A 111,501-nucleotide genomic window follows, 5' to 3' on the forward strand; every position below is an offset into this window, starting at 1 on the left:
TGATGAATTGGGGCAGGTTGGGTCGTCAATACCGCTTTCCGGGATGGCTATGGATTTCATCGCTTCGCATCTGGGCAGCTTGCCGCTGCATCCGGGGCAAGTGTCGATCATCTATCCGGGGTATCCCCGCCCTCGGAAGGGCGAGAGCGAGGCCGCCGGGCGCTACAGGCGCAACCGTGACGCGGCGCATGTGGATGGGTTGCGACCAATGGGTCCCGACCGTCGCCGCCGTGTGGATGAACCGCACGCTTGGATTTTGGGCATTCCCCTGTCGGATGCCAGCCCCGATGCCTCGCCCATGGTGTTGTGGGATGGCAGCCATATCCCCATGGGCAAAGCCTTCAAGGCCGCTTTTGCGGATCAGTCCCAGACCGATCTGAGCCAGGTCGACATTACAGACATTTATCAGACGACCCGTCGTGAGGTGTTCGAGACCTGCCCAAGGATCGAATTGCCTGCCAAACCAGGCGAGGCCTATCTGCTGCACCGCCATTGCCTTCACGGAGTCGCGCCATGGCCAGATGGGGCGACCGCCGGGCCGGATGGACGGATGATTGCCTATTTCCGCCCCGAATGCGCCAACGGCGTCGCGGAATGGATTGAAACACGCTGATGTCTCGTGAGGGAAACGGTTCCCTCGAATTACCCCAGCAGACCACGCCCACATCTGCCCGTTTCGCAACTTGTAGGCTTCAAAACCCGACCTGTCACGAAAAATGACGTAGGGTCACTTTGCGATAAGTTTATTGATTGCTGAGTCAATGAATATACAACGGAAGGCGTTTTCTTCGTCGTTCCGGCTGAAAACTCTTTAGCCAGACCGTGCCGCTGCGGGTCGCCACTCACTCACGGAACCGGCTTTCGCCTCGCTATTTTTCGAGGCGTGCGTCCGGCCCGCAGCAGGCACACTTAATTGATTGGTTCTTAATGTCTTTCAAAAGCTTTCTACGACGCTTTTCCAAGCTGCGAGATCACGCGCAACCCGTGACTGTCGACACCACGATGGAACGGCCTGCAAAACATCCAAGAACCAGCCGGTCCGAATACTCAGACCTGTTCAAGGATGAACTCGCGACCCGACAAGAGGGCAGGTGTGGCAAATCAAAGGAAGAAACAAGCCCGGTGGACTGAGCGGTTAGCTTTTCAGGCGGGCCGAACGACCGCCGCGCCGTTTGGCAAGGCGTGGCTTGCGGGCGGGCAGAGCCTCCATGATTTCGGCGCGTTCGCTGCTGTCCATACGTGACCAGCGCGCGATCTCATCAAGGGTGCGGTAACAGCCGGTGCAAATCTGCTCTGTCGGGTGGACAACACAGATTCGTACACAGGGGCTTTCGACCTCATCGCGCTGCCAAACCATGTTCGTCATTCGTGGTCTCCGACCCATTACAAAAAGCGCAGCCTGTCCAGCGCTCCCTGCAAGATATACCCTGCTGCAACGTGATCAATAACCTGTCCGCGACGTTTTCGTGTCGTATCCGCCTCTAAAAGTGCCTTTTCTGCCGCAACTGTGCTCAGACGCTCGTCCCAGAAGCCGATGGGGCAGTCGGTCAGGCGGGTCAAGTTCCGGGCAAAAGCGCGAGTGGATTGGCAACGGGGGCCTTCGGTACCGTCCATGTTTTTCGGCAGCCCGAGGATGACGCCGCCGATCTCACGATCCTTAATCAGCTCAAGCAGGCGTGCGGAATCGAGGGTGAATTTCTTGCGGCGCACGGTCTCCAGAGGGCTGGCCACCCCGCGCATCCGGTCCGAGACCGCCACGCCGATGGTCTTTTCACCCAGATCCAGCCCCATAAGCGCCGTCATCGGCGATAGGGAAGCGGCGAAACCCTCAAACTCATCATGGATCATTGGGCGATTCCGGCTTGCAGGGCGGCTGCATCGATCATCTCAAGCGCCTCGGGGTTGTCGGCAAAGAGGATCTCGGCTTCGTCGCGGATATCTATTGCACGCTGGGCCTGACCCAAAACGCCAAGCGCCGCGATCAGGCGCGCCCAGTCCTGAGGAGGACCGCCTTCAGTCGCCAGACGATCAGACAGACGGTCAACCATGCCTTGGATCATCTCTTGCCGTTCTTCCGGGGTCATCTCGGCTGCTGCGGCGATATCGTCCTGACTTGGGCCGGGCTGGCCCAATGAGCTGGGGTCGGGGCCGTTGAAAACCCCTGCGCGGAAGGCAAGTTCATCCAACTGCGCGCGAATGGCATCACCCCAGGGTGCGTCTGCCGGCGCATCCTGCGCGGTGTCGACCCAGACACGATAGGCGAGGTCGGGACGTCCGGTCTGGGCCAGCATCTGCCCCCAGTAATACCGCGTCGGGCCGTGTCGGGGATCACGCTCAAGCGCGGCGGCCAGAACTTGCTCGGCTTCGGGCGAGACATAACCGCCTGCCGAAAGGATCATCTTTTCGGCCAGATCCGAGTAATCATCGGCTGTTGCAGCCTGACCCGAAAGCTCAATAACGCGTTGCTGCGCGGCATAAGCGGCCTTGAAGTTGCCCGCATTGGCTTCGTGCTGTGTCAGCAGGATATGCCCTTGCAGGTCATTCGGCCGGGCCGCCACTGTGTCGCGCAATTGCTGGAGTAGCGTTGCATAGCTTTCTTCGAGTTGTCGCGGTTGCGGCGGGGTGGCGAGGGCTTCGGCTGCTTCCTGCGCCGGGCGGTTCGACCGGACCTCCTCGGCCAGTGCCAGCCGTGCGGTCAGAGGTTGGTCGGGCAGGCCGACGGCACCGGTTCGACTATACATCGCCAGCGCGCCGCCGATCACGATCAGCATTACGATTGCGATGCTGACAACGGAAACCCCGCGCGATGGGCCCGAGGCCACCCGGTCGCCCTGCATCTGGGCGTCCGCTGCCAGAATGCGGCGTGAGATCTCGGTGCGGACCCTTTCGGCATCGGCTTCGCCAATGACACCACGGGCCAGATCACGGTCAACACCGGCCAGTTGTTCGCGGTAGACGCGCAGATCGTAGGCTGCGGTTGGTTCGTCCGCGCGGCGGCCGCGCAAAAGCGTGTAGCCGAGGAACCCTGCGACCAGCAGCGCGATCAGACATGAAATGACCCAGAACGTCATGCTCTCTCCTGAAATTCTGCCCTGACTTAGACCTGCGGGCCGCCTAAAAAAAGGGACAAATGGCCGCGAATGTGCCACATGTCGCAATAGTGCTATATTGCGGCGTTGACCGGCGTGGATATACCCGGTCGACGCGGCATACCTGCGCCAATCACCGAACCGGATGGATTCGCTTATGAAACACTATTCAGCCTTTGCTGTCGCGCGCGAAGCGTTGCGCTATCACACCGGATGGGAGCGCGCATGGCGCTCGCCTGAGCCGAAGAAAAAATACGACGTCATCATCGTCGGTGCCGGGGGGCATGGTCTGGCGACCGCCTACTACCTTGGTAAGAACTACGGCATCCAGAATGTCGCCATCATCGAAAAAGGATGGCTGGGCGGCGGGAACACGGGCCGGAACACGACCATCATCCGGTCGAACTACCTGCAGGATCCTTCGGCGGCGCTCTATGAAAAGGCGCGGGGCCTCTATGAAGACCTGAGTCAGGACCTGAACTATAACATCATGTTCAGCCCGCGCGGCGTGATCATGCTGGCGCAGACCCAGCACGAAATTCGCGGCTATCAGCGCACCGCGCATGCCAACGCGCTGCAGGGTGTTCAGACCGAGTGGATCGGGCCCGAACGCGTGAAAGAGCTGGTGCCGATCATCAATCTGGATGGTCCGCGCTATCCTGTTCTGGGTGGTCTCTGGCAGGAACGCGGCGGCACTGCCCGTCACGATGCGGTGGCGTGGGGCTACGCGCGCGCCTGTTCAGCCATGGGTATGGACATCATTCAGAAATGCGAAGTCACCGGCGTACGCTCGGACAATGGCCGCGTTGTTGGCGTTGATACAACCAAGGGCGCGATCGACTGCGACAAGCTGGGGATCGTTGTTGCGGGCCATTCCGGTCAGTTGGCCGAAATGGCGGGCTTCCGCTTGCCACTGGAAGCCGTTGCTCTGCAGGCCCTGGTGTCCGAGCCGATCAAGCCCTGCATGGACGTGGTCGTGATGGCCAACACTGTTCACGGCTACATGTCGCAGTCCGACAAGGGCGAGATGGTGATCGGCGGCGGTACCGACGGGTTCAACAACTTCACCCAGCGCGGCAGCTTCCATCACATCGAGGAAACCGTCCGCGCATTGGTCGAGACCTTCCCGATGATCTCGCGCCTGAAAATGCTGCGCCAGTGGGGCGGGATTGTGGATATGACCGGCGACCGGTCTCCGATCCTGTCGAAGACACCGCTTCAGGGCTGTTTCATCAATGCAGGTTGGGGAACCGGTGGCTTCAAGGCCATTCCGGGCTCGGGCTGGGGTATGGCACAGCTTATGGCGACAGGTCATTCACCACTGACCGAGGCCTTCTCGATGGACCGCTTCAAAGAGGGCCGCTTCATCGACGAAAGCGTCGCCGCCGGGGTGGCTCACTAAGGGCGCTGCCCGAAGTGGCCACAACACAGAATTCTGGTCGGCCCGTGTGCCGACCAACCGAGAAAAGGATGACCATATGCTGATCCTGAATTGCCCCTATTGCGGCGTTGATGCCGAAGAAACTGAATTGGCCGCTGGCGGCGAAGCGCATCTGAAGCGCTATGGCCCCGGCTCGTCGGATGATGAATTCCACGACTACCTGTTTATGCGTGAGAACCCAAAAGGCGTTCATTTCGAACGTTGGCGCCACGCAAATGGCTGTGGCAAGTGGTTCCACGCGGCGCGCTGCACCAACACGCTTGAGGTGTTCGGCACATATCCGGCCCAGACCACCGAGCCACCGCAAGAAATCAAGGACGCCATCACCGCCAAGCGTCCCGGCTGGACGTGGAGAGAGTTTAAATGATCCGCCCAGCCATCCGTAATTCCGCCTGCGAAAGGTCCGCAACATGAGCACCCGTCTCGCAAATCAAGGCCGGCTGATTGACCGGTCGAAACAGGTTACCTTTACCTTCAATGGCACCTCGATGCAGGGCTATGAAGGCGATACTCTTGCCTCTGCCCTACTGGCCAATGACCAGATGATGATGGGCCGGTCGTTCAAATACCACCGTCCACGCGGCGTCGTCGCCAGTGGCGCAGAAGAGCCGAACGCTCTTGTCGGTCTGGGCGAAGGCAACCGGTTCGAACCGAACCAGCGCGCCACCACAACCGAGCTGTTCAACGGTCTGACATCCGTGTCGCAGAACCACTGGCCGAACCTAGAGTTCGACATCGGGTCGATCAACACCCATCTGTCGCGCTTCCTGCCGGCGGGCTTCTACTACAAGATGTTCATCCATCCGAAGCCATTCTGGAAACACGTCTACGAGCCGTTCATCCGTCAGTCCGCCGGTTTGGGAAAAGCACCCGACAAGGACAACCGTGACGCAGACACCTATGAGCATTTCTACCACTTCACCGATGTACTGGTGATCGGTGGCGGTGTTGCCGGTCTGCAGGCGGCCAAAACGGCAGCTCAATCCGGTGCCAAGGTCATGCTGATCGAGCAGACCGCGCATTGGGGCGGTCGTGCTCCGGTTGATGGCGGCACGATTGACGGTGAGCCTGTGGATAAGTTCGTGGAACAATTAGTTTCTGAACTCGAAACAATGGACAACGTCGTCCTGCGCAATCGCTGCATGGGGGCAGGGGTCTATGACCACGGTTACGTACTGGGTTACGAGCGCCTCACGGACCACACTCCGGGCGTGCAAGGGCCCCGTCACCGCCTGTGGCGCATCCGTGCCAAACAGGTTGTCACAGCAACCGGCGCGATTGAGCGTCCGCTGTCTTTCGCGGGCAACGATGTTCCGGGTGTCATGCTGGCCTCGGCTATGCGGGATTATGTGGTGAACTGGGGCGTGACCCCCGGCGACCGCGTGATCGTTGCGACCAACAATGACGACGCCTATCGCACTGCAATTGCCCTCAAGAAAGCTGGTGTGGATGTTCTACGCGTGGTCGATACCCGCGCAAGCGCCGGACCTCTGGCGGAAGAGGCACGCCAACTGGGCATCCGTGTCGATCCCGGCAAGGCCATCGCCAAGGTCAAAGGTGGCAAGCGCGTCAAGAAAGTTGCGCTGTGCAACCAGGAAGGCATCGGTGGTGCGCGGGAAGAGGTCGAATGCGATGCAGTCGCCATGTCGGGCGGCTGGTCTCCGGTTGTTCACATGTGGTCGCATTGCGGCGGCAAGCTAATCTGGGATGAAGCAAACGCCCACTTCCGTCCTGACCCTGAACGTCCTCCGCTGGGTGCAGACGGTGAAGGCTTCGTGATCGCCGCGGGTTCGTCCAATGGTCCGTTGGCTCTCGGCGACGTTCTGACCGACGCGGATGCCGCAGGTAAAGCAGCGGCGAAGGCGGCCGGTTACAAAGCAAAACGCACGAAGGCTCCTACGGGCGAAACGACGACCGAGGCTCCGATGGCGGCTGTTTGGCTGATGCCTGCGAATGCGGACATCCAGCTGCGCATGAAATCGTGGTTGGACTTCCAGAACGACGTGAAGGTCTCGGACGTTCAGCTGGCTGCACTCGAAGGTTATGAAAGCGTCGAACACACCAAGCGTTACACCACGCTGGGTATGGCGACCGATCAGGGTAAGTTGAGCAACATCAACGGCTTGGCGATCCTTGCTGATGCGCTGGATTCCGAGATTCCGAAGGTCGGCACCACGACGTTCCGTCCGCCCTACACGCCGATCTCTCTGGCGTCGATCGGCGGTGAAGCCCGTGGTGAGGTATTCCAGCCGATCCGTCAGACCCCGATGCACAACTGGCACGACCAGAACGGTGCAGACTGGGAGCCGGTCGGCCATTGGCGCCGGACCTATGCCTATGTCCGTCCCGGTGAATCCGTGCATGACGCGGTCAATCGCGAGGTGAAGAACACCCGCGAAAACCTCGGCCTGCTGGACGCCTCGACGCTGGGTAAGCTGATCGTCAAGGGCCCCGATGCGGGCAAGTTCCTGGACATGCTGTACACCAACATGATGTCCACGCTGAAGGTCGGCAAATGTCGCTATGGCCTGATGTGTTCCGAGAACGGATTCCTGATCGACGACGGTGTTGTTGCCCGCATCGACGAGGACACATGGCTGTGCCACACCACCACCGGCGGTGCCGAGCGTATCCATGGTCACATGGAAGAATGGTTGCAGACCGAATGGTGGGACTGGAAAGTCTACGTCGCCAACGTAACCGAGCAGTACGCTCAGGTCGCCGTAGTTGGCCCCAACGCCCGCAAGGTGCTGGAGAAGCTGAACGCGCAAGCCGGCGGCGGCATGGATGTCTCGAAAGAGGCGCTGCCCTTCATGGAATGGCGTGACGGCAAGATCGGCGCGTTCGACGCGCGGGCCTACCGCATCTCGTTCTCGGGTGAGCTGTCCTATGAGATCGCGGTCCCTGCAAGCCAGGGCCAGGCGTTCTGGGATGCTCTGTTCGACGCGGGCAAAGAGTTCGGCGTGATGCCTTACGGCACCGAATGTCTGCACATCCTGCGGGCCGAGAAGGGCTTTATCATGATCGGCGACGAGACCGACGGCACCGTGATCCCGCAGGATCTGGGGCTGCACTGGGCGCTGTCCAAGAAGAAAGAGGACTACCTCGGGAAACGCGCCCATTCGCGGACCCATATGGCAGACCCGGAGCGTTGGAAACTGGTCGGTCTGGAGACTGTGGATGGATCGGTTTTGCCAGACGGTGCCTATGCAGTGGGCGAGGGCGTCAATGCCAACGGTCAGCGCAACATGATCGGGCGTGTCACCTCGACCTATTACTCGGCCAATCTGGACAAAGGCATCGCCATGGGTCTGATCAAGCACGGTCCTGACCGCATGGGCGAGATTGTCGAGTTCCCGGGAACCGATGGCAAAACCTACAAAGCCAAGATCGTCGAGCCGATCTTCTACGACAAGGACGGGGAGAAGCAGAATGTCTGAACCCATCAGCGCACTGAACCACGCCAGCTATGACGGCATCGCCAAAGTGGCCGAGGTCGGCCTGCAGGGCATGATCACCCTGCGCGGTGATCTGTCCGATAAGGTGCTTGCCAAGGCGGTCAAGGATGCAACCGGGCAGAAAATGCCCGGTCAGCGTGAGGCTCTGGTCGATGGCGATACCGGCGTATGCTGGATGTCCACCGATGAGCTGCTGGTGCTTGTGCCCTATGCCGAGGTCGAGGCCAAACTGGCCGCGATGACCAACGCGCTTGGCGGAACGCATGCGTTGGCCGTCAACGTCTCGGACGCCCGTGCGGTGTTCACAGTCTCGGGCAGCAACGCGCGTGAAGTTCTGGGCAAGGTTGCTCCGGTCGATCTGTCGCCTGCTGCTTTCCAGCCCGGTCAAATCCGCCGGTCACGTCTGGCTCAGGTGGCTGGTGCCTTCTGGATGGACGACGCCGAGACCCTGCGCATTGTCTGCTTCCGTTCGGCAGCTGACTATGTGTTCAAACTGCTCAAGGTTGCGGCGCAGCCGGGCAGTGAGGTCGGGGTTTACTAAAGACCCGACGACTGATGTCAAAAAAGGCTCCGGTTTTTGGCCGGAGCCTTTTGCGTTCTGACTTTGCAATTACCAGCTAAGAGTGATCAGAGGCTCTAACAGCGACTGCTTCAATCATGCAAAAGGATCGTTTGATAGCGATTGAGCGCCGTGGGTTCCAATAGCGCCTGCGCCGTCACCTGCTGCCCGTTTTCGTCGAACACATGGTTATAGAACCTTAGGCTTTCTAGCAGGCTTTTCATACGGGAGCGTCGGTCTGCCTCTTCCAGAAGCGGCGCATGAAGGGACAGAAACAGGGCGGGACGTTTCTGTTTCAGCCAGTCCACAAGCGTGGGCAGAACAAAGAACTCGGCTCCTTCGATATCCATTTTCACCAGCGAGACCTGGCTTAAATCCTGGACAGCCTGGAACTGCTCCCATGCGATTGTCAAAGCATCCGTTCCATGCGCCGCGTCATGTAAAAGGGAACTGGTGGAATCGCCTGGCTCTCCTCGGGTTGAGGCCATGCGGGCCACTCCGAACTGATCCGACAGAGCGACCCCGAAGGCCGAGACATTGCGGATATCGTTCAGGTCCAGATTCCAGGCCAGATGACGAAACGCGGTCGGATCGGGTTCAAAACAATACACATGGCGGGCTTTGCGCGCACCGTAAAGGACAGTCGGCCCTATCCATGCGCCAATATCCAGATAGTCGTTTTCCGGGGACAGGAACTGATCGAGAACGGCGAAGGTCTCAGGCTCCCAATCTCCGGCCGAGGCTTTGCGCCAGAATTTTGAATGGTAGGGATCCAGTCGGAACGCCTGACCATTCATGTTCCCTGCATAGTATCCGCGGGCGCGGTAAAACATCTTGCGCGCCTGTGTCAGCATCGCGGACCTCCGGGTTTTATTGTCTCGCCCCTTGACCTGCGGCGGTTGCCAAAGCATTTAACCGTTGGGAACCGCAACTTTTATTTTACAGGGGGCCGACATGGCTTTTGAACTTCCTGATCTTCCTTATGCACATGACGCGCTGGCAGCCAAGGGCATGTCCGCCGAAACGCTGGAATATCACCACGACCTGCACCACAAAGCCTATGTCGACAACGGCAACAAGCTGATCGCCGGCACCGAGTGGGACGGCAAGTCGCTGGAAGAGATCATCGTAGGGACCTATGACGCAAACGCCGTCGCGCAGAACGGTATCTTCAACAACATCAGCCAGCTGTGGAACCACAACCAGTTCTGGGAGATGATGGGCCCCGGCGAAAGCGCGATGCCTGGTGAGCTTGAAAAAGCGCTGACCGAAAGCTTCGGCTCGGTTGACGAGTTCAAGTCGCAGTTCAGCGCGGCTGGCGCTGGTCAGTTCGGCTCGGGTTGGGCGTGGCTGGTCAAAAACGCAGACGGCTCGCTGGCCGTGACCAAAACCGAAAACGGCGTGAACCCGCTGTGCTTTGGTCAGACCGCTCTGCTGGGTTGCGACGTGTGGGAGCATTCCTACTACATCGACTTCCGCAACAAGCGTCCGGCTTACCTGTCGAACTTCCTCGACAACCTGGTGAACTGGGAAAACGTCGCATCGCGCATGTGATCTGAGAGTCCCGTTTGGGCACAAGGGCCTGCTGGCGGAGACGCTGGCAGGCCTTTTTCATTGGCATAGTTTTTATGTGGCGCGGTTGGTTAATCCGCGCAGCAAACCTTGCGGGACCGCCTCAACCGTGACAGTCCTGCTGTAACCAACTGGCAAACCGCCATTTTGACGATTGGACCTCAAGCTTGCGTGGAAACCACCTCTTCGATCACGCGATTCTTCTGGCGGGCGTTGCCTTGATGTGCGGGCCGGTCTGCCTGCTGCTTTGGCAGTTGCTCACAGCCCTTGATGTGCGCGAGTTATGGGCCTTGGTTCAGCGGGTCTGGCATGGTGGCCTCAGCAGCGCTGGCATTGGGGCAGGGGCGATGATGTGGAATTCGCTGGTACTGGCCCTTGGCGTTGCCATCTTGAAAAGCGTGATGTCGATGATGGCCGCCTATGCGCTGGTGTTCTTCCGACTGCCCTGCAGCGGGTTGATCTACAGCGTGATCCTGATCGCGATGTTCTTTCCGATCGAGACCCGGATCTTGCCGACCTTCGCCGTCGCCAGTGATCTTGGGCTGCTCAATTCCTACGCGGGGATGATCCTGCCGATTACGGCCAGCGGGCTGGGCGTGCTGGTGTTCCGCCAATACATGCGCCAGATCCCCAATGAGGTGATGGAGGCTGCCCAGATGGACGGCGCCGGACCGCTGCGTGTACTGTTTGATATCGTTGTCCCACTGTCTCTGCCGATGATCGCGGCTGTATTCGCGATCCTGTTTGTGCTGGGGTGGAACCAGTATGTCTGGCCGATCATGATCACCACCACCAGTCAGGACCATGACACCTTGGTGCGCGGCATGGCCTATTCAGGCTTTGGCGGCACGGCGGGTATGGTTCTGGCCCTTTTGGCGCTGCTGCCGCCGGCTGTTGTCGTGATTGGGCTGCAGCGATGGTTGATGCGTGGTCTGACCGCAGGCATCCACTAGGTCCGCAATCTGCTCAAACATGAAGCGCAGGTGAAAACTTGCCGATAGGTCAAGTTTCGGTATGAGACGGGATTGTACCGGGTCTGCCAGCGCTTAAGTAAATAGAGCGGAGGGAGAGAACCGCACTCATTGGAAGCACAGGCAAACAACGCGCCGGAACGCTATGGCCGCGACACAAAGAACTTGTGCCCAATACATGAGGGATAGCCATGGAAACCACTACGGGAGAGCATAATGGCTGCACTTGAACAGGGAACCTGGGTTGTTATCGCGGATGGGGAAAAGGCGCTGTTCGTCGAGAACATCACCGATGCCGAAGACCCCAATCTGGTTGTCGTTTCGGTTGAGGGGCAAGAGGCCCAAGACCGCCCCACTGACAGGGCCGGTCGACGGTCTGATCCGGGACCGAACCAGAAATCAGCAGTTGAGGAACCAGACTGGAAATCCCATGCGAAATCGCTGTTCGTGCAGGACCTTGCCAATCTTCTGAACCGCAAAGGGCTGAAAGGCAAATTCCAAAGGCTTGTTTTGGTAGCCAGCCCGCATGTTCTGGGCCTGCTTCGGCGCAGGCTGCATAGTGAGGTGCTGGCCAAAGTCGTGGCCGAGGTAGACAAAACCCTGACCAACCATCCGCTTCACAAGGTCGAACAGGTGCTGAAACAGCGCCTTCGCCCTGCGCCACGTCTGGCGTGAATGAAAACGGGCGGCTTCGGCCGCCCACATATTTGCCTACCGCAAAGCGGCGATGGCCGCGTCGGCATCCTCGACCCAAGTCACGAAACTTGAAAGAGATTGATCGGCAAAGCCCTGTTCGATCACCTGTTCCAGAAGGGCGCGGAGCTTATCCCAGTAGCCCCCCACATTTACCACCACAATCGGCTTTTCATGCAAGCCCAACTGCCGCCATGTCAGGGCCTCGAACAACTCATCCAGTGATCCCGGCCCTCCGGGCAGCACCACGACGGCATCCGCATTCATGATCATGACTTTCTTGCGCTCGTGCATCGTCTCAGTGATCACGTAATGCGTCAGGTCGCTTTTGCCGACCTCGCGCTGGACCAGATGCACTGGGATAACACCGAAGGTCTCGCCTCCGGCAGATTGCGTGGCGCGCGCAACTTCCCCCATCAGACCCACATCTCCGGCCCCGTAAACCAGCCGCCAGCCCTCCTTCGCCAGCGCGGCTCCCAACTGTTTGGCGGCGTCAGAATAGGCGGGATTGGTTCCATTGCGTGACCCGCAATACACACAGACGGATTTCTGGGACATGACAGGTGCGCTCCGGGCTTGTTTCAGACGTTTTGACCCCTGATAGCGAGATTGATAGGTTGGCTCAACTGTCCGCCGGAACACGAGTCACTCACATTAGTTTCGCGGCGGAATGAAAGGGAAAGAATGAACGGCACATCGGGAAGCGGAAGCTCGGGCAGCTTCATCTGGGGGCTGCTTGTCGGCCTTGTGGCAATTCTTGCGGCCGGTGGTCTGTATTTGTCCGGCGTGTTTTCAAGCGGCTCGGAACCTGTGCAGGAACAGGTTGAGGTTGCAGAGGAAACTCCTGTGCCTGAGGTTGCGCCCGAAGAAGAGGCCTCGCAGGACCCCGCACCCGCGCCAAAGGAGGCTGTCACCGAGGCCGAGGCTGAAGAACCCGCCGCAGAAGACCCCGAAGCCCGGCCCGAAGAGGTCGCGGTTGAAGCCGCTCCCACGGCTCCTCCGGCTTTGGATCAGATTTTCGTTTCGCCGGACGGCAGCGCGTTGCTGTCGGGTGAGGCAGAGCCGGGCAGCGACATTGACGTGGTGCTGAACGGTGAGGTTGTGCATCAGTTTTCCGTCGATGAGACGGGCCAGTTCGCCGAATTTGTTGCGGTCCCGTTCAGTGATGATCCACGCGGCCTCGTTCTGCAATCAACGGATGGGGATGAAACCGTTCGATCCGACGACTATCTGATTGCAGCCCTGCCAGAACCCGCCCCCGAGGAGCCAGCGCCAACGGTTGAGGAAACGTCCTCGGAACCGGAAGTTGCTGAAGATCCCGAGCCTGAGGCGGAAGATACGACTGTGGCAAATGTTGAGCCCGAGCAGTCGACGGAAACCGCAGACGCGGGTACCGAAGCCGCGGACGCCGGTACGGAAACTGCAGACGCGGGTACGGAAGCCGAGGACGCCGGCACGGAAACTCCAGACGCGGGTACGGAAGCCGAGAACACCAGTACAGAAATTGCAGATACCGGTTCCGAAACCCAGAACACTGGTGCGGATACAGAAGAGGCCGTTACTGAGGCTGAATCGACCTCGGAAGAAGCAACTGAAACCCCTGCTGAAAGCCAACAGGTTGCCATCCTGCGTTCAGGCGAGGATGGGGTAGAGTTGGTGCAATCCCCGTCCGAAGAGAACTCCGCGCCCCAGCAGGTTGAGCTGGACACAATCGGCTATTCAGACACCGGCGAAGTGCAACTGACTGGCCGTCTTAAAGAAGGGTCGGCTGTACGGATATACCTCAACAACCGTCTGGTGGCGGATGTGACCCCGCAACAGAATGGAAACTGGCGAGGTGACCTCGAGGGGATCGACCCCGGCGTTTACACCCTGCGAGTGGACGAGGTGCATTCCGACGGCACAGTCCTCAGCCGGGTTGAAACCCCTTTCAAACGTGAGCCCGTCGAGGTGTTGCAGGCGGCAGAGGCGCAGACCTCGGAACAACCGCAGGAAACCCCTGCACCGATACGGTCGGTCACGGTTCAGGCGGGCGACACCCTGTGGGCCATCTCGCGTGAGCGTTTCGGAGACGGCGTGTTGTATGTCCGCCTGTTCGACGCTAACCGCGAACTGATCCGCGACCCGGACCTGATTTTCCCGGGGCAGGTGTTCACCATTCCTGAATAAGCTCAGGCTCTGGCTTTTCTCGGGCCGGGGTCCATATTGCACTTCACACTAGGCAGGTAATGCGACGTATGCCCCCCATGACATCGGACGAATTGGCCGGAATTGACGAACGCCGTTCTGGCTGGCGGACGATCCGCAAGGTTGCGCCTTATATGTGGCCTGATGATGAGCCATGGGTGAAGCGTCGCGTTGTGATTGCCATGGCGATGCTGGTGTTGGCCAAGCTGATCGCCGTCTATACGCCGATCCTATACAAGGGCGCAGTGGACGGTCTGGCGGGCGAGGGCGTGCCCCCGCTGGCCCTTGGCGCTGTTGGGTTGACTGTGGCCTATGGTGTCGCCCGGATGATGACCGTGGGCTTTCAACAATTGCGCGATGCAGCCTTTGCCCCCGTTGGCCAACGGGCCTTACGTGCGCTCGCGTTAGAGACTTTTCAGCATATCCACCAACTGTCCATGCGCTATCACGTTGGACGCCGGACCGGTGGCCTAAGCCGGATCATTGAGCGTGGGGTCAAGGGCGTCGAGTTCCTTCTTCGGTTCCTGCTGTTTTCCATCGGGCCGCTGGTTCTGGAGCTGCTGCTTGTCGCGATCATTCTGATGTGGTTGTTCGATGTCTGGTATCTGGTCGTCGTGGCCGTCACCATTGCGCTCTATATCTGGTTCACCTTTGCCGTCACCGAATGGCGCGTGAAGCTTCGGCGCGAGATGAACGATCAGGATACCGAGGCGAACCAACGCGCCATCGACAGCCTGCTGAATTTCGAAACCGTCAAGTATTTCAACGCCGAACAGCGTGAAGCGAACCGCTATGACGTGTCGATGAAAGCCTATGCAGGGGCGGCCTTGAAAACCGCTTATTCGCTGGCCTTCCTGAATTTCGGGCAGTCCTTCCTGATCACCTGCGGCCTAATCGGGGTGATGGTCCTGGCGGCAATCGGGGTCCAGAACGGCACGCTCACCGTTGGTGATTTCGTCATGGTGAATGCCTACATGATTCAGATCACCGTGCCGCTGAACTTCCTGGGCACCGTGTATCGCGAGATCCGGCAGGCGCTGGTCGATATGGGTCAGATGTTCGACCTGCTGGAGCAGCCCGCCGAAGTGAAAGACAAGCCGGACGCCCCGGACCTGAAGGTCAATGGAGGCGAGGTGACCCTCCAGGATGTGCGCTTCGGCTATGACCCGGAGCGCGAGATCCTCAAAGGGGTGTCGCTGTCGGTGCCTGCTGGACAGACCGTTGCGATTGTGGGCGCGACGGGGTCCGGGAAATCCACCATCGGGCGCTTGTTGTTCCGGTTCTACGACGTGACTGGCGGGGCGTTGAAAATTGATGGTCAGGACGTACGGGATGTGCGTCAGACCAGTCTGCATGCGGCCATTGGCGTTGTGCCGCAGGACACGGTGCTGTTCAACGACACCATCCGCTACAACATTGCCTATGGCCGTGACGGCGCAACGCAGGACGATGTGGAAGAGGCCGCGCGCGCAGCACAAATCCATGATTTCATCGCGTCTCTGCCCGAAGGGTATGACACCAAGGTGGGTGAGCGTGGGCTCAAGCTGTCAGGCGGAGAAAAGCAGCGTGTCGGCATCGCTCGGACGCTGCTCAAGAACCCGCCTATTCTGTTGCTGGATGAAGCTACCTCGGCCCTCGACACCGATACTGAGCAGGAGATCAAGGATGCTCTGGCCCGTGCAGGAGAAGGGCGGACCGTGATCACCATCGCGCACCGTCTGAGCACGATTGCCGAGGCCGACCAGATTGTGGTTCTGGAAAGCGGTGAGATCATCGAGCAGGGCACCCATGATGCGCTATTGGCGCGCGAAGGTCGCTACGCCCAATTGTGGAGCCGCCAGCAGGCCGACACACAGGCTGCCTGAGAATTTCTGTTTGACGCGACTCGTCCACTGGTTGAAACCCCAAGTAGCGCATTATCGCGTCAGGTTTGGTTTTGCCATCGAACAGGAAAGAGCAAAGAATGAAGAAAATCGTCGCATCCTTGACACTCGGTTTGACGCTCGCAGCATCTGCCGCGTCAGCCGAAGATCTGGAGTTTATGCTGGTCAATGAAACCAGTGCGGATCTGGTCGAATTCAATGTCTCCCCGGCCTCATCCGGCAGCTGGGAGGGTAACCTTCTGCAGGGAGGATACCTCGCGCCAGACTATGAGATCGATGTGTTGATCGCGGATGGGCTTGTGACCTGCGTCTATGATATTCGCGGCGTGTTTGATGACGGCAGCGCGGTTGAGGACTACGACCTGGACCTGTGCGATCTGGGCGAATACGCATTCTCGGAATAGAAAACGTTTGAAGAAACAAAAATGGCGGGCCATCGGCTCGCCATTTTTTGTTGGTTATTCGGCTGCTTTTAGCGGTGACCCAGGCGGGATGGTCGGGTGGTCCTTTTCCGTCCCTGTAGCCTGCTCGGGCCGAGGCGCAGGCTGCTCGTCCCAGACGATCTCGGTTGCTTGCGCGGCTCGTGCGCTTTGTCCGATGGCCATGTCTTGCGCAATCTGGCTTGATCGGCCTGCTGTGACCCGCGCCAGAAGTTTGCCCAGCCAGATGGCATAGGTTGTCACCCAGACCCGCAGGGCCAGCATCGATGGCGTCACGATCAGGGTCAGTACGGTGGCGATGCCGAGGCCAAAGACAACGGCGGTGGCCAGCTGTTTCCACCACAGTGCTGTGGGGCTGTCGATCGTGTAGCCGCCATTGATGAAGTCCAGCGACAGGCCAAACATCATTGGCGTCAGACCGGCCATTGTGGTCAGCGTTGTCAGCAAAACGGGGCGAATCCGAGCCTCAGCCGTACGCACAATCGCGTCGATCCGCGGCATGTAGCGGCTGTATTCCTGATAGGTGTCGATCAGAACGATGTTGTTGTTCACAACAATCCCAGCCAGAGCGACGATCCCTGTACCGGTCATGATGATCGAGAAGGGTTGCTCCATCACCAGCATCCCGATCAGAACGCCGGTTGTGGACAGTACAACCGCCAGCAAAACCAGAACAGAGTTGTAGAAGCTGTTGAACTGCGCCAGCAGGATCACGAACATCAGCCCGAGGGCCGCCAGAAACGCGCTGGACAGGAAGGCCTGGCTTTCGGCCTGTTCTTCCTGATCACCGGTCCATTCCCATGTGATCGAAGGGTCGAACGGGTTGGTGTTCAGCCATTCAGTCAGGACGGCGATACGTTCGTTGGGATTGATCGGCGCGATGCTGGCTTCACCATTTTCAACGGCGGTGCGCAGCTCCTCGGTTGTCTCAGCCCCGGTCAATTGCACCAGATCGTATTGCTTGCCATTGGGCGCAGTGATCGCGGTTGAGGAGGGTTCAGCCCCATCCGCAACCGCGCGCAGAACGGCCAAACGTTTTTCACCATCGTCTGGTCCAGCGACCACTGCTTTGCTCAGGCCAGCTTCGACATCGGCTTTGACGTCATAGTAGCGTTCCTGATCAACACGGTTGATTTCGGCCAGTTTGGCGACCGGCTGACGGGTGACGAAGTTGGAAAGAGGCACAAGGCCGTCCGCCGTGCGCACCTTCAGCGTGTCCAGCGTTGAAAGAACACGGTCCTCTTCGGGCAGTCGGACACGGATCTCGATCTCTTCATCCGTGGTGTCGGGGCGCATTTCGCCCAGAAGGATACCGCGTGTGACCAGCTGTACCATGGCCCCGACGGTGGCCACATCGGCGCCAAATCGGCCTGCTTTGGCGACGTCAACGTCGATCTGCCAGTCGATGCCAGGCAGGGGCAGGGTGTCTTCTATCTTGATCAGGCCGGGGGTCGTGTCGAAAACCTCTCGGGCGGCGACAGTAGCGGCGGTCAGAGGCTCCCACCCGTCGCCCTTGATCCGCAGATGCACGGGCTTGGCTGAGGCGGGGCCTTGTTCCAGCGCCAGAATCTCGACCTCGAAACCGGGCAGCTCGGCCAATTGGGTGTTCAGTTCTTCCAGAACATAGTCGCCATCATATTCGGGGGCGATGAAATGCCGGTCGAATAGCCCGCCCAGAATGGGTTCAGAGACGTTGGGGCGATCTTCCCATGGGATGATTTCGAACTGGACGCGTCCAACCGTGTCTGCCGGGTCTTGCGCGCCGCCATTGTTCTGGGTCAGCCCGCCTTCGCCCGCAAACGAGAAGACGTTGATCACGGCCGGGTGCGCGGCAATCACCTGTTCGGCGGCCAGCACCATCGCGTCTTTTTCCATCAACGAAAGGTTGCCGCGCGCGCGGACATAGGCGGTGGCCTGTTCCGGCTCGCTTTCGACGAAGAACTCAACCCCCCGGTTGTTTTCGCCGAACACCGAGATCACTGTCATCACAGCCATGATAACGGCGGCGATCGAGACAATCGGCATCACCGGATTGCCCACGAGGAACTTGATGACATAGCCGAAGGGCGTGTGTTCCTTGGCCGTGTGAACCTTGGTAGCGGGTTTGCGCTCGATCCGGGCCGCACCCAATGTGACCGATCCGGCGAAAGCTCCGAGGATCATCAGTACAGCCCCGAGGATCGAACCACCACCCTCGAACAAATACGAGGGGTTCAGCACCTGCATGGCGCCCAGGAAGACCAGATAGAAGGACGGGGGTACCAGAACGGCGCGTAGCCACCATGGCGTTCGGCCGCGCAACCAGTCAGAGGCGCGGTCGAAGATGCGGCTCAAACGACCCGAAACACCGCCCATAACCGGCAGGTAGATCAGCGCCACGATCAGCGAGGCCGAGAGAACAAAAATCAGCGTGACCGGAAGCATGCCCATGAACTCACCCGGAATACCGGGCCAGAACAGCATCGGCAGGAAGGCACAGAGGGTCGTGGCCGTGGAAGAGACGATGGGCCAGAACATGCGCTGCGCCGCCTCGACATAGGCATGCATCGGGCCGACCCCCTCTTTGATGCGTTTGTCGGCGTATTCGACCACAACGATCGCGCCATCCACCAGCATACCAACGGCCAAGATCAGACCGAACATCACGATGTTCGAAATACTAACCCCCATGACCGCAAGAAAGGCAAAGCACAGCAGGAACGAGGTCGGAATCGCAAAGCCCACCAACAGTGCTGCCCGCGACCCCAGCGAGGCCAGGACCACGATCATCACCAGCGCAATCGCGGTAAGAACCGAGCCCTCCAACTGGCTGACCATGGACCCTACGATCCGGCTTTGGTCGTTCGAGGTGCCCACGTCCACCGCCGCCTGCAATTCAGCGGGCCATTTGGTTTGCGCTTCGGCGATTGTCGCTTTGACCTGCTCGACCGTGTCGATCAGGTTGAAGCCCTTGCGTTTGACCACCTGAAGCGCGACGGTCGGCACATTGTCGAACCGGGCCGTGCCCTCGCGGTCCTCAAACGTGTAGTTGATTTCGGCCAGCTCACCCAGAGTGACGACCCGGTCGCCGTTGACCTTGATTGGCAGGCCGTAAACGTCCTGCGCGGTTTTGAAGGACGATGGGATTTTGACCGAAAAGGCACCTTGCGCACTGTCCACTTCGCCGGCTGCAATCAACTGGTTGTTGTTTTGCACAACCGTGATCAGCTCATTCGCGGTGACGTTGTAGGCCTCAAGGCGCAGAGGGTCGATGATGACCTCAAGCAGTTCATCCCGGTTGCCTGCGATACCGGCTTCAAGCACGGAATCAAGTGCCTCAATGTCGTCCTGCAGATCCTTGGCGATGCGCGCCATGGTCCGTTCGGGCACCGCGCCGGTCAGGTTGACGATGACGATGGGGAATTCGGAGAAGTTCAGCTCACTCAGCGAGTATTGCTCGGCCCCGTCCGGGAACTCGGCCTGCGCGCTGTTCATCGCGTCGCGGACATCGGCGGTGATCGCGGTCTTGTCCCAGCCGAATTCGAACTCAAGAAACAGGCCTGCATAGCCTTCGGCGGCAGTGGCGGTCATCTCTTTCAGACCATCCAAATCTGCCAGCTCGGTCTCCATCGGTTTGACTAGCAGGTTCTCGGAATCCTCGGCCGAGATTCCAGGGAAGACGACCGATACGAACAGGGCAGGGACCTCGATATCTGGCTCGCCCTCTTTCGGCAGGTTTACATAGGCGAACCCACCGATGACCAGCGAGATCAGGATAAAAGCCAGAACCATGCGGGCCCGGTCGGCGGCCCAGCTGACGATACCCGTCATTGCGTGACCTCCTGATAGGTCGGGTTCACGGTGACGCCTTTGACGACGAACTCCTGCCCGACCACAATGATGTCCGTGGTTTCGGGCAGACCGTCGATCCAGACGCCTTCAGCCGTGTCACGCAATACGCGGACCGGCATGAAATCGACCACATCGCCCGCGCCGACGGTGCGTACGCCCAATTGCCCTTCATTGCTGAGGGTCAGTGCTGATTGCGGCAGCAGATGCGCCTTGGCCCCTTCGGCCGAGATACGGATTGTCGCTGTCTGGCCATCGCGAATAGTCAGGTCTTCGTTCGGCACGGTGATCTCGACCTCAAAGGTGCGGGTCGTCTCATCTGCCGAACGGCTGAGGAAGGTCACGCGGCCTTCGACCTGACGACCGGTGACCAGTTGGGCCGAGGCCAGCGCCCCGACCTGAACGCGGTTAACTTCGGTCTCGGGCACGAATCCAACAAGCTTGATCGGGTCCAGCTGGATGATCGTGGCGCAGAGCGTCCCCGGCTGCATTAAGCTGCCCAATTCAGCGGTGTCGCTTTCCAGCAGGCCTTGAAAAGGAGCTTCGATCGTCAGCCGATCCATTTCACGTTGGGCGGCTTCAACCTCGGCAGCGGCGGATTCGATGCCGGCGCGGGTGGCTTCCAGCCCGGCTTCAGCCGATTTGATACCTGCCTCGGCGCTGCTCATCGCGGCCTCGGAGGAGACGCGGCGGGTTTCCGAGCCAAAGCCCGTCTCTGACAGTTTGCGGGCCGCTTTCAGGTTGATATCAGCCTCGGCCACAAGGGCATGTGCTTCTTCCAGACGCGCCTCGGCCTCGGGGATGCGGCTTTCGGCCTCAAGCTTGCCTGCCTTCGCTTCGGCCAGGCTGGCGGGGCGGGTGCCGGGATCAAGCTCACACAGCAGATCGCCCGCCTCAACAAAAGCACCGCGGCGCATAGGTTCTGAGATCACGGTCGAGGTCGTCTCGGCCAGCACTTCGACCTGACGGTTGGCTTTTGTTTGGCCGCGCAGCAGGACGGCGCTGTCAATCTCGCGCGCGACCGAGCGCAGGGCGACCACGCGCACAGCATTTTCATTGGCTAGCGAAACCACCGCCTCTTCGGTCTCTGATGGGGTGCTTTCCTCTACGTCACCTCTGCCTGCAAAGGCGAACAGCGCGTCACGCTCAAAAACAAGGAAATACAGCGCGACAATCACCAAGGCGGCATTGATGAATGAAATCAGACGCATAAAGCTGGTCTCCTTAAAAAATTCGCCGGCTTAGACCGGGGTAGTATAGTGAAAGATGGGCGTCGGCTTGTGTATTTTCTACGCTAAACTGATTAGTTCGGTTTATTTTTTTTCGCAAGGGCGCATGCAGTCAGCGGAATTGTGCAAAATCCGACCCTTGGCTTGGCCGTGGTGCCGGGGTATGACATGGCCCACCAAGACAGGATACACAGCCCGGGGGCAGGTATGAGCGATACCGACAGTTTCATTGATGAGGTCACAGAAGAGGTGCGCCGCGACCGGCTGTATCTGCTTTTGCGGCGTTGGGGCTGGGTCGGTGTTGTTGCCGTCGTGCTGATCGTCGGTGGGGCCGCCTTCAACGAATACCGCAAGGCGCGGGACACGTCGCAGGCTCAGAAGCTGGGCGATGACATTCTGGCCGCGCTGGCGGAAAACGATACGGCTGCACGCGTCGCTGGCCTTGAGCAGGTGGACGTACTGACGCCGGGTGGTGAGGCTGTGCGCAACATGCTTCTGTCGGCTTCACAGCTCGATGCTGATTCCCGGCAGGATGCAGTCGACAGTCTGAATGCTGTGGCCGTTCAGGGCGATCTGCCCGAGATTTATCGTGCCATTGCAAGCTTCAAGGCACTGCTGCTTCAATCCGACACAATGCCCGCTGCAGATCGGCGACAACAGTTCGAGGCTTTGGCCGCACCCGGCGCCCCGCTGCGCCTTCTGGCTCAAGAGCAACTGGCCCTGATAGACATCGCCGAGGGTGATACGGATGCCGCGTTGGAACGGTTGCAAGCGCTGCGTCAGGACGCAGAGGTCAGCGTGGATCTGCAACAACGCGCGGCGCAATTGATTGTTGCACTGGGCGCTGAGCCCGAGCCATTGGTCGCTCAGCAGGGCTGATCGGGCGGAACACAGGTTAATGACAGGCGAGTTCGGATTAAAATGGTAACAAGACTTTTCTCTCGCGTGGGACTGCCGATTGTGGCGCTCGCCCTGACCGCTCTGGCCGCTTGTGAAGAACCCGAACAGATTTTGCCGGGCGTGCGCGAGGATATCCGACCTGCCTCAGACCTTGAAACGGTTGCCAAAAGCGGTTCGCAACCCATTAGCCTGCCATCGCAGAGCGCAAATGCAAGCTGGCCTCAAAGCCCCGGCACGCCGGCCTTCCGGACGTCCAATGCTTCGCTCCGTGCGACACCTCAACGTATTTGGTCGGCCTCTATCGGGGATGGCGATTCCCGTAAGCAACGGATTACGGCCGACCCAGTTGTTGCGGGGGGGCTGGTCTATACGCTTGACGCAGGGGCGACGGTTTCGGCGGTGACACCGCAGGGACAGGTCGCCTGGAGCACCAATCTGATTCCAGCAACCGACGGAGACGCGGATGCCACGGGCGGTGGAATGGCCTATTCGGGGGGCATTCTCTATGTCTCCTCGGGTTTTGGCCGTCTGACGGCGTTGGATGCAAAGACCGGAGCAATCCGGTGGCAGAAACGCCTGAACGCAACCGGCAGCGGCGCGCCTTTGGTGAGTAACGGACTGCTGTATCTCGTCGCTGGGGATGAAACCGGTTGGACCGTCGACACCAAGGATGGTCGCATTCAATGGCAGATCGAAGGCACCCCTAGCGTTGGCAACGTTCTGGGCGCACCTGCGCCGGTTGTGACCTCCGACCTAGCTGTCTTTGCCTTTGGTTCGGGTGATATCGCCGCAACATTCAAACGGGGCGGGATCAGCCGTTGGAATGCCTCGGTGGCGGGGGGCCGCCGTGGACGCGCGACTGCGCGGATCGTCGACGTGACAGGTAGCCCAATGGTAGTGGGCGACACCATCTTCATCGGTAACCACTCTGGCCGTACCGTTGCGTTTGACGCGGGAACAGGTGAGCGTCGCTGGACTGCAGATGAAGGCGCGGTCGATACTGTCTGGCCCGCAGGCAACAGTATTTTCCTGATCAGCGATCGCAGCCAGCTGGTCCGCTTAAACAGCGCCGATGGTTCGGTGATCTGGGCGCAGGACCTACCGGGCTTTGTCAAAGACAAACCAAACCGTCGCGGTCCGATCGTGGCCCATTATGGCCCGATCTTGGCCGGAGGGCGCATTGTGATCGCCTCGAATGACGGGTTCCTGCGGTTCTTCAACCCGGTGAACGGGGCGCTTGTGCATCAGGTCGAAGTTCCCGGAGGCGCGACCACCGCGCCTGTCGTCGCCGGACAAACACTGTATGTCGTGTCGACCAAAGGTGATCTACACGCTTTCCGTTGACCAAAAGATGCGCTAAAGGGCGCGTCTGAGTCTTGAAAGTTGAGTATCATGTCGCTGACCCTCGCCATCGTGGGCCGCCCGAACGTGGGCAAATCCACATTGTTCAACCGCCTTGTGGGCAAACGTCTGGCCTTGGTCGACGACCAGCCCGGCGTGACGCGCGACCTGCGCGAGGGTGAAGGACGGCTGGGCGATCTTCGGTTCACTGTGATCGACACGGCGGGTCTTGAGGACGCGACCGATGATAGCCTTCAGGGCCGCATGCGTCGCCTGACCGAGCGCGCTGTGGATATGGCCGATGTCTGCCTGTTCATGATAGACGCGCGCACCGGTCTGACACCGACCGACGAGATGTTCGCCGAGATCCTGCGCAAACGCTCCAAACACGTGATTTTGGCCGCCAACAAAGCCGAAGGGTCGGCTGCTGATGCCGGTGTTCTTGAAGCCTATAACCTTGGCCTTGGCGAACCCGTCCGCCTGTCCGGCGAGCATGGCGAGGGTATGACCGACCTTTACGCCCAGCTGATGCCTCTGGCAGATGCGGCCGAGGAAGAGGCCGAAGACGACGCCCCCGTGGTCGATATCGAGCTGGACGAGGATGGAGAGGGTGAAACCCCTCTGATCACCGCAGCCAAACCATTGCAGGTCGCCGTTGTGGGCCGACCAAACGCGGGTAAATCCACCCTGATCAACAAGATCATGGGCGAGGACCGCCTTCTGACCGGTCCCGAAGCCGGGATCACCCGTGACGCGATCAGTCTTCGGGTCGATTGGGCCGATCCGGATGGTGAAAGCACTCCGATGCGGATTTTCGACACTGCGGGCATGCGCAAAAAGGCCAAGGTTCAAGAAAAGCTCGAAAAGCTCTCGGTCTCGGACGGTCTGCGTGCGGTGAAATTCGCCGAAGTGGTTGTCGTCCTACTGGATGCGGCCATTCCGTTCGAGCAACAAGACCTGCGCATCGCCGATCTGGCCGAGCGGGAAGGCCGTGCGGTCGTTGTCGCCGTCAACAAATGGGACGTTGAGGAAAACAAGCAGGAGAAGCTGCGCGAACTCAAAGAGTCCTTCGACCGGCTGCTGCCGCAACTGCGGGGCGCGCCGCTGATCACCGTGTCGGCCAAAACGGGTAGGGGGCTGGAGCGTTTGCGCGCCGCCATTCTGCGTGCGCATAACATCTGGAACCGCCGAGTGCCCACCGCCGCGCTGAACCGCTGGCTAACCGCCATGCTTGAGCAGCACCCGCCGCCAGCCCCGCAAGGCCGCCGCATCAAGCTGCGCTATATGACCCAGGCAAAAACACGGCCGCCGGGCTTTGTCGTGATGTGCTCGCATCCCGACAAGATGCCGGCCAGCTATACCCGCTACCTGGTCAACGGTCTGCGTGAGGATTTTGACATGCCCGGTACGCCGATCCGTCTTACGCTGCGCGGGCAAGGTGACAAGAACCCTTATAAAGGGCGGCGCAAGAAAAACGCCGGTGCCTTAGCCAAACACCTCAAGGGACGCGCGTAACTGCGCCAATTTCCAGCATTTTCAGCGCAAGGGCGTGACAGCGCCCTTTCTGCACGCTAGCATTCAGGAGCGTGCATTTGTTTCCTGTGCGCGGCTCGTCTTGCGGCGGGTCTGAATTCCTTTTGCTTCTCATTTAACCGGGCCATCGTGGGAGAGGGCTTGATGAATCTCAGAGACTACACGCGGCAATACGCGGTTCAGGACAACAGGCTTGCAGCCCTGAGCTATTTCGGAACCTTCGCCGTCTATTTTGCCTCGCTGGCCTTGGCAATTGTGAACGTCGACCATTGGTATGTCATGGTCCCAGCCGGGATTGTTTTCGCGTTTTCCGCAGTGCGACTTTACGTGCTGCAACATGACTGTGGCCATCATTCCCTGTTCGAAACGCGCCAGCAGAATGAATGGGCCGGGCACGGCCTGTCGCCTTTCACCTTTGCCCCTTTTGAGGTGATGAAGCAGAACCACAATCTGCATCATGCGGGGATCGGCAACCTTGAGCATCGGGAGACCGGTGAAATCCACACCATGACCCTCCGGGAATGGAACGAGGCGAACTGGCTCAAACGTCTCGTCTATCGCCTGTACCGCAACCCATTTATTCTCGTGCCAGTGGGCGCTCTGTTCACCTATTTCATTCGCTACCGTTGGCCCAAAAACACGGTGCGGTTTGGTGTTAAGGGCGTTGTTCTTCACAACCTCTCGATCGTCGTTTTTCTCGGGCTGCTTTACCTGATCGCCGGGACGACCGGTATTTTGGTCTGGCTTGTGTTTTCCTTGCTGGGTGGGATGCTGGGCGTATTCCTCGTCTATCTACAGCACAATTTCGAGGACACATATTGGGATCGTCGACCGGATCTGGATCCGCAGATCGCGGCGCTTCAAGGCTCGTCAGCGCTGGATTTCGGTTGGTGGTTCGACAACGCGGTGGCCTGTATCACCTTGCACGATATTCACCATTTCAACGCCCGTATCCCGTCCTATCGGTTGCGTGAGTGTCACTATAACCTGCCGCCCGAATATACCCCGCGTCGGATCAAGTTTCCCGAAGCGGTGGCCGCTTTGAACCTGAAACTATGGGACGAAGATGCCAAGCGGCTGGTGCCTTTTCCGAAAAAAGGGCAGACTGCTGACTTGGCCCATGGATCGTCATAGGCGCAGCTCTGCTTGAAGAGCGTATATCCTGTGTATATACAGGTGACCAGGGAGACAGAGAAAGGACCCAGAATGACCGCATTGACCGAGATAAAAGGCGTTGGCGATACGCTCGCCAAAGGTTTGGCCGATAACGGTTTCAAGACCGCCGAAGCCGTTGCGAAAGCGAAACCGGAAGATCTGGTCAAGGTCCCCCGTGTCGGTGTGGCGCGCGCATCCGTCCTGATTGCCGCCGCAAAAGAGGCGACCGCTGCGAAACCGGCGACTGCAAAACCAGCCCCGCGTCGCGCAGCCGCCCGGAAACCTGCCGCCCGCAAGCCCGCTCCGCGTAAACCGGCGGCCCGACGCCCCGCTGCGCGCAAGACAGTTGTCGCCGCTGCTGCCGAGAAGCGCGCCGCCGAAGCCGCGCGCAAAGCGGCCGAGGAAAAAGCCGCTGCAGAAGCCGCAGAGGCGAAGGCCAAGAAGAAAGCCAAGGCAAAAGCCAAGGCTGAAAAAGCTGCGAAAAAGCGGGCGGAGATGGAGGCTGCGTTCTCAAAGGCCAAGGACAAGGTGAAGGCCAAGTCCAAGAAGGGGAAGAAATCCAAGAAGGACGACAAGTCCAAAAAGGCCGACAAGAAGAAAGATGCGGGCAAAAAGGACGCCAAGAAGTCGGACAAAAAATCTGACAAGAAGAAGGATAAGAAAAAGGCAAACAAGTAACCCTTCCTCGCCCTTTCAAGTGTTTCGAACCGGCACCGCGCAACGCGGAGGCCGGTTTTCTTATGCCAGCGTTCCGTCCAGTTGCAGCGCCAGCTTGCCGCCCAGATAGGGGGCAAGGACATCGGGCAGGGTGACCGTGCCGTCTGCGTTCTGACCGTTTTCCAGCACGGCGATCAAGCAGCGACCCACCGCAAGGCCAGAGCCGTTCAGCGTGTGGACATATTCCGGTTTGCCGCCCCCTTCGGGCCGGAAACGCGCATTCATGCGGCGAGCCTGAAAATCACCACAGGTTGAGACCGAGCTGATCTCGCGATAGGTGTCCTGACCGGGCAGCCATGCCTCGATATCAAAAGTACGGCGGGCGCCAAAGCCCATATCTCCCGTACACAGGATCACGGTGCGGTAGGGCACGCCCAGTTTTTCAAGAATGCCCTCGGCGCAGCGCACCATGCGTTTTTGTTCATCATCCGAGGTCTCGGGATGGGTGATCGAGACCATCTCGACCTTTTCGAACTGGTGCTGGCGCAGCATTCCGCGGGTGTCTTTGCCCGCCGAACCGGCCTCGGACCGGAAGCAGAGCGAATGCGCGGTATAACGGCGGGGCAGGTAACTTTCCTCAATCATTGTGTCGTTGACGATGTTGGTCAGCGAAACCTCGGAGGTCGGGATCAACCACCAGCCTTCGCGGGTCTGATAGCTGTCCTCGCCGAATTTCGGCAGCTGGCCGGTGCCTTGCATCATCTCGGACAGAACCAGAACCGGGCCGTTGACCTCGGTCAGACCGTTTTCGTTGATATGCGTGTCCAGCATGAATTGGGCCAGGGCACGGTGGATACGCGCGACACCGCCGGACAGCAGCACAAAGCGCGAGCCAGAGAGCTTGGCGGCGGTTTCAAAATCCATACCGTTTTGAACGGCCTCAATCTCAAAATGCTCTTTCGGCGCGAAATCCAGTTCGCGTGGTGTGCCCCAGCGGCTGACCTCGACATTGTCGTTCTCATCAGCGCCTTCGGGCACATCTTCGGCGGGCAGGTTGGCAATACGGATCAGTTGGTCCGCCAGCAGAGCGTCCAGATCCTTGGCCTCGGTCTGCATCCGGGCGATTTCGGCCTTCTTATCAGCGACCAGCGCGCGCAGACGCTCAAATTCGGCCTCATCACCGCGGGCTTTGGCCGCGCCGACCTCTTTCGAAGCTTTGTTTTGTTCGGCCTGAGCGGTTTCTGCGGCCAGAATCTTGGCGCGGCGGCTCTCGTCCAGCCGCAGCAGGTCTGACGACACCGGCGCGTCCCCACGGCGCGCAAGAGCGGCGTCGAAAGCGGCTGGGTTTTCGCGAATGGCGCGGATGTCGTGCATAGTTCAGATCCTTGAATGCAGTGAATCACTGCGACTGCTTATGCACCATATATCTCGGAGGGTGTAGCGCTGGTTAACCAAACTGCGCCTAACTGTCCGGCTCCTCATCGTGATGAGCCAGATGTCCGTCCCATTCCCCGGGCGGGATCTTTGGTTCGGGCGGATCCGCGATGTATGAGGGGGTCATGATCTGCACGTTATTCTCGTTGAATACGGCCACAATGTTGCGATGCAGATCTGACCGGATCTTGGGAATAATGCTGCCCCGGGTCGTGTATCCGTTGATCTGATAGTTGATCGCGTAGTCGGCCAGCGCGGTCCACAGGACAAAGGGTTCGGGCTTGGCCTTGATCCCCTTGGTGCGATTGGCGGCCTCGATCAACATCGCCTCGATCTTTTCAGGTGGTTCTTCATAGCCGATGCCAACGGTTGTGTGCAGCAACAACCCGCTGCCATCTGTTTTCTTCGAAAAATTCACCACGTCCGAATTCATCAGCTGCGCGTTGGGGATCGAGATCAGCTCGTTCTTGATGGATTTCAGATGTGTTTCCATCAGCTTGATCTGCACCACATCGCCAATGTGATCCCCAATCTGAATACGGTCCCCGATCGAGGTCGAGCGGCGATAGATCACGAATAGCCCGGCCAGCATGTTCGACACGACCGAGTTTGCACCCAGCGACAGCATCGCACCGACCAGAATGGTCAGGCCCTGAAACGCCGCCGAATCCGAGCCTGGAATGTAGGGTACGGCAAAGACCAGCGCGATCAGGATTACGACCACTCGGGCGATGTTGAAGGTGGGGTTGACCCAATGCTTCTCAAAATCGCCCATATCGAACGATCCCGCCTCGACTGCGTCGAAGAAGACCCGCATGCCCTTGATAATATACAAAGTTACCCAGGCGATCAGGCCAAGCATGATCATGTTCGGGATATAGCTGAGGATGCCTTGGAAGATCAGAAGGACCGGCTCGGTCAGATAGGTCAGCAGCAATTGCGCGAAATACCGGGTTTCGGCAAAGGCCAGTAGGACAAAAGACAGGTAGTAGTAGAAACCCAGGAAGAAAATCACCAGCAGAGCGAAATTCAGACCGTAACGCACCAAGGCTGCAATGGCCTCGGCTTGAACGCTCTTGGCCGTAGCGGTTTCCACGTCCTTCAGGTAGCGCTTCACGAATCTCAGTGTCCGCCGCCGGATTCTGCGGTGAAGCCAAAAGATGACAACGACAAAGACAACGAAGCCCAAGGTCCAAGCCGCGGCTTCGATAGCGCCTGAAACCCGCGCCTGTTCTGTTCGATTCAAACGGTAGGCCTCGATAGCCTGTTTGATCGCATTGCCGTGCAGAACGCTGACAACGCTGAGTTCCATCTGGTCCAATTCTGCATCGGCTTCGGTGACGATCGAAACCCGCTCACCATCAACCAGAACCCAGGTGCCGAACTCGGTTTCCTCAAAGCTGATCGTGACCTCAGACGCGTCCGACGCTTCGGCGATTTCTATGATCTTGTCTTGAACTTCTTCGGCACGCTCGGGGGCGGGTAGTGCGCTTGAGCCTCGAACCTGAAACAGAACGTCCCCGTCTATTATAACTGGGGCCATAAAAGTTTCTGATTCTGCAGCTTCTGGTGCAGGTGCATCCGTCGGTGACTCTTGTGCCTCGACAGGTTGGCTTAGCCAAAGGGCTGTCGCCATTGCAGTCAGCAAATAACGTAGCAAATGGAAGGGTTTGAATTGCCGTGCCATGTGTCCCCCTTGTTTGGAACTATACCCGGTTTGAACAGTGTTCCTAGGACATATCTGCAACGTTTTGACGGTTCTTATGGTGGCAGGTGTGCGTTCAGGTGGGTCACGCTGCCGCCATTGCTTGCAAACACGCATATCAGCGCATAGGTTCCCGCCAAATTTGCGGAACGGTGCCGCAAGTCAAAGAAAAAGGAATATCCCATGGAAGGTGGCGCAATCGCCCAGTTTCTCCCGCTGATCCTGATCTTCGCGATCATGTATTTCCTGCTGATCCGTCCGCAGCAAAAGAAGATGAAAGAACACCAGGCCATGGTCGAAGCCGTGCGCCGTGGCGATCAGGTCGTCACACAGGGTGGTCTGATCGGCAAGGTGTCGAAGGTCAAGGAAGGCGACAACGAGATCGAGGTCGAGATCGCCGAGGGCGTTAAGGTTCGTGTGGTCAAGTCAACCATCGCTCAGGTTCTGAACAAGACCGAACCTGCGAAGTAACTTCGCCTTACAATTCCTTGAAAAGGCAGGGTTATGCTGCAAATTGATACCTGGAAGCGGGTTCTGATCTGGCTGGTCTGTGTGACCGGCCTGCTCTTGGCTCTGCCGAATGCGTTCTACACGCGGGTCGAACAATCCAACGACGCCAAAGCCGCGATTGAGCTTGGCGCGGATACGCCCGAAAATCAGGCCGAGGCGGCGCAGTGGCCGAACTGGCTGCCGTCCTCCCTGGTCAATCTGGGCCTCGATCTGCGGGGCGGTGCGCATCTGCTGGCCGAGGTCAAGGTCGAAGATGTCTACGAATCCCGCATGGAGGCGATGTGGCCCGAAATCCGCGACGCCCTGCGGGATGAGCGTTCCACCGTTGGTACGATCCGTCGTCAGGACTCGGACCCCGATCAGATTCGCGTCCGCATCAGCCAGCCCGAGGGGATGTCTCGTGCGCTCGAAACCGTTCGTGGTCTGGCCCGTCAGGTTCAGACGCTGACAGGTGTCGGTGCGACCGATATCGAAGCTTTTGCCAATGGCGACACAATCGTTGTGCAGCTCTCCGAGGCGGAGAAGCTGGCCTCGGACGATCGCACCGTGCGTCAATCGCTTGAGATCGTGCGCCGCCGGATTGACGAGGTTGGTACGCGTGAACCCACCATTCAGCGCCAAGGTGCAGACCGTATCCTGATTCAGGTTCCCGGGATCGGAAGTGCAGGTGAGCTGAAAGAGATCATCGGCACCACGGCGCAGTTGACCTTCAACCCCGTTGTTGGCCGTGGCACGGACCCGGATGCCACTGCAGGTATCGGTGAAGAAGTGGTGCCGTCGATTGACGAAAGCGGTGTGTACTACACGCTTGAATCCTCTCCTGTCGTGACTGGGGAGGAACTGGTTGATGCGCAGCCCTCGTTTGATCAGAACGGACGTCCCGCCGTCAGTTTCCGGTTCAACACATCAGGCGCGCGGAAATTCGGTGACTATACGCTGGAAAATATCGGCGCACCTTTCGCGATCGTGCTGGATGATGAGGTGATCTCGGCCCCTGTGATCCAAAGCCACATTCCCGGTGGTTCTGGCATCATCACCGGCAATTTCACGGTCGAGGAAAGCACCAACCTTGCCATCCTGCTACGGGCAGGGGCCTTGCCTGCCGAGCTGGAGTTCCTCGAAGAACGTACCATCGGCCCTGAATTGGGTCAGGACAGCATCGACGCCGGTAAAGTCGCCACTATGGTAGCCTTCGCCGCGGTGCTGGTGTTCATGGCGCTCAGCTATGGTTTGTTTGGCCTCTTCGCCAACATTGCCTTGATCATCAACGTGGGCCTCTTGTTCGGTCTGCTGTCGCTGATCGGCGCGACGCTGACCCTGCCGGGTATCGCGGGTATTGTTCTGACTGTCGGTATGGCCGTGGACGCTAACGTGCTGATTTTCGAACGTATCCGAGAGGAACTGAAATCCGCCAAAGGCCCCGCGCGTGCGATTGAGTTGGGCTATGAAAAAGCCCTTTCGGCCATCGCGGATGCCAACGTGACCACCTTCATCACGGCGGTGATCCTGTTTGCCATGGGCAGCGGCCCTGTGCGCGGATTCGCCATCACTCTGGGCCTGGGTATCCTGACCTCGGTCTTCACTGCGATCTTCGTGACGCGCCTGATGGTCGTCATGTGGTTCGAACGCCGCCGTCCGAAAACGATCGAGGTTTGATCATGAGACTGAAACTCGTACCCCAAAGCACCTCGTTCGATTTCTTCAGCCGCTGGAAACTCTGGCTGGGCATTTCCGCCCTCATGATGGTTGTGGCCTTCGCCTCATTCATGTTGCAGGGCCTCAACTTCGGTATCGATTTCCGGGGCGGCACGACGATCCGTACCGAAAGCACCCAGCCGATTGACGTGGGTGTCTATCGCGACGCAATTGCACCTCTCGAACTGGGCGACGTCTCAATCACCGAGATTTTTGACCCGACCTTCGGGCCAGAAGACAACGTCGCGATGATCCGCATTCAGGCACAGGCAGATGCCGAAGCGGTCGAAGCCTCGACCATCACAGCTGTTGAGGGCGCGCTGCAGACCGTGATCCCCAATATCCAATTCGTGTCGGTGGAGTCGGTTGGCCCCAAAGTCTCGGGCGAGTTGATCCAGACAGCCGTGATCGCCATCGTTTTGGCCATCGGAGCGGTGCTCGTCTATATCTGGCTGCGGTTCGAATGGCAGTTCGCTCTTGGCGCGGTCGCGGCGCTTGTGCATGACGTGATCCTGACAATCGGCATCTTCTCGGAGCTTCAAATCCGCTTCGATTTGGCCATCATCGCGGCGCTTCTGACCATCGTGGGATACTCACTGAACGACACTGTGGTCGTGTTTGACCGCGTGCGTGAGAACCTGCGGAAGTACAAGAAAAAAGACCTCAAAGAGGTGCTCAACATCTCGATCAACGAAACCCTCAGCCGAACGGTGATGACGTCGGTCACGACCCTTCTGGCGCTGATCTCGCTCTATGTGCTTGGCGGGGACGTGATCCGAGGCTTTGTCTTCGCGATGATCTGGGGTGTGATCGTGGGGACCTATTCGTCGGTCTTCGTGGCCTCGACCATCCTGCTGTGGCTGGGCGTCAAGCGTGACTGGTCCAAGCCGTCCAACAATGCGGGCAACCAGTTTGCCAACGTAGATGCCTGAGTTCTTCGGCCAGTCCCCACAGGGTCTGGCCGTAGTTTTATTTGCAGCCTTTCTTGGGGGCGTCGTTCGCGGCTTCTCGGGGTTTGGCACTGCTTTGGTGTTCCTGCCCATAGCCACCCCATATCTCGGCCCGTTCGGAGCGCTGATCGGCCTGACAATCATGGATATCTTTGGCCCCCTGCCGAACCTACGCCGGGCATGGAGTGCTGTGAACAAGGGCGATCTGATGCGCCTACTGCTGGGCTGTGCACTGGTCCTTCCGCTGGGGCTATGGGTGTTGACGCAGGTCGCGCCCGAGGTTTTCCGCTATGCGGTCAGTGGTCTGGCCCTTGCGATGCTGGCCATTCTGATCCTCGGCCTGCGCTATCACGGTCATGTCAGCCGCGTGATGGTCACGGGTATCGGCGGAGCCGCCGGGTTTCTTGGCGGTGTCGCCGGGCTCCCTGGTCCGGCCGTCATCCTGTTCTACATGTCGCGCCCACTACCTGTGGAAGTCATTCGCGCGACGATCCTGCTGTTTCTGTTCGGGTTCGACTTCCTGCTGCTCGGCTACCTGACCGGCATGGCGCAGGTCACCCTTGCCGCTGCTGGGCTGGGACTGCTTCTGGCGCTACCCAACCTGCTGGGCAATTGGCTGGGCGGGTGGCTTTTCCGACCAGACCGAGAACGCCTCTACCGCGCGGCCGCCTATCTGGCGATTGCGCTGGCGGCCTTGTCCGGCCTGCCGCTTTGGGGGTAAACACAGCGCATGCGATTGAATGAGATCAACTACACCAACGCCGAACCGGTCGATGGATACGGCCCTGGCTTTTTCCGGATCGGAGGGCGCGTTCACCAAGGCGCCGTACTGACCGGCCCGACGGGAACGCAGGCGTGGGGCGGATACTCAGACGACGAGCCACTGCGCGAACTGTCCGAGGTCGTTGACGTCCTTTTCATAGGAACCGGAGCAGAGCTTGCCCACATCCCACCCGAGCTGCGCCAAACTCTCGAATCTGCGGGGATCGGAGTCGAGATCATGAACTCCCCCGCCGCCTGCCGTACCTACAACGTCCTGCTATCCGAAGGTCGCCGCATTGCGCTCGCTCTGATCCCCGTCTGACGGGATCCCCTTCATCTGGCCCAAAATATCTCGGGGAGCGCGAGGGGCTGGCCCCTCGCATCCGAACACATCCAAGCGCACTGCCCTAGCTCCCTGCGTCAAATCCAACCTTTTGCCTGCGTCCCCAATCGGATAAGCGAGTCTCATGACTCTAACCGTTTTCGATCTGACCATCACCCGTGGTGGCGTGCCCGTGCTCGAGGGGGTGAGCTTCAAACTCACCCCCGGTCAGGCGCTCATTTTGCGTGGGCCGAACGGAATAGGAAAAACAACGCTGCTCCGCACTCTGGCAGGGCTACAGCCTGCTTTGGCGGGAAAGATCGAAGGTGCCGAGGACCAGATCGCCTACGCCTCGCATTCCGATGGTTTGAAGCCAACCCTGACGGTTGTCGAAAATCTTGCCTTCTGGGCGTCCGTCTTTGGGACCCATGACATCCAGCCAGCACTAGACGCCTTTGCGCTGAATGACCTGTCCGACCGCCATGCGGGCAACTTGTCGGCCGGGCAAAAGCGCAGGCTGGGCCTTGCACGGATGCTGGTCACGGGGCGGCCGATCTGGATGCTGGACGAACCAACCGTCTCACTCGACAAAAACGCCGTTCAGATGTTCGCTGACGCTGTGCGCGGGCATCTGGGGCAGGGCGGCTCGGCCCTGATTGCAACCCATATCGACCTCGGCCTCGACGGAGAGGTTCTGGACGTCGGCCCCTACAAAGCCAAACGGCAACCCATCGATGACTTTGATGGAGGTTTCCTGTGATCGCCCTGTTGCTGCGCGACCTGAAGCTGGCCTTCCGTGCAGGCGGAGGCTTTGGTCTCGGCCTTGCCTTCTTCCTGATCGTCACGGTCCTGGTGCCTTTTGCTGTCGGCCCACAATCGTCGCTGCTCTCGACCATTGCGCCGGGAATTCTGTGGCTGGGTGCTTTACTCGCCTGTCTGCTGTCCCTCGACCGCCTTCTGGCCCTGGATTGGGAGGACGGCTCGCTGGACCTTCTGGCCACCGCGCCCCTGCCGCTTGAGGCTGTGGTCTCGATCAAAGCGTTGGCGCATTGGATCACGACCGGTTTGCCTTTGGTTCTGGCGGCACCGTTTCTGGGCGTCTTGCTGAACCTTCCCACGCCGGGGTTCTTCTGGCTGGTGATCTCGCTCCTGCTCGGCACGCCCGCCATGAGCGTCATCGGCACATTCGGCGCAGCCCTGACCGTCGGCCTGAAACGCGGTGGCCTGCTGTTGTCACTGCTGGTTCTACCGCTATACGTCCCAACCCTGATCTTCGGCGCAGAAGTCGCCCGCCGGGGTGCCGCCGGGATGGAGACCCAAACCCCACTTCTGATGCTGGCGGGGATCACGATGGCCACGATCGCTCTGCTTCCATTCGCCAGCGCAGCGGTCCTGCGCATCAATCTGCGGTGAAGCGCCACAACTTTGAGCAAGGTCAATTGAGAATGAACCCGAGTCAGACTAAATAACGGCCATGTCTATCGCAGCCAAAGCCAACGCCCTCTGGGAATATGCCAACCCGCGCAAGTTTCTTGCCACCAGCGAGCGTGTCTTGCCCTTTTTCTGGATCACCTCCGCGGTTTGCATCGCGGTTGGGCTGATCTGGGGCTTCTTCTTCACGCCTGATGACTTCCGACAAGGATCGACAGTCAAGATCATCTACCTGCACGTCCCATCGGCCCTGATGGCGATCAATTGCTGGCTGATGATGCTGGTGACGTCGCTGGTCTGGTTGGTGCGCCGCCATCACGTCAGCGCCCTGGCAGCGCGCGCCGCCGCACCTGTGGGCATCGTGATGACCCTGATCGCATTGGCGACCGGAGCGATTTGGGGCCAGCCGATGTGGGGCACCTGGTGGGCCTGGGATCCGCGCCTGACCTCGTTCCTTATCCTGTTCCTGTTCTATCTCGGCTACGTCGCCCTGTGGGAAGCAATCGAGGACCCGGACACCGCCGCAGACCTGACCTCGGTCCTGTGTCTTGTGGGGTCGGTCTTCGCAATACTCAGCCGTTATGCGGTGAATTTCTGGAACCAGGGGCTGCACCAGGGTGCCTCGGTCATGCGGGCCGGAGCGGTCACGGGCACGGATACTGAAGAGAAAGTCAGCAACGTGTTCTTCTATCCATTGCTTACCTGCATCATTGGCTTCGTTCTGCTGTTCATCGCATTGGTTCTGTATCGCACCGGCACCGAAATCCGTGCGCGTCGGGTCAAAGCGTTGCTGGCTCGCGAAAGGGTGGGCGCATGATGCCTGATCTTGGAAAATACGCGGACGCTGTCTTGTCTTCTTATGCGGCTTCGATCCTGCTGCTTGTGGCGCTGGTCATCCTCAGCGTGATCCGGGGACGCAAAGTGCGGGCCGAGATGGAGAAAATCGAACAAAGGATGTCGCGCAATGGCTAAGATTTCGCCTTTGATGGTCGCGCCACCGCTGATCTTTGGTGCTTTTGCCGTTCTGGCCGGTATCGGCATGTTCCGAGACGACCCCAACGCCCTGCCATCCGCCCGCGAAGGGCAACCCGCCCCTCCGGTCGTCCTGACCGAGTTTCCGGGCAAAACGCCTTTCGACGACGCGACCCTGCGGGACGGACAGGTCAAGCTGGTCAACTATTGGGCCAGCTGGTGCGCCCCCTGTCGCGCAGAGCATCCAAACCTTGAGGCGCTGTCGAACGAAGGCATCCCGGTCTACGGCGTCAACTACAAAGACAAGTTGGACAATGCCGAAGGCTTCCTGACTGAATTGGGCGATCCCTATACCGGCATCGGTCGAGATGAACAGGGCCGCATGGCGCTGGACTGGGGGCTTTACGGCGTTCCCGAAACCTATGTGATCGACGGGGAGGGCACCGTGGTCCTGCGTTTCGCCGGGCCGATCACCCAGCGTGTGATCGAAAGCACGATCCGCCCGGCCCTTGAAAAAGCGGCTGGCGGTTAGAGCCTGTAGCCACCGGTCACAGCCAAGGTTTCACCCGTGATGAATGCGGCGTCGTCTGACGCCAAGAACCGCACGGCCTTCGCGATATCCTCGGGCCTCCCAATCCGCCCCATGGCCGTGTTCTCTACGAACAAGGCGGTCAAGTCTTCGGGGCGCGGGTCTTCGGGGATGTTGATCGCCCCCGGCGCCACCGCATTGACCCGAATGCCTTGGGGACCAAGTTCCTTTGCCATCCCGCGTGTCCACAGGTTCAGGGCTGCCTTGCTTGCCCCGTAAATCACTGCGTCTTTCGGTGGCAAAACGGCGTTCATCGAGGAAATGCTGACAATCGCCGCACCCGGTTTCAAATGGGGCAGAGCAGCCGCCAGCAACGCGGCCGGCACCAACAAGTTCAAATCGACAATTGCGCGATGATCTCCCCGGTCAAAAACCTCTTTCGGAGTGGATCTGACCAAACCTGCATTGTTCACGATCACGTCCAGCCGCCCGAAACGTTCAACAACGTGGCGTATAACCGCTTCAGGCTGCCCGTCCTGCGTCAGATCGGACCGTATCGGCTGCAAACCTTCCTCTTCCAGCATCGGATCGGGCTTGGTAGACAGCCATGTGAAAGCAACACGATGATCGCTCTGTAGGTCTTCCACGATGGCGCGCCCGATACCCCGCGCGCCACCCGTTACCAAGGCCACTTTCTCCATACCTACCTCCCGCACACGGTTGATGGTCCACTCAGGATACAATCAACTTCTTCTGTTCAAAAATACCTCGGAGCGCGAGGCAGAGCCTCGCAAAAAAAAAAGGACGCCGGTCGGCGTCCTTTTCAGTCTGTGGATCAACACCGCGTCAACCCGCTTTCGCGAGATTGCGCAGCACATAGTGCAGAACACCGCCATTCTCAATGTATTCGATCTCAGGGGCTGTATCTATGCGGCATTTCAAGGTGATGGTCTTCTCGGTCCCGTCGCCATAGGTGATGGTACAGGGCACCTCCTGCAGCGGCTCAATCGTGTCCAGACCGTGGATCGAGACCGTTTCATCCCCTTTCAGACCAAGCGTTTTGCGCGTGTCTCCACCGGTGAATTCAAACGGAATCACGCCCATTCCCACCAGGTTTGAACGGTGGATGCGCTCAAAACTCTCTGCAATCACGGCTTTGATGCCCAGCAGAGCAGTCCCCTTCGCGGCCCAGTCACGGGAAGAGCCCGCGCCATATTGTTCACCCCCGAAAACAACCAGAGGGGTGCCATTCGCCTGATACGCCATCGACGCGTCGTAGATCGAGGTCTGTTCGCCATCCGGCCCTTTGGTGTAGCCACCTTCGACGCCATCCAGTATCTCGTTCTTGATGCGGATATTGGCGAAGGTGCCGCGCATCATGACCTCATGGTTGCCCCGGCGCGAGCCGTAGGAGTTGAACTCACGCGGCTGCACCTGACGTTCGATCAGATACTGACCGGCGGGCGAGGTCGTGGCAAACGATCCGGCGGGTGAGATATGGTCGGTCGTGACCATATCGCCCAGGATCGCCAGTACCTTGGCCCCTTCGATGTTTGAGATCGTGCCCGGCTCGGCCCCCATGCCCTGAAAATAGGGCGGGTTCTGGATATAGGTCGAGGTCGGTGGCCAGTCATAGGTTTCCTGTTGTGGAACCTCGACCTCACGCCATTTCTCATCCCCTTTGAAAACGTCGGCATATTTGGACTGGAACGCCTCGCGGGTGACGGTTGCTTCGACCAATTCCGCGATTTCGCTCTGGCTGGGCCAGATGTCCTTCATGAAGACGTCATTACCGTCCCGACCCTGACCGATGGGTTCGGAGGTCAGGTCGATATCCATGGTGCCTGCCAGCGCGTACACAACGACCAGAGGCGGCGAGGCCAGATAGTTGGCGCGCACATCCGGTGAGATCCGACCTTCGAAGTTGCGGTTGCCCGAGAGAACCGAGGTGGCGACCAGATCGCCTTCGGAAATCGCCTCGCTGATTTCTCGCTGAATCGGGCCAGAGTTACCGATACAGGTGGTGCAGCCATAGCCCACAAGGTTGAACCCGATCTTGTCTAGATCGTCTTGCAGACCCGCCGCCTCAAGATAGGCGGAAACCACCTGCGATCCCGGCGCAAGCGAGGTCTTTACCCATGGCTTGCGGTCCAGACCCAGCGCGGCGGCCTTGCGGGCTACAAGACCCGCTCCGATCATCACATAGGGGTTCGAGGTGTTGGTGCAGGAGGTGATCGAGGCGATCACAACCTTGCCCGATTCCATACCGTAGTTCTCGCCCTTGACCTCGACCTGTTTGCCCATCGGGCGTTTGAAGGTCTTCTCCATCTCGTTCAGAAAGGCCGCCTTGGCATCGGTCAGCGCGACATAGTCCTGCGGGCGTTTCGGGCCCGAGATCGCAGGCACGATGGTGCCCATGTCCAGCGTCAGGGTGTCGGTGTAGATCGGCGCGTAGGTCTCATCACGCCAGAACCCGTTTTCCTTGGCATAGGCTTCGACCAGCGCCAGACGATCTTCATCACGGCCCGTGTTGCGCATGTAGCGCAGGGTTTCGCCGTCGATCGGGAAGAAGCCGCAGGTTGCGCCATATTCCGGGGCCATGTTGGCAATGGTCGCGCGGTCGGCCAGCGGCAGGCGGTCCAGACCTTCGCCGTAGAATTCGACGAATTTCCCGACCACGCCCTTTTCGCGCAGCATCTCGACAACTTTCAGCACAAGGTCCGTACCAGTAGTGCCTTCGACCATCGCACCGGTCAGTTCAAAGCCTACAACCTCGGGGATCAACATCGAGATCGGCTGGCCGAGCATCGCTGCCTCTGCCTCAATCCCGCCGACGCCCCATCCCAGAACGGCCATGCCGTTGACCATGGTGGTGTGGCTGTCTGTACCGACAAGGGTGTCGGGATAGGCGACCTCTTCGCCGTTCTGATCAGTATCCGTCCAAACGGTTTGGGCCAAATATTCTAGGTTCACCTGATGGCAGATGCCGGTGCCAGGCGGAACGACGCGGAAGTTGTTGAAGGCGTTCTGACCCCATTTCAGGAACTGGTAGCGCTCCATATTGCGCTCGTATTCGCGGTCCACATTCATCTGGAACGCACGAGGGTTGCCGAACTCGTCAATCATGACCGAGTGGTCGATGACCAGATCCACCGGGTTTAGCGGATTGATTTTTTGCGCATCTCCGCCCAAAGCTTTGATCCCATCGCGCATCGCCGCCAGATCAACCACGGCAGGCACACCGGTGAAATCCTGCATCAGCACGCGGGCAGGGCGATAGGCGATCTCACGCGGGTTCTTGCCCCCGTTTTCGCCCCATTCCGCAAAAGCCTTGATGTCGTCGACAGAGACAGAGAATCCGTCATCTTCGAACCGAAGCATATTTTCCAGCACCACTTTCAACGCGGCGGGCAGCTTGGAGAAATCTCCCAGACCGGCCTCCTGAGCGGCGGGGATGGAGTAATAGGAAATGGTTTTGCCATTCACGCTCAGGCTGCGGCGTGTATTGGCGGTATCCTGTCCGGTTTTGATAGGCATCCTGTGGCCTCCCTCTCAAATAACTTGGAAAATGGGATTCGCTGCGGTTTATCTTGATCACGTTTGTCCGGGGTTCAAGCGTCAGTTAGTGACAAATCGAAAGTGTATACTGTGGTATGCAAATTCAAGGGCAGGAGGTCGCCTCGTCTCAAGAAACCTTGATTGGAGCTTGAAGAGCAAAACGTTTATCCGTTTTGCATAATTTTCAAGCCGAGGGAACTCATGTTCAAGTCCGCCCTAGCAGCCACCATTCTATCCGCCTGTGCCGCCTTTTCAGTATCGGCGCAAGAGGATCCGGTTGTGATCGAGCTGTTCACCTCGCAAGGGTGTTCGTCCTGCCCGCCGGCGGATCGGCTTTTGCACGAGCTAATCAAGCGCGATGACGTGATCGGGCTGGCGCTGCATGTGGACTACTGGGACTACATCGGCTGGAAGGACGAATACGCCATTGCGGATCATACGTCGCGGCAACGGGCCTATGCCCGCAATGGTGGCCGGTCGATGATCTACACACCTCAGATGGTGATCAACGGGCAGCACGACGTGGTTGGCGCGAAGGCGCAGGAATTGGATCGGCTGATCAAGGCACATCTCATCGCTGCGCCGACAGCCGAAGTCGAAGCCGAACGTTCGGGGCAAGAGGTGACGGTGCGCGTAACGCCGATCGACTTGCCAGCTGGGGATACCTACGACGTGCGGATCGTTCAGTACACGCCGCTGCGCCATGCCTCTATCCGGCGTGGAGAGCTCGCGGGCCATGACCTCGATTATGCCAATGTGGTGGAAAGCTGGCAGATGGCCGGGCGCTGGTACGGCGTCAATGAGCAGGCGTTTGCAGCACAGTTGGATTCGGACCTGCCAGCGGTTGTTCTGGTGCAGCGGGCAGGTCACGGGCCAATTATTGCGGCCGCGCATGTGAAGTGATCAGGGCATATCCTCGGGCTGAACACCCAGCCCGTTCCATGCCTTCCAGCGGCGGTGAATCCAGAACCATTGGCCCATATGCTGGCGCACCATTTGTTCCAGATCGTCGTTGATATGCTGCGTCATGGTTCTGGGGTCGGAATGTGGCACCGGGTCGTGTAACACGATCTCGAAATCCAGACCATTTGGTTGGCGTACTGCGTAGCAAGGGATCATGACCGCATTGAACTTCATCGCAAGTTCGGCATTCAGCAGGGATGTGACGGCGGGTTTGCCAAAGAACATTAACTCCTCGCCGCCATGAACGTGCAGGTCCGAGACTATAGCAATCATTTCACCGCCTTTGAGGGAGCGCACCATCTCAACCATCCCACGCCGGCCTTGTTCGAACATAGGTGAGCCGGTTTTGTAGAAGGCTTCGACATAGGCCTCGTTGAAATACGGGTTGGCCATGCGACGGAATAGGCAACCTATTGGGCGCCCGCTGCGGGCCTGCAGCGCGATTCGCGCTGCCAAGTAGTGCCCGAAATGCGCTGCGATGATCATAACCGGTCGCCCCTCGGCGGCAGCGGCATCAAAAGCGGCCACACCGGGGCCTGATGTCTTGGCCTTGCGTTGGCGCGCCGTGAACCCTTCGGGCGAGAAATGTTCCATCATGGCCCGGCCTGCATTGTCCGAGACCTCAGCCGATATACGGTTAATGTCACGATCTGAAAGCTCAGGGCAGGTGAGCTTCAGGTTGGCTCGGACCCGTTTGCGAAACCCCACCAGCGGGGCCAATCCGCGCACCAAGGTCCCCATTGCCGCGATGCGGGTTCCATAGGGCAGCAGCCGCATGCCACCGATCACGCCTTTCAGGAACAGACTGGCGACATAGTATTTCCCAAGCTCAAACCGGCTGAGCTCTGACTTTTCGACAGGCATGGAGGTGTCTCACGGCGTGTTGCGTTTTGCTAGGTCAGACATACAGGCCCGGCTCGGCAAGCTCAAGCACTCAGCCGGTTGAGGTCAGTCTTCGTCTTCTTCCGGCTCGACCAATGTCAGCGCGCCATCTTCCACCAAGGTGCGGATTGCACCTACGATCTTGGTCATCGCTTCTTCGGCCTCGGACTGTTTCACTCGCCCTCGCTCAGCCATTTCTTCGCGAAGATTGTCCGCCATACGAGAAGATATGTTGGAGAGGATAAACTCGACCGAGGCCTTGTCATCATCGGCGGCGGCGCCGGTCAACGCGGTGACAAGGCTGGCCTGTTCGACTCCGCGCAGAATGGTGGGCACATCGCGCGTGGCGATACGGGCCGGGATATGCGCGAAGGTGAAGATGGATTGACGCACGATATCCGCGAATTCAGCGTCCTCTTCGTTCAGGGCCGTCAGCAAACCATCTCGGGTCGAGGCCGCCGATTGGTTCAGGATCGCCCCCACACGCGCGCCTGGGCCATCGGAAAACGCCTGCGACGGGCGTTGATCCAGTTGAGCAGCCAGCGACCAGCCGATCCGTTCCACCGCTTCGGGCGTCACATTGGCTGTTTTGGAGATCGCATAGGTGATGCGTCGCGCGATTGGGCCGGGCAGGTGCCCTAGCAATTGCGCTGCCTTGGCCGTGTCGAGTTTGGACAGCATCACGGCGGCCACCTCAGTGCTTTCTGCCTGCGCCATCTGGGCCAGATCCTCGGCCGAAATTTCTCGCAGTCTTTGCCACGGATCACCAATCTGACGCACGCCGGCGATCTTGCGCAATCTCGCTGCGGTGGCGGGGGCAATCTTGCCGTTTACCGCATCCAGCGCACTGGCGAGGCCATGGGGGAAGGACAGGCCCACGCTATCCAGCGCATCGCCAAATTCCTGCGCCACGGCATCCAGCGTCACACGGTCCACAAGCCCCATCTGACCCAGTTGATGCGTGAGAGTTTCCTGTAAATCGTCAGGCAGTTCCTCTAATGGAATGTCCGCCCCTTCATTCAGCAACAGACGCACCACGATAGCGGCCTTTTGACGATTGCTGAGTGTGCGTGGGACGACGCGAGGCGCGTCGTCCGCCTGACCTGCGCCCGAGGGCTGAGCCCCCGGTGCCACCTGAACCAAAGTATTCATGTCCTGCATCTGCCTGCGGTGCCAAAGTTCCGTTCCGCAGGCAGATTAGCGGGAATCAGGTAAAGAAAGGCTGAACCTCAGTAGTTATAGGTCAGCCCGGTCTTGATGGCCTCGCGCAGAGACGCCTCGGCCCAAGTGCCTTCGCCGCCACGGGCCTTGATTTCGCGCCATTGGGCGATGGCCAGATCAGTTTTCCCTTCGGAAACAAAGCCCTGAGCCATATAGCTGCGCGCCAGAAGGTTATCGGGATTTGTTGCGATGGCCTGCTCGTAATAGGCGTTTGCTAGCTCAATGTTGCCCATCTTGCGGTGCGTGAAGCCCCAGTAGGTCAGAACGCGGTCATCATTTTGATCGCTCATGACGCGCAGGATGTTCTGGGCGTTTTCCAACTGACCATCATATGCCAGCTCACGCACGGCCTCATAGAGGTCCTCATCGGTGAAATTCGTCGCGCTCGGTTTGACGCAGCGCCCGCGGTCTTCGCTCCAGACCCGGCCAAACAGGCATTTCTTGGTCGTGTTGGTGGGCTTGGGGGGATTGGCACCGCCGCCACCGGCCGCGTGGGCTGCGATGGGGGAAAAGGCGAAAGAGGTCAGTGCAATCGCGGATGCAAGAAGAATGCGCATAGTTTTAACTCCGTGGTCAGGTCTGCTCATTGAAATCATAGTGTGATCTTCAAAAAAGCTAACACCGGAGCTTTTCGATTTATTCACAAAGCAGACAGAATTTTTGATCACGAAGTGCGTTATGATGCAAAAAGCGCCCGGTCGATGGGGGCCGGGCGCTTTTCTAGGATGGTTTATTCGCCGAAGACACGCTCGAAAATCGTGTCGACATGCTTGGTGTGGTAGCCCAGATCGAATTTCTCTTCGATCTCTTCCACACTGAGGGCAGCGGTCACCTCGGCATCGCCCAGCAGCTCGGTTTTGAAGTCCTTGCCTTCTTCCCAAACCTTCATCGCGTTGCGCTGCACCAGGCGGTAGGCATCTTCGCGGCTGACACCGGCCTGGGTCAGGGCCAGCAAAACGCGCTGGCTCATGACCAGACCTCGGAACTTATTCATGTTGGCCAGCATGTTTTCCGGATACACGACAAGCTTGTCGACCACGCTGGTCAGACGCGACAGCGCGAAATCCAGAGTGACGGTGGTGTCGGGGCCAATATTCCGCTCGACCGACGAGTGCGAGATATCACGCTCGTGCCACAGGGCCACGTTCTCCATCGCGGGTACGACGGCCATACGGACCAGACGGGCGAGACCGGTCAGGTTTTCGGTCAGAACCGGGTTGCGCTTGTGCGGCATCGCCGAGGAGCCCTTTTGGCCTTTCGAGAAGAACTCTTCGGCCTCAAGAACCTCGGTCCGCTGCATGTGACGGATTTCGATGGCGATGTTCTCGATGCTGCTGGCGATGACGCCGAGCGTCGCAAAGAAGGCCGCGTGACGGTCGCGCGGGATGACCTGAGTGCTGATCGGCTCGGGCACCAGACCCAACTGGTCGCAAACATGCTCTTCAACGCGGGGGTCGATATTGGCGAAGGTGCCTACCGCGCCACTTATCGCGCCGGTGGCGATTTCGGCACGCGCGTCGCGCATACGGGACAGGTTGCGGTCCATCTCGGCATAGAAGCGGGCAAAGGTCAGGCCCATCGTTGTCGGCTCGGCGTGGATGCCGTGGCTGCGGCCGATGCGAACTGTGTCTTTGTGTTCGATGGCGCGGCGCTTCAGAGCGGTCAACAGGCTTTCAAGGTCTGCGATCAGAATATCGGCGGCGCGGGTCAGCTGTACGTTGAAGCATGTATCCAGAACGTCTGAGCTGGTCATGCCCTGATGCACAAAGCGGGCCTCTTCGCTGCCCACATGCTCGGCCAAGTGCGTCAGGAATGCGATGACGTCGTGCTTGGTGACAGCTTCGATTTCATCAATGCGGGCCACGTCGAATTCCACGTCCTTGGCTTTCCACACCGCGTCGGCGTTTTCACGCGGGATCACGCCCAGATCAGCCATGGCTTCGCAGGCATGCGCCTCGATCTCGTACCAGATGCGGAACTTGGTTTCGGGCGACCAGATGGCAACCATCTCGGGGCGGGAATAACGAGGAATCATTGGCAGCAGGACCTTATTGTGATTTGGCAGAGAGCGTTGCGGCGGGGTTTAACGCCGCAGGCGTATGGGAACAAGGCATGAGTGCCTGATTGCGGCGATCTGGCCGGGATAGTGGAAATGACGACCTTACCGACAACATTGTCCGATTTCGAAGGGCGCTGGCGCCTGACGCGCATAATCCGCGATGCTCGGGCCGGGCAGGTCGTGCAGGCAGAGGGAGAGGCCCTGCTGCAGCGATCCGAGGACGGGCTGATCTACACTGAAGAGGTGACGCTCGACATCCCCGGACAGCCTTCGATGAAAGGGACCCGCAAGTATTTTTGGCACGACGGTGGAGATCGCGTGTTGATCCATTTTGACGACGGGCGGTTTTTCCATGCCTTGACGCTGGGCGACCAAAACGCCTCGGACCACCATGATTGTGCGCCTGACAGTTACGATGCGGTCTATGATTTCCACGACTGGCCCCGCTGGTCGGTGCAATGGACGGTGAATGGGCCGCGAAAATCCTACGAAATGACCACAGACTATGCTGCGGTAGCGTAATCATGTTGCAGTTTGAGCGCTGACAAGGCATTGCTGGTGCAGAAATCTTGGTCCGAATTGGGAGAAGTTAAGATGAATGTAAACGTTCTGGCCAATGCGTTTGGCCCGCGTGAAGGTACGGCGCTGCTTGTAAAGCAGGTTGTACTGGTCGTTCTGGGCATCGTGGCCCTGGCGGTTGCTGCGAAAATCAAAGTGCCGATGTGGCCTGTTCCTATCACAATGGGCACTTTTGCTGTCTTGACCATCGGCACCGCCTATGGCGCACGTTTGGGTCTGATCACCATGCTTGGCTACCTGTTGGTTGGCGCGCTGGGCTTTGACGTGTTCGCAGGTTCCTCGGCCGAGAAGTTCGGTCTGACCTACATGATGGGCGGCACCGGCGGCTATCTGGTCGGCTACCTTATGGCGACCGTTCTGCTGGGCGCTCTGGCCGCGCGCGGCTGGGACCGCTCGGTTACCAAACTGGCACTGGCGCTACTGCTGGCCAACGTTCTGATCTACGTACCGGGCCTGCTGTGGCTGGGTCAGCTCTACGGTTGGGACAAGCCGATCCTGGAATGGGGCCTGACACCGTTCCTGCTGGGCGACGCCATCAAGCTGGGTCTGGCGGCACTGCTGATCCCCGCCGTTTGGAAACTGGTCGGAGAGGCGCGCAGCTAAGCGCCTGAGCCTGCTGAAATTCTAACCCGCGCCCCGAGATCCGAGGCGCGGGTTTTTTCTTTTCCAGGCAAGGGGGTGCTGGACAAGACCAGCCGCGACGGGCCAATCTGCGATCAGTGAAATAATTAGGCAATTGAGATATGCGTATTCGTTTAAAGACGGCTCTGGCGGCCTGCGCGGCCCTTTGGGTCGGGGCGGCTGTGCCAGCTGCCGCAGATACCCCGGTGACTTATACCGACGCCGGGCGTGCGCTCTTCAGCTTTGCGGTGCCGGATTTCTGGGTGCTGCGCACAGGCGGACCACGCGACATTGAAGACACGGAGCTGGGCGACCCCCGCGCTGTGGCGCGTGTGATGGGGTTCAAGCCGGTCACGGATGACTCGGTCTGGATGGGCTTTGTCTCGCCGGCAGGAGTTAACAGCATTCAGGACGGGTTGCGGTATCTGGATGATATCGACAAGTTTCTGGTGAATGATCCCACGGTTACCAGCACCAGCGACATTCGGATTGCAGGACTGCCTGCCAAGGTGATCCGGGGCACCGGCACGCGAGACGGAGGGGTGAGTTTCACTGCCACCATTATTGATCTGCCCCGTGGGCGCGTTGCGATTGCCGTGACGATCCTGCGGAACGGGGCCGATCCTGCCTATGTGGATGATCTGAACGCCGTGTTCGCGTCGTTCCGGTCTTTGCAATAGGGGGCTCAGATGACACGTAAACTGATGAAGCGATCCGTTCTAGTGTTGGGTCTGGGGATTTCAAGCCTGACTCTGGCGGCCTGTGATGGCGTCAGCGTGGGGGTAGGCGTCGGATATGGTTATGATCCCTTCTACGACTCGATGCTGTGGAACGATTATTACCACGACGTGGATGTGGATATCGATATCGACCGTCCGGACAGGCCGGATCGACCGCCGGTCAATAGACCTCCGGCACGTCCGACGCCGCCGATCGCGAAGCCTCCGGCGCGCCCACGGCCTCCGGTTGCGCGGCCGCCAGCAGCACGGCCTCCGATCCATCGGCCCGCGCCTCGTCGGGGCTGAGAATCGTCAGGCTCAGGGGAGGAGTTCGGTCGTGATATGTGCCGAACCCTCCAACGTGCGATGCACCGGGCATTTGTCGGCGATTTCCAGAAGACGGTCGCGCTGGGCCTGATCCAGAGGCCCCTCAAGCCGAATCTTGCGGCGGAACAGATCGACCTTGGCATCGCCGTTCAGCCCCGCATCCTGCGCGTGGACTTTGTTGTGACAAACGTCGACCGACACACTGGTCAGCGGCCACTTCTTGCGCCGCGCATACATGCGGATCGTCATTGACGTGCAAGCCCCAAGCCCCGACGAGACAAAGCCGTAGGGCGACATACCGCGATCCGTGCCGCCGTATGATACGGGCTCATCCGCGACGACGTGATGGCGCGGTCCGGCCTGGATATCCTGCAGGAAGCCATTGGGATCGGCCTCGGTCACTCGGACAACACCCTCAGGCGCGCCCGGTGGCGGGGCAGGTGGGCGGAGTTCGATATAGCGCGAAACCCATGCTGAAATAACGTCAGCGGCATATTCGGCGTCTTTGGCCCGCGTGATCAGGTGATCGGCATCGTCGAGCGTCACGAAGCTTTTGGGATGTTTGGCCGCCATGAAGAGCGTGCTGGCATTGTCGATGCTCACCGTCTCATCCCGCGGCGCGTGCAGGATCAAGAGCGCGGCCTTGAGGTCGGCAACCGAGGGGGTCAGCGCAGCCTCCGAAATATCATCGACAAAGGCCTTGCCGATGCGGAAGGGGCGACCGCCCAGAGAAACCTCGGCGCTGCCCTCTTGTTCGATCTCGGGCAGGGCCTGTTCGAAATGGTGCGAGACGTGTCCCGGATCGGCTGGCGCACCAAGCGTTACCACCGCCTTGACCGAAGGAATGCCTGCCCGCGCGCGCAGAACCGCGGCGCCCCCGAGGGAATGCCCGATCAGCAGCGTAGGGGCCATGTCTCGGCCGGCAAGGTAGTGCGCGGCCGCGATCAGGTCTTCGACATTCGAGGTGAAGGTTGTGTTTGCGAACTCGCCCTCGGAATGGCCCAGCCCTGTGAAATCAAAACGCAAAACGGCAATGCCCATTGCCGCCAAACGGGCCGAGATCCGACGCGCGGCAGGAATGTCCTTTGAGCAGGTGAAGCAATGCGCAAACAGAGCGGTCGCCAGGACGGGTCCTTCCGGCAGGTCGAGTCGCGCAGCCAGACGACCGCCGTCGTGACCGGCAAAAGTGATGCGTTCGGTGGGCATGGCAGTTCCTTGGATTTCGGTATGGGATCAATAGTGTGCAGTTGTGCCGGATGTCTCAACCCCATTGTAGGAAGCGTCACGGGAAGGTGAGCAAAAACCAGTGAATATTTCGGTATTCACGAAATGTGATGATACACACATCAAATATTCGTTTTCATAATTGATCTCTTCCCCCCATCTTGCAGTTGTCACACCAAGCAAGACAAGGAGACCGAGATGACACATACAGCATGCGCCCCACGCCAGCATAACCTCCGCGCTGATCTGCTGATCCTCATCGCGCTCAGCGCTGTATTGGGCTTTTCACTGGGCCAGAATTGGGAAAGGGCGACCCCGACCAGTGTCGAAGCCGCCCTTCCATCCGAGGATTGGCACGGGAATGTCCGGCGCTCGACCTGGCCGGACTGAGTGCTTATTCCAGCCCCATCAATTGGGCATCAAACGGGTATTTGGTCAGGTTCTCATAACCGTCTTCGGTGATCAGAACCTGATCCTCCAGCTTGATCGAAAAGTCCCCGCCGACCTCACCAACAGCGGCCTCGACGCACAGGACCATGCCAGGTTCGAGCGCGTAGTCATAGGCACCCTCGACCGCTTTGTCGGGATAGGCAACCAAAGGCCATTCATCGCACAGACCGACGCCATGCATCAGGCAGCCGTATTTCTGGGCCTGGAACTTGTCATCCAGCTTGTGCGCATTTGCGGTAAGCTCAGGGATCATGACGCCGGGTTTCAGCATCTCCATGTTGGTCACGATATGCTCATGCGCGTGCTGCATGGCGTAAATCATGTCCGGGCGCGGCTTCTGGTCCCCGATCCACCAAGTGCGTGAGATGTCGATGCAGATCCCGTAAGAGCCGACCAGATCGGTATCAAAGGCGATGATCTCGTTCTGTTGGGTGATGCGTGGGCCGCACTCCTGGAACCACGGATTGGTGCGCTGGCCCGAGGCCAGCAGGCGGGTTTCAATCCACTCGCCACCGCGACGGATGTTCTCGGCGTGCAAAACCGCCCAGATGTCATCTTCCGAAGTCTTGCCATCCCCAACATTTGCGCGGGCGAATTTCTCCATCTCGGCCACGGCTGTTTCACAGGCGTGGCTGGCGCAGCGCATGGCCAGAATCTCATCCGGGCCTTTGATGGCGCGGGTCTTCTCGGTCAGCTCTTCGCCTTCCATTACCTCGAAACCCTGCGCCTCAAGTGCGCGCAGACCATGCAGCATGATCTTGTCTACGGCCAGACGTTTGTTGCCGCCGCTATGTTCCTCGATCAGGATCCGCACCTCGTTCGAGAACACATCCGCCGCGACATCCACTTTGTCGCCCCGGTCGAAATAGAACAGATCCGCGCCCGAGCGCTGTTCGCGCACCAGCGGGTTGAATTCGGACAGGAAGGGTGAGTTCTTGTAGTCCCAGATCACCATATACCCGTCAGCGCACAGCAGAACGGCGCGGAATGGGTTGTGCGTGTTCCACAGCTGCATGTTCGTGCTGTCGGTTGCATAGCGGATGTTGAGCGGGTCAAAAATCAGCAGACCGCCATAACCACGATCCACGATCGCTTTAGTCAGACGTTTCCAGCGATGTTCCCGCATACGCTCGAGGTTGGGCAGGGTCAGTCCGGCTGCGGCCCATTCCTCAAAGGCAAGTTGGGTGGGCCCGATTTCGATTCGGTCATTGTCATTCGGCGTACCATCACCGAGCGTTGCGCCTCGGGTAGGATCGATTTTACGCGTGTCGCGGTAGTGCTGGTTCATGACTGGCCTCTGCTGGTTCACCCGAGAGGTATCAAACTTCTGTCTGGGGTGTCCCAGAAGAATACGACGGATTCTTGGTCGCTTTTTTGCCGACAGTCGGTCAGGCTAATGATAAGTGGATGGCATGGTTGCCATTTTACAGTCCAGTATCCCATACGACCCTAGCCAAACCCGTGCCTTGCCAGGCATTCAGCCCACCGATATGGCGGAATGGTTGCACCAGGACGATGCCTTCGCCGCGCAGATGGCGCACCGTGCAGCCCTGTTAAAAAACCAGCGGGACGATGTTCTGGCCCTGTGCCCCGAGGCGGAGCCAGCCGCGCAGGAGTTGTTACAGCTTGTTCTGCGTCAAACCTACCCAAAGGCGACGGACTGCGCGTTGCGCTTGGATGGCGTTCGTGTGCCGATTGATTTTGCAAACCCGTTGGATACGCTGTGCAATCTAGTGCAAGAGGACTTCTGCATCCTCCAGAAACACGGGAATGAGCATGTTCTGACCGGTGCGATCCTGTGCTTTCCGGCCAGTTGGCTCTTGCGTGAAAAGTTCATGCGGCCGTTGGTTGGAATTCATGTGCCCGTGGACAGCTATGATGACAATATCGCTCGTCGTGTGCAGCGCCTGTTTGACGGGATACAACCGGGGCGACCGCTCTGGCGGTTCAATGCCCTCTGGTACGACGACCCCGAGCTGCACCAGCCCCGTAGTGCCAGCGATCGGCGTGAAATCCGCGATCATGGTCGCGCCCCATATTTGCGTAGCGAACGTCAGACCCTTCTGCGCCTGCCGGAAACGCGGGCAGTGGTGTTTTCGATCCATACATACGTTCTGGCCGCAAACCAGGTGCCAGAAATGGAAAACCCCGCCTGATGGCGGGGCCTCCAAGGAGGGTCTTCGGTAGTTGGGTTACATGCCGAGCGCGGTGGCGACATCGGCAAATGCATTGCTGGCGTTCAGCGCCACGATGGCAAAGGTAAAGACCAGAACCTGAGTGTTCAGGCGGAAATCCTCACCTCGGATCAGGTTGACCGCGGCCATCGACACAGCAATCGGAGCGGACATGCTGGCGACGACCCCCGTCAGGCACCAGCTGCTCAGCCGTAGGGCGTCGCTGGGACGATCGGAAGTGTCCTCTTGCGGATCAGGCGTTGCCTGCGCCACCGGGTCATCTTCGGTGCGAAAGGCGATGCTCAGCAATTGCTCATCGGTCAGTTGGATGGGGCGGGGGGTAGGTTTGGCAATCTCGGACTCTTCGGGTTCTGGAAAGTTCAAACCTGCAAACTGTCCGCTGACCGACTGAAAGATCTGTTTGCGATTTCTGGGTTTGGTCGGCGCGAGCGTATCAAAGGCGCTCATGAATTGCTCGACGGTCAGAACCGTGTGAGGCGACAGCCACTCCACCCGTTGGGATGAGCAGATGTCGACCATGCGATACAGGATAACGACCAGCATCAGCTCCGAGATTTCGGAATCATCCAGCAAGGGGGACACTGGGGAGATGTTGATAACCAAACGGTTGCGAGGACGCGACGCAGACGGCCTAACCAAGGTCTTCAGGCCGGCGGCACGATCCAGGCGCTCATGCCGGTCGTCGGGCTGCAGCTCCTCGGTCTCGAGCGTCAAACGAACGAGATACTGGCTGCAGACGATACTGGCCTCTGTGTTGCTTAGCAGGGCCTTGCGCTCAACGAGGTGGCCGTAGTCTTCTAAGGTCGCAGCGACAATTGTTCCGAAACGCTCGACCGCGCCGTCGGTGTCGCCTGCAAACTGCAAGCCGCCATGATAGCTGTGCTTTTTGGTCACTGCGCATTCCTTTGTCGCAAACCGTCTTGGGCATCATTCTAAAGCGCGATGTAGGGCAGAATTTGACGAAATTACAAAAAAATCGAAATTCAGATGGATTGACTACGCTTTGGAAACCAAGCGATTGAGGCTTTTTCCGTGCAACTATGGCGATATTGTGGCTGAACTGTGAGGGGTGCGCGGCGGGATCGCGGCCAGGCTATCCATCGATTCGGGCGGCCATTATCGCGATAGATTGCTGGTAGACCGAGGCGGCGTTCCACTGCTGGATAACCTTGAAATTGGGTTGCCCCGGCTGGTAGCCGCGACCGGGTTTCCAGCCTTTCTTGCGCAGGAAATTGGCGGTTGAGGCCAGCGCGTCCGTCATGTTGTAGAAGTCGACACGCCGGTCCCCAGTGGCATCGACACCATAGGTCAGCGCGTTTCCGGGTAGAAACTGAGTATGGCCCAACTCGCCATGTTTTGCCCCTTTTGTCGCCATGGTAATACTGCCTTGATCGACCAGCTTCAGTGCCCCAATTGCGTGAGGAATGAAGAACTCGGATCGGCGACAATCATAGGCCAGAGTGGTTATTGCTGACACAACCTGACTGTCGCCCATAAAACCCCCAAAGCCGGTTTCCATACCGTGAATGGCAATCAGAACCCCTGCTGGAACTCCATATTGGCGTTCCAACGCGGCATAGAATTCCGGGTTTCTTGCCTTACGTTTGCGTCCCTGCGCAACGATGGTATCGGCCCCGCGCACGCGCATGAATTTATCCAGCGAGTATTTGAAGCTTTTCTGGTTGCGATCCGCGGCAATGGTTCCGGTCGCATATTGCGTCTGTGCTAGGGCTTGCAGACCCTTCTTCTTTACCCCGGATTTCTTGGCCTGCTTGGCAAAATCAGCTTTCCAGGCCTCGAACCCGGCACTGGTGTTCCCACAGGGGGCCGCGAGACCAAGCGTCGGTGCAGACAGGGCGAGCGTCAGGGTTAGAATGCGCAACATCAGGTCAATTCCCTCATACAATATGCATTAAGGCTAAACGCCAGCCCTTGCTTCGCAAAGGGTTTAATACAGGTCCAACTCGCCAGCTTGCTTGAGGTCTTCGAACCATTCATCAGGCGTTCTGTCGATCTTGGCGTGTTTGACCATCATCGCGTTCATGTTCGGCAGATCCGAGGAGTCAGGCCAGTTCTCCGGCTGCCAGAGGTTGGAGCGGATGACGCATTTAGGGCAGTGGGCAAAAGCGGTTTCGACATGGACCAGTAGCGCCAACTTGGGCGCTTTGCCTTTGATGGCCATGGTCCTCAAGAGCGTTTCATCGGCACAGATACGCGCCGTACCGCGAAGGCGCAGCGTCTCCATCTTGCCGGGGACGAAGAAGATCACACTAACGCGTGGGTCCTTCAGAACGTTGTGAAAGGTATCGACGCGCTTGTTGCCGGGGCGATCGGGGATGGCGAGCATCTGGTCCGAGATGACATGCACGAACCCTTCTGGGTCGCCACGCGGCGAGATATCGAGATAACCGTCCGGGTTGGCTGATGCGATCAGGCAGAAGGTGGACCTGTCGATGAAGTCCCGGCACATCTGATCCAGAGTCGACAGTTCCTTTGCGATGATCTGAGGCAATGGCGCGCCGGTGATGCGTTCCAGCTGTTCCGCCGAGGTCACATATTCGGTGAATTGCGCGAACGGGTCATCGGGTGACATGCGCTCTCTCCCAACCTGTTTTGACTGTCAGTTTGAAAGATCACACCAGATGAGACAAGGGCGCCCGAATGGACGCCCTTGGAATGGTAGGTCTGCAACCGGCTTAGCAGCTGTAGTACATGCCGTATTCTACCGGGTGCGGTGTGTGCTCGTAGGTTTCGACCTCTTCCATCTTCAGTGCGATGTAGCCGTCGATCTGGTCTTTGGTGAACACGTCGCCCTGCAGCAGGAAGTCGTGATCGGATGCCAGAGCTTCCAGAGCCTCACGCAGCGAGCCGCAAACGGTCGGGATGTCGGCCAGTTCTTCAGCAGGCAGATCGTACAGGTTCTTGTCCATGGCTTCGCCCGGATCGATCTTGTTCTTGATGCCGTCCAGACCAGCCATAAGCAGTGCAGCAAACGCCAGGTAGGGGTTCGCAGCTGGGTCAGGGAAGCGAGCCTCGACGCGCTTGGCTTTCGGGCTTTCGGTCCACGGAATACGGACACAACCCGAACGGTTACGAGCCGAGTAGGCGCGCAGAACAGGTGCTTCGAAGCCCGGGATCAGACGCTTGTAGCTGTTGGTCGACGGGTTGGTGAAGGCGTTCAGGGTTTTCGCGTGCTTCAAAACACCGCCAATGAAGTACAGTGCTTCGTCTGACAGGTCGGCGTATTTGTCGCCAGCGAACAGAGGCTTGCCGTCTTTCCAGATCGACATGTTCACGTGCATGCCGGTGCCGTTGTCACCAGCGATTGGCTTCGGCATGAAGGTGGCCGATTTGCCGTAGGCGTGTGCAACGTTGTGGATGACGTATTTATACTTCTGCAGCTCGTCGGCTTGCTTAGTCAGGCTGTCAAAGATCAGGCCCAGCTCGTGCTGACAGGACGCAACCTCGTGGTGGTGCTTGTCCACTTTCATGCCCAGACGCTTCATGGTCGACAGCATTTCCGAGCGCAGGTCTTGCGCTTCGTCAACGGGGTTCACAGGGAAGTAACCGCCCTTGACGCCCGGACGATGGCCCATGTTGCCCATCTCGTACTCGGTGTCGGTGTTCCACGACGCGTCGGTTGCATCAACTTCGTAGGATACCTTGTTGATACTGTTCGAGAAACGGACGTCATCGAACAGGAAGAATTCGGCTTCTGGGCCCATGTAGGCTACATCACCGATGCCCGAGGATTTCAGGTAAGCTTCAGCTTTCTGAGCGGTGCCGCGCGGGTCACGCTCATAGGCTTCGCCGGTGTCGGGCTCAACAATCGAGCAGTGTAAGCAGATGGTCTTTTCCGCATAGAACGGGTCGACATAAGCGCTTTCGGTGTCAGGCATCAGTTTCATGTCCGACGCTTCGATCGACTTCCAGCCCGCAATTGACGAACCGTCGAACATGAAGCCTTCTTCCAGGAAGTCTTCATCGACCTGGTCGGCCATGATGGTTACGTGCTGAAGTTTGCCGCGCGGGTCGGTGAACCGGATGTCGACGTACTCTGCGCCTTCTTCCTTGATCAGCTGAAGAACTGCGTCCTTGCTCATTCTCTTGTTTCCTCTGAGTTGAAGATGGGTGTGTTACAGGGCTTCCGAACCGGTCTCGCCGGTACGAATGCGAATGGCTTGCTCGACAGGCGAGACAAAGATCTTGCCGTCACCGATCTTGTCGGTTTTCGCGGCCGAGACGATGGCTTCGATCGCGGCGTCAACCTGATCGTCGTCCAAAACGACCTCAACTTTTACTTTGGGCAGAAAGTCGACGACATATTCCGCGCCGCGATACAGCTCGGTGTGACCTTTCTGGCGGCCAAAGCCTTTGACTTCGATCACGCTGAGACCCTGGACACCAACGTCCTGCAGTGCCTCTTTCACTTCGTCCAGTTTGAACGGCTTGATGATCGCTTCGATCTTTTTCATTCCGGCTCACCTTGCATGGTTGTCTGAGGTGCAGTGATCACGTCTAAAGGGATGCAGCAATCCGATTGCGCGCTTCGGCGTGATCTGGTGCATTGAAAAAAGGCGCATGGTCAAATTTTGATCGGTTTGCACAAAAAGTAATCGAAATTGAATCGCGTGAGGATTTGAGATGGTTGATTTGCTGACGGCTGCGCAGATGGGTGCGCTGGAACGGGCGGCCATCGACTCGGGCGAGGTGACCGGGCTGGAGCTGATGGAGCGCGCGGGTCAGGGCGTTGTGGACGCGATCTTCGACGAATGGCCAGAGCTGAGGGATCGAGGGGCCAGCCCCTCGAGCTCCCCGGGATATTTTAGGCCAGATGAAGGGGATCCCTTGCGAGCCATGGTGCTGTGCGGGCCTGGGAACAATGGGGGCGACGGGTTTGTGGTCGCGCGGCTGCTTCGACAACGGGGGTGGGCGGTTGAGGTGGTCTTGTTTGGCGACCCGTCAAAACTGCCTGAGGACGCGCGGACGAATTATGAGCGGTGGGGTGGACCAACACGCGCGGCTGCGGATTTGGGGGATGAGGACTTGCGCCATCCGGATGTGTCGATTGATGCGCTGTTTGGGACAGGGTTGGCGCGGCCAATCGACGATGCTGCGCTTTGGGAACACCTTTGGGCGCATGATGATGCAGCAGATGCCTGGGCTTTGCGGCGGAAGGGGCGCGGTACAGATATCGTGCCACCACGGACCGTCGCGATTGATCTGCCCTCGGGGCTTTGTTCAGACTCAGGAAAGGTTTTGGGGGGTGCGTTTCCGGCACATGGCCGGCGCTGTGCCCGCTCGGCCCTGACGGTCACGTTTCATTCGCGCAAACTTGGGCATGTGCTGGAGGATGGGGCGTCCTATTGCGGGAAGCTGGTCGTCAAGGATATCGGGCTTAAGGGTGAGCCGAGCGCGTCCGAGGTGGTGACGGCGGTTCGGCAGCCGTCTGGCGAGGAGCTAGGGAAAGGTGTACCGGGCCACAAATACGCGCATGGGCATGCTTTGATTCTGACGGGTGGGTTTGGAAAAACTGGAGCCGCGCGACTGTCTGGGCGGGGGGCGTTACGGATTGGGGCAGGGTTGGTGACATTGGGTGTGCCGCCCTCGGCGCAGATGGAGGTGGCCTCTCAGATCACGGCCTTGATGATGATGCGGGTCGAGGGGGGCGACGACTTGCGCGACATTCTGACGGATCATCGACTTAACGCTGTGTGTCTTGGTCCTGGAATGGGTGTTGAGCGGGCGGCGGATCTGCTACCTGTTGCCCTCGCGGCGAAGCGCGCGACGGTGTTGGACGCGGACGCGCTAACGGCATTTTCCGAAGACCCTTCGGCCTTGTTCGCTCAGCTACATGTGGCTTGTGTTCTGACGCCTCACGGCGGCGAGTTTGCGCGGCTGTTTCCTGATATTGCCGAGAAGCTCTCCGCCCCACCGACCCGTGGTCCTGCCTTTTCTAAGGTGGATGCAACGCGTGAGGCTGCAAAGCGTGCGGGCTGTGTGGTGCTGTTCAAAGGGCCAGATACAGTGATCGCCGCCCCGGACGGGCGGTGTTCGGTTCATTCGGCGCAGTATGAGCGCGCGGCCCCTTGGCTGGCGACGGCCGGGTCCGGGGATGTGTTAGCCGGTTTCATCACCGGATTATTGGCTCGGGGGTTCGACGCGATGGGCGCGGCGGAGACGGCGGCGTGGCTTCACGTGGAATGCGCGCGTCGGTTCGGTCCTGGATTAATCGCTGAAGACCTGCCTGAGGTCTTGCCTGATGTTTATAAGTGTATGAATATGTAAGTGCGTCTTGCGCGATCGGGATGCGAAAATCACATCTGATCGCGCGTTCGTTACAGGAATTTCCCTGTGCGCATAGCGGCTATTTGCTGCGCTCATGAGAAGCTATCGGATTTTTCTTGGGGGCAGCCCGTTGTTTTTGCGGGAAGGCAGTTAGATGATTGAATTAAAACAACTTATCTTGATTGCGCCAAGGTATTCTGTTGCGGATTCGTCACCTTCTTTCGGCGTAGGGCGCGCCCCATTGGAACGGCTCGGTGTGGTGAGCATGTGAGCAAGACCAAATAACAAACTATTTCAAGGTGAGTGACATGACCCTTAACCTGAAAACCTCGTCTGTTGCGGCGCTTTTGGCGGCGACCACGGCCATTCCAGCTGCGGCTGAGCTGAAATACGAAAACAATAGCGGCGGATATGTAGAGCTCTACGGACAGTTCAACCCGGCGCTGATCTCAGTTGACGACGGACAAGACACCGAGACACGTTTGCTGGACAACGACCTGTCCAACAGCCGTGTCGGCTTGCGCCTTATGCAGCCCTACGGCGACAACGAGTTTACGTTTCGGCTCGAAACCGGACTAGGACTGCCAAACTCGAGCGAATGGAACCAGTTGGGTACGGATTTCAGCGGTTGGACGCGGGAAGATATCCGTCACGTGGATTTCGCGCTGAAGGGCGGCTACGGCAAGTTCTCGGCGGGGCAGGGCAGCATGGCTTCGGACGGGGCGGCTGAGACGGACTTGTCTTATGTTGGAACGGCGCTCTATTCGTTCACCAACGATGAAAACTCGGGCTTCTTCTATCGCGGAACCGATGGGGTACTCAGCGACATTACGGTCGGTGACTCCAGCAGCAACTTTGACGGTGGCCGCCGGACGCGCGTGCGCTACGATACGCCTGACTTCAACGGGTTCAGTGCAGCTGTCGCCTATGGTGAAAACGCGCTCTCCAGCAGCGACGATGACACGTATTACGACTTTGCGATCGCGTATAACAACACCTTTGCCGGTGGCGTCGAGTTTGCTGCCAGCGTGGCCTATGCCGTGCGAGATTTCGACAATGTTTCGGGTGAGCGCAAGGATACCATAGGGTCTGCCTCGGTTCTGCTGCCCAGCGGGTTCAGCTTTACCGCTGCTGCAGGGTCGCGGGACGACACCGCAAGTGGCGCATCGGATCCAAGCTTCTGGTACGCAAAAATTGCCTACGAGGGCGACTGGGTGGCCTGGGGTAAAACCGGTGTGGGCATCGACTACTACGATGGGTCAGACTTCAACAATGATGGGTCGGACACCAAAGCATGGGGTATCGCTGTTGTGCAGCGGATCGACTCGATCAACACGGATGCCTACCTGAAATACCGCAACCACGATTTCGAAGATGGGACGTCGTTCGACAAGAACGAAGCCTGGGTCTTGGGCGCGCGCTGGCAGTTCTGATCAGCGATAGATGTTTCACAAAACGCTCCGGTTCCAGCTGGGGCGTTTTTTTGCTGTTGAAGACGGTAAAACCGGGGTGATCCGGGCATTGCCCCCTTGCACGTGGGCGGCTGGGCAAATAGAAGGCGTCAAATTTGCCCGGCGCGCCGTTTTGCGCGCCCCGAATCCTATGGGGACTACCATAATGCAGGTTACCGAGACGCTGAACGAAGGTCTGAAACGCGGCTACAACATCGTTGTGACCGCAGCCGAGCTGGACGACAAGGTCAACGAGAAACTGACCGAAGCGCAGCCCGAGGTCGAAATGAAGGGTTTCCGCAAAGGCAAGGTGCCGATGGCGCTGCTGAAAAAGCAGTTTGGCCAGCGTCTGCTGGGCGAAGCCATGCAGGAAACCATCGACGGTGCGATGAACAAGCACTTTGAAGACAGCGGCGACCGCCCTGCGCTGCAGCCCGAGGTCAAGATGACCAACGAGGATTGGAAAGAAGGCGACGATGTCGAGGTCGCGATGTCCTATGAGGCGCTGCCTGAAATCCCGGAAGTCGACCTGAAATCGGTTGAGTTGGAAAAGCTGGTCGTCAAAGCAGACGACGCAGCCGTTGAAGAAGCGCTGAACAACCTGGCCGAAACCGCGCAGGACTTCAAAGCGCGCCGCAAGGGTTCGAAAGCCAAGGACGGCGACCAGATCGTGTTCGACTTTGTCGGCAAGGTTGATGGCGAAGAATTCGAAGGTGGCTCGGCCGAGGACTACCCGCTGGTTCTGGGCTCCAACAGCTTCATCCCCGGTTTCGAAGAGCAACTGGTTGGCGTGAAAGCCGAGGAAGAAAAAGACGTCAACGTTACCTTCCCCGAGGAATACGGTGCCGAGCATCTGGCCGGTAAAGACGCTGTCTTCACCTGCACTGTCAAGGAAGTGAAAGAGCCGGTTGCAGCCGAGATCAACGACGAGCTGGCAACCAAATTCGGTGCCGAGGATCTGGAAGCTCTGAAGGGCCAGATCTCTGAGCGTCTGGAAGCTGAATATGCCGGTGCTGCGCGCGCTGTCATGAAGCGTGGCCTGCTGGACGCGCTGGACACCAAAGTGTCGTTCGATTTGCCTCCGTCACTGGTTGAAGCCGAAGCCAAGCAAATCGCACACCAGCTGTTCCACGAGGAAAACCCGGATGTGGAAGGCCACGACCACGGCGAGATCGAGCCTTCGGATGAGCACAACAAACTGGCTGAACGCCGCGTGCGTCTGGGTCTGCTGCTGGCAGAGCTGGGTCAGAAGGCCGAGGTTGAAGTCACCGACGCCGAGATGACTCAAGCGATCATGAACCAGGCGCGTCAGTACCCTGGACAAGAGCGTCAGTTCTTTGAGTTCGTTCAGCAGAACGCACAGATGCAGCAGCAGCTGCGCGCGCCGATTTTCGAAGACAAGGTCGTCGACTACGTGTTCGAACTGGCTCAGGTCTCTGACAAAGAAGTCAGCAAAGACGACCTGCAAAAAGCCGTTGAGGCACTGGAAGAGGAATAATCCTCTTCCCCCCTTTCGGGGCGCCGAAATAGAAGCGGAGCCGCCTGATCAGGGCGACTCCGCTAGGGTGGCTTTGTACTATGAGGTGAGGGGGTCAGGCCTCATGAGCAAAAGCACGGGGGGTATGTAGCAGAGCGGTCTTCTGCTCTGGCGTGAAGGTGTTGGAGAGCGTCTCGATGAGCCTCAGAACATCTTGCCGTTCGGCCTCGGTCCGCGCTGCGTTCATCTGCTCCACAAAGTATTTCTCAAGCTCTGTGAGCGGTTTGTGGTCGCGATTTGCAGGGTTCTGATCAACCAGCTTCTTGCTGTTGAACAGCTCGAGCGCCTTGTCTTCTTCCAGGAAGACATCGGTTTTGATGCCTGCAAAGTCCCGAATGGCGTCGATACGTTCATCGGTGCAATCCAGAAGGGCGGCAAGGGCCGAGACTTTGCCCATCGGCACGGTTTTACCCACATAGTCATAGGGCGCACAGTTCGACCGTTTCAGCACCCGATCCATGATTGGGTCAATCACAGTTATGATGTCCTGAATACCGGCGTTCTTCGCATATTCCAGCGAACCGATCATAAGCTCACAGGTTGCGTAAGATACCGAGTTCTTATCTTTGCCGCGATTCAGCCGTTGGGTGTCGACGCAGAAGCGGGTGGATTCCCACATTGTCGCGCTGCGGATCGGAGGTTCGCCGTCAAGGATGGCCGAGAATACGTCCGACAACATGTGCGGTCCGGTGGTCTGCAGGGCACGCACGGCTGCGACGACATTCCCCCCGTCGTCGAGTCCGATTACGTATGCAGGATCAAGATGATCGAATTCATCGATTTCCTTGCCGTCTTCGATTTTGACGTCCCAGCCCAAGCGCTCGCCGAAAACGCGCGCGCGCAGTTCAAACATTTCGTCAAGGACGTCGCTGAATTGGTGTCTGTTCAGCCCATCTACTACGATGATCATGGTTTCCCCCTTCGAGTGGTTGTTCGGTAAACCGATCGTTACTCGTTTGAAGGGAGATTTCTATTGGGGGTTTCCCGTATTTTGACCGAATTGTGTGATTTTTGTGTTTATCCCGGGGTGATAAGCCCGATCGCGATCGCCCGCCCAACGGCCTGAGGCGTCGTCAAAGCGCTGAGTTTTTCGCGGCTGGAGCGCAGATGAACCTCAACCGTGCGGTGCGAGATCGACAGAATGTCGCCGATATCCTGCTGAGATTTCCCTGCCGCGACCCATTGCAGGATCTCGGCCTCGCGGGTCGAGAGGTTCGGGTGATAAAGCGCACCTGTCAGCTCATCCGAGGTCACCACGTTGTCATGGATATGCACGGCCATGGACTGCAGATCGCTGATCACATGGGTATACAGCTTGCGCCATTCTTCTTTGGAGCAATCCCGCGTCGCGCTCAGGAACCCGATATCCCCGTAAGGGCCGCGAACCGGTATTGTAACGCCTTGATTAGACAAACCAAAATCATGTGCGTCGCGGAAAACGCGTTGGAAGTCAGGGCTGCGTTCTAAGCGGCTCCAATCAACGGGGGCGATGCTGCGCTTTGCCATGTGAAGTGTCGGGTCAATCATGACCAGACCCTGCTTTTGATAGTGCTCGTTCCAGGCATCATCGTAGGTAACGAAGCCAGCAACTTTGCCCGCAGCGGGGTTCATCCCAGCGTAGGCGGCGTGATCCATATCGTGTTTTTCGCACACCTGCTTCAGAAACTCGGTGTACCGAGTTTCCGAGTCCGGCAGAGTGCTCAGATCAACGATCTCCATCTTTCGCCTACGACCTGCGGCTTATCTTGAAATCCGGTGGTGTGGCCGGACTTGCAATTTACCTAGAGTGGAACCCAACTTACCTCACGGCAATCAGGACATCACATAATTCAAAACATGACAAGTCAATGCAGGAAATGTCTAAGCTTTTGGCGTGTTGTTTCAGGCTATAGAGCATTTTTGTCACTATTTTGCCCAAACTGCTAACAGCGCTCAGGGCCTAGGGCGCGGGTCGTAGCCCTGTTTCGACAAGCATGCCGCGGGCCTTTGCTTCGGGGTAAAACCCTTTGGCGTAAAGGAAAATCGCGCGTTTTTGATCTCCGTCTGCCAGCATCCAAGCACCCTTCAAGTACTTGCCTGCGTATTCAAGATTTGTGTCTGCGTCCAGCAAACCTTGGGCATTTCCCTTGTATCCCATCGAACGTGCGGTAGCGGGCAGGATCTGCAAAAGCCCGTAATACGGCCGGTTTACAGCCCATGGCCTGTGCGTGCTTTCGCGTATTGCAAGTTTGTGGACCAGCTCTCGGGGGAGTTCGTAGTGATCGGCCCATTTGTTGATAGAGGCCCTCAGCTCGGGCGTTTCGTTGGGGTAGAGTGGCGGATCGAAGGGATCAGGGTCACCGCGTGAAACATCGACACCGCTGCACGCGGCGAGGGCAGACAGCGCAAGGAAAGCGATAATGCTGCGACGTGAGAATAGGGCCATCAAACTACTCCGAACTTCAGGCGGCGATCATATGGATCACGGGTCTTGTCGCAACCTTAGCTTTAAAATTTGGCTGAATTTTGCTGGTTCCGATACGAAAAAGGGCCGCGCGAGTGGCGCAGCCCTTCAATCTTGTTGCGTCAGCCAGATCAGGCTTTGGCTTCGTCTTCGTCCGTCGGAGCGGCCTCGGGCGCCAGATCTTCGTCTTCCGACGCGGCCGAGCCGATGTCGTCAAACAGTTCGGCGATTTCGAATTCAGCAGCGGCTTCTTCTTCAGCAGCCAGTTCCTGAATCGATTTGCCCGATGCCTGCAGCTCGGCTTCTTCTTCCGAACGAGCAACGTTCATCTTGATCTCGACTTCAACCTCGGGGTGCAGGCGAACTGCAACTGCGTGCAGGCCCAGTTCTTTGATCGGAGCGACCAGAACGACTTGTTTCTTGTCGACGGTGAAGCCTGCTTCGGTCGCAGCGTCTGCGGCGTCACGAGGCGTGACCGAACCGTACAGAGCACCAGCATCCGATGCCGAGCGAATCACGATGAACTGCTGACCGTCCAGCTTTTCAGCCAGCGCTTCAGCTTCTTTCTTGGTTTCCAGGTTGCGCGCTTCCAGCTGTGCTTTCTGGGCTTCGAACGACGCGATGTTGGCGTTCGACGCGCTCAGGGCTTTGCCTTGGGGCAGCAGGAAGTTGCGGGCGTAGCCGGGCTTAACGTCAACGACGTCGCCCATTTGACCCAGTTTCGCAACGCGTTCCAGAAGGATAACTTGCATATCAGTCTCTCCTTACTTCACAGCGTAGGGCAGCAGGGCGAGGAAGCGGGCGCGCTTGATAGCACGGGCCAGTTCACGCTGCTTTTTCGCCGAAACGGCGGTGATGCGCGAAGGTACAATCTTGCCACGCTCAGAGATGTAGCGCTGCAGCAGACGGGTGTCTTTGTAGTCGATTTTCGGCGCGTTCTCACCCGAGAACGGGCAGACCTTGCGGCGGCGGAAAAATGGTTTTGCGGCCATGGTTTATGTCCTTTCGTCAGGCGTTGATCAGCGGCGCTCGCGGCGGCCTTCGCGCTCATCGCGCTTCTGCATCTGGACCGAGGGGCCCTCGGCATGCTCGTCGACCTTGATGGTCAGAACGCGCATAACGTCGTCATGCAGGCGCATCAGGCGTTCCATTTCCTGAACCGCACCCGAGGGGGCATCGGTTTTCAAGAAGGCGTAGTGGCCTTTGCGGTTCTTATTGATCTTGTAAGCCATCGTCTTGACGCCCCAGTACTCGCTTTCGACGACGTTGCCGCCGTTGTCAGCCAGAACGGTGCCGAAATGTTCGACAAGGCTTTCTGCCTGCGCGTTGGACAGATCCTGACGCGCGATCATTACATGCTCATACAGTGGCATGTGCACTCCTGTTTATATCAAGGCGCATTTCAAAGGCGGGGCCATCTGGTCCTTCGCGACCCTGCCACGAGAGGCTGCGCGATTCATATCTCCTGCGAAGGATGGCCTCGTATACACGTTTGAGCGGGCGGGGCAAGCCCTGCCACATATGCCTCTGTGAAGTCGCCCAATTTCCACTGCTGCGCCCAATTCCTGACGCTTTTCGCCCCGAAGTTGATAAGCAACCCGGAAATAACCGGATAGCACAGACTTACGAAGGTAACCTTAATAAGGGTATGGATGTTATGACCGCGATTCAGACAAATACGCTCGACAATAAAGCGACGGGTACGAGCTTTGAGCACTCCGTTCCGGTCATGATCACGTTCAAAGCGAACTGGCAAGCGCGGCTGGTTCTGGCGCGCGCCGTCGGAGCCTTCCTGATCGTTTCCGCCTTTTCGATGTGGCTGATGCCCGGTTCGATGTTGGGGGCCGAGGTTTGGCCGATCAAAATGGTGGCCTCGATGGTGTTTCTGATCGTTGGCGTAAGCCTGTTGACGATCGAAGTGATGGATAGCCGCCCGGATGCCTATTTTGATCCGATCCGCCGCGAGGTGCGCGTGCTGCAGAAGAATGAAAACGGACGCCCTCAGACCGTTCTGCGTCGTAGTTATGACAGCCTGGGTGGCGCAAAGTTCGAGGATGACGAGGTACAGTTGTTCGATGTCGACGGCAGCCTGCTGATGAAACTGCCTCTGCAATCGGCGGATGTCAGCCGAGCGCTGAAGGGTCAGCTTAGCCAAAGTGTAACAATTTTCGCCTGAGATTTATTCTGTTCAACCAAGCACAGAAATTGTGAATCAAAAAGACTTGTGTGCTGCCCTTAGGCAGCACATTTTTGTTTCCGAGCAAACGCACTATGTTTGCGTATAGTCCACAAACCCGGAGACAGTCATGAAATCCACCCTCCTTGCTGCCGCGCTTGCCCTTACGGCAACCACTGCTTTCGCCAGCGCCGAAAAATACGTTCTGGACTCTAGCCATAGCCAGGTGCTTTTCAGCTACGATCACCTTGGTTTCTCGACCACTTACGGCATGTTCTCGGGCTTTGAAGGCGAGATCATGTTCGATCAGGAAGACCCCGCCGCGTCGAGCGTTTCGGTCTCTATGCCGGTTTTAGAGATGTTCACAGGCTGGAAGCCGCGTGAAGATCACTTCATGACCGAGGATTTCTTTGGCGCCGCCGAAGGGGACCTGATTACGTTCACCTCGACCTCGATCGAAGTGACTGGCGAAAACACCGCAAACATCACCGGTGACCTGACCATGAACGGCGTTACCAAATCGGTCGTTCTGGATGCCAAGCTGAACAAGGCTGACAACCACCCGATGGCAAACAAGCCTTGGGCCGGCTTCGACGCCACAACGACGCTGGTGCGCAGCGAGTTCGACCTGGGTCAGTTCGCGCCCTTCGTCAGCGATGAAGTTCAGGTGCAGATTTCTGTCGAGGCTCAGAAAGCCGAGTAAATCTGCGCGGATCCCTTGGATCACAACCGCCGGGGGCCAAAACCCCCGGCGGTTTCTTTTTTATTCAGAACGTTTCGCCGTCAGGTCAACGGAGACCGTAACGTTGAAGCCCAGAGACTCCTCGGTCGGTTGGGATGTGCCCACATCGAACGCCATGCGGTTCAGTTCTAATGTGCCGGACATGCTTGCCGTGTCGTCCTCGAGTAGCAGGGAGAAGGGCAGTATGACGTCCACCGATTTGTCTCGGATAGTCAGGGGGCCTCGGGCCTCGTAGCCTGTATCTGTCTTGAACAGGTCAGCTTTGAACTGGGCCGTTGGGAATTGCGCGCTGTCGAAGAAATCAGCGCCCATGGCTTGGTCCGTGACTGTCCCGAGGCTGAGCGACGCGATGGCGATGGTCACATCCACCGATCCCGCAGGGCCCGGTTGGGCGGGTTCTTCAAACGCGATTGCGGCCGTCCACTCGCCGAAGCTGCCAGTGACGGGGCTGCCCAACTGCGAGATTGTGATCGCAAGGGTGCCTTCTTCGACGTTCCAGTCGGATTGCACATCGCCAAGCTCGGCCGCATCCACGGCGCCTTTTGCGTGATCCTCGAACACTCCGATGGACCAGCCGCCGACCAGAACGGCACCCCAGATGGCCAAGGCTGCAAATGCAGGTACGGGTGAGTGGTGTTGCGTTGGAGGTTCGGGCGCGTCAGCTCGTCCCGGCAGCATCCGTCGCAGGGTGCTGTCCTTGTCCACGACGTGATGTTTCAGCGCACCCGCGATGTGCAGCGCCAGCGACCCGGCAAGAACCCAGATGAACAGCCAATGCAGGTTTGCCGTCACCTCGGACAAATAGAGGGATTTGGGCACGAAGGGCAGGTTTTGGCCGAAGGGCCACCAAATGGATGCAAAGCCTTCGGTCGCGGCGTGGTGTATCCAGCCGGTCAAGGGCACCAGAACAAGCGAAGCGTAGAGCATCCAGTGAACGGTCTCAGCGGCGAAAGCCTCGGGCTTGTTGTCCGCATTCAGCAGGCCGGGTTTGGTTTGGGTCAGCGCCCAGAGGATACGCGCCAGCGCCACGAAGAACACGGTGACCCCGATCGTTTTATGCAGGGAAAACAGCGTTGCGGCCCGCGCGATATCGGATTCGCTGGTCGGGATGTTCGGGTCGTAGATGGCATGCGCCAGACCATTGGCAAACCAGCCCAAGGGCAGGGCGGTCAGGATCAGCAAAGCGGTCAACCAGTGAAAGGTTTTGGTCACGCTGCCATAGCTTGAAAAGGTATTGGTCGAGGGCATCTCTTGCACGCTCCGGATTCGATTGTCTGACTTGAACCTAAAGCCAGACGGATTCGGCACAAGCCCGACCCGCGCACAGATATGGTGCCCGAATGCAGAGCGCAGGCCCTACTTGTGCCGCGTCCTCACACGGTTTACACCCCGCCGCAACCTAACGTCATCCAAGAGGTTGCAATGACACGCGCGTTCGTTTTCCCAGGGCAGGGTGCCCAGACCATCGGCATGGGCAAGGCTCTGGCCGAGGCATACCCGGCAGCTCAGGCCATCTTTGAAGAGGTGGACGACGCGCTTGGCGAAAAGCTGAGCCAGCTGATCTGGGAAGGCGACATTGCCGATCTGACCCTTACGCAGAACGCGCAACCGGCGCTGATGGCGACCTCGATGGCGGCGATGCGCTCGCTTGAGGCCGAAGGAGTCTCGGTCACCGATGCCGCTTTTGTGGCCGGGCATTCATTGGGTGAGTATTCCGCACTTGCTGCAGCTGGTGCGTTGTCGGTGGCCGATACCGCACGTCTGTTGCGGACCCGTGGACAAGCCATGCAAAGCGCCGTGCCGGTGGGCGAAGGTGCGATGGCTGCGATCTTGGGGCTGGATCTTGATGCCGTGCGCTCTGTGGCTGAAGAGGCCGCGCAGGGTGAGGTTTGTCAGGCGGCCAATGACAACGACCCGACTCAGGTTGTGGTGTCCGGCGCAAAAGCTGCCGTGGAACGCGCGGCTGAGATTGCCAAAGAAAAGGGCGCAAAGCGTGCGGTTATGCTGCCAGTCAGCGCTCCGTTCCATTGCGCGCTGATGCAACCCGCTGCGGATGTGATGGCCGAGGCACTGGCCGCCGTTGAGATCAAGGCACCGGCCGTTCCTCTGATCGCCAATGTGCGGGCCGAGGCGGTCACAGCCCCCGATTTGATCCGCCAATTGCTGGTCGAGCAGGTCACAGGATCGGTCCGCTGGCGGGAAAGCGTGCAATACATGGCGGCGCAGGGTGTCACCGAGACATGGGAAATTGGCGCGGGTAAGGCTCTGTCGGGTATGATCCGCAAAATTGACCGGGCAATTGCAGGCAAGGCCGTTGGTACGCCCGAGGATGTTCAAAAGGCCGTTCGGGCCGAATCGTAAGCATAGAACGCGGCCTTCGGGGCGCCTCACGAGGGAAATAGAATGTTTGATTTGACAGGTAAGAACGCGCTGATCACTGGTGCTTCGGGTGGTATCGGAGGCGATATCGCGCGGGCTCTGCACGGCGCGGGTGCCTCGGTCGGTCTGTCCGGCACGCGGGTTGAACCGCTGCAGAAACTGGCCGACGAACTGGGCGAACGCGCCCACGTGCTGCCGTGCAACCTGAGCGACTCCGAAGCCGTCGAGGCCCTGCCAAAACAGGCAGCCGAGGCGATGGGCTCGGTCGATATCCTGGTCAACAACGCGGGTATCACACGTGACAACTTGTTCATGCGCATGTCCGACGAGGAATGGCAGAGCGTGATTGACGTCAACATGACCTCGACCATGAAGCTGTGCAAAGGCGTGATCCGCGGCATGATGAAGGCGCGTTGGGGCCGGATCGTGAATGTCTCGTCCGTTGTGGCTGCGATCGGCAATCCGGGGCAGGCGAACTATGCGGCCTCCAAGGCGGGGATGATCGGGTTCTCGAAAGCGTTGGCGCATGAGGTCGCAACGCGTGGTATTACGGTGAACGCAGTGGCCCCTGGCTTTATCACGACGGCGATGACGGAAAAGCTGACGGACGAGCAGAAAAAAGGTTTGTTGCTGAAAGTTCCGGCTGGTCGAATGGGCGACCCTGAGGAAATCGCGGCCGCTGTTCTGTACCTGTCCAGCCCCGAGGCCGGATACGTGACCGGAACAACCTTGCATGTGAACGGCGGCATGGCCATGTTGTGACCGCAACCAAGGCGATGCGAAAGCGTTTGCCTTGCGCGTTGACTATGCTATAGGCGGCGCATCTATGCTGGGGCCGGTCGTTTTGGTCGGCCCTCGACTTTCCCGGACAGCCGGGAGCCAAACCGCCCGGAACGGGCAAAACAAGTCCATCCCGAGCGGGCAAGGGCAGAACCGGGCGGATCGCCCTGAAGAAAGAATGAGGAATAGACATGAGCGACGTCGCAGATCGCGTGAAGAAGATCGTTGTTGAACACCTGGGTGTTGAAGAAGACAAAGTAGCGGAAAACGCTTCGTTCATCGACGACCTGGGCGCAGACAGCCTGGACACCGTTGAACTGGTCATGGCCTTCGAAGAAGAGTTCGGCATCGAGATTCCCGATGACGCAGCCGAGACCATCCAGACCTTTGGCGACGCCGTCAAATTCATCAGCGAAGCGTCCTAAGCGTATCGTACTGATAGAAAAGCGGCGCTTCCGGGCAACGGAGGCGCCGCTTTTTTGTGCCTGCGTTAAATTCAGGGTTGCACGAGGCGATTTCGATTCGCACTGTTTCCACTGAGGCACAATTCAAGGTGGGCAGGACATGATAAGATCCACCCCGATGATAAATACGGCGCGTCTGACACTCTGTGCGATGCGCCCTGAGGATTTTGAACGGTTCGCCGAGATCTGGCGCGACCCGTGTGTAACGCGCCATATCGGTGGCACCCCGCGGTCGCGCGGTGAGGCCTGGGACTCGTTTCTGCGCAATGCAGGGCATTGGCAGATGGCCGGGTTCGGGCAATGGGGTGTGCTGCAGCAATCGAATCGCAAGCTGATCGGTCAGGCTGGTTTCTTCTATGGAAACCGTGCAATGGGCGAGGATTTCGACACTTATCCCGAAGCCGGTTGGGTTCTGGCCCCCGAAGCTCAGGGGCTGGGTCTCGGATATGAGGCCGCTCAGGCCGCCCATGATTGGTTTGATCGGATCATGCCGGGCCGATTGGTGGCGATGGTAAACGCAGCCAACGCCTCGTCGCAGAAGCTGGCGAAAAAGCTGGGCTATGTCGTGATGCGCGAGGCCGAGCACGACGGCACCCCTGTTCATCTTCTTCGCCGCAATGGTCCCCCGGCGCGGGCGTAATACCGCCAACACACAGCAATGCCGCAAACAGCGCAAACAATGCCGATCCTGGTCGCAGCAGGCTCGGATGTGAGGGTGTATGTTACTATGAGACTTTAGGGCGCTTGGGCGGAGGAGAAAGCTCATGAGAATCTACCCCACAATGGAACTTCAGAACGGTCGCTGCGTCACCTTGGACAAAGGGCGTCTGGAGGATGCGATGATCTGGCATGTGAACCCGGTCGAAACCGCGCGGGGTTGGGCAGAGGCCGGGGCCGAGTGGATGCATCTGACAGATTTCGATGCTGTAGAGGGCCGTGATACCAACTCGGAACTGGTGGAAGAGATCATTCGGTCGGCCGAGATCCCCGTGCAATTGGCTGGGGGTATGCGCACGCGTGAGCAGGTCGAATACTGGATCGACAAGGGCGCGGGCCGCGTTGTGATCGGGACGCTAGCGGCGCGGGACCCCCATCTGGTGAAGGAACTGGCCAAGCTTTACCCGGATCAGATCGTTCTTGCGGTCGATGTATGGCAGGGGTTTGTCATGACCGACGGCTGGCGTAGCCAAAGCGCGTTCACACCCGAAGCGTTCATTGATGCCTTCGATGGCACGCCTTTTGCAGCCATCGTTGTGACCGATATCGACAGTGACATGGAAGACGTTGAGGCGCAGCTGGGCCTGATCTCCGGCCTGGCGCAGCATTCGCGCACGCCGGTCATTGCCAGCGGCGTGGTGCGTACTGCGGACGATATCTCGCGCCTGTCCTACATCCCGAACATTGCGGGCGCGATTGTCGGCCGAGCTTTGTTCCGGAAAACAGTCGATCTTTCCGACGCTCTGGGCGTAGCAGCTGGCGCGCATGAGCCAGTGGCGCAGTTCCAGTAACGGAACCGAAAATGAAACTCTCTCGCCCTGCGATTTCAGTAGGGCGAGGGGGATTAGCAGGCGCAGGATCGCCCAAAATCAAGCTGAAACCGCAAGATGCAGACGGGGAATGGAGCGTGGCCCTTGCCCCCGCACCCCGGGCCGGGGTATGAGCGGTTCGCATAACAGTAAGCAGGCAAGAGGCACTTCATGCGCAGAGTCGTCGTAACCGGTCTGGGGTTGGTCACTCCTTTGGCCAGCGGAGTCGAGGAAACCTGGTCGCGTCTGCTGGACGGAGAGTCCGGCGCAGGGCCAATCACACATTTCGATGCCGAGGCAAGCGGGGTCACTACGACCTATGCCTGCGAGGTGCCGCGTGGAGACGGAACAAACGGAACGTTCAACCCCGATGACTGGATGCCTCCGAAAGAACAACGCAAGATCGAAGACTTTATCCTGTACTCGATCGCTGCGGCGGAGATGGCGTGCAAGGATGCAGGCTGGACCCCTGAGGGTGAGGAAGATCGCCTGCGCACTGGCGTTCTGATCGGCTCAGGTATTGGTGGGCTGGGCTCGATTGCGGATACCGCTAACTTAATCCGTGACAAAGGCCCGCGCCGTGTGTCGCCCTTCTTTATTCCCGGCGCACTGATCAACCTGGCGTCCGGTCAGGTGTCGATCCGGTTTGGGTTTAAAGGGCCGAACCACTCGGTCGTGACTGCGTGTTCGACTGGTGCCCATGCGATTGGGGACGCCAGCCGCATCATCCGCGCAGGCGACGCCGATGTCATGGTGGCCGGTGGCGGCGAGGGCTGCATCTGCGAGATCGGCATCGCGGGTTTCAACGCCTGTAAGGCGTTGTCGACTAAGTATGCAGACGATCCGAAGAAAGCCAGCCGCCCCTACGACGTTGACCGCGATGGTTTTGTCATGGGTGAAGGCGCAGGCATCGTCATTCTGGAAGAATACGAACACGCCAAAGCACGTGGCGCGAAGATCTATGCCGAGGTTCTGGGCTACGGAATGTCGGGCGACGCGTATCACATCACCGCACCGTCGGAAGATGGCGACGGGGCCGAGCGTTCGATGAAAGCCGCGCTGCGCAGCGCTGGGCTGGAGCCGAAAGATCTGGACTATATCAACGCGCATGGAACCTCGACTATGGCGGACACGATCGAACTGGGTGCTGTAGAGCGTCTGCTGGGGGATCACGCAGCGAATGCGACCATGACTTCAACCAAATCCGCTACAGGGCACCTGTTGGGGGCAGCGGGCGCGATTGAGGCGATCTTCTCGATCCTTGCGATCCGCGATCAGGTGGCGCCTCCGACCATCAACCTCGACAATCCGGCGGTTGAAACGCCGATTGATCTGGCTCCGAACGAAAAGCGCGAGCGTGAGATCAACGTGGCCCTTTCGAACTCGTTCGGGTTCGGCGGCACCAATGCCAGCGTGATCTTCGGAAAGGCCAGTTAAATGTGGCGGGCCATTGCATCGAACGCGCTGACCATCCTGGTGGTCGGCCTGTTTCTGGTGGGCGGTCTGATCCTTTGGGGCCAGACCCAGTATCATTCGGAAGGCCCGCTGGAAACCGCGATCTGCCTGCGGGTGGAAAGCGGTTCGAACATGACACGGGTTAGCCGCGAGCTTGAGGACCAGGGCGCGATCACCAACGCCACGATCTTTCGCATGGCCGCCGACTACACCGATCGGGCGCAGCAGTTGAAAGCAGGCAGCTTTCTGGTGCGTGAAGGCGCGTCGATGGAGCAGATCATCTACGAGATCACCAGCAGCGGCGCGAGCACCTGCGGCTCAGAGATCGAATACCGCATTGGCGTGACCCGCGCGCAGACCCGCGTGCGCGAGTTGAACCCAGCCACGCTGGAATTCGACGAAATCGCCGAGTTCGACATGGCCGAGGAAGAAACACCGGCGGCCTATCAGGAGAAGCGCCAAGAGGCAGACACGCGCTATCGTGTTTCACTCGCAGAAGGCGTGACCTCATGGCAGGTGGTTGAGGCTTTGAAGGGTTTTGAAGCGCTGAGCGGCGAGGTTTCCGAGATTCCTGCCGAAGGCTCGCTTGCGCCAGACAGCTACGATGTCGCTGCCGGTCAGGACCGCAACGACATCCTGAAAGCGATGCAGGACAAACAACAGCTTCGGATCAATGCTGCCTGGGAAAACCGCCAAGAGGGTTTGCCGCTGGAAAGCCCTGAGGAAATGCTGATCCTTGCCTCGATCATCGAAAAAGAAACGGGCGTTCCCGGAGAGCGGGGCCAGGTCGCCAGCGTCTTTGTGAACCGTCTGAATCAAGGCATGCGCCTGCAGACCGACCCGACGGTTATCTACGGCGTCACCAAGGGGCAGGGACCGTTGGGACGTGGCCTAAGGCGCAGCGAGCTGAACCGGCCAACACCTTGGAACACCTATCAGATCGACGGGCTGCCACCGACCCCGATCGCCAACCCCGGTCTGGCGAGCCTCGAAGCAGCCGTTGCGCCTGACAACACGGACTACGTGTTCTTTGTTGCGGATGGCACCGGAGGCCACGCCTTTGCCGAGACGCTGCAGGAACATAACCGCAATGTCGCGAAATGGCGCGAGATTGAGGCCGAACGAAACTCGGGCAACTAAGCCAAAACGAAAAACAGCGCCGCTTTCGGCGCTGTTTTTTTAGGTCAGGCTGCGGGTTTGCGACGAGGGCGCCGGCGCTTGTTTTGCCCGGGTTTCGCACCTCCGTTCGCCGGTCTCGGCTTGAAACGCCGGTTGTTCTGGCGACGCCCGCCGCGTTCAGCTTCAACAGGTTCGGGCTGTGTGCCGCTGGCGACCGGGATGTCGATCTTCATCAGTCTTTGGATTTGACGCAGCAGGTCGACCTCTTCCGCCGAGCAGAAGGCAATTGCCTCACCCTCGCGACCGGCGCGCGCGGTGCGGCCAATGCGGTGGACATAGTTGTCGGGCACCTCAGGCAGGTCGTAGTTGATCACATAGGCGACGCCGGGAATGTCGATCCCACGCGCGGCGACATCTGTTGCGACCAGCACGTTGATTTCACCGGCACGGAAGGCCTTGATGGCGCGGTCACGCTGTCCCTGGCTTTTGTTGCCGTGGATCGAGGCGGCGTTGTAGCCATCGGCGACCAACCCCTTCATCAGCTTCTCGGCCCCGTGTTTGGTGCGCGAGAAGACAAGGGTCAGCGCGTCGGTGTCCTGCGACAGGATCTCACGCAGTTTGCCGGGCTTCTCGGGTTTAGTGACGAAGTGAACCGACTGCGTGATCTTGTCCGCCGCTTTACCCGGAGGCGAGACCTGCACCCGCTGGGGATTGGTGAGATAGGCGCGGCTGATCTCCTCCATCTGCTTCGGCATCGTGGCCGAGAACAGCATGGTCTGACGCGGTGTGCCTAGAGCAGGCGCGATTTTGCGCAGCGCGTGGATGAAGCCAAGATCCAGCATCTGGTCGGCTTCGTCCAGAACAAGGTGGCGAACCGACCCAAGGTCGACGGCCTTCCGCTCCATCAGGTCGATTAGACGCCCTGGCGTGGCCACCAGAATATCTGTGCCGCGGCCCAGAAAGGCGATCTGTTTGTTGATGGACTGACCACCCACAACAGTTGCCACGCGCAATTTGGTCTTGCCGGTTAGAACGCGCAGGCTGTCGGCAATCTGGTTCACAAGCTCGCGCGTTGGCGCGAGGATCAGAGCCTTGGCCGTTTTGGGCGCAGGTTTGCCGGGTTGGTTTAGCAGGTGATCAACCAAAGGCAGGCCAAAGGCCAGCGTTTTGCCGGTACCGGTCTGCGCCAGCCCCAGAATATCATGCCCGTTTAGAGCCAGCGGGATCGCCTGGTTCTGGATTGGCGTGGGCTGTGAGAAATTCGCACTTTTCAGTGCATCGTTGAGCGCTGGTGCAAGGCCCAGCATATCGAAGTCGAACAATATTTATCCTTTGCCGCCCGCAGCATTCGCCAACGGGCAAGTCGTGATGGGCCGCATTCGCGACCGATAGGGTCAAGCGGGACCTCGGGACAGGCAGGCGAATCCTGCTCTATCTGGTCGTCGCGTTAAGAACCCTGCGTGATGGGGAACTGGAAAAATCTGTGGCGCTGTGGGGCAGATGGTGCCCGCCGAGGCTCACGCGTCAGCGCTGGTCAGATGCTCATGATGCGTGGCAACTGAATTGTCAAGGCTTGTCAGTGATAGTTCCTTGGTCTTGGGAAAACCCTGATCCGGCTTATCGGATCAGGGCAGGGCAAGTTTAGGTGCGAAGATCCCCCGCATGGGCGATGCTATCGCGATTGGCTTCAACGAATTTCAGCATATGCCCCATCGAATACGTTCCGTCGTCATCTGCGCCAAGTTCTTTCCACGGCTTAAAGTCATGGGTCGAGCAGACAAGGCTTTCCGGGTCAAGATACAGAAGCCGCAGCAACACCGTCGCGACGATCGTGCCGCCCACCGGCCCAAGTCGACCGCCATGACCTTCGGCCTCTTGCAGACAGTAATACCACAGCGGTGTTTTGGTGACGCCGTGGTCTGACAGCTCAGGCGGAGCCGCAAGTTCGGGCACATGCATCTTTCGCGCCATTTGTTGACCTGAGGCAAGCTCCAACGTGAGGCGGTCGCGCAGCAGGTTGCGCAAAGGAAGTTTGCGGTTCTGATCCTCGGTCATTGTGGCGCCGCCGATATCGGCCGTGCCGCTGATGAAGGGGAGCGCGAAAATGGATTGCGCCATTTTGCGCCCAATGGGTCGCGCACGCGTGCCTGCAGTTTGACCGGGATAGTCGAACAATTTCTCGAAGTGAATGTTCAGGTCTGACGGTCGGAAGGAGAACTCGGGCCGTCCTAGCTTGAACAGGTCGAAATCCAGATTGCCATGATTGAGCCGGTATTTGGACTGCACTGTGGCGTGCCCGAAGCGGTAAGCAGCGCCGGAGAATTCTATCGGCATAACCGGAGAGTCATCTTTGAAAGGCTTCGGAAGTGTCCCAACTTCGAGATGATCACGCACATGTTTTAGAATGTGGGCGTCGACGAATGCCTGAAGCAAATCATGGGCCACGAGATACTGATAGTGCAGCCGACAAATTCGGCGCGCAACCTGGAAAGGCTCCTCGCTTTTCTTGAAGGTATGCATGGCTGCCGCTGAAATGCCGGACAAGGCTTTGCGCGCCATGCCACTGTCTGCTTCCAAAGCTGTCATGACGATGTTGTGCAAGCAAATGAAAGCGCCCTGCAATTGCGAAACGATCTGGTTTTCGTCGTTACGAGGGTCACCAATCAGCGCCGTGCCTTGCTTGGTTCGGGCAAGATCGAGATGATTGTCAGCGTTGCCAAAAAGAAGGAACCCGTGATGGTCCGGGTGATAGAGGTGCGGCGATGCTTCTGGGCCATCGCCGTAAACGCAATCGAGGTCCAGTGTCGGGGTGCGGATATTACGAATGGTAGCTGGATCAATAACTGTCCCAATGGCCGAGGTTGCGTCCAGCGTTACATCGTGGTCGACGAATTGACCGAAGAAGGTCATACCGGCGGCGACGTCATGCCCCTGTGGGTCATTGGTATCTTTCATTGAGTCAACCGCTGCATCAAACGCGGCGAGGACGTCAGCGGTATCAAAGGGCTCACCGCCTGGGGCGATACCTGAGAGAGGATTACGATGCCCAATTCGTCCAAACGTATCCGGCAGCGGCGGGCGTGGGGTATCCGCGCATTCTTTTACCAGCGTTTCATATCGGCTAAGCCCATGGGGTTGGCGTGACATAACTACTCCAAAAAATAAACAACTTCGTTCTAGGTTGAATCATGCTCACAAAATGATGAGCATAATGGTCAAAATAGCACAAATGAGGATATAAATCCTTCTTTTTCTCAAAACCGGAAACGAAATTGAGGAATAAGTCTGTGTTTAATATGGGTATGCAGGCTGTATTTGGGGGTATTTTCTTTCGAAGAGGTGGTTCGCGCAGGACAACGCTCGCGGAGGGTTATAAAAAGTTTAATAAACAGAACGGCTTAGGTGTTGCGGCCCGTTGCGCACAAACTTGACACAGCGCACTCATTCTCGTATAAGTTGTGCCATGCTAGAAGAAGTGGGGAACGGCCCCGGGGCGACCCGGCGGCCGTTTTTTCGTTTCTCTCGTGCGGAGAAAACTCACGCATGAGGTCACAGGCAAACATGACTTTGATTACCCCGGAAGAGCGGATCTCCCAGACGGCCGACTTGTTGCAGTCGCTCGAGAGGTCCATTCGAGATCTGCGCCATGCAGCGGAAGAACTGCGCCAGCAGATCGGAGCCGGGGAGGATGCAGACCTTGCCGGAACAGGCAAGCAACTCGGCCAGCTAGAGGGGCTGATCCGCAGTTGCCAGAAAGTGGAGACAAGCTTTGTCGAACAACATCTCAGACAAGCCGGAATTGCCCAAGGGGGATATGCGCTCGACCTTGACCGGGCTCGGTTTGAGGTCGGGTGCAGACTGGCTCGCCTCCGCACCTGTTGCGGTGCAGGACAGATTTCTGAGTGAGATCGGGGAGGGGGGGCTGTGTGCCCTCCCTTTCCTTTTCGAGTTCTGGGCGCTGCCGCATCAGTTACCGCCCGATGGCGACTGGCGGTCTTGGGTGATCATGGGCGGGCGCGGGGCTGGTAAGACGCGCGCAGGGTCTGAATGGGTGCGCTCGATGGCCGAAGGGGCCAAGCCTTTGGACAAGGGCGCGGCGTCTCGTGTGGCGTTGGTGGGTGAGACCTTTGATCAAGTGCGCGATGTGATGATCTTTGGCGATAGCGGTATTTTGCAATGTTCCCCGCCCGACCGACGGCCCACGTGGAAAGCCTCTGAGCGCAAGCTGATCTGGCCGAACGGGGCCGAGGCGCAGGCGTTCTCAGCGCATGATCCCGAGGGATTGCGCGGCCCTCAGTTCGATGCGGCCTGGGTGGACGAGTTGGCCAAATGGAAGAAGGCCGGGGAGACCTGGGATATGCTGCAATTTGCTTTGCGTTTGGGCGATCAGCCTCGGGTCTGTGTGACGACAACACCGCGCAATGTGAAGGTTCTGAAAGAGTTGCTGGCATCGCCCTCCACCGTTCAAACCCATGCGCCGACCGAGGCGAACCGCGCCAATCTGGCCGCGTCCTTCCTCGAGGAGGTGCGCGCACGCTACGCAGGCACACGGCTGGGGCGGCAGGAGTTGGACGGGGTGCTATTGTCAGATGCCGAGGGGGCGTTGTGGACGGGTTCGATGCTGGAGGCGGCGCGTTGCGCGCATCTGCCCGAGCTGGACCGGGTGGTTGTGGCATTGGATCCGGCGGTGACGGCGGGATCGAACGCCGATGCCTGCGGAATCGTGGTCGTGGGCGCGCAGCTACAAGGCCTGCCCGAGGCGTGGCGCGCCTACGTGCTGGTCGACCGCACAGTGCAGGGCGTCGGCCCGACGGGCTGGGCGCAGGCGGCGATTGACGCGATGGACGAATTCGGGGCCGAACGGCTGGTGGCCGAGGTCAATCAGGGCGGGCAGCTGGTGGAAGAGGTCGTGCGGCAGGTGGACCCTCTGGTCCCGTTCCGCGCTGTTCGCGCCTCACGCGGCAAGGTCGCGCGGGCCGAGCCTGTGGCGGCGTTGTACGAACAGGGACGAGTGAGCCACGTGGCCGGGCTGGACGCGCTGGAGGAGCAGATGTGCCAGATGACTGCACGCGGGTTCGAGGGGCAAGGCTCGCCCGATCGCGTCGACGCTTTGGTATGGGCGCTGCATGAGTTGATTGTGGGGCCTGCGGGAACGTATCAGCGGCCAAGGGTGCGGAGTTTGTGAACTCTAAGAAGTGTGCTTGCCATCAATCAGGTTTTGCATAGCGGACTGATCGCTTGTTGGAAGCACTCAGGTTCAGGACATCGGCTTCCCTTGGCTCCAACTATCCTCATATTCACCGAGCAATCGGGACAACGCCAACAGCGAAGAAAACAGCCTTGCATAGACATCCGGTGACATCATTGTTTTGTAGTCATCAAGCACCTGCACAAGATTGACTACACCTGAGGCAAACGCCTCGTAGACGTGTTTGTCGGCAGCGGTAGGTTCGTTTGTCCAAATATCGTGCGCATCGTAGTAGACGGGCGGGACAGGGTCATTTTCATTCATCGGGTGGCCTCTTGCATTCGAAGCGCACGTGGGGGCGTATGCAACGCAAACAACACCTCTGGCATGAATTCAAAAGACTTTGGCTGCGACTGAAAAGGAATTTGGTTCAAACTTCAACGAGCGGCCAATTCTTACAATTGGCCATTTTGGATTCAGGGCAGGGCTCACACGACCGGCTCGACGCGCCGGACAGGGCGCTGCACGAGTTGATGGTGGGGCCCGCGGGGGCGTATCGGCGGCCTCGGGCGTGGTGCCTTTAGTTATTGCTCACCAGTTTTCTCGAATTTAGCAAATGCTTCTGCGTAATCGGGGTGCCAGCGAGAGAGTGGAGGGCGGTTTTCGGTAATGTCTTGAATAGCCCATTGTGCTCGACGTCGGTCGCGTGTCTCGTCGACATCATTGTCCGGGCAAAGGATATAAAAATCACCATTGGCCATTCGACTGAACAAGTGATCAACCGTTTGTTCACTGGTCCACGCCGCGGGCGGTTTTTCCGGGAGGAAAGACGCAATCATACCAGTGTATGTAAAACCTGGCACAAACAAGTGAACAGTAATTGGTGCTCCGGCTTCACGCAACTCATGAGCCAATTGTTCGCTGAGTACTTTGACCGCGGCTTTGGTGACATTATAGCCGGGGTTACCCGGCGGTGTTGTAATGCCCTGTTTCGAGCCGGTATTTATGACTACAGCAGGGCGGTTAGCTTCGATCATGCGAGGCATAAAGGCCTGCACGCCTCGCAGAACGCCGAAAAAATTCACCTGCAAAAGCCGCTGCCAGTTTTCCTTTTCTGACCAAGCGGTTGTCGGCAGACTAATCCCCGCGTTGTTCATCAAAGCAGCAATTGGACCGATCTCAAATGCGCGATCGGCAAGTCTGTTTACCTCTTCATCTGATGTTACATCAGTCGGTATGCCTTCAATAGGTGCGTTAGCGGAGGCCAATTGACGTGCTTCTTGAACTGTTGCGTCAAGTTGTGCTCCGGGTAGATCTGCCAGAACGACGCCCAAACCCGCGTGCGCAAACCGTAGTGCCGCAGCGCGCCCGACCCCACTTGCTGCCCCGGTAACAACCGCGACGCCACCATTTTTCACTGCCTCGTTGAACATATTGTGTTCCTTCCCGATCCATGAAACTTCGCAAATTTGAAATGGTCATCCAAATGTATCAAAGGTTGTCTCAATAGAGTATCAAGCTCATCAACAATTCTGTCTACTACTCTGACGACAGATGATTATGGGTGCTTGTGTTGCCCATCCCCCGTACGATCCATTCCCAAGGCTTAAACTTCTTTCCGTCATAACTCCTTTCAACAAGCCGGACACAGCGGCGGCAGAAAGGAGCATATATGGTATTCGATTTCTTGCGTCGTGGAGCGCCCGAGGCGAAGGCGAGCGCCGCAGGCCCCGTGGTGGCATGGCAGTCGGGCGGGCGCGTGGCGTGGAGCCCTCGGGACGCGGTGTCGCTGACACGTACGGGGTTTTCGGGGAACCCGGTGGGTTTTCGATCCGTCAAGCTGATTGCTGAGGCGGCGGCGGCGTTGCCGTTAGTGCTGCAGGATCAGGCGCAGCGGTTTGATGTACATCCGATCCTCAGCCTCATGCGCCGTCCGAATGCGGCGCAGGGGCGGGCGGAGTTGATGGAGGCTCTGTTCGGGCAGTTGCTGCTGTCGGGCAATGCCTATGTTGAGGCTGTTCAGGCCGAGGAAGGCTTGCCGGTGGAGCTGCATGTCTTGCGGTCTGACCGGATGAGCGTTGTGCCGGGCGCGGATGGCTGGCCCAAGGCGTATGACTACGCTGTGGGCGGCAAGAAGCACCGGTTTGCAGCGGAAAATATCTGTCATATCAAGTCGTTCCACCCGCAGGATGATCACTACGGGTTCTCGCCCATGCAGGCGGCGGCGATGGCGATTGATGTGCATAACAGTGCGTCTCGCTGGTCAAAATCGCTGCTGGATAATGCGGCGCGGCCTTCTGGTGCGCTGGTGTGGAAGGGCGACGGCCATGGGGTGATGGCCGAGGATCAGTTCCGGCGTTTGTCCGATGAGATTGAGCAGAACTATCGCGGGGCGCGCAATGCAGGCCGCCCGATGGTTCTGGAAGGGGGGCTGGACTGGAAGCCAATGGGGTTTTCGCCCTCGGATATGGAGTTTCAAAAGACCAAGGAAGCCGCCGCCCGCGAGATCGCGTTGGCCTTTGGGGTCCCGCCGATGCTGCTGGGGATACAAGGCGACGCGACCTATTCGAACTATCAGGAGGCCAACCGGGCGTTCTATCGCCTGACCGTGCTGCCTCTGGTGACGCGGGTGGCGGCGGCGGTGTCGGAGTGGCTGGTTGGCTTTACCGGCGAGGATCTGATGCTGAAACCCGATCTGGATCAGGTGCCCGCGCTATCGGCGGAACGCGATGCGCAATGGGCGCGGGTCAATGGGGCCGATTTCCTGACGGATGCGGAAAAGCGTGCGTTGCTGGGCCTGCCGGAGCGTGCGGATGTCTGAGGGCTATCCCCCGTTCGAATGCGCGCCGGGCTTGCGTCTGGCCGCGCATGAACGGGTGGCCGAGATCCAGCACGCGCATCTGTGTCAAAGGCTGGATCAGATCGAAGAGATGATGGAGCGGCTGGAGAAGCGGTTGTGGCTGACGGTTTATGGCGTAGTCGCGGTGATCCTGGCGCAGGCGTTTCAATCCATCTTGGTGGTAACGCCGTAAGTTCAATAAGTTACATGGAGAAGTTCATGAATTTAGAGCATAAATTTTCCTGGTTCGGAGACGGGTTGTCCGTCACCGACGATGCCGTGATCGAAGGCTATGCCAGCCTGTTCGGGCAGGTCGATCAAGGAAGCGATGTCGTGCAACGTGGGGCATATCGCGGCTCGCTTGAAGGGCTGGCAAGGGCTGGGCAGCGGGTCAAGATGCTGTGGCAGCACGATCCGGCGCAGCCCATCGGTGTGTGGGACGAGATGCGCGAAGATGACCAAGGCCTTTGGGTCAAAGGACGTCTGCTTGAAGCCACGCAAAAGGGCCGTGAGGCGGCGGAATTGATCCGGGCGGGCGCTATGGATGGCCTCTCGATTGGCTATCGCACCAAGCGGGCCGTGAAGAATGACAAGGGCCAGCGGGTCCTGACCGAACTGGAGCTGTGGGAAGTGTCCTTGGTGACGTTCCCGATGTTGCCCAGTGCGCGGGTGGTGGCAAAGGGCGTGGACCCTGAGGCCGAGAACACCTGGCGCAGTATTGCCGAGGTGTTCGACGACGCCCGGCAGGAGCTGGCGCGGACCTAGCGCGCCTCAATCCCACCCAAAAAGGAAGTGCTGATGAGCAAGACCGAAACCACGGCCTTGACCGGAGAGGGTGCGCCCCTGGTTCAGGAGGTGAAGCAGGCGATGGCTGGCTTCGTGAATGAACTCAAGGGCCTCAAGGCTGAAGTTAAAACCCAACTGCAACAGACAGAAGAGCGATTGACCATGCTGGATCGTAAATCAACCATCGTAGCGCGCCCGCATCTTGCGGCCTCGATTGAGGACGGCGCACCACACCAGAAGGCCTTCGACGCCTATTTGCGTTCGGGCGAGGATGACGGGTTGCGCGGGCTGGAGATGGAGTCGAAATCTCTGTCGAGCGCGGTGAACAGCGATGGCGGCTATCTGGTTGATCCGCAGACCGCCGAGACGATCAAGTCGGTCCTGAATTCGACCGCCTCGATCCGTTCGATTGCGTCGGTGGTGAATGTTGAGGCGAACTCGTTCGACGTTTTGATCGACCATACCGATGTGGGCGCGGGTTGGGCCGACGAGGCCTCGGCGACGACCGAGACCGCGACGCCGTCCATCGACCGCATCTCGATCCCGCTGCACGAGCTGAGCGCGCTGCCCAAGGCTTCGCAACGTCTGCTGGATGACAGTGCCTTTGATGTCGAGGGTTGGCTGGCTGGCCGTATCGCCGACAAATTCGCCCGCGCCGAGGCGGCCGCGTTTATCGGTGGTGACGGGGCGGACAAGCCCAAGGGTATTCTGGACCACCCGGCTGTCGACAATGACGTCTGGGCCTGGGGCAATCTGGGCTACGTTGCGACCGGCACGGCGGGTGGCGTCGATGCGGACGCGATCGTGGATGTGGTCTATGCGCTGGGCGCGCAGTACCGCGTGAACGGCACCTTCGTGATGAACTCGAAAACCGCCGGTCTGATCCGCAAGCTGAAGGATAGCGATGGCCGCTTCTTGTGGTCCGATGGTCTGGCCGCGGGTGAGCCTGCGCGTCTGATGGGCTATCCGGTGCTGATCGCCGAGGACATGCCGGATGCGGCGACCGACAGTTTCTCGATTGCCTTTGGCGATTTCCAGGCAGGTTACACCATTGCCGAACGTCCCGATCTGCGCGTGTTGCGTGATCCGTTCAGCGCCAAGCCGCATGTTCTGTTCTACGCGACCAAGCGCGTTGGCGGCGACGTAAGCGACTTTGCTGCGATCAAGCTGGTGAAATTCGGTACCGCCTAACGCGGGCTGAAACCGAGGGGCCTTTTGGCCTTTCGGGCGGCGGGCGCGGGCCGGGGTGAGATCCCCCGCGTTGTCTAGCTGCTCCCCTCCGTCCGAGCAACGTGGGGCGGCGCGTGCCCGTCATTTTCAAGGATACGGCCCCGGAGGGGTCCGAGATTGCGGAGTGAATGGATGATGTTGATCGAAGAAACCGCCATCGCGGATGCGGTGCTGCCGGTGGATCAGTTCAAGGCGCATCTGCGGCTGGGCACGGGGTTCGCCGAGGGTGATACGCAGGATGAGGTTCTGACCGGTTTTCTGCGTGCAGCAATTGCAGCGATCGAGGCGCGCACCGGCAAGGTGCTGATCGAGCGCGAGTTTTCGTGGAGCCTGAACGGCTGGCGCGAACTCGAAAGCGAAACTCTGCCGGTGGCCCCGGTGGTTTCAGTTGGTGCTGTGACGCTGACGGATGCGCTGGGCGCTGAGACCGTGGCGGACAGTGCGACGTACCGGTTGGAGAGGGATGCGCAGCGCCCTCGGGTGCGGGCGGCGGGGTCTTGTTTGCCAAGAATCCAGACCGGCGGATCGGTAAAGATCGCCTTTACAGCTGGCATGGCCGCAGATTGGGGCGGATTGCCTGCCGATCTGGGACAGGCGGTGCTGCTGTTGGCGGCGCATTACTACGAATATCGCGACGAAATGGCCTTGGGCGCAGGGTGTATGCCTTTCGGTGTGACCAGCCTGATCCAACGCTATCGCACGGTGCGCTTCGGCGCTGGGGTGATGCAATGAACGCGCCGCGATTGAACCGCAAGCTGGAGCTGGAGGCGCCGGTTCGCACAGCTGACGGCGCTGGGGGCTATACTGAAACCTGGGCCGCTTTGGGCTCGCTCTGGGCCGAGGTGACCGCGCGTAGCGGGGCGGAACGAGCGGTCGGTGGGGCTTCGGTCTCGCGCGTTGGCTACCGGATCGTTGTACGGGGGGCGCCCGAGGGTTCGAGCATGCGGCCCGCTCCGGACCAGCGGTTCCGCGAAGGTGCCCGTCGGTTCGTGATCCGCGCTGTGGCCGAGCGGGACCCGCGCGGCCAGTACCTGACCTGTTTTGCAGATGAAGAGGTGGCGGCATGAGCTATGGCGTTTCAGCCGCTTTGCAGGCGGCGGTGTTTCAACAGCTATCGGGCGATGCGCAGGTCAGCACGCTGTCGGGCGGGGCGATCTATGACGCGGTGCCTGCGGGGACCATGCCGCAGACTTACGTGACTTTAGGCCCGGAAGAGGTGCGAGAGGCCTCTGACCGCGCGAATGCAGGGGCTGTGCATCGCTTCACGGTCTCGGTGGTGTCCGAGGCAGCAGGTTTTGGCGCGGCCAAAACGCTGGCCGGCGCGGTTTGCGACGCGCTGGAAGGCGCGGTGCTGAGTTTGGACCGGGGCCATCTGGTGGGGCTGTGGTTCGAACGGGCCAGCGCCCGACGCACGGGAACGGGCGGCGCGATCCGCCAGATCGATCTGAGATTCCGCGCCCGCGTGGAAGACGACTAAGCAATCAACGGAGAGAGCACATGGCTGCCCAGAACGGAAAAGACCTGTTGGTCAAAGTGGATATGAACGGCACGGGCCTGTTCGAAACCATCGCGGGCCTGCGCGCCACGCGGATCAGTTTCAACGCGGAAAGCGTCGATGTGACAACGCTGGAAAGCCAGGGGGGCTGGCGTGAGCTGCTGTCTGGGGCGGGGGTCAAATCGGCTTCGATCTCGGGCTCGGGCGTGTTCAAGGACGCAGGGACCGACGAGCGTGCGCGGCAATTGTTCTTTGACGGTGAGACGCCCGGTTTTCAGGTGATCATTCCCGATTTCGGTATCGTCGAAGGCCCGTTTCAGGTCAGCAGTATCGAATATGCGGGCTCGCATAACGGTGAGGCGACCTATGAGATGAGCATGGCAAGCGCCGGTGCGCTGAGCTTTACGGCGCTCTGATGGCCAATCCGTGGACGGGCGAGGTGGCGCTGACCATCGATGGGGAGCAGCGGGTGCTCAAGCTGACGTTGGGCGCTTTGGCGGAATTGGAACAGGAACTGAGGGCCGGATCTCTGGTCGAATTGGTGCAGCGCTTTGAGGGCAGCGGGTATTCCAGCGGTGACGTGCTGGCGCTGTTGGTCGCGGGGTTGCGCGGCGGCGGTGCGCCGGTCACCCGCGATGACCTTCTGCATGCCGAAATTGCAGGTGGTCCGATGGCCGGGGCCAAAGCTGCAGCCGAGTTGCTGGCCCGCGCCTTCATGGTGCCGGAGCAGTGAGCGGGTTCGACTGGCCCGCGCTGATGCAGGCCGGGATCCTCGGCCTGCGCCTGACGCCGGATCAGTTCTGGCGTCTGACCCCGGCCGAGTTGCGGCTGATGTTGGGGCAGGGCGCGGGGATGCCTGCGATGAACCGGAAGGGCCTCGACGGTTTGCTGGCGGCCTATCCGGACAAGGAACAAGGAGAGCGTGATGACGGATCGTGAAGGTTTTGATGACCTGCAGGAGCGGGGAGAGTCGCTGGGCGACGCGCTGGGCGACGCGGCGAGCATGGCGGCGGCGTTTGATGGTCACTTGCAGCGGGTCAGGGCCGCCTTTGAAGAGACAGGCAAGGACGTTGCCACTCTGGAACGGGGCCTGTCCGGCGGTTTGCGCAAGGCGTTTGACGGCGTGGTGCTGGACGGGATGAACCTGTCGGATGCGCTGGATGTGCTGAAGAACTCGATGATCCGTACGGCCTATTCGGCGGCGATCAAGCCGGTCACGGATCATTTCGGCGGCATGCTGGCCAATGGGGTTGGCAGTCTGGTGCAGGGCATTCTGCCTTTTGCGGATGGTGGCAGTTTTTCCCAGGGCCGTGTGATGCCTTTCGCAAATGGCGGCGTAGTCAGCAGCCCGACGATGTTTCCGATGCGGGGCGGCACGGGTCTGATGGGCGAGGCTGGGCCCGAGGCGATTATGCCTCTGGCGCGCGGCGCGGACGGAAAGCTGGGCGTCCGGACGCAGGGCGGCGGGCGTGCCGTGAATGTGGTGATGAATATCTCCACGCCCGATGTGCAGGGATTCCGCCGGTCGCAAGGCCAGATCGCGGCGCAGATGAGCCGCGCTTTGGGCCGTGGCAATCGCAACAGATAAGGGGAGCAGAAGATGAATTTCCACGAGGTGAGATTTCCCGCCAGCCTGAGCTTCGGCTCGGTCGGCGGGCCCGAGCGGCGTACGGATATCGTAACACTGGCCAACGGGTTCGAGGAACGCAACACGCCCTGGGCGCATTCGCGCAGGCGCTATGATGCCGGGCTGGGGATGCGCTCGCTGGATGACATCGAAACGATGATCTCATTCTTCGAGGCACGTCAGGGCCAGATGTACGGGTTCCGCTGGAAGGACTGGTCGGACTACAAGTCGGGATCAGCTACGGCTGACGTCGATCACGGCGATCAGGTCATCGCGCGTGGCGACGGAGAGTGTACCGAGTTTCAACTGGTGAAAACCTATAGCTCGGGCGGGGTCAGCTATGTGCGACCGATCACCAAGCCCGTCCTCGGTACGGTGCGTTTGGGTCTGGATCAGGATGCCATGCGCGAAGGCGTCGACTATGAGGTTGATCTGGCCCGTGGGGTGGTCTCATTCGTGGTCCCTCCGCCCGAAGAGGTCGAGATCACGGCGGGGTTCGAGTTTGACGTGCCGGTGCGGTTCGACACCGACAAGATTCAGACCAGCGTGGCCAGCTTTCAGGCCGGGGATGTGCCGAATGTTCCCGTGGTCGAGGTGCGCGTCTGATGAGCGGGGATACTCAGGCACTTCAGGCCCATCTGCAAAGCGGTCTGACCACTGTGTGCCGCTGCTGGGCGATCACCCGCAAGGATGGTCAGGTCTTTGGCTTCACCGATCATGACATGGAGCTGCGGTTCGACGGGCTGACCTTTCGCGCCAGCACCGGCCTGACCGCAGCCGCCATCGAGCAGGCCACCGGGCTGTCAATTGACAATTCCGAGGCGATGGGCGCGCTGTCCGATGCCTCGGTCCGCGAGGATGATATTGAGGCCGGCCGCTTCGACGGTGCCGAGGTGCGCGCTTGGCTGGTCAATTGGGCCGCGCCCGAGCAGCGTGTGCTGCAGTTTCGCGGCTCGATTGGTGAGCTGCGCCGGGCAGGTGGAGCCTTTCACGCAGAGTTGCGCGGCCTGACTGATCTGCTGAACCGCCCTCTCGGGCGGATTTACCAGAAGCCTTGCACGGCCGTGTTGGGGGATTCCGCGTGCCGATTTTCCGTAAGCCAGCCCGGCTATCAGATCGAGGCTGAGGTCTCCGGTTTTGACAGAGGCACGTCGCTTCGGTTGTTCGGCGGGACCTCCTCCGACGAAGCCTGGTTTGAACGGGGACGGTTGGATGTGATCTCGGGCTCGGCGAATGGACTATGGGGGTCGATCAAGCAGGACCGGCGGACGGAAGACGGGCGCGAGATCACCCTGTGGGCCAGCATCGGTGGTGGATTGGCCGTTGGAGACCGGGTGCGCCTGACCGCTGGCTGCGACAAGCGGATGGAGACCTGTCGGCTAAAATTCAACAATTTCATGAACTTTCAGGGCTTTCCGGATCTTCCGGGCGAAGACTGGGTGATGGCCGTGCCAAAGAAGGGCAACGCGAATACAGGCGGTAGCAGACGATGACGAAACGCAAGCAAGAGATCGTGAACACCGCACGCGCGTGGCTGGGAACGCCTTATGTGCATCAGGCCTCGGTTCGCGGGGCGGGGACGGATTGTCTAGGCCTGCTGCGCGGCGTGTGGCGCGAGGTGATCGGGCACGAACCCGAGGCGACTCCCGTCTACAGCATGGACTGGTCCGAACCGCAGGGTGAAGAACGCTTGTGGGCAGCTGCGCGCAGGCACCTGAGCGAAAAGCCCTCAGCTGAAACGGCCGCCGGAGATGTGCTGCTGTTCCGGATGCGGGACAGCGGCGTTGCAAAACATCTGGGCATTGTCAGCAGCATCGACGAGGTGCCGCGCTTCATCCATGCCTACTCTGGACATGGCGTCGTCGAAAACGCCCTGAGCGACCCCTGGCGCCGCCGGGTGGTCGCCTGTTTTGAATTCCCGTTGGAGGGTCGCTGATGGCTACTATTCTTCTTTCCGCAGCAGGGGCTGCGCTGGGCGGCTCGATCGGCGGCACGGTGGCCGGTTTGTCCACTGCCATTGTCGGTCGGGCAGTCGGAGCCACGCTGGGTCGCGTGATCGATCAACGCATGATGAGCCAATCGGTCATGGGCAGCGGCAGCGAAGTGGTCGAGACCGGCCGCATGGACCGTTTCCGCCTGACCGAAACAGCCGAAGGCGCCCCTGTGGCCACGGTCTTTGGCCGTATGCGCGTGGGTGGTCAGGTGATCTGGGCCTCCGACTTTCTTGAGAGCCGAACCACAAGCACGCAATCCTCGGGCGGGGGCGGCAAGGGCTCACCGAAACCGCCCAAGGTGACGACAACCACCTACAGCTACTCGATCTCTCTGGCAATTGCGGTCGGCGCGGGCGAGATCGCCGATGTCACCCGCGTCTGGGCCGATGGTGAGGAGCAGGAGCGCGCGAACCTGAACATCCGTGTCTATCACGGGACGCAGGATCAACTCCCCGATCCCCTGATTGAGGCCGTCGAAGGCACCGGCAATGTCCCAGCCTATCGAGGCACGGCTTATGCGGTGATCGAGGATTTCCAGCTGGCGTCCTTTGGCAACCGGGTGCCTCAGTTCTCGTTCGAAGTGGTACGTCCTACACAGCCCGAGATGCCGGATCATGCGTCCGCGCTGGGCCAGATCGTCAAGGGCGTGGCCCTGATGCCGGGCACTGGTGAATATGCACTGGCCAGCACTCAGGTGAACTATTCCCAAGGGCGCGGACGCAGTTGGGCGGCCAATGTCAACTCGGCCTCGGGTGAGCCGGATTTGATCACCTCGACCAAAGCGCTGGCGCGTGAGCTGCCGGGCTGCGAGGCGGCCTCCCTGATTGTGTCGTGGTTCGGGAATGACCTGCGCTGTGGAGACTGTCAGATCACGCCCAAGGTGGTGCGCGATGACATAGATGGCGTGAGTATGCCCTGGGTCGTGTCGGGCCTGCGGCGCAATACGGCCCAAGTGGTCCAGCATCAGGATGACCGACCCGTTTACGGTGGCACCCCGGCGGATGGCGCGGTTGTGCAGGCGATCCAGCATCTTAAGGAGGGCGGCAAGGATGTGATGTTCTACCCGTTCATCCTGATGGATCAGTTGCAGCAGAACGGCTTGCCCGACCCCTGGTCGGATGGAGAGCAGCCGCATCTGCCCTGGCGCGGACGGATCACGCTGGACGTGGCTCCGGGGCGCGACGGGTCGCCGGACCAGACAGCCGACGCCGATGCGCAAGTGGCCGCGTTTTTCGGATCGGCTCAAGTTAGCGATTTTCGCATCAGCGCGGGGCAGGTAACCTATTCAGGCCCGCAGGAATGGGGACTGCGGCGCTTTATCCTGCATTATGCCACCCTCTGCCAGATCGCAGGCGGCGTAAGTTCCTTCTGTATCAGTTCGGAAATGCGGGGCCTGACCCAGATTCGCGGAGAAAACGGCTTTCCTGCCGTCGAACAGCTGCGCCAACTGGCTGCGGATGTGCGGCAGATTTTGGGACCGGATACCAAGATCGGCTACGCAGCGGATTGGAGCGAATATTTCGGCTATCAACCCTCGGGCACAGGAGACAGGTTCTTTCACCTCGACCCCCTTTGGGCGGATGACAATATCGACTTTGTCGGTATCGACAACTATATGCCTCTGTCCGATTGGCGGGATGGCGAAGATCATCAGGATGCCGATGCCGGGTCGATCTACAATCTGGACTACCTGCGCGCCAATGTCGAAGGTGGTGAAGGCTATGACTGGTACTATGCCTCGCCCGAGGAGGCCGAAGCGCAGATTCGCACTCCGATCGAAGACAGCACCCATAATGAGCCGTGGATCTGGCGCTATAAGGACCTGCGCAACTGGTGGTCGAATTGGCATCACGAACGGATTGGCGGCGTTCGCCAGAATGATCCGACGGACTGGGTGCCAGGGTCCAAGCCGATCTGGTTCACGGAACTGGGCTGCGCGGCGGTGGACAAAGGTACCAATCAGCCGAACAAGTTTCTCGACCCCAAATCCTCTGAATCGAGCCTGCCGCCGCATTCCAATGGCCTTAGGGACGACTTCATTCAGGTGCAATATCTGACGGCAACGCTGGGCTACTGGTCCGAGCCGCAGAACAACCCGGTATCCGCGATCTATGACGGGCCGATGCTGGACCTCTCCAACGCCTATGTTTGGGCCTGGGATGCGCGGCCCTATCCCACCTTTCCAAACCTGCGAAGCCAATGGGATGATGGCGAAAACTACGCCCGAGGGCATTGGCTGAACGGTCGATCCGGCGCGCGCACGCTGGCCTCGGTTGTAACCGAAATCTGTCACGGGGCAGGGGTCACGGATATTGATGTCTCGCAGCTTTATGGTGTGGTACGGGGCTATGCGGTCGAGGATGTCTCGGACGCGCGTTCGGCGTTGCAGCCGTTGATGCTGCGCTATGGGTTTGACGCGATCGAACGGGACGGTGTCCTGCGGTTCCAGACACGTGACGGCTTTGGCGCTGTGACGCTGGACACGGATCATCTGGCTGTCAGTTCCGATCTCGACGGCACCGTGGAATACCGCCGCGAGGCCGAGGCCGAGATGACCGGACGTGTTCGCCTGCGCTTTGTTCAATCGGATGCCGATCACGATCTGGTCGCGGAAGAGGCCGTGCTGCCCGACGCGCAGACCCATTCGGTTGCGGTTAACGAGATGCCCCTTTCCATGACCCGCGCGGAAGGCCGCCAGACTGCCGAACGCTGGCTCAGCGAGGCGCGCGTGTCCCGCGATACCGCCCGGTTTGCCTTGCCCCCGTCTATGTTGCATCTGGGGGCTGGAGACGTGGTGCGCCTGTCAGAACAGGACGGTAGCGCGCTATACCGTATCGACCGGCTGGAGAAAGCCGACCTGCAACTGGCCGAGGCGGTGCGGATCGAACGCGGTGTCTACACGGCCAACGGGTTGCAGGACGATCCGGTCGCGATCCGGCCCTTCGTCGCCCCTGTGCCCGTCGTGCCGGTGTTCATGGATCTGCCATTGCTAACGGGGACAGAGGCTCCGCACGCGCCGAATCTCGCTGTCTCGGCCGATCCTTGGCCCGGTAGCGTCGCCGTTCATGCCTCGGCCAGGGATGAGGATTATGCGCTGCGCGATGTCATTTCGGACCAGGCGGTGATGGGCTTTACGGAAACGCCGCTGCATCGCGCCTCAGCCGGGATCTGGGATGAGGGCGCGCCTCTGCGGGTCAAGCTGATCGACGGCATTCTGGAATCCCGTCCGCGCACCTCCTTGCTGAATGGGGCTAATTTGGCGGCCATCGGTGACGGAACGCCGGGCAATTGGGAGGTGTTTCAGTTCTCCGACGCCGCACTGCAAGAGCCGGGCGTCTATGCCCTGTCCGGCCGTCTACGCGGTCAGCTAGGAACGGACGCCCTGATGCCCGACGTCTGGCCCGAAGGGTCAACCTTTGTCCTGCTGGATGAACGTGTGGCGCAAACCAGCCTGTTGCCAAGCGAACGGCGCGTGGCCCGGCATTTTCGGATCGGCCCGACCTCACGTGGGTATGACGACCCATCCTATGAGCATCTGGTTGAGGCTTTCGACGGGAATGGCCTGCGCCCCTATGCGCCGGTGCATGTGTCTGTGCAGGCCGCGTCGGGGGAGGATGCGTTCAGTTGGATCAGGCGTACGCGGATCGAAGGGGATGACTGGGCGGGGCTGGATGTCCCACTGGGCGAGGAAAGCCAGTCCTATCTCATCCGTGTCCGGGCCAACGGTGCCTTAGTCCGCGAAGAGATCGTGGCCGAACCGCGCTGGGCCTATACCGCAGCCGCGAAGTCCGCCGATGGTTTGACAGGTGGGTATGCGGTCGAGATCGCGCAAATCTCGGCCATATACGGCGCCGGTCCAGCGGCGCGCATTCAGGTCGCGTAGGACTTATGCGCCCCGTCCTCCACGGAGACGTCAGCGCTGCGGCGCGTGCCTTGTTGGCCGTGCCGCAGCGCAGCCGCCGAAAACTCTGTATCAAGATGGTGGCCGAGGCTGAACTGGCCGACCGCCATGTCCAGCGCACTGGGCGGATGCATCCCGTCTATGGCAATGGATCCCTGATGACAGCCGCCCGCACTCGGGTGCTGGCGGATGAACCGGGCTTTGACGATCCGACCTATTGCCAGTGCTTTGAGATGGTTTTGCGCCAGTTGATACGGCATCAGGCCCGGCGTGCTTTGAGCTGAGTGCCTTAGCTGCCAAAAGGCGCAATCCCCCTCTCGGAACACATTCATTTTGGTTAAGTTACAGATCACGGGTTTGCGTTTGGCGTTTTTGCCACTAAATGGCATGCTAGGCGCAGCAAAGGATCAAAGCCATGTTTGAAAAGCGCAGCCACGTGACCCCCGTCGACCCGGTCTGGAACCGGATCACGACCGAGGCCCATACCGCCGTTGAGCAAGAGCCGCTGATGGGCGGACTGGTGCATGCTTGTATTCTGCATCACCGCAGCCTTGAGCGGGCATTGTCGTACCGAGTGGCGGCTAAGCTGTGTTCGAACGAGATGTCGATGATGGTCCTGCGTGAGATCGTGGACGAGGCCTATGCCGACGATCCTAGCTTGATTGAGGCCGCGCGCGCGGACCTGATGGCCGTTTACGAACGCGACCCGGCCTGCCACCGTCTGCTGCAGCCGATCCTCTATTTCAAGGGCTATCAGGCGATGCAGGCCTATCGCGTGGCCCACTGGTTGTGGCGTAAGGGTCGACATGATCTGGCCTATTTCTTCCAGATGCGCTCGTCTGAGATTTTCGGTATCGACATTCACCCCGCCGCCAGGATCGGCAAAGGGATTATGATCGACCACGCCCACTCCATCGTGATTGGTGAGACGGCCGTGGTTGGTGACAATGTTTCGATGCTGCATTCTGTGACGTTGGGCGGGACCGGCAAGGAAGAAGAGCAGCGCCACCCAAAGATCGGTGATGGAGTTCTGATCGGTGCCGGGGCCAAGGTTCTTGGCAACATTGAGGTCGGCCACTGCAGCCGGATCGCCGCCGGATCGGTGGTGCTACAAGAGGTTCCCGCCTGCAAGACAGTTGCCGGCATCCCGGCCAAAATAGTGGGCGAGGCGGGGTGCGATCAGCCCTCGATCTCGATGGATCACATGCTGGGAAAAGACCAGTAAACCTCAGTTCGAGCGGTTGTTCTTTCGGTTCAACCGCTCATGCCGCCTTTGCTCCCGCCGTGCCTTGCGCTCGTCGATGCGTTTCTGGCGCTCCGCTTTTTGCTGGGCGATCACGGCAGGATCACTGGATTTGAACCTGGAGTTCTCACCCGGATAGCTGTTGGGTTTTGCGAATGCCGCGTCCGCCGCAGTCGCGGTCGCTGCAACGATAAGCAGAGTTTTGGTCAAATCAGAAAAGCGCATGGGCCACCTTTGGTTTTCGAAACCGTCTGGTTTAAAGGTGGGAGGGTGCGGTTGCGGAAGCAACCTATGGGGCGATCACGCTTGCTCACATCGTGGCCGTGATCGTGAGAGCGCCCGCCGAGGTCGGACCCCAGCGGGCAGGGATTGATCAGGCCAGCATAACTATCGGATTTTCCAGGTTCTCGACGATGGCTTGCAGCAGCTGAGCCCCAAGCGCGCCGTCGATGACCCGGTGATCCACTGACATCGTGACGGACATCACGGTTGCAACCGTCAGCTCTCCGTCTTCGCCTACGACCGGTTTCTTCAGGCCGGTGCCAACCGCCAGAATACCGGCATGCGGTGGGTTTACGATGGCGTCGAAATTGTCGATGCCGAACATGCCGAGGTTCGAAACTGCAAACGTGCCGCCCTGATATTCATGCGGGGCCAGCTTGCGTTCCCGGGCGCGACCGGCAAGGTCCTTCATCTCGGTCGAAAGAGCAGACAAAGACTTGGTGTCGGCATCCTGCAGGACCGGAGTGAACAGACCGCCTTCGATCGCAACCGCAACGGCCACATCAGACGGTTTCAACTGCAGCACGCGGTCGCCCGCCCAGACTGCGTTGCATTCGGGAACCTGCTGCAGCGCGTTTGCGACGGCTTTGATGATGAAGTCGTTGACGCTGAGCTTCACGCCACGGCTTTCCAGCTGCTTGTTCAACTGGCTGCGGAATTTGAGCAACGCGTCCAGTTTGATATCGCGGCGCAGGTAGAAATGCGGGATGGTCTGTTTGGCCTCGGACAGGCGCGCGGCAATGGTCTTGCGCATGCCGTCGAGCTTGATTTCCTCGTAGTCGCGAGTTTCGTACATCTTGGCCACGGCATCTGCCGATGGGCCAGCCGGTGCCGCCGCTGCGGGCGTGGCTGCTGCGGCAGGCCCAGGAGCGGCTGCTGCTGCTGGTGCTGCGGTTGCGTTTTTCACATCCGCTTTGACGATGCGACCATGCGGGCCGGAGCCGGTGATTTGTGCCAGATCGAGGCCCTTTTGCGCCGCGATGCGACGGGCCAGCGGTGAGGCGAAGATACGACCGCCATCGGCTTTCGCCGGTGCAGCCGGAGCGGGGGCGGCCGCCTCGAATGCCGCTGGCGCGGCGACCTCGTTGCTCGCGACGGCTTCAGGTGCAGCCGCTGGGGCCGCGGCCGGTGCGGCGCCAATATCATCGGCGCTTTCGCCATCTTCCAGCAGGACTGCGATGGCAGTGTTGACCTTGACCCCTTCGGAACCTTCGGGGATCAGGATCTTGCCGATGGTGCCTTCGTCAACTGCCTCGAACTCCATCGTGGCTTTGTCGGTTTCGATCTCGGCCAGCAGGTCGCCGGAGGAGACGGTGTCGCCCTCTTTGACCAGCCATTTGGCAAGGGTGCCTTCCTCCATTGTCGGAGACAGGGCGGGCATTAGGATTTCGGTGGGCATTTCAGCGCTCCTCAATCAGAGTAATTTGGTCAAAGGGCGCCTTTGGGCGCCCGGTGCCGCGTGCGAGCGTCGCAATCGCAGCCTCGATTTTTTCTTTGTTCTCCGCCATCCAGACATAGGCGGTCTGGTGCGAGGGGCGCGCGCCTATTAACCGCATATCCGCCGCCAATCGCTCGGGCACAAGCGCCCGTACGATGCGGTTGTCGATGTCAATCTCGACACGGTAGCACTCGGTTGCTGGATCGCGGCCCCTGATCTCCATTACCGGTAGGTCACCTGTTTGACGGCAGCGATCACCTCATCCGTGGTGATCAGGGCCAGCTTTTCGAGGTTCGCGGCATAAGGCATCGGAACATCCTTGCCGGTGCAGTTGATGACCGGCGCGTCGAGATAGTCGAACGCTTCTTGCATCACGACCGAGCTGATGTAGCTGCCGACAGAGCCTTGCGGCCAACCTTCTTCGACTGTCACAAGTCGGTTGGTCTTCATCACCGAGTTGATGATCGCACCTGTGTCCATCGGTCGGATGGTGCGCAGGTCGATGACCTCCGCGCTGATGCCCTCTTCGGCCAGTTTATCGGCGGCTTCGAGAGCATATTGCATGCCGATGCCGAAGCTGACGATGGTCACATCCGAGCCTTCGCGCCAGATGCGGGCCTTGCCCAGAGGAATTGACAGGCTATCCACCTGCGGCACGTCGAATGTGCGTCCATAGAGGATTTCGTTTTCCAGGAAGATCACGGGGTTCGGGTCGCGGATCGCCGATTTCAGCAAGCCTTTTGCGTCGGCGGCTGAGTATGGCATCACAACTTTCAGGCCGGGGATCTGCATGTACCATGCGGCGTAATCCTGCGAGTGCTGCGCGGCCACGCGGGCGGCAGCACCGTTGGGGCCACGGAACACGATGGGACAACCCATCTGACCACCGGACATATAGAGCGTTTTGGCGGCGGAGTTGATGATCTGGTCGATCGCCTGCATGGCGAAATTGAAGGTCATGAACTCGACGATGGGTTTCAGGCCACCGAAGGCTGAACCAACAGCGATACCGGCAAAGCCATGCTCGGTGATCGGGGTGTCAATCACGCGTTTGGGGCCGAATTCGTCCAGCAGACCTTGGCTGATTTTATAGGCGCCCTGATACTCGGCGACTTCTTCGCCCATCAGGTAAACGTCTTCGTCGCCGCGCATCTCTTCGGCCATCGCGTCGCGAAGCGCTTCGCGGACGGTCTCGGTTTTCATTTCCGCGTCGGCTGGCCAATCGGGCGAGAGGTCCACAACCGGAGCGACCGGGGTGGCCGCTGCGGGAGCGGGGGCCTCAACCGCCGCAGGGGCGGCCTCGGTCACCGCTGCGGCTGCGGGGGCAGCCGCGGGCAGGGCGGAGGCGTCTTCGCCTTCTTCCACAAGGATCGCGATGGGGGTGTTGACCTTGACCCCCTCGGTGCCTTCCTCGATCAGGATTTTGCCGACGATGCCTTCGTCAACGGCCTCGAACTCCATCGTGGCCTTGTCGGTTTCGATCTCGGCCATGATGTCGCCGGAAGATACGGTGTCGCCTTCCTTGACCAGCCATTTGGCCAGCGTGCCCTCTTCCATCGTGGGCGAAAGGGCGGGCATGAGAATTTCGGTTGCCATGTCTTATTCGTCCTCTCAGGCGTAGATATCTGTCCAGAGCTCTTCGACGGAAGGCTCGGGGCTTTCTTTCGAGAATTCGGCGGCCTGGTTGACGACCTCTTTGATCTCTTTGTCGATCGCCTTCAGGTCATCTTCGGTCGCGTGTTTGCCGGTCAGCAGCAGCTCGCGCACATGTTCGATCGGATCGCTTTGCTCGCGGACCTTCTGAACCTCTTCGCGGGTGCGGTACTTGGCCGGGTCGGACATCGAGTGGCCACGGTAGCGGTAGGTCTTGACCTCAAGGATGTAGGGGCCTTTGCCTGCACGACAGTGCGCGACGGCTTTCTCGCCCGCGGCTTTGACCGCCAGAACATCCATGCCGTTGACCATTTCGCCCGGGATCCCGAAGGCCTGACCACGGTGATAGATATCCGCCGAAGAGGTCGAGCGTGCCTGGGCGGTGCCCATCGCATATTGGTTGTTCTCGATCACAAACACCACGGGCAGTTCCCAAAGGGCCGCCATGTTAAAGGTCTCGTAGACCTGACCCTGGTTTGCCGCGCCATCACCGAAATAGGTGAAAGTGACGCCGCCGTTCTCTTTGTACTTATCAGCGAAGGCCAGACCCGCGCCTAGCGGGACCTGAGCGCCAACGATACCGTGGCCGCCATAGAAATGCTTCTCTTTCGAGAACATGTGCATCGAGCCGCCTTTGCCCTTGGACAGGCCGCCCTCACGCCCGGTCAGTTCGGCCATGACGCCGCCCGGATCCATGCCGCAGGCCAGCATGTGACCGTGGTCGCGATAGGATGTGATGCGTTTGTCGCCTTCCTTCGCAGCAGCCTCAAGGCCGACAACAACCGCTTCCTGTCCGATGTAGAGGTGGCAGAAACCACCAATCAGACCCATACCGTAAAGTTGCCCCGCCTTTTCTTCGAATCGACGGATCAACAGCATTTCGCGGTAGTAGGTTTTCAGCTCTTCCGCAGAAACGTTTGGTTTCTTTGTGGTCTTTCGCGCAGCCATTGTGGCGATCTCCCCCTTTCGGACAGATAGTTTAGCGTTAAACTATCTTTTAGAGCATTTCTTGCGATCTGGCGAGCGTAAATATGACGCAGCGTAGCTTTGCGCAATTCGTGCAGGGGGAGGAAGGGGTTAGCGGATGACGATTTCATCCGCGCGGATCATGCCCAGTACGGATCGGGCCTGTTGATCCAGTAGGTCGAGATCAAGGTAATTGTCCGAAAGACGGCGGGTGAGGTTTTCCATCTCGGCGATCTCAGCTTTGAGCGCCGCGAGGTCGCGTGACAGGGCGTCCCGTTCCGCCGAAATCTCAACCCGTCGAAACAGGCCATAGTCTCCTTGAACGGCGGCAAAGGTGAAATATACACCCAGCATAAAAGCCACCGAAAAGAAAAAAACTGCGCCCAAACCGGGCCGATGGGAACGGGACACTCTGTTGACCGCCGTATGAAGTCTGCCTCAATAACGGGCCCTTTTTGGACCTCTGATTGCACTATGTCACAGGTGATTCGGGATGTGAATCCCCTGATTCGCAAAAATTTCGCGGTTGAGTCAGATTGTCTCGCGGCCCGGTTTTGCGCGCGCCGCGATGATCACTGTTCTAACGCTGCGACGCCGGGTAGGGTCTTGCCCTCCATCCATTCCAGGAAAGCTCCGCCTGCGGTTGAGATATACGAGAAGTCCTTGGCCGCGCCCGAAGCATTCAGGGCGGCAACGGTATCCCCACCACCTGCGACCGAGATCAACTGACCCGCGCGTGTCAGCGCAGCGGCTTTTAGGGCGGCGGCGTTGGTGGCGGCGTCAAACGGCTCCAACTCGAACGCGCCGAGCGGGCCGTTCCAGATTAGGGTCTGGCTTTTGCCGAAGATCTCGGTGATGGCGGCGACACTTTCGGGGCCTGCGTCCAGGATCATGCTGCCTGCGGGGCACTGATCGGCGGGCAACACCTGATGCGGCGCGTTTGCTTCGAATTTCTCGGCGACCACCACATCAACAGGCAGCACGATGGTGCAGCCGGACGTTTCGGCCTTGGCCAGAATCTCTGCGGCAGTGTCTTTCATCGCGGTTTCTGCCAGCGATTTGCCGACATCAACGCCCTTGGCGACAAGGAACGTGTTTGCCATGCCGCCGCCGATGACCAGATAGTCGACCTTGTCGATCAGGTTGCCCAACAGCTCCAGCTTGGTCGACACTTTCGCGCCACCCACAACGGCTGTCACGGGGCGTTTAGGTGCGCCCAGAGCGCCCTCCAGCGCTTCAAGCTCGGCCTGCATCAGGCGACCAGCGCAGGCGGGCAGCAAACGGGCCAGCGCCTCGGTCGAGCTGTGGGCGCGGTGCGCGGCCGAGAACGCGTCATTGCAGTAGATATCGCCCAGACGCGCCATGCCAGCGGCCAGATCGGGATCGTTCTTGGTTTCTGCTGCGTGAAAGCGGGTGTTTTCCAGCAGCAGAACCTCACCGGGCTGCAGGGCGTCGGCGGCCAGTTCAGCCTCAGTTCCCACGCAATCGGCGGCGAACAGGACCTTCGCGCCAAAAGCAGTCTCCAGGGTCGGGACAAGTTGGTTCAGCGACAGGCTTTCACGTCGCTCACCGCCGGGACGGCCGAAATGGGCCAGCAGGATGGGTTTGCCGCCAGATGCCAGGATGTGCTGCACCGTGGGAACAATACGCTGAATACGGGTGGCGTCGGTCACAACATCGTCAACGACCGGCACGTTGATATCCACGCGCACCAGCACGCGTTTGCCGTTCAGGTCCATATCGTCCAGTGTTTTCCAGCCCATCGCGCAATCCTCGTGTTTTGATACCCTTTGGGCGGTTCTTTTCCTGCATTTTGCCCTCAGGTCAATGCGTCACTTGGCATTCAGGCGCTTGGCGCATAGGTATTTGCGCAAGACAAACGACAGGAGGGCCAGATGGCCGAGATCAAGGATCCCGAAAACACAATCATCATCGAGCTGAAAGACGGCAATGTCGTCATCGAGCTGCTGCCTGACGTGGCGCCTCTGCACAGCGCCCGGATGAAGGAACTGGCCCGTGGGGGCGAGTATGACAACGTGGCCTTCCACCGTGTGATTGACGGCTTCATGGCCCAGACCGGCGACGTCCAGCACGGCGACATGGAAGACGGATTCAACATCCGCATGGCGGGCACAGGCGGGTCGTCTCTGCCGAACGTTCCGGCGGAATTCTCGAAACTGCCGCATGACCGTGGAACTCTGGGCGCTGCGCGCTCGCAGAACCCGGATTCGGCAAACTCGCAGTTTTTCATCAACTTCAAAGATAACCACTTCCTGAACGGTCAGTACACGGTTTACGGCCGCGTGATCGACGGGATGGAGCATGTAGATGCTATTGTACGGGGCGAGCCGCCTGCGAGCCCGGACCGCATGATCAGCGTCAAGGTAGCGGCAGATGCATAAGCTCGCCGCCGCTTTTGTCCTGTTGGCCAGCCCCGCGCTGGCCACCGGGCTGCAGATCGAGGTTGAGGGTGAAGCCAATGGCACCATCACCGTTGACCTGTTTGAAGATGTCGCACCCAAGCACGTGGAACAGATCACCGCGCTCGCCAACGCAGGTGAGTATGACGGCGTCGTCTTCCACCGAGTGATCGATGGGTTCATGGCCCAGACCGGAGACGTTCAGTTCGGCAACCAGACCAAGGGCAGCTTCAACGCTGCCAATGCAGGTCGTGGTGGCTCGGACCGTCCTGACTTGCCGGCCGAGTTCTCGGACATCACCTTTGATCGCGGTGTGGTCGGCATGGCGCGGTCTCAGAACCCCAACAGCGCGAACTCGCAATTCTTCATCATGTTCGAGCCGGGACCGTTTCTGGATGGCCAGTACACCGTTGTCGGTCAGGTCACGGACGGGATGGACGTAGTTGATGCGATCAAACGCGGTGCTGGTCAGAACGGCGCCGTTGTCGGCCAACCCGACGCGATGAAAAAGGTCACTGTGACCGAGTAGCGAAAAACCCCGGCGCAGGCCATGCGCCGGGGTTCTCTTGTGGGCTAGGGACCTGGATCAGTCGTCGCCCATTGCTTTCCAGATCAATGCACCGATGGCACCCCCGATCAGCGGGGCGACCCAGAACAGCCAGAGCTGTGCAAGGGCGGGGCCATCCGCAAACAGGGCCACGCCTGTGGACCGTGCCGGGTTAACCGACGTGTTGGTGACAGGGATTGAGATCAGGTGGATCAGGGTCAGGGCCAGACCGATGGCGATCGGAGCAAAGCCCGCAGGCGCTCCGCTGGAGGTGGCCCCCAGAATGATCACGATGAAGAACGCGGTCAGCACGATCTCGATCACCAGCGCGGACATCATGGAATACCCTTCGGGTGACGCCTCGCCATACCCGTTTGAGGCAAACCCACCGACACCTTCAAAACTCGGCGCGCCGCTGACGATCACATACAGCACCACCGCTGCCGCAATTGCACCCAGCACCTGAGCGACCCAATAAGGCAGTAGGTCTTTTGCGGGGAAACGCCCTCCGATCATCAGGCCGAGGCTGACCGCGGGGTTGAAATGCCCGCCCGAGATATGGCCGACCGTATAAGCCATGGTCAAAACGGTCAGGCCGAAGGCGAAGGATACACCAAGCCATCCTATGCCGACATCAGCGACCCCTGCCGCCAGAACCGCGCTGCCGCAGCCTCCCAGAACTAGCCAGAACGTGCCGAAGAATTCGGCCATGAGTTTTGATGACATGAATAGTCCTCCATTAATCAATGAGAACCAGAGTAATTCAAAAACCGTGATTTGTGAAACTTGCGTTTGGGGGAATTTTCACGGCCTACGCGTCAGTTAGGCCTTTCGCCCCATATCGCAGGATCGAGATTAAACAGCGCGGCAAGCTGTTCATAGACATGAGGTGCCGCCTTTTGCAGGGCGTGAGGGCGCTCAAAAAACACCTCGACCGAGACGGCAAAAAACTCCTCATGGCCTTCGGCGCCGTAAGGGTCGATGACGGTGCGTTGCCCGGCCTCTACTGCCAAGACATGGTCGGAATAGGCCGTTAGGAAGACCTTTTCCCACTCGGCATAGCTCTGTCCTTTTGCAAGAACCGGAACCCCGTTGGTACCGCCCGAGAGGTCGTCTATCTGGTGCGCAAACTCGTGGAACACCACGTTGTGCCCGTCATGGTCATTCATCGCGCCCTGTTTGCTATGCGCCCATGACAGGATCACTGGCCCACGGTCCCAGCTTTCGCCGGTTCGGATGATCTCTTTCTCGGTAATCACATAGCCGCTGCGTCTTTGCTGCCGAGACTTGAAGGCGTTGGGGTATATCAGGACGGTCGTCAGATTGTCGTACCAAGTGTCGGTGTTCACCACGAGCAGGCAGGCTTGCGCGGCGATGGACAATTGCATCTCATCGGTGACTTCCAGCCCGTCGCAGCCGTAAAAGCTCACCTGTTCTAAAAACAAGTTGATCTTGCCATCCAGTTTCTCACGCAGGTCGGCGGGAACACGTTGGAGGATGGGGACCTGTGCCGCGATGATGCGCCGGTCGTCTTCGCTGAGCGGCTCGGCCAGAAGTGCTGCGCGCGCCTTTTTCTTGGACCAGGACCAATACAGAAACGCGCCTGCGACGGCTGCGACAAGAGCAAAAAACATCCACATAGGCAGAGTTTAGCCGTATCAGTTCAAGCTTGGAACTGGATTCAGAGTAAGGCCCACAATTGAATCTAAAACGCCGCAGGATGACCTGCGGCGTTTCAAAAATCCGGGTTGGATTTGCTTTACTGTTTGACTTCCGCTGCCGGGTTGGCACCCGGTTTTGCGCCGCGGCCAGGGTTCAGGGGATCGTCCTGACGCTGAACCGAGCCTTCGAAATGCGCGCCGCTTTCGATGGCGATGGTCTTGTGGATGATGTCGCCTTCGACCCGTGCGGTCGAGGTCAGGCGGACCTTCAGGCCACGCACGCGACCCACGATGCGGCCGTTGACCACGACGTCGTCTGCAGTGACTTCGCCTTTGATGGTCGCGGTTTCGCCGATGGTCAACAGATGCGCGCGGATGTCGCCTTCGACAGTGCCTTCAACCTGAATGTCACCGGTTGTCTTGATGTTGCCGGTGATGTGCAGGTCCGAAGACAGGACCGACGCGGGCGGTTTGGGCTTGGGCGCCGTGCTGGCCTTGGGTTCGGAAGGGGCAGGGGCCGCCGGAGTCGCCGGAGCAGCAGGTTTTGCCGCCTCAGAATCCTTGGATGCGGGCTCGTTGATTTTGCTTTTAGAAAACATTTCTCGCAGCCTTGATGTAAGTCATTGGGTTTACAGGTTTTCCGTTCACGCGCACCTCATAGTGCAAATGCGTGCCGGTGGACCGTCCGGTGCTACCCATATCAGCAATATGATCCCCGCGCGAGACCCTTTGGCCGACCTTGACGTTGATCTTGGTGTTATGAGCGTAAAGTGTCTCAATCCCGAAGGCGTGTTTGATCCTCACAAGGCGTCCAAAGCCGGATTGCCAACCGGCATGGGTGACCACGCCATCTGCGGTTGCAAAGATATCGGTGCCCTGGGGCCCTGCAAAATCGACGCCGTTATGCATCCGGCGTCCGCCCGTTTTGGGGTCGCGGCGGGAGCCGTAGCCGCTGGTGAACCGCACAGCGGAATGAACCGGGTTCGCAAAGGGCGCTTTTTCGGCCGCCAAACGATACAGGTTCAACTGATCCATTTGTTGTAGAAGCTGGTTTGCGCGCACCTCGTCGGCGGAGATGTCACTCTCTTCGCCGCGGGTGCTCAGGGACAAAGGGGTCAGCGGACCGCCTATACCGCTATATCCGCGCCGCACCTCTTCGATGATGCGGTCCGTGGGCATGCCCGCCTGGCGGAACATCTTGTCCAGAGGCTCGACCGAGATCACCATCGCCTCTTCCAACTGGCGGAAAATCTCGTCACTGCGTTCCTGCATCAGTCGGATTTCCAGCTCCAGATCATCGCGCTGGTCCAGTGCATCACGCGCGTCGGCTGCGATCTGATCCCGCTCTTCCGCGGTGCGGGTCAGAGCGTCTGTCATGAATTCCATCTGCGCCGGGGCCGAGGCGGCCACGACATAGGCGTCCGTTGTATCCGCATCTTGTTGCAGCTTCGCCAGTTCGCCACGGGCCTCTTCGCGTTGTTTCATCGTGGCGCGCAGGGTGGTCTGGATCACCTCGATCCCGGTTTCCAACTCGCGCCGACGGTTTTCCGAGGCCAAAAGCTCGGACTGCATCGCCGAGACCTGCGCCAGTGCAGCGTTGAACCGGTCCTGTGCGGCCAAGGCTTCCTGAGCGCGGGCGTCACGCTCAGCGGACAGGATGTTGAGACGTTCTTGATAGGTGGCCTGATCGCGTTTGGCTTGTTCGCGGAAGTTGCCAGATCCGATGCTGTCCATCAGCAGAATCGCAGTGGCGACGGCGGTCCAGCCAACCATGACTGCAACACCGGTCACCGCAGCGATCTGAGTTTCCGAGCTGAGGCGGATGTACCGTGTGTCTTTGTCAGATTTCAGAAAAACCCGGCGTTCCGGGAAATGCCGTTCGAGCAGCGAGTGAAATTTAATTGCGAGACGTGTTCTCACGCGTCTTACCTCTCATCCCCAAGATCGGGACCGGTCGTGGTGCAATAGCCGTCCCTTGGACGGGATGCTTAATAGGGTCTCAGCATTCGGGCAAGTTTGTTGACCAATTTGTCGTCGAAGGTGCAGTTTTCCCCCTACGGATCGGCGAAAACCTGCCGAAATTAACCTTTAACCTCAGTCTGAGACCTGACCCGGCGCGGGCATGTCCTCTGTTAGCGGCCAGTAGAAGTCCGGCGGCAATCCTGCCTCGGCGCGCTTTTCTTCGTTAAAGGGCGGTTTCAAGGCACCGTGGAAATAGCGCCGAACCAATTGGTGGAAGACGTCCTTGGGGTCGGCGTTTTCGCGTCCACAAAGAAAATGGAACCACTTGGAACCATAGGCGACGTGGCCAACCTCTTCCGCATAGATCACCTCGAGTGCAGCGATGGCCTGTTCCGCCTTTGCCCTGCGAAAGATATCGATCATGCCGGGTGTGACGTCCAACCCGCGTGCCTCCAGCACCATGGGAACCACCGCAAGGCGGCCCATCAGATCCTCGGCGGTGTCTTCGGCGGCGCGCCACATGCCTGCATGGGCGGGCAGGGCGCCGTAAAAGCTGCCCATCTGTTCCAGACAATCGCAGACCATCTCAAAATGGCGCGATTCTTCTTCGGCGCATTTGACCCAGTCATCATAAAAGCCGATCGGCATGGGTACATGACCAAAGCGAGCAATGATGTCCCAATGCAAATCCACCGCGTTCAGCTCGATATGCGCAACGGCGTGCAAAAGCGCGATGCGTCCGGCCTCGGACCCCGGTTTGCGTTTTGGCACTTCGCGGGGTGAGAGCAGCTCGGGCTTTTCAGGGCGTGCTGGGGTCAAAGGCGGGGTGGCGGTGCCGATTTCAATCGCGTCACCTTCGCCCTTACGCGATGCGAACCAAGCGGCGGCATGGCGTTTGGACAGGGCGGTTTTCTCCCGCCCGTCCGCTGTTGTCAGAACCTCGCTTGCCATCTGGGTCAGTGTTTTGGGCACTGGTACGCTCCGCCTTGTCTTGTTGAGGCTGGGGATAGACCGGATGGCGCGCGGGGTCGAGGGGGGCTACATCGCCTTGACGGCTTCAAGCACTGCATCCACGTGGCCCGGCACTTTGACCTTGCGCCAGACCTGCGCGATGCGGCCCTCGGCGTCGATCAGGAAGGTCGAGCGTTCGATGCCCATGGATTTGCGGCCATACATGTTCTTTTCGACCCAGACGCCGTAATCCTCGCAGACGGTCGAGTTTTCATCCGACAGCAAAGGCGTAGTCAGGTCGTGTTTGGCGACGAACTTGTCATGCTTGGCCACGCTATCGCGCGAGATGCCAAAGACCTGAGCGCCCGCATCGGCAAAGGCCTGAAGCTGCTCCGAGAAACCGATGGATTCCTTGGTGCAGCCCGGCGTATCATCGCGGGGATAAAAGAATAAAACGACGGCACTGCCGCGCAGATCCGCGAGGGATACCTCACCGCCGCCGTCTCGGGGAAGGGTGAAATCAGGGGCCATGTCTGAAACGTCGGGCATTGGAAACTCCGCTAAAGGTTTTTAAACGCTGCCCGATATCATAGGGCAACGCGGACGGGTTGAAAGGCGTGGAACGCAAATTGGTGCAGCAGGATCAGGACAATAGCGAAGAGGGGGGTCAACCGAAACGCCGCCGCTCGCGCCGTCGGACGGCGGGCATCTGGACGTTGCGCGGCGTTGTTTTGCTTGTCGTTCTGGCTTTGGTCACGGGGTTCATGGTGCTGGGTCAGCGCATGCACGCCCCGGCTTGGCTGCGCAGTCACGTTGAGGCGCGGTTGGAGGAAAATCTGGGCGGTCTCCAGATCCGTTTTGGCGATGTCAGCTTTATCATTCACGAAGGCTGGCGGCCCCGTTTGCGTCTGACGGATGTGTCCATCAGTGATCAGGCCGGACAACAGATCGCTCAAGTGTCGGATATGCGGGCCAGCCTGGCGATGCGGCCCTTGCTGCGCGGTCATGTGCGGCCCAAGCGGATCATACTCAGCGGGGCGCAGATCGCCCTGACCCGAGGTGAGGATGGCGCGCTGACCCTGACAGTGGGCACTGGCAGCGCGCCCGTGCAAAGCGCATCGAACCTGGCCGAATTGATTGAGGCCGGGGATGAGGTGTTCCTGTCTCCGGTCCTGTCTGCGCTGACCTCGGTGCAGTTGGATGCGATCACGCTGGACTATCGCGATCTGCGGCTTGGGCGGTCCTGGATTCTGGACGGCGGCCATATTCAGCTCACCCGCAATGACGATGACATGCGGTTGGCGACCGGGTTCTCGGTCTTGTCCGGGCGCGACTTCGCCAGCCAGATCGAAGCCAACTATACCAGCATCCTGGGAACGCCCGAGGCACGTTTTGGCGTGACGATCACCGACCTCCCGGCCGAGGACATCTACGGCCAAAGCCCGGCGCTGGCGTGGTTGCAGGTTTTGAAAACGCCGATCTCGGGCGCGGTGCGGGGCAGTGTCGATGGCTCAGGAGCTTTCGGCCCTGTTTTCGCGACGCTCAATCTAGGCGCCGGGGCGGTGCAGCCGAATCCAGAGACACGTGCCATCCCGTTCGACTCAGCGAGCACCTACTTCACCTATGATCCCATCCGGCAGGAGCTGGACTTCAACGAGGTCTCGATCGATTCCGCCTGGGGATCGGTGCAGGCAGCAGGCAAAGCCTATCTGCAAGGGGTGGAAAACGGCACGCTCGACAGTCTAGATGGGCAGTGGAGCCTGACGGGGATCAACGTCAACCCGGCCAACCTGTTCCCCGAGCCGCTGAACCTGAAAAGGGCCGATCTGGACGTTCAGATGAAATTCGCCCCTTTCCGGCTGCGCGTAGGTCAGATGACGATTGAGGATGGCGGCCACCGCGTGCGGGCCTCGGGTCTGCTGGTCGGGCTGGCCGATGGCTGGTCGGCCGATCTGGATGCGCATCTGAACCAGATGGACTCTGAAGAGGTCCTAAATTATTGGCCCGAGCGTCTGGCGCCGAAGCCGCGGGAGTGGGTGACCAAAAACCTTTCCAAGGGCGCCTTGTCGGATATGGATTTCGCGCTGCGTCTGCGACCCGACAACAAACCCGACATCTATCTGGATTTCGGATTCGAGGATGCCACCATCCGTTTTGCCAAGACCCTGCCTCCGGTCGAAGGCGCGCAGGGGCAGGCCAGTCTGATTGACGACCGCTTTACCGCAACCGCGCAGCAGGGTGTGGTGATGGCCGATCAGGGTGGGGCCGTGGATGCATCGGGGACGTCCTTCATCATTCCCGATACCGAAATCAAAAAAAATACGCCGGGTATTGCACGTATAAGTGCGACTGGGGGTGTTACTGCCGCGCTATCCCTACTGGATCGCCCGCCGCTTAGCCTGCTCGGCAAGGCAGGGCTGCCGGTCGATATGGCCGAAGGAAATTTGGCGCTTACGGGCACGTTGTCCTTGCCGCTGATCAAGGGCCTCAAGTTTCAGGACACGCAGTTTCACTTTGCAGGCACGCTCGGAGACCTGAGCAGCGACCGTCTGGTACCGGGATTTTCCGTCAGCGCACCGATGCTGGAGTTGTCCGGAGACCAGACTGCAGTGCAAATCGAAGGGCAGGGCCTGTTCGGCGATGTGCCCGTGCAGGCCAAATGGCAACAGCCGATTGATGGCGAGACGGCGCAGCGCAGCACCGTGACGGGGCAAATCGAACTGTCCCAGCGTCTGATGGCGGAATTAAAGGCCGGATTGCCGCAAAGCTTCCTAAGCGGGTCTGGCACGGCTGATTTTACGCTCGGTATCGGTGCAGGCGCACCGCCGCAACTATCAGCCTCATCCGATCTGGTGGGCGTCACGCTGGCCATTCCCGAGCTGGGATGGCGCAAACCCGCGTCGACCAGCGGCACGCTGACTGCTGATGCAACGCTGGGCGATGGGCTGAAGGTTGATGCATTGAACCTGCAGGCGGCGGGGTTGCGGACCGCGGCGTCGATCACCTTCCGGCAGGGAGAGTTTGACCGTGTTTCCTTCAGTTCCTTCGATCTGGGCAACTGGCTGGCTGTTCCGGCCGAGCTGATCGGGCGGGGCAACGCCGCACCCGACATTCGCGTTCTTGGCGGGGTGCTGAACCTGGGCCGCGCCACATTTGGCGGGTCCGAGGGTGGCGGCAGCGGGTCGGGCGCTGGCCCAAATCTCGACGTAACGCTTGACCGCCTCCAAGTCACTGAGGGCGTGGCGCTGACCGGCTTCAAGGGCACGTTTCAAACGACCGGAGGGGTCAACGGTACCTTCAACGCCCGTGTCAACGGTGGGGCTGCCATGCAAGGCCGCCTCACCCCGCGGGGCGCGCGGAGCGCGGTAGAGCTGACCTCGAACGATGCCGGCGCCGTCTTGCGCTCGGCGGGTTTGCTGACACAAGCAAGGGGCGGAACGTTGGACGTGCAGTTGGAACCGGTCGCAGCCGCAGGCAGCTATGATGTGATCCTTAGTATCGTCAGCACCCGTATTCAGGATGCGCCTGCGATGGCTGCGCTGCTGAACGCAATCAGTCTGGTCGGGTTGCTGGATGAGATGGCTGGCCAGGGCATTTTCTTCTCGTCCATCGACAGCCGGATGCGGATCACCCCGACCGAGGTAAAGATTCTCAGCGGCAGTGCGGTCGGCCCGTCCATGGGCCTGTCTTTTGATGGAACGGTGAATACGGTGGCCGGGACGCTGAACCTGCGGGGTGCCATTTCCCCGATCTACCTTCTAAATGCGGTCGGCAGCGTCTTTACCAAAAAGGGCGAGGGGGTCATCGGGTTCAACTATTCTCTTACGGGGCCATTGGCGGACCCGAAGGTCTCGGTGAACCCGCTATCGGGCCTTGCGCCGCTGTTCCTGCGCAACCTTCTGCGTCCCCCGGCCCCTACGGTTTCAGATGGGCCGAATGCCCAACCGCGCAAACCTGACGAACCCAAGCGTACTTACGGCGCCCCGAAAAGCGATCGCTAGGGGATATAGCCGAATCTCTTGCGGCCTTGTATGGCGCGGCCATGAGACTCAGCGATTTTGATTTCCACCTGCCCGAAGACCTGATTGCCACCCGGCCCGCCAACCCGCGCTCGTCCGCGCGTTTGCTGGTGGCCGAGCGAGAGGCGATCTCGGACAGCCATGTGTTCGATCTGCCCAACTGGCTGCGCCCCGGCGATCGGCTTGTGTTGAACGATACGCGCGTGATCCCGGCGAGGCTCAGCGGGCGGCGGCACCGCGACAGCGCGCAGGGGCTGGTTTCCGCTGCGATCGAGGCGACGTTGCTGGAGCCTCAGGCGAATGGATCTTGGACCGCGCTGATCAAGCCGTTGAAAAAGGTCAAGCCGGGCGAAGAGATCGTATTCTCGGACGATCTCAGTGCGACGCTGGACCGGGTAGAGGACGGGCAGGCCTATCTGCAGTTCAACCTCAGTGGTGAGGATTTTGACGCCGCCCTTGAACAGGCCGGTGCAATGCCCTTGCCACCCTACATCGCCGCCAAACGTCCAGCGGACGAGCAGGACAAGACGGATTACCAAACCATCTGGGCGCGCAACTCGGGCGCTGTGGCCGCACCAACCGCGTCGCTGCATTTCGATGATGCGTTGATGGCTGCGCTGGCAGAGCGTGGGGTGGAATTCAGCCACGTGACCCTGCATGTGGGCGCGGGAACCTTTCTGCCGGTCAAGGTGGAGGACGTGACAACCCACAAGATGCATGCCGAGTGGGGCCGGGTCAGCCAGCAGGCTGCTGATGAGATCCGCGCCACCATGGCGGCAGGGGGCCGGGTGATCCCGGTCGGTACCACCGCACTGCGCCTGATCGAAAGCGCCGCGCGCAGTGGGCAGATCGCGCCTTGGGAAGGGGAAACCGACATCTTCATCTATCCGGGCTT

At 59.4% G+C, this 111,501-nt stretch carries 113 protein-coding genes (2 of these 113 running past the window's edge); 67 read left to right on the forward strand and 46 right to left on the reverse strand.

What is annotated here, in order from left to right:
- Nucleotides 1-613: the 3' portion of a hypothetical protein gene (locus tag ACR0B5_RS12565; RefSeq protein ID WP_480540829.1), read on the forward strand. Its footprint begins 173 nt before the window's first position; 613 of the gene's 786 nt are visible here — the last part of the coding sequence; its start codon lies off the left edge, out of view; the stop codon is at nt 611-613.
- A 522-nt stretch (nt 614-1,135) separates the two neighbouring features.
- Here the strand turns inward: ACR0B5_RS12565 and ACR0B5_RS12570 are convergent.
- Genes ACR0B5_RS12570 through ccmI form a run of 3 tightly spaced genes read right to left on the reverse strand, consistent with a single transcriptional unit; the run spans nt 1,136 to nt 3,071 of the window.
- Nucleotides 1,136-1,366, reverse strand: a complete 231-nt coding sequence (locus ACR0B5_RS12570; RefSeq protein WP_170374099.1) for a DUF1289 domain-containing protein — start codon at nt 1,364-1,366, stop codon at nt 1,136-1,138.
- Between the two features lie 17 nt (nt 1,367-1,383).
- Nucleotides 1,384-1,848 carry a Holliday junction resolvase RuvX gene (gene ruvX, locus ACR0B5_RS12575; RefSeq protein ID WP_480540831.1) on the reverse strand — a complete coding sequence of 155 codons (465 nt, stop codon included), beginning with the start codon at nt 1,846-1,848 and terminating at the stop codon, nt 1,384-1,386.
- A complete protein-coding gene (gene ccmI / locus ACR0B5_RS12580; RefSeq protein WP_480540833.1) occupies nt 1,845-3,071 on the reverse strand; it encodes a c-type cytochrome biogenesis protein CcmI in 1,227 nt (408 codons plus the stop codon). Before ccmI ends, ruvX begins: the two co-directional genes overlap by 4 nt.
- A gap of 175 nt (nt 3,072-3,246) precedes the next feature.
- On the opposite strand from ccmI, the gene ACR0B5_RS12585 reads away from it, so the two are divergent.
- From ACR0B5_RS12585 to ACR0B5_RS12600, 4 genes are all read left to right on the forward strand, one after another.
- Complete coding sequence (locus tag ACR0B5_RS12585) at nt 3,247-4,491, forward strand: sarcosine oxidase subunit beta family protein (RefSeq protein ID WP_170666423.1); 1,245 nt, start codon at nt 3,247-3,249, stop codon at nt 4,489-4,491.
- A gap of 76 nt (nt 4,492-4,567) precedes the next feature.
- Nucleotides 4,568-4,897 carry a sarcosine oxidase subunit delta gene (locus ACR0B5_RS12590; protein WP_419739951.1) on the forward strand — a complete coding sequence of 110 codons (330 nt, stop codon included), beginning with the start codon at nt 4,568-4,570 and terminating at the stop codon, nt 4,895-4,897.
- 43 nt (nt 4,898-4,940) lie between these two features.
- Nucleotides 4,941-7,970 (forward strand): sarcosine oxidase subunit alpha family protein, encoded by a 3,030-nt coding sequence (locus tag ACR0B5_RS12595; RefSeq protein ID WP_480540835.1) that lies wholly within the window; start codon nt 4,941-4,943, stop codon nt 7,968-7,970.
- The gene (locus ACR0B5_RS12600; RefSeq protein WP_170707949.1) at nt 7,963-8,529 is read left to right on the forward strand and encodes a sarcosine oxidase subunit gamma family protein; all 567 of its coding nucleotides are present in this window, start codon (nt 7,963-7,965) and stop codon (nt 8,527-8,529) included. The genes ACR0B5_RS12595 and ACR0B5_RS12600 overlap by 8 nt, the downstream gene beginning before the upstream one ends.
- Before the next feature lie 110 nt (nt 8,530-8,639).
- Here the strand turns inward: ACR0B5_RS12600 and ACR0B5_RS12605 are convergent, their stop codons facing one another.
- Nucleotides 8,640-9,401, reverse strand: coding sequence for an FkbM family methyltransferase (locus ACR0B5_RS12605; protein WP_480540837.1), 762 nt, complete (start codon nt 9,399-9,401; stop codon nt 8,640-8,642).
- Between the two features lie 100 nt (nt 9,402-9,501).
- Here ACR0B5_RS12605 and ACR0B5_RS12610 point away from each other — a divergent pair, with 100 nt between their 5' ends.
- The 3 genes from ACR0B5_RS12610 (at nt 9,502) to ACR0B5_RS12620 (ending at nt 11,765) form a co-directional block, all read left to right on the forward strand.
- Nucleotides 9,502-10,101, forward strand: a complete 600-nt coding sequence (locus tag ACR0B5_RS12610) for a superoxide dismutase (protein WP_170374091.1) — start codon at nt 9,502-9,504, stop codon at nt 10,099-10,101.
- 185 nt (nt 10,102-10,286) lie between these two features.
- Nucleotides 10,287-11,072, forward strand: a complete 786-nt coding sequence (locus ACR0B5_RS12615; RefSeq protein WP_480540839.1) for an ABC transporter permease subunit — start codon at nt 10,287-10,289, stop codon at nt 11,070-11,072.
- Nucleotides 11,073-11,306: 234 nt separating this feature from the next.
- Nucleotides 11,307-11,765 carry a baeRF12 domain-containing protein gene (locus tag ACR0B5_RS12620; RefSeq protein WP_480540841.1) on the forward strand — a complete coding sequence of 153 codons (459 nt, stop codon included), beginning with the start codon at nt 11,307-11,309 and terminating at the stop codon, nt 11,763-11,765.
- A gap of 36 nt (nt 11,766-11,801) precedes the next feature.
- Here ACR0B5_RS12620 and ACR0B5_RS12625 read toward each other — a convergent pair whose 3' ends face one another.
- Nucleotides 11,802-12,341 carry an LOG family protein gene (locus tag ACR0B5_RS12625; protein WP_480540843.1) on the reverse strand — a complete coding sequence of 180 codons (540 nt, stop codon included), beginning with the start codon at nt 12,339-12,341 and terminating at the stop codon, nt 11,802-11,804.
- Nucleotides 12,342-12,467: 126 nt separating this feature from the next.
- Between ACR0B5_RS12625 and ACR0B5_RS12630 the strand changes: the two genes are divergently transcribed.
- From ACR0B5_RS12630 to ACR0B5_RS12640, 3 genes are all read left to right on the forward strand, one after another.
- A complete protein-coding gene (locus ACR0B5_RS12630; protein WP_480540845.1) occupies nt 12,468-13,952 on the forward strand; it encodes a LysM peptidoglycan-binding domain-containing protein in 1,485 nt (494 codons plus the stop codon).
- Nucleotides 13,953-14,029: 77 nt separating this feature from the next.
- On the forward strand, nt 14,030-15,835 hold the full coding sequence (locus tag ACR0B5_RS12635) for an ABCB family ABC transporter ATP-binding protein/permease (protein ID WP_480540847.1): 1,806 nt from the start codon (nt 14,030-14,032) through the stop codon (nt 15,833-15,835).
- A gap of 98 nt (nt 15,836-15,933) precedes the next feature.
- Entirely contained in the window at nt 15,934-16,257 is a 324-nt protein-coding gene (locus tag ACR0B5_RS12640; RefSeq protein WP_170766967.1) for a hypothetical protein, read from the forward strand.
- 54 nt (nt 16,258-16,311) lie between these two features.
- Here ACR0B5_RS12640 and ACR0B5_RS12645 read toward each other — a convergent pair whose 3' ends face one another.
- Entirely contained in the window at nt 16,312-20,103 is a 3,792-nt protein-coding gene (locus ACR0B5_RS12645) for an efflux RND transporter permease subunit (protein WP_480540849.1), read from the reverse strand.
- The gene (locus tag ACR0B5_RS12650; RefSeq protein ID WP_170660198.1) at nt 20,100-21,332 is read right to left on the reverse strand and encodes an efflux RND transporter periplasmic adaptor subunit; all 1,233 of its coding nucleotides are present in this window, start codon (nt 21,330-21,332) and stop codon (nt 20,100-20,102) included. Before ACR0B5_RS12650 ends, ACR0B5_RS12645 begins: the two co-directional genes overlap by 4 nt.
- A 225-nt stretch (nt 21,333-21,557) precedes the next feature.
- Between ACR0B5_RS12650 and ACR0B5_RS12655 the strand changes: the two genes are divergently transcribed.
- The 5 genes from ACR0B5_RS12655 (at nt 21,558) to ACR0B5_RS12675 (ending at nt 26,957) form a co-directional block, all read left to right on the forward strand.
- Nucleotides 21,558-22,229, forward strand: coding sequence for a hypothetical protein (locus tag ACR0B5_RS12655; protein WP_170466010.1), 672 nt, complete (start codon nt 21,558-21,560; stop codon nt 22,227-22,229).
- Nucleotides 22,230-22,271: 42 nt separating this feature from the next.
- Nucleotides 22,272-23,594 (forward strand): PQQ-like beta-propeller repeat protein, encoded by a 1,323-nt coding sequence (locus ACR0B5_RS12660; RefSeq protein ID WP_480540851.1) that lies wholly within the window; start codon nt 22,272-22,274, stop codon nt 23,592-23,594.
- A gap of 48 nt (nt 23,595-23,642) precedes the next feature.
- Nucleotides 23,643-25,106 carry a ribosome biogenesis GTPase Der gene (der, locus tag ACR0B5_RS12665; protein WP_480540853.1) on the forward strand — a complete coding sequence of 488 codons (1,464 nt, stop codon included), beginning with the start codon at nt 23,643-23,645 and terminating at the stop codon, nt 25,104-25,106.
- A gap of 162 nt (nt 25,107-25,268) precedes the next feature.
- Nucleotides 25,269-26,258, forward strand: a complete 990-nt coding sequence (locus ACR0B5_RS12670; RefSeq protein WP_480540855.1) for a fatty acid desaturase — start codon at nt 25,269-25,271, stop codon at nt 26,256-26,258.
- 72 nt (nt 26,259-26,330) lie between these two features.
- Nucleotides 26,331-26,957: a helix-hairpin-helix domain-containing protein gene (locus ACR0B5_RS12675; RefSeq protein WP_480540857.1), complete on the forward strand. Its 627-nt coding sequence runs from the start codon at nt 26,331-26,333 to the stop codon at nt 26,955-26,957.
- A gap of 60 nt (nt 26,958-27,017) precedes the next feature.
- Here the strand turns inward: ACR0B5_RS12675 and serS are convergent, their stop codons facing one another.
- Together serS and ACR0B5_RS12685 are read right to left on the reverse strand one after the other, a co-directional pair.
- Nucleotides 27,018-28,310 (reverse strand): serine--tRNA ligase, encoded by a 1,293-nt coding sequence (gene serS / locus ACR0B5_RS12680; protein WP_480540859.1) that lies wholly within the window; start codon nt 28,308-28,310, stop codon nt 27,018-27,020.
- A gap of 88 nt (nt 28,311-28,398) precedes the next feature.
- Nucleotides 28,399-29,913 carry a mechanosensitive ion channel family protein gene (locus ACR0B5_RS12685; protein WP_480540861.1) on the reverse strand — a complete coding sequence of 505 codons (1,515 nt, stop codon included), beginning with the start codon at nt 29,911-29,913 and terminating at the stop codon, nt 28,399-28,401.
- Nucleotides 29,914-30,258: 345 nt separating this feature from the next.
- Between ACR0B5_RS12685 and yajC the strand changes: the two genes are divergently transcribed.
- From yajC to ACR0B5_RS12735, 10 genes are all read left to right on the forward strand, one after another.
- Nucleotides 30,259-30,546 carry a preprotein translocase subunit YajC gene (gene yajC / locus ACR0B5_RS12690; RefSeq protein WP_155151194.1) on the forward strand — a complete coding sequence of 96 codons (288 nt, stop codon included), beginning with the start codon at nt 30,259-30,261 and terminating at the stop codon, nt 30,544-30,546.
- 33 nt (nt 30,547-30,579) lie between these two features.
- Nucleotides 30,580-32,241: a protein translocase subunit SecD gene (secD, locus tag ACR0B5_RS12695; protein ID WP_480540863.1), complete on the forward strand. Its 1,662-nt coding sequence runs from the start codon at nt 30,580-30,582 to the stop codon at nt 32,239-32,241.
- Nucleotides 32,242-32,243: 2 nt separating this feature from the next.
- Nucleotides 32,244-33,212: a protein translocase subunit SecF gene (gene secF, locus ACR0B5_RS12700; RefSeq protein ID WP_480540865.1), complete on the forward strand. Its 969-nt coding sequence runs from the start codon at nt 32,244-32,246 to the stop codon at nt 33,210-33,212.
- Nucleotides 33,205-33,951: a TSUP family transporter gene (locus tag ACR0B5_RS12705; protein ID WP_480540867.1), complete on the forward strand. Its 747-nt coding sequence runs from the start codon at nt 33,205-33,207 to the stop codon at nt 33,949-33,951. The genes secF and ACR0B5_RS12705 overlap by 8 nt, the downstream gene beginning before the upstream one ends.
- Before the next feature lie 9 nt (nt 33,952-33,960).
- Nucleotides 33,961-34,314 (forward strand): Mth938-like domain-containing protein, encoded by a 354-nt coding sequence (locus ACR0B5_RS12710; RefSeq protein WP_480540869.1) that lies wholly within the window; start codon nt 33,961-33,963, stop codon nt 34,312-34,314.
- 145 nt (nt 34,315-34,459) lie between these two features.
- Entirely contained in the window at nt 34,460-35,074 is a 615-nt protein-coding gene (gene ccmA, locus ACR0B5_RS12715) for a heme ABC exporter ATP-binding protein CcmA (RefSeq protein WP_480540871.1), read from the forward strand.
- A complete protein-coding gene (ccmB, locus tag ACR0B5_RS12720; protein WP_170374071.1) occupies nt 35,071-35,727 on the forward strand; it encodes a heme exporter protein CcmB in 657 nt (218 codons plus the stop codon). The genes ccmA and ccmB overlap by 4 nt, the downstream gene beginning before the upstream one ends.
- 61 nt (nt 35,728-35,788) lie before the next feature.
- Nucleotides 35,789-36,562 (forward strand): heme ABC transporter permease, encoded by a 774-nt coding sequence (locus ACR0B5_RS12725; protein ID WP_480540873.1) that lies wholly within the window; start codon nt 35,789-35,791, stop codon nt 36,560-36,562.
- Nucleotides 36,559-36,717: a heme exporter protein CcmD gene (gene ccmD, locus ACR0B5_RS12730; protein WP_480540875.1), complete on the forward strand. Its 159-nt coding sequence runs from the start codon at nt 36,559-36,561 to the stop codon at nt 36,715-36,717. The genes ACR0B5_RS12725 and ccmD overlap by 4 nt, the downstream gene beginning before the upstream one ends.
- Nucleotides 36,710-37,249, forward strand: a complete 540-nt coding sequence (locus ACR0B5_RS12735) for a DsbE family thiol:disulfide interchange protein (RefSeq protein WP_480540877.1) — start codon at nt 36,710-36,712, stop codon at nt 37,247-37,249. Before ccmD ends, ACR0B5_RS12735 begins: the two co-directional genes overlap by 8 nt.
- On the opposite strand, the gene ACR0B5_RS12740 is transcribed toward ACR0B5_RS12735, so the two are convergent.
- Complete coding sequence (locus tag ACR0B5_RS12740; protein ID WP_480540879.1) at nt 37,246-37,947, reverse strand: SDR family NAD(P)-dependent oxidoreductase; 702 nt, start codon at nt 37,945-37,947, stop codon at nt 37,246-37,248. The genes ACR0B5_RS12735 and ACR0B5_RS12740 overlap by 4 nt on opposite strands.
- A gap of 145 nt (nt 37,948-38,092) precedes the next feature.
- Nucleotides 38,093-40,783 carry an aconitate hydratase AcnA gene (gene acnA, locus ACR0B5_RS12745; protein WP_480540881.1) on the reverse strand — a complete coding sequence of 897 codons (2,691 nt, stop codon included), beginning with the start codon at nt 40,781-40,783 and terminating at the stop codon, nt 38,093-38,095.
- Nucleotides 40,784-41,005: 222 nt separating this feature from the next.
- On the opposite strand from acnA, the gene ACR0B5_RS12750 reads away from it, so the two are divergent.
- Nucleotides 41,006-41,707, forward strand: a complete 702-nt coding sequence (locus tag ACR0B5_RS12750) for a DUF1223 domain-containing protein (RefSeq protein WP_170721758.1) — start codon at nt 41,006-41,008, stop codon at nt 41,705-41,707.
- Here the strand turns inward: ACR0B5_RS12750 and ACR0B5_RS12755 are convergent, their stop codons facing one another.
- The 4 genes from ACR0B5_RS12755 to purB all read right to left on the reverse strand — a co-directional run bounded on the left by ACR0B5_RS12755 (nt 41,708) and on the right by purB (nt 45,905).
- Nucleotides 41,708-42,631, reverse strand: coding sequence for a lysophospholipid acyltransferase family protein (locus ACR0B5_RS12755; protein ID WP_480540883.1), 924 nt, complete (start codon nt 42,629-42,631; stop codon nt 41,708-41,710).
- An 84-nt stretch (nt 42,632-42,715) separates the two neighbouring features.
- On the reverse strand, nt 42,716-43,810 hold the full coding sequence (locus tag ACR0B5_RS12760) for a flagellar motor switch protein FliG (protein WP_480540885.1): 1,095 nt from the start codon (nt 43,808-43,810) through the stop codon (nt 42,716-42,718).
- Between the two features lie 68 nt (nt 43,811-43,878).
- Nucleotides 43,879-44,427, reverse strand: coding sequence for a tetratricopeptide repeat protein (locus tag ACR0B5_RS12765; protein ID WP_170639557.1), 549 nt, complete (start codon nt 44,425-44,427; stop codon nt 43,879-43,881).
- Nucleotides 44,428-44,600: 173 nt separating this feature from the next.
- On the reverse strand, nt 44,601-45,905 hold the full coding sequence (gene purB, locus ACR0B5_RS12770; RefSeq protein ID WP_480540887.1) for an adenylosuccinate lyase: 1,305 nt from the start codon (nt 45,903-45,905) through the stop codon (nt 44,601-44,603).
- A gap of 117 nt (nt 45,906-46,022) precedes the next feature.
- On the opposite strand from purB, the gene ACR0B5_RS12775 reads away from it, so the two are divergent.
- From ACR0B5_RS12775 to ACR0B5_RS12790, 4 genes are all read left to right on the forward strand, one after another.
- On the forward strand, nt 46,023-46,451 hold the full coding sequence (locus ACR0B5_RS12775; RefSeq protein ID WP_170676484.1) for a DUF6314 family protein: 429 nt from the start codon (nt 46,023-46,025) through the stop codon (nt 46,449-46,451).
- A 72-nt stretch (nt 46,452-46,523) separates the two neighbouring features.
- Nucleotides 46,524-47,111: a biotin transporter BioY gene (locus ACR0B5_RS12780; protein WP_170676482.1), complete on the forward strand. Its 588-nt coding sequence runs from the start codon at nt 46,524-46,526 to the stop codon at nt 47,109-47,111.
- 140 nt (nt 47,112-47,251) lie between these two features.
- On the forward strand, nt 47,252-47,809 hold the full coding sequence (locus tag ACR0B5_RS12785; RefSeq protein ID WP_170676480.1) for a hypothetical protein: 558 nt from the start codon (nt 47,252-47,254) through the stop codon (nt 47,807-47,809).
- A 9-nt stretch (nt 47,810-47,818) separates the two neighbouring features.
- The gene (locus ACR0B5_RS12790; protein WP_170374057.1) at nt 47,819-48,154 is read left to right on the forward strand and encodes a hypothetical protein; all 336 of its coding nucleotides are present in this window, start codon (nt 47,819-47,821) and stop codon (nt 48,152-48,154) included.
- Nucleotides 48,155-48,166: 12 nt separating this feature from the next.
- On the opposite strand, the gene ACR0B5_RS12795 is transcribed toward ACR0B5_RS12790, so the two are convergent.
- The gene (locus ACR0B5_RS12795) at nt 48,167-49,381 is read right to left on the reverse strand and encodes a bifunctional alpha/beta hydrolase/OsmC family protein (protein WP_480540890.1); all 1,215 of its coding nucleotides are present in this window, start codon (nt 49,379-49,381) and stop codon (nt 48,167-48,169) included.
- A gap of 216 nt (nt 49,382-49,597) precedes the next feature.
- On the opposite strand from ACR0B5_RS12795, the gene ACR0B5_RS12800 reads away from it, so the two are divergent.
- A complete protein-coding gene (locus ACR0B5_RS12800) occupies nt 49,598-49,789 on the forward strand; it encodes a hypothetical protein (RefSeq protein ID WP_480540892.1) in 192 nt (63 codons plus the stop codon).
- 4 nt (nt 49,790-49,793) lie between these two features.
- Here the strand turns inward: ACR0B5_RS12800 and dddP are convergent, their stop codons facing one another.
- Nucleotides 49,794-51,137, reverse strand: coding sequence for a dimethylsulfonioproprionate lyase DddP (dddP, locus tag ACR0B5_RS12805; RefSeq protein ID WP_480540894.1), 1,344 nt, complete (start codon nt 51,135-51,137; stop codon nt 49,794-49,796).
- Between the two features lie 124 nt (nt 51,138-51,261).
- Between dddP and ACR0B5_RS12810 the strand changes: the two genes are divergently transcribed.
- Nucleotides 51,262-52,005: a heme-dependent oxidative N-demethylase family protein gene (locus tag ACR0B5_RS12810; RefSeq protein ID WP_480540896.1), complete on the forward strand. Its 744-nt coding sequence runs from the start codon at nt 51,262-51,264 to the stop codon at nt 52,003-52,005.
- A 36-nt stretch (nt 52,006-52,041) separates the two neighbouring features.
- On the opposite strand, the gene ACR0B5_RS12815 is transcribed toward ACR0B5_RS12810, so the two are convergent.
- From ACR0B5_RS12815 to ACR0B5_RS12835, 5 genes are all read right to left on the reverse strand, one after another.
- Nucleotides 52,042-52,938: a hypothetical protein gene (locus ACR0B5_RS12815; protein ID WP_480540898.1), complete on the reverse strand. Its 897-nt coding sequence runs from the start codon at nt 52,936-52,938 to the stop codon at nt 52,042-52,044.
- A 199-nt stretch (nt 52,939-53,137) separates the two neighbouring features.
- Nucleotides 53,138-53,929 (reverse strand): lytic murein transglycosylase, encoded by a 792-nt coding sequence (locus ACR0B5_RS12820; protein WP_170553052.1) that lies wholly within the window; start codon nt 53,927-53,929, stop codon nt 53,138-53,140.
- A gap of 63 nt (nt 53,930-53,992) precedes the next feature.
- Entirely contained in the window at nt 53,993-54,637 is a 645-nt protein-coding gene (locus ACR0B5_RS12825; RefSeq protein WP_480540900.1) for an MSMEG_1061 family FMN-dependent PPOX-type flavoprotein, read from the reverse strand.
- 103 nt (nt 54,638-54,740) lie between these two features.
- Nucleotides 54,741-56,147: a type I glutamate--ammonia ligase gene (gene glnA, locus ACR0B5_RS12830; RefSeq protein WP_170374049.1), complete on the reverse strand. Its 1,407-nt coding sequence runs from the start codon at nt 56,145-56,147 to the stop codon at nt 54,741-54,743.
- A 33-nt stretch (nt 56,148-56,180) separates the two neighbouring features.
- Entirely contained in the window at nt 56,181-56,519 is a 339-nt protein-coding gene (locus tag ACR0B5_RS12835; RefSeq protein WP_170325301.1) for a P-II family nitrogen regulator, read from the reverse strand.
- Nucleotides 56,520-56,688: 169 nt separating this feature from the next.
- On the opposite strand from ACR0B5_RS12835, the gene ACR0B5_RS12840 reads away from it, so the two are divergent.
- From ACR0B5_RS12840 to tig, 3 genes are all read left to right on the forward strand, one after another.
- Nucleotides 56,689-58,332: an NAD(P)H-hydrate dehydratase gene (locus ACR0B5_RS12840; RefSeq protein ID WP_480540903.1), complete on the forward strand. Its 1,644-nt coding sequence runs from the start codon at nt 56,689-56,691 to the stop codon at nt 58,330-58,332.
- Nucleotides 58,333-58,640: 308 nt separating this feature from the next.
- A complete protein-coding gene (locus tag ACR0B5_RS12845; protein ID WP_170553061.1) occupies nt 58,641-59,765 on the forward strand; it encodes a porin in 1,125 nt (374 codons plus the stop codon).
- Nucleotides 59,766-59,949: 184 nt separating this feature from the next.
- Nucleotides 59,950-61,281 carry a trigger factor gene (gene tig / locus ACR0B5_RS12850; RefSeq protein WP_480541028.1) on the forward strand — a complete coding sequence of 444 codons (1,332 nt, stop codon included), beginning with the start codon at nt 59,950-59,952 and terminating at the stop codon, nt 61,279-61,281.
- Nucleotides 61,282-61,375: 94 nt separating this feature from the next.
- Here tig and ACR0B5_RS12855 read toward each other — a convergent pair whose 3' ends face one another.
- From ACR0B5_RS12855 to rpsF, 6 genes are all read right to left on the reverse strand, one after another.
- Complete coding sequence (locus ACR0B5_RS12855; RefSeq protein WP_480540905.1) at nt 61,376-62,230, reverse strand: acyl-homoserine-lactone synthase; 855 nt, start codon at nt 62,228-62,230, stop codon at nt 61,376-61,378.
- 107 nt (nt 62,231-62,337) lie between these two features.
- Nucleotides 62,338-63,039, reverse strand: coding sequence for an autoinducer binding domain-containing protein (locus ACR0B5_RS12860; protein ID WP_170374044.1), 702 nt, complete (start codon nt 63,037-63,039; stop codon nt 62,338-62,340).
- Nucleotides 63,040-63,259: 220 nt separating this feature from the next.
- Nucleotides 63,260-63,745 carry a transglycosylase SLT domain-containing protein gene (locus tag ACR0B5_RS12865; RefSeq protein ID WP_480540907.1) on the reverse strand — a complete coding sequence of 162 codons (486 nt, stop codon included), beginning with the start codon at nt 63,743-63,745 and terminating at the stop codon, nt 63,260-63,262.
- Nucleotides 63,746-63,894: 149 nt separating this feature from the next.
- A complete protein-coding gene (gene rplI / locus ACR0B5_RS12870) occupies nt 63,895-64,515 on the reverse strand; it encodes a 50S ribosomal protein L9 (protein ID WP_480540909.1) in 621 nt (206 codons plus the stop codon).
- A gap of 12 nt (nt 64,516-64,527) precedes the next feature.
- On the reverse strand, nt 64,528-64,755 hold the full coding sequence (gene rpsR, locus ACR0B5_RS12875) for a 30S ribosomal protein S18 (RefSeq protein WP_005608650.1): 228 nt from the start codon (nt 64,753-64,755) through the stop codon (nt 64,528-64,530).
- Between the two features lie 27 nt (nt 64,756-64,782).
- Nucleotides 64,783-65,136, reverse strand: coding sequence for a 30S ribosomal protein S6 (gene rpsF, locus ACR0B5_RS12880; RefSeq protein ID WP_068332653.1), 354 nt, complete (start codon nt 65,134-65,136; stop codon nt 64,783-64,785).
- Between the two features lie 284 nt (nt 65,137-65,420).
- On the opposite strand from rpsF, the gene ACR0B5_RS12885 reads away from it, so the two are divergent.
- Nucleotides 65,421-65,939, forward strand: a complete 519-nt coding sequence (locus tag ACR0B5_RS12885; protein ID WP_170553073.1) for a hypothetical protein — start codon at nt 65,421-65,423, stop codon at nt 65,937-65,939.
- 130 nt (nt 65,940-66,069) lie between these two features.
- Nucleotides 66,070-66,642: a YceI family protein gene (locus ACR0B5_RS12890; RefSeq protein ID WP_170374040.1), complete on the forward strand. Its 573-nt coding sequence runs from the start codon at nt 66,070-66,072 to the stop codon at nt 66,640-66,642.
- A gap of 60 nt (nt 66,643-66,702) precedes the next feature.
- Here ACR0B5_RS12890 and ACR0B5_RS12895 read toward each other — a convergent pair whose 3' ends face one another.
- Nucleotides 66,703-67,929, reverse strand: coding sequence for a cytochrome b/b6 domain-containing protein (locus tag ACR0B5_RS12895; protein WP_480540912.1), 1,227 nt, complete (start codon nt 67,927-67,929; stop codon nt 66,703-66,705).
- Between the two features lie 174 nt (nt 67,930-68,103).
- Between ACR0B5_RS12895 and fabD the strand changes: the two genes are divergently transcribed.
- The 7 genes from fabD to mltG all read left to right on the forward strand — a co-directional run bounded on the left by fabD (nt 68,104) and on the right by mltG (nt 74,425).
- Nucleotides 68,104-69,042 (forward strand): ACP S-malonyltransferase, encoded by a 939-nt coding sequence (gene fabD / locus ACR0B5_RS12900; RefSeq protein WP_170553078.1) that lies wholly within the window; start codon nt 68,104-68,106, stop codon nt 69,040-69,042.
- 42 nt (nt 69,043-69,084) lie between these two features.
- Nucleotides 69,085-69,822, forward strand: coding sequence for a 3-oxoacyl-[acyl-carrier-protein] reductase (gene fabG, locus ACR0B5_RS12905; RefSeq protein ID WP_170374037.1), 738 nt, complete (start codon nt 69,085-69,087; stop codon nt 69,820-69,822).
- Between the two features lie 209 nt (nt 69,823-70,031).
- A complete protein-coding gene (locus ACR0B5_RS12910) occupies nt 70,032-70,265 on the forward strand; it encodes an acyl carrier protein (protein ID WP_008756330.1) in 234 nt (77 codons plus the stop codon).
- 139 nt (nt 70,266-70,404) lie between these two features.
- Nucleotides 70,405-70,944 carry a GNAT family N-acetyltransferase gene (locus ACR0B5_RS12915; protein WP_480540914.1) on the forward strand — a complete coding sequence of 180 codons (540 nt, stop codon included), beginning with the start codon at nt 70,405-70,407 and terminating at the stop codon, nt 70,942-70,944.
- Nucleotides 70,945-71,068: 124 nt separating this feature from the next.
- Entirely contained in the window at nt 71,069-71,812 is a 744-nt protein-coding gene (locus ACR0B5_RS12920; protein WP_170374035.1) for a 1-(5-phosphoribosyl)-5-[(5-phosphoribosylamino)methylideneamino]imidazole-4-carboxamide isomerase, read from the forward strand.
- A gap of 189 nt (nt 71,813-72,001) precedes the next feature.
- The gene (gene fabF, locus ACR0B5_RS12925) at nt 72,002-73,267 is read left to right on the forward strand and encodes a beta-ketoacyl-ACP synthase II (protein ID WP_170458843.1); all 1,266 of its coding nucleotides are present in this window, start codon (nt 72,002-72,004) and stop codon (nt 73,265-73,267) included.
- On the forward strand, nt 73,268-74,425 hold the full coding sequence (gene mltG, locus ACR0B5_RS12930) for an endolytic transglycosylase MltG (protein ID WP_480540917.1): 1,158 nt from the start codon (nt 73,268-73,270) through the stop codon (nt 74,423-74,425).
- Nucleotides 74,426-74,469: 44 nt separating this feature from the next.
- Here mltG and ACR0B5_RS12935 read toward each other — a convergent pair whose 3' ends face one another.
- Nucleotides 74,470-75,726, reverse strand: a complete 1,257-nt coding sequence (locus ACR0B5_RS12935) for a DEAD/DEAH box helicase (protein ID WP_480540918.1) — start codon at nt 75,724-75,726, stop codon at nt 74,470-74,472.
- A gap of 319 nt (nt 75,727-76,045) precedes the next feature.
- On the reverse strand, nt 76,046-77,551 hold the full coding sequence (locus ACR0B5_RS12940) for a peroxidase family protein (RefSeq protein WP_480540920.1): 1,506 nt from the start codon (nt 77,549-77,551) through the stop codon (nt 76,046-76,048).
- Between the two features lie 667 nt (nt 77,552-78,218).
- Here ACR0B5_RS12940 and ACR0B5_RS12945 point away from each other — a divergent pair.
- Entirely contained in the window at nt 78,219-79,589 is a 1,371-nt protein-coding gene (locus ACR0B5_RS12945; protein WP_480541030.1) for a DNA-packaging protein, read from the forward strand.
- Nucleotides 79,590-79,661: 72 nt separating this feature from the next.
- Here ACR0B5_RS12945 and ACR0B5_RS12950 read toward each other — a convergent pair whose 3' ends face one another.
- A complete protein-coding gene (locus ACR0B5_RS12950) occupies nt 79,662-79,916 on the reverse strand; it encodes a hypothetical protein (RefSeq protein WP_480540922.1) in 255 nt (84 codons plus the stop codon).
- Nucleotides 79,917-80,176: 260 nt separating this feature from the next.
- The gene (locus ACR0B5_RS12955) at nt 80,177-81,025 is read right to left on the reverse strand and encodes an SDR family NAD(P)-dependent oxidoreductase (protein ID WP_480540924.1); all 849 of its coding nucleotides are present in this window, start codon (nt 81,023-81,025) and stop codon (nt 80,177-80,179) included.
- A 239-nt stretch (nt 81,026-81,264) separates the two neighbouring features.
- On the opposite strand from ACR0B5_RS12955, the gene ACR0B5_RS12960 reads away from it, so the two are divergent.
- The 17 genes from ACR0B5_RS12960 to cysE all read left to right on the forward strand — a co-directional run bounded on the left by ACR0B5_RS12960 (nt 81,265) and on the right by cysE (nt 94,689).
- Nucleotides 81,265-82,413, forward strand: coding sequence for a phage portal protein (locus tag ACR0B5_RS12960; RefSeq protein WP_480540926.1), 1,149 nt, complete (start codon nt 81,265-81,267; stop codon nt 82,411-82,413).
- The gene (locus ACR0B5_RS12965; protein WP_480540928.1) at nt 82,406-82,624 is read left to right on the forward strand and encodes a GTA head formation protein, RCAP_rcc01685 family; all 219 of its coding nucleotides are present in this window, start codon (nt 82,406-82,408) and stop codon (nt 82,622-82,624) included. The genes ACR0B5_RS12960 and ACR0B5_RS12965 overlap by 8 nt, the downstream gene beginning before the upstream one ends.
- A gap of 14 nt (nt 82,625-82,638) precedes the next feature.
- Complete coding sequence (locus ACR0B5_RS12970; protein WP_480540930.1) at nt 82,639-83,196, forward strand: HK97 family phage prohead protease; 558 nt, start codon at nt 82,639-82,641, stop codon at nt 83,194-83,196.
- Nucleotides 83,197-83,229: 33 nt separating this feature from the next.
- Entirely contained in the window at nt 83,230-84,408 is a 1,179-nt protein-coding gene (locus ACR0B5_RS12975) for a phage major capsid protein (RefSeq protein WP_480540932.1), read from the forward strand.
- A 171-nt stretch (nt 84,409-84,579) separates the two neighbouring features.
- Nucleotides 84,580-85,179 (forward strand): head-tail connector protein, encoded by a 600-nt coding sequence (locus tag ACR0B5_RS12980; RefSeq protein WP_480540934.1) that lies wholly within the window; start codon nt 84,580-84,582, stop codon nt 85,177-85,179.
- Nucleotides 85,176-85,514 carry a phage head closure protein gene (locus ACR0B5_RS12985; RefSeq protein ID WP_170458826.1) on the forward strand — a complete coding sequence of 113 codons (339 nt, stop codon included), beginning with the start codon at nt 85,176-85,178 and terminating at the stop codon, nt 85,512-85,514. Before ACR0B5_RS12980 ends, ACR0B5_RS12985 begins: the two co-directional genes overlap by 4 nt.
- Nucleotides 85,511-85,924 (forward strand): DUF3168 domain-containing protein, encoded by a 414-nt coding sequence (locus ACR0B5_RS12990; protein ID WP_480540936.1) that lies wholly within the window; start codon nt 85,511-85,513, stop codon nt 85,922-85,924. Before ACR0B5_RS12985 ends, ACR0B5_RS12990 begins: the two co-directional genes overlap by 4 nt.
- 20 nt (nt 85,925-85,944) lie before the next feature.
- Complete coding sequence (locus ACR0B5_RS12995) at nt 85,945-86,358, forward strand: phage major tail protein, TP901-1 family (RefSeq protein ID WP_480540938.1); 414 nt, start codon at nt 85,945-85,947, stop codon at nt 86,356-86,358.
- Entirely contained in the window at nt 86,358-86,675 is a 318-nt protein-coding gene (locus ACR0B5_RS13000) for a gene transfer agent family protein (RefSeq protein WP_480540940.1), read from the forward strand. Before ACR0B5_RS12995 ends, ACR0B5_RS13000 begins: the two co-directional genes overlap by 1 nt.
- A complete protein-coding gene (locus tag ACR0B5_RS13005; RefSeq protein ID WP_480540942.1) occupies nt 86,672-86,881 on the forward strand; it encodes a rcc01693 family protein in 210 nt (69 codons plus the stop codon). Before ACR0B5_RS13000 ends, ACR0B5_RS13005 begins: the two co-directional genes overlap by 4 nt.
- The gene (locus ACR0B5_RS13010; protein ID WP_170458816.1) at nt 86,868-87,530 is read left to right on the forward strand and encodes a phage tail tape measure protein; all 663 of its coding nucleotides are present in this window, start codon (nt 86,868-86,870) and stop codon (nt 87,528-87,530) included. Before ACR0B5_RS13005 ends, ACR0B5_RS13010 begins: the two co-directional genes overlap by 14 nt.
- A gap of 12 nt (nt 87,531-87,542) precedes the next feature.
- Entirely contained in the window at nt 87,543-88,175 is a 633-nt protein-coding gene (locus ACR0B5_RS13015) for a phage distal tail protein, Rcc01695 family (protein ID WP_480540944.1), read from the forward strand.
- Nucleotides 88,175-89,062, forward strand: coding sequence for a DUF2163 domain-containing protein (locus ACR0B5_RS13020; RefSeq protein ID WP_480540946.1), 888 nt, complete (start codon nt 88,175-88,177; stop codon nt 89,060-89,062). The genes ACR0B5_RS13015 and ACR0B5_RS13020 overlap by 1 nt, the downstream gene beginning before the upstream one ends.
- The gene (locus ACR0B5_RS13025; RefSeq protein WP_170374015.1) at nt 89,059-89,505 is read left to right on the forward strand and encodes an NlpC/P60 family protein; all 447 of its coding nucleotides are present in this window, start codon (nt 89,059-89,061) and stop codon (nt 89,503-89,505) included. Before ACR0B5_RS13020 ends, ACR0B5_RS13025 begins: the two co-directional genes overlap by 4 nt.
- Entirely contained in the window at nt 89,505-93,446 is a 3,942-nt protein-coding gene (locus ACR0B5_RS13030; RefSeq protein ID WP_480540948.1) for a baseplate multidomain protein megatron, read from the forward strand. The genes ACR0B5_RS13025 and ACR0B5_RS13030 overlap by 1 nt, the downstream gene beginning before the upstream one ends.
- Before the next feature lie 5 nt (nt 93,447-93,451).
- Entirely contained in the window at nt 93,452-93,748 is a 297-nt protein-coding gene (locus ACR0B5_RS13035; RefSeq protein ID WP_480540950.1) for a DUF7742 family protein, read from the forward strand.
- A 131-nt stretch (nt 93,749-93,879) separates the two neighbouring features.
- Nucleotides 93,880-94,689, forward strand: a complete 810-nt coding sequence (gene cysE / locus ACR0B5_RS13040) for a serine O-acetyltransferase (RefSeq protein ID WP_170374012.1) — start codon at nt 93,880-93,882, stop codon at nt 94,687-94,689.
- Between the two features lie 3 nt (nt 94,690-94,692).
- Here the strand turns inward: cysE and ACR0B5_RS13045 are convergent, their stop codons facing one another.
- From ACR0B5_RS13045 to ACR0B5_RS13075, 7 genes are all read right to left on the reverse strand, one after another.
- Nucleotides 94,693-94,932 (reverse strand): hypothetical protein, encoded by a 240-nt coding sequence (locus ACR0B5_RS13045; protein ID WP_480540952.1) that lies wholly within the window; start codon nt 94,930-94,932, stop codon nt 94,693-94,695.
- Nucleotides 94,933-95,080: 148 nt separating this feature from the next.
- Nucleotides 95,081-96,388 (reverse strand): pyruvate dehydrogenase complex dihydrolipoamide acetyltransferase, encoded by a 1,308-nt coding sequence (locus ACR0B5_RS13050; protein WP_480540954.1) that lies wholly within the window; start codon nt 96,386-96,388, stop codon nt 95,081-95,083.
- 1 nt (nt 96,389) lies between these two features.
- Nucleotides 96,390-96,650: a hypothetical protein gene (locus ACR0B5_RS13055; RefSeq protein ID WP_170374009.1), complete on the reverse strand. Its 261-nt coding sequence runs from the start codon at nt 96,648-96,650 to the stop codon at nt 96,390-96,392.
- The gene (locus tag ACR0B5_RS13060; RefSeq protein WP_480540956.1) at nt 96,650-98,023 is read right to left on the reverse strand and encodes a pyruvate dehydrogenase complex E1 component subunit beta; all 1,374 of its coding nucleotides are present in this window, start codon (nt 98,021-98,023) and stop codon (nt 96,650-96,652) included. The genes ACR0B5_RS13055 and ACR0B5_RS13060 overlap by 1 nt, the downstream gene beginning before the upstream one ends.
- A 15-nt stretch (nt 98,024-98,038) precedes the next feature.
- A complete protein-coding gene (gene pdhA / locus ACR0B5_RS13065) occupies nt 98,039-99,028 on the reverse strand; it encodes a pyruvate dehydrogenase (acetyl-transferring) E1 component subunit alpha (protein ID WP_170721817.1) in 990 nt (329 codons plus the stop codon).
- A 129-nt stretch (nt 99,029-99,157) separates the two neighbouring features.
- Nucleotides 99,158-99,457, reverse strand: coding sequence for an FtsB family cell division protein (locus ACR0B5_RS13070; protein ID WP_170458795.1), 300 nt, complete (start codon nt 99,455-99,457; stop codon nt 99,158-99,160).
- Nucleotides 99,458-99,618: 161 nt separating this feature from the next.
- Nucleotides 99,619-100,809: a phosphoglycerate kinase gene (locus ACR0B5_RS13075; RefSeq protein WP_170688845.1), complete on the reverse strand. Its 1,191-nt coding sequence runs from the start codon at nt 100,807-100,809 to the stop codon at nt 99,619-99,621.
- 132 nt (nt 100,810-100,941) lie between these two features.
- Here ACR0B5_RS13075 and ACR0B5_RS13080 point away from each other — a divergent pair, with 132 nt between their 5' ends.
- Entirely contained in the window at nt 100,942-101,448 is a 507-nt protein-coding gene (locus tag ACR0B5_RS13080) for a peptidylprolyl isomerase (RefSeq protein WP_170374004.1), read from the forward strand.
- Nucleotides 101,441-101,995, forward strand: coding sequence for a peptidylprolyl isomerase (locus ACR0B5_RS13085; RefSeq protein WP_480540959.1), 555 nt, complete (start codon nt 101,441-101,443; stop codon nt 101,993-101,995). The genes ACR0B5_RS13080 and ACR0B5_RS13085 overlap by 8 nt, the downstream gene beginning before the upstream one ends.
- A gap of 57 nt (nt 101,996-102,052) precedes the next feature.
- On the opposite strand, the gene aqpZ is transcribed toward ACR0B5_RS13085, so the two are convergent.
- The 6 genes from aqpZ to ACR0B5_RS13115 all read right to left on the reverse strand — a co-directional run bounded on the left by aqpZ (nt 102,053) and on the right by ACR0B5_RS13115 (nt 107,136).
- The gene (aqpZ, locus tag ACR0B5_RS13090) at nt 102,053-102,739 is read right to left on the reverse strand and encodes an aquaporin Z (protein WP_170639600.1); all 687 of its coding nucleotides are present in this window, start codon (nt 102,737-102,739) and stop codon (nt 102,053-102,055) included.
- A gap of 92 nt (nt 102,740-102,831) precedes the next feature.
- A complete protein-coding gene (locus ACR0B5_RS13095; RefSeq protein ID WP_480540961.1) occupies nt 102,832-103,647 on the reverse strand; it encodes a M90 family metallopeptidase in 816 nt (271 codons plus the stop codon).
- 125 nt (nt 103,648-103,772) lie between these two features.
- Entirely contained in the window at nt 103,773-104,273 is a 501-nt protein-coding gene (locus ACR0B5_RS13100; RefSeq protein ID WP_170374000.1) for a bactofilin family protein, read from the reverse strand.
- Nucleotides 104,263-105,594, reverse strand: a complete 1,332-nt coding sequence (locus ACR0B5_RS13105) for a DUF5930 domain-containing protein (protein ID WP_480540963.1) — start codon at nt 105,592-105,594, stop codon at nt 104,263-104,265. Before ACR0B5_RS13105 ends, ACR0B5_RS13100 begins: the two co-directional genes overlap by 11 nt.
- Before the next feature lie 174 nt (nt 105,595-105,768).
- Nucleotides 105,769-106,587, reverse strand: coding sequence for a ferritin-like domain-containing protein (locus tag ACR0B5_RS13110; protein WP_480541032.1), 819 nt, complete (start codon nt 106,585-106,587; stop codon nt 105,769-105,771).
- A gap of 87 nt (nt 106,588-106,674) precedes the next feature.
- A complete protein-coding gene (locus tag ACR0B5_RS13115) occupies nt 106,675-107,136 on the reverse strand; it encodes a peroxiredoxin (protein WP_170373998.1) in 462 nt (153 codons plus the stop codon).
- A gap of 68 nt (nt 107,137-107,204) precedes the next feature.
- Here ACR0B5_RS13115 and ACR0B5_RS13120 point away from each other — a divergent pair, with 68 nt between their 5' ends.
- Both ACR0B5_RS13120 and queA read left to right on the forward strand, forming a co-directional pair.
- Nucleotides 107,205-110,588, forward strand: a complete 3,384-nt coding sequence (locus ACR0B5_RS13120; RefSeq protein WP_480540965.1) for a YhdP family protein — start codon at nt 107,205-107,207, stop codon at nt 110,586-110,588.
- A 41-nt stretch (nt 110,589-110,629) separates the two neighbouring features.
- A protein-coding gene (queA, locus tag ACR0B5_RS13125; RefSeq protein WP_480540967.1) for a tRNA preQ1(34) S-adenosylmethionine ribosyltransferase-isomerase QueA crosses the window boundary here: on the forward strand, nt 110,630-111,501 show its 5' portion. Its footprint extends 175 nt past the window's final position; 872 of the gene's 1,047 nt are visible here — the first part of the coding sequence; its start codon is at nt 110,630-110,632; its stop codon lies beyond the right edge, outside the window.

The organism is Ruegeria sp. AG1 (genome assembly GCF_056541705.1).

Excerpts from the sequence above, each read along its gene's own strand:
- ACR0B5_RS12570 (WP_170374099.1), bottom strand. The coding sequence starts at position 1,366 with ATGACGAACATGGTTTGGCAGCGCGATGAGGTCGAAAGCCCCTGTGTA.
- ruvX (WP_480540831.1), bottom strand. The coding sequence starts at position 1,848 with ATGATCCATGATGAGTTTGAGGGTTTCGCCGCTTCCCTATCGCCGATG.
- ccmI (WP_480540833.1), bottom strand. The coding sequence starts at position 3,071 with ATGACGTTCTGGGTCATTTCATGTCTGATCGCGCTGCTGGTCGCAGGG.
- ACR0B5_RS12585 (WP_170666423.1), top strand. The coding sequence starts at position 3,247 with ATGAAACACTATTCAGCCTTTGCTGTCGCGCGCGAAGCGTTGCGCTAT.
- ACR0B5_RS12590 (WP_419739951.1), top strand. The coding sequence starts at position 4,568 with ATGCTGATCCTGAATTGCCCCTATTGCGGCGTTGATGCCGAAGAAACT.
- ACR0B5_RS12595 (WP_480540835.1), top strand. The coding sequence starts at position 4,941 with ATGAGCACCCGTCTCGCAAATCAAGGCCGGCTGATTGACCGGTCGAAA.
- ACR0B5_RS12600 (WP_170707949.1), top strand. The coding sequence starts at position 7,963 with ATGTCTGAACCCATCAGCGCACTGAACCACGCCAGCTATGACGGCATC.
- ACR0B5_RS12605 (WP_480540837.1), bottom strand. The coding sequence starts at position 9,401 with ATGCTGACACAGGCGCGCAAGATGTTTTACCGCGCCCGCGGATACTAT.
- ACR0B5_RS12610 (WP_170374091.1), top strand. The coding sequence starts at position 9,502 with ATGGCTTTTGAACTTCCTGATCTTCCTTATGCACATGACGCGCTGGCA.
- ACR0B5_RS12620 (WP_480540841.1), top strand. The coding sequence starts at position 11,307 with ATGGCTGCACTTGAACAGGGAACCTGGGTTGTTATCGCGGATGGGGAA.
- ACR0B5_RS12625 (WP_480540843.1), bottom strand. The coding sequence starts at position 12,341 with ATGTCCCAGAAATCCGTCTGTGTGTATTGCGGGTCACGCAATGGAACC.
- ACR0B5_RS12630 (WP_480540845.1), top strand. The coding sequence starts at position 12,468 with ATGAACGGCACATCGGGAAGCGGAAGCTCGGGCAGCTTCATCTGGGGG.
- ACR0B5_RS12635 (WP_480540847.1), top strand. The coding sequence starts at position 14,030 with ATGACATCGGACGAATTGGCCGGAATTGACGAACGCCGTTCTGGCTGG.
- ACR0B5_RS12640 (WP_170766967.1), top strand. The coding sequence starts at position 15,934 with ATGAAGAAAATCGTCGCATCCTTGACACTCGGTTTGACGCTCGCAGCA.
- ACR0B5_RS12645 (WP_480540849.1), bottom strand. The coding sequence starts at position 20,103 with ATGACGGGTATCGTCAGCTGGGCCGCCGACCGGGCCCGCATGGTTCTG.
- ACR0B5_RS12650 (WP_170660198.1), bottom strand. The coding sequence starts at position 21,332 with ATGCGTCTGATTTCATTCATCAATGCCGCCTTGGTGATTGTCGCGCTG.
- ACR0B5_RS12655 (WP_170466010.1), top strand. The coding sequence starts at position 21,558 with ATGAGCGATACCGACAGTTTCATTGATGAGGTCACAGAAGAGGTGCGC.
- ACR0B5_RS12660 (WP_480540851.1), top strand. The coding sequence starts at position 22,272 with ATGGTAACAAGACTTTTCTCTCGCGTGGGACTGCCGATTGTGGCGCTC.
- der (WP_480540853.1), top strand. The coding sequence starts at position 23,643 with ATGTCGCTGACCCTCGCCATCGTGGGCCGCCCGAACGTGGGCAAATCC.
- ACR0B5_RS12670 (WP_480540855.1), top strand. The coding sequence starts at position 25,269 with ATGAATCTCAGAGACTACACGCGGCAATACGCGGTTCAGGACAACAGG.
- ACR0B5_RS12675 (WP_480540857.1), top strand. The coding sequence starts at position 26,331 with ATGACCGCATTGACCGAGATAAAAGGCGTTGGCGATACGCTCGCCAAA.
- serS (WP_480540859.1), bottom strand. The coding sequence starts at position 28,310 with ATGCACGACATCCGCGCCATTCGCGAAAACCCAGCCGCTTTCGACGCC.
- ACR0B5_RS12685 (WP_480540861.1), bottom strand. The coding sequence starts at position 29,913 with ATGGCCCCAGTTATAATAGACGGGGACGTTCTGTTTCAGGTTCGAGGC.
- yajC (WP_155151194.1), top strand. The coding sequence starts at position 30,259 with ATGGAAGGTGGCGCAATCGCCCAGTTTCTCCCGCTGATCCTGATCTTC.
- secD (WP_480540863.1), top strand. The coding sequence starts at position 30,580 with ATGCTGCAAATTGATACCTGGAAGCGGGTTCTGATCTGGCTGGTCTGT.
- secF (WP_480540865.1), top strand. The coding sequence starts at position 32,244 with ATGAGACTGAAACTCGTACCCCAAAGCACCTCGTTCGATTTCTTCAGC.
- ACR0B5_RS12705 (WP_480540867.1), top strand. The coding sequence starts at position 33,205 with ATGCCTGAGTTCTTCGGCCAGTCCCCACAGGGTCTGGCCGTAGTTTTA.
- ACR0B5_RS12710 (WP_480540869.1), top strand. The coding sequence starts at position 33,961 with ATGCGATTGAATGAGATCAACTACACCAACGCCGAACCGGTCGATGGA.
- ccmA (WP_480540871.1), top strand. The coding sequence starts at position 34,460 with ATGACTCTAACCGTTTTCGATCTGACCATCACCCGTGGTGGCGTGCCC.
- ACR0B5_RS12725 (WP_480540873.1), top strand. The coding sequence starts at position 35,789 with ATGTCTATCGCAGCCAAAGCCAACGCCCTCTGGGAATATGCCAACCCG.
- ccmD (WP_480540875.1), top strand. The coding sequence starts at position 36,559 with ATGATGCCTGATCTTGGAAAATACGCGGACGCTGTCTTGTCTTCTTAT.
- ACR0B5_RS12735 (WP_480540877.1), top strand. The coding sequence starts at position 36,710 with ATGGCTAAGATTTCGCCTTTGATGGTCGCGCCACCGCTGATCTTTGGT.
- ACR0B5_RS12740 (WP_480540879.1), bottom strand. The coding sequence starts at position 37,947 with ATGGAGAAAGTGGCCTTGGTAACGGGTGGCGCGCGGGGTATCGGGCGC.
- acnA (WP_480540881.1), bottom strand. The coding sequence starts at position 40,783 with ATGCCTATCAAAACCGGACAGGATACCGCCAATACACGCCGCAGCCTG.
- ACR0B5_RS12750 (WP_170721758.1), top strand. The coding sequence starts at position 41,006 with ATGTTCAAGTCCGCCCTAGCAGCCACCATTCTATCCGCCTGTGCCGCC.
- ACR0B5_RS12755 (WP_480540883.1), bottom strand. The coding sequence starts at position 42,631 with ATGCCTGTCGAAAAGTCAGAGCTCAGCCGGTTTGAGCTTGGGAAATAC.
- ACR0B5_RS12760 (WP_480540885.1), bottom strand. The coding sequence starts at position 43,810 with ATGCAGGACATGAATACTTTGGTTCAGGTGGCACCGGGGGCTCAGCCC.
- ACR0B5_RS12765 (WP_170639557.1), bottom strand. The coding sequence starts at position 44,427 with ATGCGCATTCTTCTTGCATCCGCGATTGCACTGACCTCTTTCGCCTTT.
- purB (WP_480540887.1), bottom strand. The coding sequence starts at position 45,905 with ATGATTCCTCGTTATTCCCGCCCCGAGATGGTTGCCATCTGGTCGCCC.
- ACR0B5_RS12775 (WP_170676484.1), top strand. The coding sequence starts at position 46,023 with ATGACGACCTTACCGACAACATTGTCCGATTTCGAAGGGCGCTGGCGC.
- ACR0B5_RS12780 (WP_170676482.1), top strand. The coding sequence starts at position 46,524 with ATGAATGTAAACGTTCTGGCCAATGCGTTTGGCCCGCGTGAAGGTACG.
- ACR0B5_RS12785 (WP_170676480.1), top strand. The coding sequence starts at position 47,252 with ATGCGTATTCGTTTAAAGACGGCTCTGGCGGCCTGCGCGGCCCTTTGG.
- ACR0B5_RS12790 (WP_170374057.1), top strand. The coding sequence starts at position 47,819 with ATGACACGTAAACTGATGAAGCGATCCGTTCTAGTGTTGGGTCTGGGG.
- ACR0B5_RS12795 (WP_480540890.1), bottom strand. The coding sequence starts at position 49,381 with ATGCCCACCGAACGCATCACTTTTGCCGGTCACGACGGCGGTCGTCTG.
- ACR0B5_RS12800 (WP_480540892.1), top strand. The coding sequence starts at position 49,598 with ATGACACATACAGCATGCGCCCCACGCCAGCATAACCTCCGCGCTGAT.
- dddP (WP_480540894.1), bottom strand. The coding sequence starts at position 51,137 with ATGAACCAGCACTACCGCGACACGCGTAAAATCGATCCTACCCGAGGC.
- ACR0B5_RS12810 (WP_480540896.1), top strand. The coding sequence starts at position 51,262 with ATGGTTGCCATTTTACAGTCCAGTATCCCATACGACCCTAGCCAAACC.
- ACR0B5_RS12820 (WP_170553052.1), bottom strand. The coding sequence starts at position 53,929 with ATGTTGCGCATTCTAACCCTGACGCTCGCCCTGTCTGCACCGACGCTT.
- ACR0B5_RS12825 (WP_480540900.1), bottom strand. The coding sequence starts at position 54,637 with ATGTCACCCGATGACCCGTTCGCGCAATTCACCGAATATGTGACCTCG.
- glnA (WP_170374049.1), bottom strand. The coding sequence starts at position 56,147 with ATGAGCAAGGACGCAGTTCTTCAGCTGATCAAGGAAGAAGGCGCAGAG.
- ACR0B5_RS12835 (WP_170325301.1), bottom strand. The coding sequence starts at position 56,519 with ATGAAAAAGATCGAAGCGATCATCAAGCCGTTCAAACTGGACGAAGTG.
- ACR0B5_RS12840 (WP_480540903.1), top strand. The coding sequence starts at position 56,689 with ATGGTTGATTTGCTGACGGCTGCGCAGATGGGTGCGCTGGAACGGGCG.
- ACR0B5_RS12845 (WP_170553061.1), top strand. The coding sequence starts at position 58,641 with ATGACCCTTAACCTGAAAACCTCGTCTGTTGCGGCGCTTTTGGCGGCG.
- tig (WP_480541028.1), top strand. The coding sequence starts at position 59,950 with ATGCAGGTTACCGAGACGCTGAACGAAGGTCTGAAACGCGGCTACAAC.
- ACR0B5_RS12855 (WP_480540905.1), bottom strand. The coding sequence starts at position 62,230 with ATGATCATCGTAGTAGATGGGCTGAACAGACACCAATTCAGCGACGTC.
- ACR0B5_RS12860 (WP_170374044.1), bottom strand. The coding sequence starts at position 63,039 with ATGGAGATCGTTGATCTGAGCACTCTGCCGGACTCGGAAACTCGGTAC.
- ACR0B5_RS12865 (WP_480540907.1), bottom strand. The coding sequence starts at position 63,745 with ATGGCCCTATTCTCACGTCGCAGCATTATCGCTTTCCTTGCGCTGTCT.
- rplI (WP_480540909.1), bottom strand. The coding sequence starts at position 64,515 with ATGCAAGTTATCCTTCTGGAACGCGTTGCGAAACTGGGTCAAATGGGC.
- rpsR (WP_005608650.1), bottom strand. The coding sequence starts at position 64,755 with ATGGCCGCAAAACCATTTTTCCGCCGCCGCAAGGTCTGCCCGTTCTCG.
- rpsF (WP_068332653.1), bottom strand. The coding sequence starts at position 65,136 with ATGCCACTGTATGAGCATGTAATGATCGCGCGTCAGGATCTGTCCAAC.
- ACR0B5_RS12885 (WP_170553073.1), top strand. The coding sequence starts at position 65,421 with ATGACCGCGATTCAGACAAATACGCTCGACAATAAAGCGACGGGTACG.
- ACR0B5_RS12890 (WP_170374040.1), top strand. The coding sequence starts at position 66,070 with ATGAAATCCACCCTCCTTGCTGCCGCGCTTGCCCTTACGGCAACCACT.
- ACR0B5_RS12895 (WP_480540912.1), bottom strand. The coding sequence starts at position 67,929 with ATGCCCTCGACCAATACCTTTTCAAGCTATGGCAGCGTGACCAAAACC.
- fabD (WP_170553078.1), top strand. The coding sequence starts at position 68,104 with ATGACACGCGCGTTCGTTTTCCCAGGGCAGGGTGCCCAGACCATCGGC.
- fabG (WP_170374037.1), top strand. The coding sequence starts at position 69,085 with ATGTTTGATTTGACAGGTAAGAACGCGCTGATCACTGGTGCTTCGGGT.
- ACR0B5_RS12910 (WP_008756330.1), top strand. The coding sequence starts at position 70,032 with ATGAGCGACGTCGCAGATCGCGTGAAGAAGATCGTTGTTGAACACCTG.
- ACR0B5_RS12915 (WP_480540914.1), top strand. The coding sequence starts at position 70,405 with ATGATAAGATCCACCCCGATGATAAATACGGCGCGTCTGACACTCTGT.
- ACR0B5_RS12920 (WP_170374035.1), top strand. The coding sequence starts at position 71,069 with ATGAGAATCTACCCCACAATGGAACTTCAGAACGGTCGCTGCGTCACC.
- fabF (WP_170458843.1), top strand. The coding sequence starts at position 72,002 with ATGCGCAGAGTCGTCGTAACCGGTCTGGGGTTGGTCACTCCTTTGGCC.
- mltG (WP_480540917.1), top strand. The coding sequence starts at position 73,268 with ATGTGGCGGGCCATTGCATCGAACGCGCTGACCATCCTGGTGGTCGGC.
- ACR0B5_RS12940 (WP_480540920.1), bottom strand. The coding sequence starts at position 77,551 with ATGTCACGCCAACCCCATGGGCTTAGCCGATATGAAACGCTGGTAAAA.
- ACR0B5_RS12945 (WP_480541030.1), top strand. The coding sequence starts at position 78,219 with ATGCGCTCGACCTTGACCGGGCTCGGTTTGAGGTCGGGTGCAGACTGG.
- ACR0B5_RS12950 (WP_480540922.1), bottom strand. The coding sequence starts at position 79,916 with ATGAATGAAAATGACCCTGTCCCGCCCGTCTACTACGATGCGCACGAT.
- ACR0B5_RS12955 (WP_480540924.1), bottom strand. The coding sequence starts at position 81,025 with ATGTTCAACGAGGCAGTGAAAAATGGTGGCGTCGCGGTTGTTACCGGG.
- ACR0B5_RS12960 (WP_480540926.1), top strand. The coding sequence starts at position 81,265 with ATGGTATTCGATTTCTTGCGTCGTGGAGCGCCCGAGGCGAAGGCGAGC.
- ACR0B5_RS12965 (WP_480540928.1), top strand. The coding sequence starts at position 82,406 with ATGTCTGAGGGCTATCCCCCGTTCGAATGCGCGCCGGGCTTGCGTCTG.
- ACR0B5_RS12970 (WP_480540930.1), top strand. The coding sequence starts at position 82,639 with ATGGAGAAGTTCATGAATTTAGAGCATAAATTTTCCTGGTTCGGAGAC.
- ACR0B5_RS12975 (WP_480540932.1), top strand. The coding sequence starts at position 83,230 with ATGAGCAAGACCGAAACCACGGCCTTGACCGGAGAGGGTGCGCCCCTG.
- ACR0B5_RS12980 (WP_480540934.1), top strand. The coding sequence starts at position 84,580 with ATGATGTTGATCGAAGAAACCGCCATCGCGGATGCGGTGCTGCCGGTG.
- ACR0B5_RS12985 (WP_170458826.1), top strand. The coding sequence starts at position 85,176 with ATGAACGCGCCGCGATTGAACCGCAAGCTGGAGCTGGAGGCGCCGGTT.
- ACR0B5_RS12990 (WP_480540936.1), top strand. The coding sequence starts at position 85,511 with ATGAGCTATGGCGTTTCAGCCGCTTTGCAGGCGGCGGTGTTTCAACAG.
- ACR0B5_RS12995 (WP_480540938.1), top strand. The coding sequence starts at position 85,945 with ATGGCTGCCCAGAACGGAAAAGACCTGTTGGTCAAAGTGGATATGAAC.
- ACR0B5_RS13000 (WP_480540940.1), top strand. The coding sequence starts at position 86,358 with ATGGCCAATCCGTGGACGGGCGAGGTGGCGCTGACCATCGATGGGGAG.
- ACR0B5_RS13010 (WP_170458816.1), top strand. The coding sequence starts at position 86,868 with ATGACGGATCGTGAAGGTTTTGATGACCTGCAGGAGCGGGGAGAGTCG.
- ACR0B5_RS13015 (WP_480540944.1), top strand. The coding sequence starts at position 87,543 with ATGAATTTCCACGAGGTGAGATTTCCCGCCAGCCTGAGCTTCGGCTCG.
- ACR0B5_RS13020 (WP_480540946.1), top strand. The coding sequence starts at position 88,175 with ATGAGCGGGGATACTCAGGCACTTCAGGCCCATCTGCAAAGCGGTCTG.
- ACR0B5_RS13025 (WP_170374015.1), top strand. The coding sequence starts at position 89,059 with ATGACGAAACGCAAGCAAGAGATCGTGAACACCGCACGCGCGTGGCTG.
- ACR0B5_RS13030 (WP_480540948.1), top strand. The coding sequence starts at position 89,505 with ATGGCTACTATTCTTCTTTCCGCAGCAGGGGCTGCGCTGGGCGGCTCG.
- ACR0B5_RS13035 (WP_480540950.1), top strand. The coding sequence starts at position 93,452 with ATGCGCCCCGTCCTCCACGGAGACGTCAGCGCTGCGGCGCGTGCCTTG.
- cysE (WP_170374012.1), top strand. The coding sequence starts at position 93,880 with ATGTTTGAAAAGCGCAGCCACGTGACCCCCGTCGACCCGGTCTGGAAC.
- ACR0B5_RS13045 (WP_480540952.1), bottom strand. The coding sequence starts at position 94,932 with ATGCGCTTTTCTGATTTGACCAAAACTCTGCTTATCGTTGCAGCGACC.
- ACR0B5_RS13050 (WP_480540954.1), bottom strand. The coding sequence starts at position 96,388 with ATGCCCACCGAAATCCTAATGCCCGCCCTGTCTCCGACAATGGAGGAA.
- ACR0B5_RS13055 (WP_170374009.1), bottom strand. The coding sequence starts at position 96,650 with ATGGAGATCAGGGGCCGCGATCCAGCAACCGAGTGCTACCGTGTCGAG.
- ACR0B5_RS13060 (WP_480540956.1), bottom strand. The coding sequence starts at position 98,023 with ATGGCAACCGAAATTCTCATGCCCGCCCTTTCGCCCACGATGGAAGAG.
- pdhA (WP_170721817.1), bottom strand. The coding sequence starts at position 99,028 with ATGGCTGCGCGAAAGACCACAAAGAAACCAAACGTTTCTGCGGAAGAG.
- ACR0B5_RS13075 (WP_170688845.1), bottom strand. The coding sequence starts at position 100,809 with ATGGGCTGGAAAACACTGGACGATATGGACCTGAACGGCAAACGCGTG.
- ACR0B5_RS13080 (WP_170374004.1), top strand. The coding sequence starts at position 100,942 with ATGGCCGAGATCAAGGATCCCGAAAACACAATCATCATCGAGCTGAAA.
- ACR0B5_RS13085 (WP_480540959.1), top strand. The coding sequence starts at position 101,441 with ATGCATAAGCTCGCCGCCGCTTTTGTCCTGTTGGCCAGCCCCGCGCTG.
- aqpZ (WP_170639600.1), bottom strand. The coding sequence starts at position 102,739 with ATGTCATCAAAACTCATGGCCGAATTCTTCGGCACGTTCTGGCTAGTT.
- ACR0B5_RS13095 (WP_480540961.1), bottom strand. The coding sequence starts at position 103,647 with ATGTTTTTTGCTCTTGTCGCAGCCGTCGCAGGCGCGTTTCTGTATTGG.
- ACR0B5_RS13100 (WP_170374000.1), bottom strand. The coding sequence starts at position 104,273 with ATGTTTTCTAAAAGCAAAATCAACGAGCCCGCATCCAAGGATTCTGAG.
- ACR0B5_RS13110 (WP_480541032.1), bottom strand. The coding sequence starts at position 106,587 with ATGGCAAGCGAGGTTCTGACAACAGCGGACGGGCGGGAGAAAACCGCC.
- ACR0B5_RS13115 (WP_170373998.1), bottom strand. The coding sequence starts at position 107,136 with ATGCCCGACGTTTCAGACATGGCCCCTGATTTCACCCTTCCCCGAGAC.